We start from the raw sequence: 91,458 nt of genomic DNA, 5'->3' as shown, positions 1-91,458 counted from the left end.
CTTGACGGCGGAACCCCGCTCGATGTCCTGCTCCACAGGAGTTTCGTTTCCTCCCCCTCCTGAAGGCGGGAGTTTCCACGAAAGGACTCAGATGAAGAACTTCGTCGAGCAGGAGTGCGAGATGCGCCTGCTGGTCGCGCCGGGTCACAGCATCGGGGTGGAGACCCGCCTGTCCTACGACCCGCACGACCCCTACGCCGTCCGGGTCGACTTCCACGTCGGCACGCACGCCCCGGTGACCTGGCTGTTCGCCCGCGAGCTGCTGGACCGGGGCATGTTCGGGCCCTGTGGACAGGGCGACGTGCGGATCTGGCCCGTCGGTACCGGGTCGCGCCGCATGCTGTGCATCGCGTTGGCCGCCCCGGACGGACAGGTCCTGCTCGAAGCCCCGTCCGCACTGGTGGAGCAGTGGCTGCAGCGGACCTACCGACGGGTGCCCCCGGGCCACGAGACGCAGATGCCCGACCTGGAGCGGGAACTGTGCGGCCTGCTCGGCGAAAGCGCCTGAGGTCCGCAAGCGCCGGGTCGTCCGTCCCCGGGGCCGGGTTCTCTCAGCCGGCCGTCGCCGTCGCCTGCGCGGGCGTGCGCGGCCGCCTGCGGATCACCAGCGCCATCAGTGCCGCCGCCGCGCACAGGGCGCCGGAGGCGTACCAGACCACGTCGTAGGAGCCGAAGACGTCCCGCGCGACGCCGCCGAGGAAGGCGACGAGGGCGGCGCCGATCTGGTGGGAGGCGAGGACCCAGCCGAAGACGATGGCGCTGTCGTCGCCGTAGTGCTCGCGGCACAGGGCGAGGGTGGGCGGGACGGTGGCGACCCAGTCGAGGCCGTAGAAGACGATGAAGAAGATCATCGGAGGATGGACGCCGGGCGCCAGGAGCATCGGCAGGAAGAGCAGGGAGAGGCCGCGCAGGGCGTAGTAGACGGCGAGCAGGCGGCGCGCGTCGAAGCGGTCGGTGAACCAGCCGGAGGCGACCGTGCCGACGACGTCGAAGACCCCGATGACGGCCAGCAGGGACGCGGCGGTGGTGATCGGCATGCCGTGGTCGTGGGAGGCGGGCACGAAGTGGGTCTGGATCAGACCGTTGGTCGAGGCACCGCAGATCGCGAAGGAGCCGGCCAGCAGCCAGAACGGTCCGGTGCGCACCGCCGAGAACAGGACCTTGAGCGTGCGGCGGGCGGCGCCGGGGACGGGCTCGGGCTTGGGGACGAACTCCTTCGCCCCGTACGGCTTCTGGCCCACGTCGGCCGGGTGGTCGCGCAGCAGCAGCCAGACGAAGGGGACGACCGCGAGCGCGGCGAGCGCCACCGTGACGGCCGCCGGGCGCCAGTCGTACGTCGCGACGATCCAGGAGACCACGGGCAGGAAGATCAACTGCCCGGAGGCGGACGCGGCGGTGAGGATGCCGGTGACCAGGCCGCGACGTTCGGTGAACCAGCGGTCGGTCACGGTCGCGGCGAACGCCAGCGCCATCGAGCCGGAGCCGAGGCCCACCAGCAGCCCCCAGCACAGCATGAGCTGCCAGGCCGCCGTCATCCACACCGTCAGCCCCGAGCCGAGCGCGATCACGGTCAGGGCCACCGCGACGACCCTCCGGATGCCGTAGCGGTCCATCAGCGCCGCCGCGAAGGGGGCGGTGAGGCCGTACAGGGCGAGGTTCACGGAGACCGCGGCGCCGATGGTCCCGCGCGACCAGCCGAACTCCTCGTTCAGCGGGTCGATGAACAGCCCCGGCACCGCACGGAAGGCGGCGGCGCCGATGATCGTCACGAAGGTGACGGCGGCGACGAACCACGCGCGGTGGATACGGGGGCGGCGCGGGCCGGGGCGGTTCCGCTCGCTGCCGGCCCACGCTTCGGCCCGCTCCCCGGCGTCCGGCTGTTCCACGCGGCCCGACGGTTCCGGAGTGTCCGACGGTTCCGGAGTGTCCGGCTGTTCCGGGGTGTCCGGCTGTTCCGGGGTGTCCGGCTGTTCCGGGGTGTCCGGCTGTTCCGGGGTGTCCGGCTGTTCCACGCCGTCCGGCTGTTCCGGGGTGTCCGGCTGTTCCACGCCGTCCGGCTGTTCCGGGGTGTCCGGCTGTTCCGGGGTGTCCGGCTGTTCCACGCCGTCCGGCTGCTTCACCGTGCCGGCTGTCTCGCTCGTCTGGGTCACGCCATAGAGCTTCTGTACACGGGGCCCTCATATCGAGTGGCCCGAAGGACATCCTTCACTAGGATCGGGCCATGGAACCGGCCGACCGCACCCCCAGCACCTCCGACGCCGGCGCCTTCAGGCCGCACCGCGTCGTCGTCCTCGCCCTGGACGGGCTGCTCCCCTTCGAGCTGGGCATCCCGCACCGCATCTTCGGCCGTCCCCGTGACGCCGGGGGGCGGCCACTGTACGAGGTCGTCACCTGCTCCGTCCGGCCCCCCGGACCGGTCGAGACCGACGCCGACTTCACTCTTCACGTCGCTCACGGCCCGGAGGCCCTCGCCACCGCCGACACGGTGATCGTCCCGGCCTCCTACGAGCTCGGTCCGGTCTTCGACCGGGGCGAGCTGACCCCCGAACTGGCCGCCGCCCTCGCCCACGTCCGTCCCGGCACCCGGCTCGCCTCCATCTGCACCGGCGTGTACGTCCTCGCCGCCGCCGGTCACCTCGACGGCCGGCCCGCGACCACGCACTGGGCGGACGCCGCGCGGTTCCAGCGGCTCTTCCCGCGCATCGAGGTCGACCCGGACGTGTTGTTCATCGACGACGGCGACATCCTGACCTCGGCCGGGGTCGCGGCCGGCATCGACCTGTGCCTGCACATGGTCCGGCGCGACCACGGCGCTGCCGTGGCCAACGACGTGGCCCGTCGTACGGTCGTACCGCCGCACCGCGACGGCGGACAGGCACAGTACATCGAACGGCCGGTGCCCGATCAGCAGCAGACGTCCACGACCGGCGCCCGCGCCTGGGCGCTGGGCCGACTGCACGAGCCGGTCCAACTGCGCGACATGGCCGCCCAGGAGTCGATGTCGGTACGCACCTTCACCCGCCGCTTCCGGGAGGAGACGGGGATCAGTCCGGGGCGGTGGCTGACCCGGCAGCGGGTGGAACGGGCCCGATATCTGCTGGAATCCACAGATCTGCCCGTGGACCGGGTGGCCCGCGACGCCGGGTTCGGCACCGCCCAGTCGCTGCGGCAGCACTTCCAGGCGGAGCTGGGAGTGACACCGTCCGCGTACCGGCGGACGTTCCGGGCCGGAGGCGGGAACCAGGAGGGCGACCACGGGGGCTGGGGGCGAGAAGCGCGGCAGGGGCAGGCGCAGAACTGAAATCCTGAAAAGTTATCCACAGCCTGTGGATGGACCCGCCCCCGATCACGGTGCGGTGCCGACGTGATCGGGGGCGGCGATGGTGATGGCGGTGATGGCGCGGCGCCGCCCGTCCCGAGCGCGACGGCACCGCACCGCCTTCCGACTCCGGCACTCCCGCCCGGCTCTCCTCGGCCACGAGGAAAGCGGCGCCGGAATCACGACCCACACTCGCCGAGGGCTCCCGTCGTCGAAGTCCTCGCCGTCCCCTCGCGGCGAATCGCTGACGACCAGAGTGATCACACGGTCACGTCACGTCAACGCCGATTCGCTCAACGATGGATGAGTTTGCGAGGTATGCCCGTTTATTCGGCGCCGCGCACGGAAGCACGCCCGGCGCACCGGCTCGCACCCCGACTCGCACGGCCGTCCCGCCGTGCATCGGTGCACCTGCGCGTGCACACAACCGCGCACCCGCGCACTGGAGCCCCCCTGGAACCCCCGGCAGCCTCGGCGCCCTGGATCGCCGGCGCCCTACACCGCCTCGTACGCGAAGCCGCCCCAGGCCGGGGCGGCGGCCTCCCGCGCTGCCGTGCAGCGGTCGAGTTCGCACCAGATGCGCTTGCCGGCACCGTCGGTGCTCCAGCCCCAGCGGTCGGCCAGACCGTCGACAAGGGCGAGGCCGCGCCCGCCGGTGGCGTCGCCGTCCACACAGCGCGGCACCGGCGCCCTGTCGCTCCGGTCGGCCACCTCGAGGCGGACGGTGGCCTCCCCGGCCGTCGCACCCGGCAGGAAGAGTCTCAGTACGGCCGGACAGCCGGTGTGCACCACGGCGTTGGTGACGAGCTCCGAGACGAGCAGGATCAGCGTCTCGGCGAGCGGCTCGTCGGCCGCTATTCCCGAGCCGGCCAGACGCGAGCGGGTCCACCGACGGGCCCGTCCCACCTCAGCAGGGTCGGGCCGGATCTCCAGCTGCACTTGAAGCACCTGCACCGCTCACACCATCCGAACCGGCGGACACTTGGACTCGCGCCTCACGAGGGCCACGATCGTAGCCATTCTCTGCATGGCCTGGACAACGGCCTGGACGAGGGTCACGGAACGTGAATCCCTTATGGGCCAGCATGGTTGACGTACAGTCACGTCAACAAGCGCTTCGGGCATATTCCAGCGCGAAGGAGTACCCGTGCGGCATACTGTGCGACGCCCGCCCCGGCAAGTCGAACAAGCGGTGCCGGTCGGCCCTGTAGCGCGGCGAACGGCGGCAGGCACCGGCCGTTCCGGAGTCGCCTCGGGGGCAACTCCGGTGCGGTGCGTGCTCACAACCACTCGCATCCCACACAAGGTACCGGAGCGGACAGCCGACTCCGGGCCGTGACGAGTCACGCTCAGGACACAACCCGGTCTCAACGCTCCGTGATACCCGGATGCCACAATCCGCGACATTCGCGCGGAGCGATCCACGACGTCGAAGGCAGGGGACGGGGCGGGCGGTTCCGGCGAGCGGTTCGACAGCGAGCAGCCCATCACTCTCCGTGCCCCCTCCGGTACGTCGGGTCCGTAACCAGACGCGTTTGAGGTGCGGATGAACGTCCGCCTCCCAGGAGAAGCCCAAGCCTCCGCGTACCTGGAGACGGTCGCGGGCGCCACGTGGACAGCGGCACGGGCGGTCTCCGCGCGGACCGGCATTCCGGCGCACGGGCGGGCCCCGATCGGCCGGCCGAACTGTTCACGGGTCCGGGCGTGTTGCGCCACCGGTTCGCACGCGCGCGTGGCGGTGCCCGGTCGGTCGACCGCGATGCGGAGCGCTGCGACAGGACCGGCGTCCCGGCCGTCACGGGCCCGTGACGGCCGGGACGGGGCCGGGACGGGGCCGGGAACGGTACGGAGGCCGGTCCCGGGAAGCCGGAGTCGGAGTCGGTGACCGCGTACCCGCGCGCGGGAGGGCTGTCGGTGCCCGAGCTGCCGGAGCGGCTGAAGGTGGTCGACGCCCTCCCACGCGGCGAGACCCCGCGGAAGACACTCAAGCGCAAGCCGCGAAGCCTCGGGAGCGCTACTCGGGGACGGTGAAGTAGCGGGCGAAGGCGCCCACGATCTCTTCCTCGCCGATCCTGCCGTCGTCGTCCGTGTCCAGCGTGGCGGCGGCGGACTCCGCCAGTTCCTCGGGGACGCCGAGCACCTTCAGGACGCGGGCGGTCTCCTCGATGCCCACCTCGCCGTCGCCGCCGGCCACGGCGAGGGTCGCCTGCAGGAAGGGGCGGGCGATCTCGGCGAACCGGCCCGGATTGTCCCGCAGGCGCTTGACCGCGCCGTTCACGAACTCCTCGCGGGTGACGCGTTGGTCGCCGTCGCGGTCGGCGATGCCCGCCATGCCCTGCCAGAAGGCCTCCGCGCCGCCGTACAGGGCCTGGCCCTTGTCGGACCGGGCCCGGGTGCCGAACTCGGCCAGCAGCGCCTTGGCCGCTCCGCTGAAGTCCTCGCGGTCGATGTAGCCGTTGCCGTCCTGGTCGAAGATGGCGAAGCGGGACGCGATCCTGCGCTCGTATTCGCTGGTGACCATGTCTCTTTCAGGCCGCCTTAGTCAGTGGGTTCCCAGTGGGGTCGTCTCGCCCGGAGCGTACGACGCGCGGCGTCCTTCGTGAGCCCGGAAACGACGCTTGTACCAAGAACGGGAGAATTCCGGGACAACCATGTGGTCCGCGCGAGCACCCGCGGGGTGCGCGCGTCGGCCGCCCGCACGGGCCGCCGAAGGTCCCGGGGCCGGTTCAGGCCGAGAGCGGGCGCGAGTCCCCGTCCACCGCGGACGGGACGTCCGGGTGGACGTCGAAGAGACGGCGCACCCCGAGCGCGCCGAGCACCCGGTTGACGTGGCTGCCGTCGGCGGCTCCCTGGGCGGGAAGGATCAGCCGCAGACTGCCCTGACAGGAGCGGAGCAGCCGGCGGGTGGCGATGAGCACTCCCACGCCGCTGGAGTCGCAGAACCACACCTCGGAGAGATCGAGGACAAGGCTGTGTCTGCCTTCGGCCACGACGTCGTGCACGCGCTGGCGCAGCACCGGTGAGGTCATCAGGTCCAGTTCGCCCGACACCCGGAGCACGGCCCAATCACCCTGCTCCCCGTCGGTCACGTTGAAGGCCACCACCACGCCCTTCGCTCGCCGAAACGGAAGAAACGCCTACGCTTCTTTGCAGCGCGCCTGCCCACCGGCCGTGCCCTGAAACGCGACTCGAGAAACCGTAACCGAACAGAAAAGGCTTGTTTCAGTCACTTTCGCTCTCATTCGATCGGTTCCGATCGCCGATGGGCTGGGTAGGCACGCCACCGGACGGCATCCGACGTTCGCGCCGGCCACCTCTTACCACCTGGGGCCCGGCGGGGGCGCACTTTGCCGCAAAGGGGCGTGCGCGCGCGTGCGTGCCGACTACATTCGTGGAGCCGGCAGGCACCCGCCGGACCGGGCAGGACCTCCCCGGGACGCCGGAAGGAACAGGGGTGAAGGGGCCGCATGACGCAACGGAACGTACCGCCCCGCTGGGACCGCACGATGCAGCAGCGGCTCGCCCGCGGAGAGGCCGCCGCGCTCGGTGAGCTCTACGACCGGTTCGCCTCCCTCGTGCACGGCCTCGCCCACCGCGTCCTCGGCGACGAGAACGCGGCGGACACCGTCACGCGCGACGTCTTCGCCCACGTCTGGGAGCACCCGGACACCTACGACCCTCAACAGGGCCCGCTGCGCACGTGGATCGCCACGCTGGCCCACGGGCTGGCCGTAAAGCGGCTGCGCGCCGCCGGGACCGCCGCGCTCGCCCACGGCTGCGCCGGCAGTACGGAGGATCTGGAGCGCCAGGTGCGCCACGCCTCGGTGGCCGCCCGCGCGGACTACATCGTGCACGCCATGCCGGTACCGCTGCGGGCCGCCCTGGAGCTGGCGTACTTCCAGCGCAGGGACTACCAGCAGACCGCCGCCGACCTCGGCGTCACCGAGGACGAGGCCCGCCGCCGTCTCCGGCTCGGCCTCCAGTTGCTGGCCACGGCCCACGAAGCCGAGGCCCCGGGCGCCCCGCCCGGGATCGGGGGCGCGGCGTGAGCGACGACCGTTTCGAGCCGTACGACGGCCATGACCACGCCGGCCACCGCGAGGAGCACGAGGGAGGCGGGGAGCGTCAAGCGGATGCGGATGCGGACGCGGGCATGCGCACGGGCCCGGGAAACGGGGCGGACGGTACGCGCGAGCGGGGCATTCCGGGCGGGCCCGATGGCGGCGGGGGCGGACCGGACGACGGTACGGACCCCGGTGCCGGCCCCGACCGCGAGGCCGGGCCCGGCCACTTTGCCCGCAGACCGCCGCCCCGCGCCTTCGTCGAGGACACGGACACGGACACCGGCCAGTCCCTGCCCGCACCGGCACCGGCACCGGCACCGATGCCCGAGCCGCTGATGCTGGAGCACCGGGTACTGAAGTCGTTGCTGGGCGCGTGGGCGCTGGCCGCCTGCGCGCCGGAGGAGACGGCGGCCGTCGAGGAGCACCTCGGCGAGTGCGGGGCCTGCGCCGACGAGGCGCTGCGCCTGCGGGACGCCGTCGGGCTGTTGCAGCGGCCCGAGAGCCTCGACCTGGACCCGGGGCTGCGCACCCGCGTCCTGGAGTCCTGCCTCAAGCGGCGGCCGCCGCGCACCCCCGTGCCGGACTGGGCCTGTGCCTACGACGCCGAGACGGCGCGGCTGGACGCGCTGCTCCAGGACTTCGGCGACACCGAGTGGCACGCGCCCGTGCGGCTGCGCTGGTACGAGGCCGACGAGGCGGCCACCCGCCGCACCACCGTCGCCGGGGTCATCGCGCATCTGCTGGCGGTCGACGGGCTGGTCGCGGCCGCCCTCGGCCTGCCCGACCCGCTCGGCGACCTCGCGGACCTCGCGCCCGGGCGGGCCACCCCGTCGGCCCGCACCGAGGCGTTCTGGCGCGGAGCCCACCACCCGCCGACCCGCTCCGTGCGGGCGCCCTGGCGCGCGCAGACCCACGACCTGGTGCGGACGGTGTCCTTCACCGGCAGCAGGGCGGGGCGGATGCCGGTCTCGTACGGCGGCTACGAGCTGCCGCTGCACGACGCGATGCTGGACCGCGCCTTCGAATGCTGGGTGCACGGGGAGGACATCGCCGAGGCGGTGGACTATCCGTACGAGCCGCCGACCGGACGGCATCTGCACGGCATGGTCGACCTGGCCGCGCGGATGCTGCCGGCCGTCCTCGAAGCACGCCGGCAGGCCGGGCAGGAGGTCTCCACCGAGCGGCGGCTGGTCGCGGCCGGCGCGCCGGGGCGGAGCCTGCGGCTGGAGATCGAGGGGTCCGGCGGCGGGGAGTGGCTGATCCCGCTGGACTCCCCGGCGGCCAAGGGGTCCGCGGAGCACGAGGTGGCCCACATAGCGCTCGACGGCTCGGAGTTCTGCCGTCTGGCCGCGGGCCACGTCTCTCCGCAGGAGGCGGCCGCCGGGCAGGTCGGGGACAAGGCCGCCATCCGGGACGTCCTGCTGGCGGCGGCCTCGATGAGCCGGATCTAGGGCCTCTTGTTCGGATCAGGCGGGGCTCGCGGGGTCCGGCACCGCACCTCGCCGCGTTGCCGTCGGTCCCCAGAGCTCCTTCCCCGAGCCCTCGGCTCCTCCCCCGGCTACCGCTGGGAGGTGCCCCCCAGGCCCCCCAGGACCTCGCTCCCTGATCCGGCCCGATCCAAACGAAAGACCCCAGGGCCTGCCCGGATCCAGAGTCTGCCCGGATCCGGGACCTGCCCCGTGGGCCCGGGCCGGGGCCCGGGCCGGGGCCCGGGCCCCGGCCACGCGTCCCTGTGCCGCCCGTGCGCCGCCCGTGTCCCGACGGCTCAGGCGAAGACCACCGTCCGCCGCCCGTTCAGCAGGATGCGGCGCTCCGCGTGCCACTTCACGGCGCGGGCCAGCGCCTGGCACTCCACGTCGCGGCCGATGGCGACGAGCTGGTCGGGGTTGACGTCGTGCCCCACCCGCTCCACCTCCTGCTCGATGATCGGGCCCTCGTCGAGGTCGGCGGTGACGTAGTGCGCGGTGGCACCGATCAGCTTCACCCCCCGGGCGTGCGCCTGGTGGTACGGCTTCGCGCCCTTGAAGCTCGGCAGGAAGGAGTGGTGGATGTTGATGATCTGCCCGGAGAGCTGCTTGCACAGGTCGTCCGAAAGGACCTGCATGTAGCGGGCGAGGACGACGAGTTCGACGCGCTCCTCGCGCACGATCTCCAGCAGCTTCGCCTCTGCCTGGGCCTTGGTGTCCTTCGTCACCGGAATGTGGTGGAAGGGGATGTTGTACGAAGCCACCAGTTCGGCAAAATCGGTGTGATTGGACACCACACCGGCGATCTCCACCGGCAGCGCGCCGATCCGGGCGCGGAACAGCAGGTCGTTCAGGCAGTGGCCGAACCTGCTGACCATCAGGACGATGCGCATCTTCTCGTCGCCCCGGCTTATCCGCCAGTCCATCTGGAAGGCGTCACCGATCGCCGTGAAGCTCGCCCGCAGCTTCTCCACGGTCACGGGGGCCTCCGCGGAGAAGTGGACCCGCATGAAGAACAGCCCGGTGTCGTGGTCGCCGAACTGCTGACTGTCCTCGATGTTGCAACCGGTCATGAACAGGTAACTCGACACGGCGTGCACGATGCCCTGCTTGTCAGGACAGGACAGGGTCAGAACGTACTGGTCGGCCGGGGCCTCTGCTCGGCTGGGCTGCTCACTCATGCGGAAAAGGGTCCCATACGCGGATCCCGGCCGGAGAGCCGTTCCGCTACGCGGACCGGGTCAGAATGCTCAGCACCTCGAGGCTCTGCGGCGGAGTGTCGGGGTCCTCCCCGTCACTGGTCGCCAACCGCACGTGCGCGTCGCGCGCGGCACGCACCGCGTCCGGCCATCCCTCGTGCGCGAGGTAGGCGGTGACGAGCGCGTCCGGACCGACCTGGTGCACGATCCGCAGCACGCGCAGCACCGCGGTGTCCACGAGCGCCGCCTCCTGGGAGTCGCGGAAGATCGTGCCCACGTACTTCTCGGCGGACCAGTTGTCCAGCCAGGTGTCCTCGACCAGCCGGTAGACCGCGTCGGTGACGTCGCCGTAGCCGTCCACACCGGCCAGCCAGACACCCTGCTGGAACCCGGGGTCGGAAAGCATGTGCAGCGCGGAGCGCACATTGCTGCGCCAGCGCCACCATGGCATGTCGTTGAGTGGCATGCCGCCCATGGTGAGGGAGCGACGGCTTCGACGGGAAGAGTTCTCCGAACCTTGCACGGTCATCGATCGTACGTTTCCCCTCGCCGCCGGTCGCACGGGACCCGGCAATTCACCTCCGTGTCACCGCCCGTCGACCATGGGTCACCCCATGGTTGGCGATGTGGGGGAATCGTGCGTGAACATGACCGGTAGTCCGCGCAACCGCAGCCGCCTCCGCAGCGGCTTCCTCCCCCGCCGCACCTCCCGGCCGCTCGGAGCCGGCGCCCTGGCTTCGGGCGCGCTGGCTGCGACGATCCTGGTCACCGGGTGCGGAGTCGTCCCCGGCCCGGGAGTCGACAACGACGAACCGATCACCGTCATGACCTGGGCACCCGAGAAGACCAACGCCACCAACAAGCCGGGGATGCCCGCTTTCGCCAAGGCTTACGCCCGCTGGGTGAACGCCGAGGGCGGCATCAACGGCCGCGAGCTCAACGTGATCACCTGCAACGAGCGCAACGACAGCGTGGCCGCCTCACGGTGCGCCCGGACCGCCGTCAAGGAGAACGTGGTCGCGGTCATCGGCTCGTACAGCCAGCACGCCGACACCTTCCTGCCGACCCTCGAGGGCGCCGGCATCCCGTACATAGGCGGCTACGGCATCACCACCGACGAGTTCACCAGCCCGCTGTCCTACCCCGTCAACGGCGGCCAGCCGGCGCTGCTGGCGGGCCTCGGCCGTGCCCTCGCCGACGTCTGCGGGCCGGTCACCCTGATCCGCCCCGACACCATCGCGGGCGACCAGCTGCCCCCGCTGCTCAACTCGGGCCTGTCCGCGGGCAGCCACGAGCCGACCGCGGACCAGCGGGCGGCGGAGGAAGCCACCGAGTACGACGGGCAGGCGCAACGGGCCCTGGAGACCAGCACCGCCGACCCGGAGGCGGAAGGCTGCGTGGTACCCGCTCTCGGGGACCGCACCAGCACCTTCATGGACTCCTTCCGGCGCGCCCGCACCGACCACCCGGACGTGCGCACCGCGACCGTGCTGGGCAGCGTCGACCAGACGACGATCAACACGACCGGCGGGGCGTCGAGCCCGTACGAGGGGTCGTACGTCACCGGCTGGTATCCGGCGTCGAGCGACAGTCTCTGGGAGCCGATGAAGGACGTGATCAAGAAGGAGGCGTTCGGCGACAACCGGATCGACCCCGCCGACGCCGGTGTGCAGACCACCTGGATCGCCTACACGGTGTTCAAGCAGGTCGTCGAGTCGCTCGGCGGCGACGAGGTGAGCGCCGACACCGTGACCCGGACACTGAACGGCGGACTGAAGGTCGACACGGGCGGGCTCACCCCCACCCTGCGCTGGCAGTTCCAGGACAAGCTGGCCGCCGTCGGCTTCCCCCGGCTGGTCAACGCCAACGTGACCTTCCAGGAGGTCAAGAACGGACGGCTCGTGGCCGACCGCGACGGCTTCATCGACGTGACGGACACGCTGCACGACACCGACCTGGCCTGACGCGGCGGGACACGAGCCGTCCGCCACCGCCTCTCCGCCGTTCTCCGTCGGCCCCGCCGGACTGCTCCGGTCACCGCACGCCGGTCGCCCGGGCCGGGCTCCGGCACCGGTCACAGGTCGGTCGGCTGCCGCTCGGTCAGGCTGTGCTGCTTGGCGATCGTGTTCCACAGCTGGGCGGCCTTGGTCTTCTCGGCGGTCGCGGTACCGCTGTCCTTGTTGGCCGCCTGGGTCTCCCCGGTCGTGCGGGCCTGGCCCTTCCGACAGCCCTTCTTGCCCGCCGTCTGGTCGGCCCAGGCCGCGTAGTGGTTGTCGGCCGACGCCGACGCCTGCCACGCCTTGGTGAGTGCGTCGGTGAGCGCCGCGTGGTCGGGCAGCTTGTCCACCGACAGCTGGGAGAGGTCGGTGACCAGCTGGTTGCGCTGCCCGGCCGCTTCCCGCAGGTCCTGGGCCGCCTGCTGGAGATCCTTGCAGGCCTTCACCTTCTCCACCGCGCTGATCACCGTGGACCGGCTGTCGCCGCTGTGGGCCAGCAGCTTGTCCAGCTCGACGGCCTGCTCTTGGACCGGGTCGACGGACGGCTCGGCGGACGGCTCGGCCGACGGCGCCTCGCTCGCGGGCCCGGTGGCGGAGACCGGCTGGTTCTTGCCGTCGTCGTCGCCCCCGCCGCCGAGCAGCGCGCCCGCGCCGACGCCGAGGACCACGAGTCCGACGCCGACCGCCGCGATCAGCGGCACCTTCGAACCCGTACGGCCACCCCGGCCACCCCGGCCACCCCGGCCACCGGCGTCGCTCTCGCGGGCGGCACGGCGGCCGCCGCCGCCCTGCCCGGCCTGCGGGTAGGCGGGCTGCGGGTGCTCGATGCGGGGCATCTGCTGAGTGGACCCGACCGGGCTCTCGTCGCCGCCCGAGGTGCGGAAGAGGTTGTCGAACTCGGCGGGGGGCTGCCGGTCGCCTTCGTCGGCGGGACCACCGGAGGGAGCACCGGGCGCGGCTCCGTACGGCGCGCCCCGGGGCTGGTCGGTCACCGGGGCCATGAACTGGGTGGCTTCGGCATCGGGATTGCCCGCGTGCGCGGGCGGGCCCGGGTACCGGGTCGCCTCGGAGTGGTGTGCGGCGGGCATCTCGGGAGGCAGTGCTCCCGGGCCCACCGGGGGTATGAACTGCGTCGCGCCCTCGTCCATGGGCGCGGCGGGCACCGACGGCAGGAACTGGGTGGCCCCCTCCGACCCGTCGGGCAGCGCGCCCGTGCCGCCGGAGCCGTACGCGCCGGTGGGGGCGCCGTACCCGGAGCCGTGCTGCAGCGGCATCGGAGCACCCCCGCCCTGCTGCCCGTAGCCGTCCGGCCCCCCGGCCGCCGAGCCGTAGGCGGCACCACCGTACTGTCCGCCGTAGCCGGGGTCCTGGCCGGTGGCCTGCGGTGGCACCGGCGCGGACGGTCCGCCGGTGTCCGGGCCGTACGAGGAGTGGGTGCCGTGGGCCGGGGCCTGGGCGCCCTCGGGCGGCAGCGGGCCCGGGCCCTGCTGTCCCGCGGCCGGTCCCTGCGCGCCCCAGGAGGCCGGCTCCTGCGCGCCCCACTGCTGGGCGGGCGGGGACTGCCACTCCTGGCCGGACGGCGGGGGCGGCGGCGGGGACTGCGCGGGCGGCAGCTGCTGCTCGGGCCCCCATGGCGTGCCCCAGGTCTGGCCGCCGGGCGGCGCCGAGGCGGGCTCCCGCCCGCCCGGCGCGACCGGACCGGCCGCGGCGCCCGTCATGCCCGGCAGCAAAGGCTCGCCGCCGTCGGAGGGCAGCACGATGCCTTCGCGCGCGGGCCGCGCCGCGGGCTCCTCGCCCTGTCCACTCTGCGTCACCGGGACTCCTACCAATGGGGGACCTTGCGGATCGTCGGCTCACGCTACCGGGTCCCCGGAGCCCGGTGCTACGCAGCACAGGACGTGACCTCATGCCCTGTGAGCGCGGTAACAAAACCGGATCACCGCACGCTGTTCATGTCGCCTCTCCCACTCCGCTCCCGTATCAACTCCGCATTGCCCGCACGTTCACTCAGGATCGCCCGAAATGTTCACCACCCGCTGCCGAGTTCACCCGACGCCCGGAATCCTGATCACACCGCGCCCCTGCCACGCCCCTGCTGTGCCCGGCCGTCGCGGTGTCGCGGTGTCGTGCTCACGCTGTCGCGGTGCCGTGCTCACGCCGCCACGGGCAGGGCCATGCGCGCGCCGAACTCCCTTACCGCCGGCTCCTCCTGGTACGGCTCCAGCCGCTGCTGGAAGTCCTCCAGGTACTCGGCGCCCCGGTGGGATCTGAGCCCGTCCAGCAGTTCCACCGCCTTCAGACCCGTGCTGCAGGCCTGTTCCACCTCTCGCTGCTGCACCTGCGCCGTGGCGAGCAGGACATAGCCGATCGCCCGGCGCCGCACCCGCGACTCGGGATGCCCTGCCAGCGCCTCGCGCGCACACCGCGCGGCAGCCTCGGCCTGCCCCAGGTCCCGGTGGCAGTGCGCCAACTCGTCGGCCAGATAGGCCTCGTCGAAATGGGAGATCCACACGGGGTCGTCCCCCGAGGCCGGGTCGGCCGCCTCCATGGCGCCGATCGCACGCCCGGCCGCTTCCTGCGCGGCCTGCGCGTCACCCATCAGCGCGTGTCCACGCGCCTCCGCCGCACGGAACATCGCCTCCGCGCGGGGTGTCGTCCGCCCTCGCGCGCCTTCCTGCGCGGCACGCGCCAACTGCGCGATCTCGCGCGGGTTTCCGAGCTGCACGGCCAGGTGGCTCATGGAGGCGGCGAGCACGTACCCGCCGTACCCGCGGTCGCCGGCCGCCTGGGCCAGCCGCAGCGCCTGGATGTAGTAGCGCTGGGCGAGGCCCGGTTGTCCGGTGTCGACGGCCATGTACCCGGCCAGTTCGGTCAGTCGGGCGACCGCCGCGAACAACTCGCGCCCGACGGCCTCCCGGTACGAGCCGGTGAGCAGCCCGGAGACGACGCTGTTGAGGTAGTGCACGACGACCGGGCGCACATGCCCACTGCCGTACTGGTGGTCCAGGTCCACCAGGGACTGTGTCATGGCCCGCACGGCTTCCACGTCGGACCGCCCGACCCGCGGCCCGGCCGAGCGCGCCACCTGCGGGTCGGGGGCGGAGATCAGCCAGTCCCGGCTCGGCTCCACCAGCGCGGACGCGGCGACGGAGGAGCCGGACAGGAAGTCCCGCCGGCCCACGTCGCTGCGCCACAGCTCGCAGACCTGCTCTATGGCCCCCAGTACCGTCGGCGAGAACTGGAGACCGACACCCGACGCGAGGTTCTTGCCGTTGGCCATGCCGATCTCGTCGATCGTGACCGTACGGCCCAGCTTGCGCCCGAGTGCCTCCGCGATGATCGCCGGTGCCCGGCCCCGCGGCTGCTGTCCGCGCAGCCAGCGGGCCACCGACGTCTTGTCATACCGCAGGTCGAGGCCGTGCTCGGCGCCGCACAGGTTGACTCTGCGGGCCAGCCCGGCGTTGGAGCATCCGGCTTCCTGGATGAGCGCCTGCAGTCGTTCGTTCGGCTGCCGCGCGACGAGAGGCCTTGCGGCCATGGCGTACCCCCTGAGGCTGCGGTGCCTGCCCACGCACCGAGTTGACGTGTCTTCGGCGGCCGGACCCACCCATCCCCTGACAACTCCCCTCGTGAAGGGACGAAAAGTCCGGCCGTGAAGATCAATGCCCCGCCGAGGTGCCGAAGATGCGAGGCATGTACGAATTGCCGAGGTAACGGCTGATGCCGGCCCCGTCCCGGCTACCCACCCTTGGCTACCCACCCGCAAAGACCGATCCTCCTGCGCGCCCCCGCACATGCACCCATGCGCCCCGGCCGGGGAGCGAGTGCCCCTCCCGCGCCGGGGCGCGGGCGTAACCCCTGGTGACGGACGTAGTTGTGTTCAGCGTGGAAGAGACGATCCCGGGCACCGATGCCGGACAGATTCCGAAGCAGCGCGGGGAAACCCTGCTGGACACCGCGGTTCGCTATACCGAGGAGCGCCACTGGGACGTGTTCCCGGGCACGTGGCTGGAGGCCGTCGACGGGGTGCACCGCTGCTCGTGCGGTGTCGTCGAGTGCCCGGCGCCCGGCGCACACCCGGCGCGCTCCGACTGGGCGGGGCAGGCGACCGGCAGTGCGACGGCCGTCCGCCGCATGTGGCAGACGTGGCCGACGGCCTCGATCCTGCTGCCCACCGGCCACGCCTTCGACACGATCTCCGTCCCCGAGACGGCCGGGTTCCTGGCGCTGGCCCGGATGGAGCGGATGGAACTGGCGCTCGGTCCGGTGACCCTGACGCCCGCCCGGCGCATGGAGTTCTTCGTGCTCCCCGGTGCCGCGGCGAAGGTGCCGGGCCTGGTCCGCTCCCTGGGCTGGTCGCTGTCCCCGCTCGATCTGTCCGTGCGGGGCGAGGGTGCGTACGTGGCGGCGCCGCCCACCCGGTTCGGGTCCAGGGGGGCCGTGCAGTGGGCCAGCAGGCCGACACCGGCGAACCGGTGGCTGCCGGACGCCACGGAGCTGATCCCGCCGCTGGCGTACGCGTGCGGCCGGGACCGGCAGGACCGCCGGGAGCGCCGGGAGTCGCGGGAGCGGTAGGAACGGTGGAGGCGGCGGGGCACGCGTCGGGAGGGAATCTCGACGCGCACGACCCGTTTCCCGTCGTACGGGCTCCCGTGGGGTGCCTCGTTCGGCCTCGCCCGACGGATCCCCCCGCAGAGTGGGGAGGCGACCGTGCGCGACCGTTCCTCGACCGGTTGCTGCCCGTGGGACCTACCGGTACGGCCATGGAACGCAGCCTCCACCATGGGTCTCCTCACAGTGGGCCGGGCTTCGGTCCGGTGGTGAAACGATTCCGGGAAAGGACAACCGGCAGGCCGTACGGTTCACCGCGAACGCTCGCTGGAGGATCACGACCGGCTGCGACCCGTCCCTGCCGAAGACCGGCGACGTGCGGGTCGCATGGTCCCGCAACCTTCCCTCCGTACCGTCCGCCATGACCGTGATCAAGGACGCGGCCGGCAGGTACTTCGCGTCGTTCGTGATCGGGACCGAGCGCGTCACACTGCCCGGGACCGAATCCGTGGCCGGCATCGACCCGGGCCCGGGGCTCAGGCGTCCTGGAGGGTGTCCAGGAACGGTTCGATGGCGGCGCGCCAGGCGTCGGGCTGGTCGTAGTGGACGAGGTGACCGGCGTCGGCCACCTCCGCGTACCGGCCGCGGGGCAGGACCCGGACCATCTCCTGGGCCTCCGCGCGGCCCAGTTCACCGTCGAGGCCGCGGACCACCAGGGCCGGGCACCGCACCTGGGCCAGCTCCTCCCAGTGCGCGTCGTACACCCAGGTCTCGCGGGAGCGGAGCATCTGGCCGAGGTCGAAGACCGGCCGCCATCCGTCCGGGGACTCGGCCATCACCTCGGCGTAGAACTCGCCGCGGGCCGGGTTCGGCCGCTCCACCCAGGGGTCGTCCTCGCCGAACCACTTGCGGACGTCGGCGAGGGTGGCGAACGGAACGGGCCAGGCCTCGAACCACTGGGCCCACTCGCGCTGTGAGGCGGCCCCGAGCGCGGAGGCCCGCATGTCACAGATGATCAGCCCGCGCACCAGGTCGGGGCGTTTGGCGGCCAGCTGCCAGGCGGTCAGGGCACCCATGGCGTGGCCGATGAGGACGGCCGGGCCGAGGCCCAGCTGCTCGAGGGCGGCCTCGGTGTCGTCGACGTAGGCGTCACGGGTGAACGAGGCCTGCGGGGGCTTGTCGCTGCGGCCGTGGCCGCGCTGGTCCAGGGCGACCGCCCGGTACCGCTCGGAGAGCCGGCGGGCGGTGGACGCCCAGTGCGAGGCACGGCCCATGAGCCCGTGGAGTAACAGCACGCTCGGGGCTCCGCTCCCGGTGGGGTGCTCCGTCGGGTCGCTGCCGGTCTTGGGCGGATCGCCGAACTCCCAGGCGGCGAGACGTACGCCGTCCGTCCCCGTCACATCGATGCGTCGCGCCATCGTCTTGGCACCCCCAGCTCGCTGCTTGCCGTGCTGCTTGCCCTGCCTGCTGTCGCCGCCCACACATTATCGAATGCGCTTTCGAAAAGGCGGTTCCAGCCGTCAACACCCCTCATACGAGTGACCCGGCACGGGGATTGATCGCCGCGGCCGGGGGGAGATTTCCAACGGGAGGCGGACCTCTCGGGGAAATTGGTCCGCAGGGAATGACCCTGGGAGCTCGGGGCTCCGGGTCAGCACAGGGGAGGACAGGCCCCGGCGCCGTGCGGCGCCGGGGCTCCTCACGTGGTCACGGCACATCCTCCCGCCCCTCCCCGGCCGGGTGACAGCACGGTCGGCCCGGCCAAGAGCCCCTCAGGTCATATGCCTCACGCGACAGCCTCGCACGCGAACCGGGTGAGCGCTGCGCTTCGGCGCACTCGGCCCGGATTCGGCGCGATCGCACCGGCGTCACGACGCTTCCGGATCAACTCCCTTTCACAGCAGTCGAGTTGACCGGGCACAAACACGCTTCCACGGCGTCGGCACACCACCGGCACCGTGCCGACGCCCACCCCGGATCCGGCCGCTGTCCACCGGCCGGATCCGGGACTACGGCTTGGCTACGAACACGTGGGAGGCGACGTCCCTCGCCAGCTCGGCCGCCTCACCGCTGCTGCCCACCAGCACACCGCCCGCCGACTCCGTCACGCTGACCACCGAACCGGGCTGGACGCCCGCCCGGCGCAGCGTGTACATCAGCTGCGCGTCCGTCTGGATCGGCTCGCCGATACGGCGCACCACGACCGTCTTGCCCTCGAGACCCGGGTCGAGATCGGCCAGGGACACCATGCCCTCGTCCAGGAACGGGTCGGCGCCGTCCTTCTCGCCCAACTCCTCCAGGCCCGGGATCGGGTTGCCGTAGGGCGACTCGGTGGGGTGCCGCAGCAGCTCCAGTACGCGGCGCTCGACGGCCTCGCTCATCACGTGCTCCCAGCGGCAGGCCTCGGCGTGCACCTGCTCCCACTCCAGGCCGATCACGTCGACGAGCAGACACTCGGCAAGGCGGTGCTTGCGCATCACACGGGTGGCGAGCCGGCGGCCCTCGTCGGTGAACTCCAGATGCCGGTCGGCGGCGACGGACACGAGGCCGTCGCGCTCCATGCGGGCCACCGTCTGGCTGACCGTCGGCCCGCTCTGGTCGAGCCGCTCCGCGATCCTGGCGCGCATGGGGACCACGCCTTCCTCCTCCAGCTCGAGGATGGTGCGGAGATACATCTCCGTGGTGTCGATCAGTCCGGACATACATGCCCCTCGATGAGATCTGCGATTGGCTCTGCCGGAGGCTGGACGGCTCACCGGCGCATGCGCTGGCCCTGAACTCAATTCTGACGCATGGCGCCGACAACCGAGCCGCGCCGTGGAACGAAAGGTATGCACGGGGTGGTACACGGTGGTACGGGGCCGCCGCGGAGGGCTCCCCGGCCCCTCGGGCCGCCATATTGACAGGGTACTGGTCCAGACCGCACGGTGATCGGCAGCAGTCCACCCCGAAGGGATGCCGCATGAGCGACCGTACGCCCGCCGGTCAGTTCCTCGATGCCGCGATCGGCCTGCTGCACCGGATCCGCGACGAGGAGGCCGACTCCGTCGCAGCCGCGGGCGCCCTGCTCGCCGACACGGTCGCGGACGGCGGACGCCTCTTCGCCTTCGGCGCCGGCCACTCCTCGCTCGCCGCGCAGGACATCGTCTACCGCGCGGGCGGACTCGCCCTGATGAACCTGCTCGCCGTCCCGGGCGTCGTCGGCGTCGACGTGATGCCGGCCACCCTCGGCTCGGCCCTCGAACGCGTCGACGGGCTCGCGAGCGCCGTGCTCGACTCGTCCCCGGCCCGCGCGGGCGACGCGCTGGTGATCGTCTCCCTGTCCGGGCGCAACGCGCTCCCCGTGGAGATGGCCATGAACGCCCGCGCCCTGGGGCTGAAGGTCATCGGCGTGACCTCGGTGGCGTACGCGACGGAGACGACGTCCCGGCACGTGTCGGGGACGTATCTCAAGGACCACTGCGATCTCGTCCTGGACTCCAAGATCGCGGTCGGCGACGCGGAGCTGACCCTGGACCACGTCCCCGCCCCCTTTGCCCCCGCCTCCACCGTCGTCACCACGGCTCTCCTCCAGGCGGTCATGGCCACCGCGGCCGCCACCCTGGCCGACCGCGGCATCGAGCCGCCCCTCCTGCGCTCCGGCAACGTCGACGGCGGCCACGACTGGAACGGCCGCATCCTGGAGCAGTACGGAGACCGGATCTTCTACCGGCACTGAGCCCCGCCGCCCCTTCGTGCACCCGGCCGCCGTCACCGCTGCGCGGCCGTAACTCGGACCGCCGTCACTCCAGCCACCGGGCCGGGGTCACTCCCGCTGCCCGGCCGCCCCCATCAGGTCCAGGGCCGCAGCGATGCGGTGGGCCACCTCCTCCGCGTACATCGCGTCGGGGCGTTCGAAGGCGTTGCGTCCCGGGCCCCGCAGAAACGTCACGGCACCGAGCGTCCGGCCCCGGCTGCGCAGCACCGTGCACAGGGCGTGCGCCGCGTCCTCCGGCCACTGCCGGGACGCCGCCCACCCCCGCGCATCCTGGGCCGGAACCGCCCCCGCGTCGGCCCGTACGGAACCGGCCCGCTCGACGCACCGCAGGGCGGGATGGCCCTGGCTGTACAGCACCGGCAGACCTGCCTGCCCGGCGAGCCTGCTCGGCCCCGGCGCCCCGGACGGAGTGGCCGCGATCCGCACCAGGCGGACCCCGCCGGCGCTCTCCGCGTCACCCGCGCCCCCGTCGGCCGCCCGGTCCGCCACACGGTCGATCAGCGCATGGTCGGCGAATCCGGCGAGCGCGAAGTCCAGGTGGACGGTGACGGCTTCCGCCGGGTCCTCGCACTCGGCCGCCGCCCGCGCCGCCCGGTGCAGCTGCTGCGCCCGGAACCGCACCAGCGACGCCTCCTGCTCGCTCTGCCGGACCTCGGTCACGTCCTGGAACAGCCAGCCCACGCCGAGCGGCACCGGCTCCTCCGCCAGCGGCGACGCCAGCCGCACGAAGCCGCACCGCCAGCACCGCCGCCGCTCGCCCTCCGGCTCCCGCACACTCACCCAGATCTCGGCGGGCGCGGGCGGAGCGCCCTGGGCCAGCACATGGGTGAGCGCGCTCTCCAGCTCCTCCACGCCCTGCGACAGCAGCTCCCCGAGCGGCCGCCCCAGTACGGAGGTGCGCCCGGTGCCGAGCGCCTTCGCCGCGTGCGCGTTGATCACGGCGGGCCGCAGATCGGCGTCGACGAGGACGACACCCCAGCTCGCGTCCTCCAGCAGCGCCTCGCTCAGCGCGATCGACCGCTCCAGGTCGATCTGCGTGTGCACCTCGCTGAACGCGCAGTACACACCCGCCGGTTTCCCGTCGGGTCCGCGTACGGCCGCGGACTGCGTCCGCACCAGTACCCGGCCGCCGTCCTTGGTCAGCAGCGCGAACTCGTGCACCTGCCGGCCCGAGGCGTCCATGGCGGACATCAGCTGCTCCTCGACCTCCGCGGCGTCCGCGCCGCGCACAGCCCATCCGGCGAAGCCCTGCCGGCCCACGGCCTCGGCCGCGGTCCATCCGAGGATGCGCTCCGCCTCGCGGTTCCAGTGCGTCACCACCGCGTCCGCGTCGAAGGCGCACAGGGCGGCGTCCATGCCGTCCAACAACGCGGCCAGCAGATCGGAACCGTCCGAACTCTCCCGCCCGGGCTCGTCGGGCCCCAGTTCGTCGGTGGTCCCACTATGCCGGGAAGCACTCACCTGGACACCCCCTGCAGCTGCGTCCTACGTACGGCACGTCGGTCCGCCCACTTGCCATCATTCAACGTGAACGTGACTCAGCGCACACCGGGTTCCCGCAACATTGGGAAAATCGTTGTACGCCACCGGCATCCCGCACGCGGTCACGCCCGGCCCGCCCGCCGTCCTCGCCCCCGTCTCAGCCGCCGCCGTGCGGCTCCCCGCCGCTCCCCCGCCGGGCGTCCACCTCGATCTCGATCCGCATCCGGGGATCGGCGAGCTCGCACACCTGCATGGTGGCCGCGGGCCGGACCCCGCCGAAGCGGCGCCTGAGCACGGGCCAGCACGGCTCGAAGTCCTCCCGCGCAGGCAGCAGATAGCGCACCCGCAGCACGTCGGCGAAGGTGCACCCCGCCTCGTCCAGGGCCGCTCCGATGTTCCGCAGGCACTGCTCGGCCTGTTCGGCCACGCCGTCGGGGATCGTCATGGTCGCGTAGTCGAACCCGGTGGTCCCGGACACGTACACCCGGTCCCCGTCCACCACGGCCCGCGCGTAGCCGATCCGCTCCTCGAACTCCGACCCGCTCACGATCGCCCGCCGCCCCGTGTCTCCCATCCGCCGCACGGTAGGTGACCAGGGGCGGCACGTCCAACGGTCAATATCTAGAAAAACCGGTTGATCGGACGGCGGGGTGGTTCCTAGAGTGGCGGTATTCCGGAAAGGAGGTGGTTCGGCAGATGTGTTCATACCGGACGGAAGAGGTGGCTGCGGGCCAGTAGCCCGTCGCCGTACTCGGTTCGGCGCCGGACCAGCGTGTGAGTGATGCACGCAACCGGCCCAATCCACGCAGTCGCCCGACCCGCGAGCCGCCGGTACGTCCGGCCGGCCCTCCTTTGGAGGACCAGGCTCGCGGGTCGCCTGCGTTTCCGGGAGCCCGGAACCACCGGGCTCCGGGCTCCCGTCGCGCTCCGGGTCTCAGGCCCGGTCGGCGATGTCCGCGTAGCCCTCGATCTCCTTCGGGTCGCGGCTGCCGGGGCCCATGTAGCGGGCGGAAGGGCGGACCAGGCGGCCGGTGCGCTTCTGCTCGAGGATGTGGGCCGACCAGCCCGCGGTACGGGCACAGGTGAACATCGACGTGAACATGTGGGCCGGCACCTCGGCGAAATCCAGGACGATGGCTGCCCAGAACTCGACGTTGGTGGCCAGGACGCGGTCGGGACGGCGGGCGTGGAGCTCGGCCAGGGCGGCCCTCTCCAGCGCCTCGGCGACCTCGAAGCGCGGGGCCCCGAGATCGCGCGCGGTGCGGCGCAGCACGCGGGCGCGGGGGTCCTCGGCACGGTAGACGCGGTGGCCGAAGCCCATGAGGCGCTCACCCTGGTCGAGGACCCGCTTCACATACGCCTCGGCGTCCCCGGTGCGTTCGATCTCCTCGATCATGCCGAGGACCCGCGAGGGCGCACCGCCGTGCAGCGGCCCCGACATGGCGCCGACGGCACCCGAGAGGGCCGCGGCCACGTCCGCGCCGGTGGAGGCGATGACGCGGGCCGTGAAGGTGGAGGCGTTCATGCCGTGCTCGGCGGCGGAGGTCCAGTACGCGTCGACGGCGGCGACGTGCTTGGGGTCGGGTTCGCCGCGCCAGCGGATCATGAAGCGTTCGACGACGGAGTCCGCCTTGTCGATCTCGCTCTGCGGGACCATGGGCCGGCCCTGGCCGCGCGCGGACTGGGCAACGTAGGAGAGGGCCATGACGGCGGCGCGCGCGAGGTCGTCGCGGGCCTGCTCGGCATCGATGTCGAGGAGCGGTTTCAGGCCCCAGACGGGTGCCAGCATGGCGAGCGCGGACTGGACGTCCACGCGGACGTCACCGGAGTGGACGGGGATCGGGAAGGGCTCGGCGGGCGGCAGGCCGGGGTTGAAGGCACCGTCGACGAGAAGGCCCCAGACGTTCCCGAAGGAGACGTGCCCGACCAGATTCTCGATGTCGACGCCCCGGTACCGGAGGGCGCCGCCCTCCTTGTCCGGTTCGGCGATCTCCGTCTCGAACGCGACGACTCCTTCGAGTCCGGGTACGAAGTCGGACATCAGGCGGCTCCTCATGATGTGGGCGACGGATGGTGGTGCGGGTGGGACGACCACGCGTCGGCCGGTCGGTGGGTCGATCGGTCGGTAACCGGTCGATCTGTTGAGGTGGGTGCGCGTCCGAAGGCTCCGCGGTCGTCATCACGAGGACTCGCGGTCCGGGACGTCACCCCTGTAATGCCCGGCCGGCGGCCACCCAACCGGATCACTGCCCAGCACGATATCCTTGAGTGCCATTTTTGGGGAGGGTTCGCGGCACTCAGTGCCACATCGTCGCGGGCGGGCCTCCCTCCGGACCTCCCCTCCCGGCCTGCGGACACCCCGCCCGCGCCCCCCTCGCATACGGCAGGATGACGGCGTGACCGACCCAGACGCTGTTCCCCTCGATCTCGCCTCGATGCGCAAGCAGTACCGGGCCGAGGGGCTTTCCGAGACCGACCTGGCCGCCACTCCCCTCGAGCAGTTCGCACGCTGGTTCAAGCAGGCGGCGACGGACGGCGGCCTCTTCGAACCGAACGCGATGATCGTGTCCACGGCGGACACCCAGGGCCGGCCCAGCTCCCGCACGGTGCTGCTGAAGCACTTCGACGAGCGGGGGTTCGTGTTCTACACGAACTACGACTCCCGCAAGGGGCGCGAGCTGACCGGGAACCCGTACGTCTCGCTGCTGTTCCCGTGGCATCCGATGGCCCGGCAGGTCATCGTCACCGGAGTCGCGCGGCGCACCGGCCGGGACGAGACGGCCGCCTACTTCCGCACCCGGCCGCACGGCTCGCAGCTGGGCGCGTGGGCGAGCGGCCAGTCGTCGGTACTGGCGGACCGTACGGACCTGGACGCGGCGTACGCGGAGCTGGCGGCCCGGTATCCGGAGGGCGAGCAGGTGCCGGTCCCGCCGCACTGGGGCGGCTTCCGGGTGGCCCCGCAGGCGGTGGAGTTCTGGCAGGGCCGGGAGAACCGCCTGCACGACCGCCTGCGGTACGTGGCCCGGCCGGACGACGGCTGGCGGGTGGAGCGGCTCAGTCCGTGAGCCTTCGGCCCAGTACCCCGTCCAGCAGGGCCGCCCACTGGCGTACCACCCGTTCGCGCCGGGCCGCGTCGTCGGTGAGGAGGGTGGCGAGGCCCAGGCCGCGGGCCATGTCGAGGAGGCCCTGGACGGTCTCGCGGACGCCGGGGCGGGTCTCGTCGGCGGCGAGGAGTTCCACGGCGACGCGGTGGCTCTCGCGGCCGATGCGGGATTCCAGTTCGGTCACGCGGGGCCGCAGCTGCTCCTCGTTGGAGGCGGCGACCCACAGGTGGAGGGCGGCGCGGAACAGGGGCCCGGTGTAGAGGTCGATCAGGGCGGTGACCACCGCGCGGCGGTCGCCGGCGGTGGTGCCGTCGGGGAAGAGGGCACGCAGGGCGGTGGAGCGTTCCTCGGCCACGTACTCCACGGCAGCCGTGAAGAGGTCCTCCCGGGTCGGGAAGTGGTGCTGGGCCGCTCCCCGGGAGACACCCGCGCGTTCGGCGACGACGAGGACCGTGGAGCCCGTCCACCCGTGTTCCGCGAGGCAGGCCACGGCGGCTTCCAGGAGGCGCTGCCGGGTGACCCGGCTGCGGTCCTGCTTGGGAACGCGTTCGGCACGGTCGACGCGTTCGACGCGGCCGGCACGGTCGCCGAGATCGCCGCGGTCACTGCGGTCGGTCGTGCTCACACCGTCCATTCCGGATCCCGTCGTTCGAGGAAGGCCGTCATCCCCTCGCGCGCGGTGGCGGAGGAGAAGAGGCGGGCCGAGAGCGCGGTCAGGTCGGCGGCGTCCCGGTCGAAGGTCTCCAGCACCCTAGCCGTGAGCAGCCGTTTCGTCTCGGCCAGGGCCTCGGGGGCGGCTCGGCGCAAACCGTCGAGGACGGGGGCGAGGACCTCGTCGACGTCCTCGCCGTACGCGGTGAGCAGGCCGATGCGGGCGGCTTCGGCGGCGTCGAGGCGCTCCCCGGTGAGGTAGTAGCGGGCGAGGGCGCGCGGGTCGGTGCGGGGCAGCAGCGGCAGGGAGATGACGGCGGGGGCGACGCCGATGCGGACCTCGGTGAAGGCGAACGTGGCCGTGTCCGAGGCGGCGGCGATGTCGCAGGCGCCGAGCAGTCCCAGGCCGCCCGCACGGACGTGCCCGGTGACCCGCGCGACGACCGGTTTCGGGAGTTCGACGAGCCGGCGCAGCAGAGCGGTCAGGGCCTCCGGGGCAGGCGGGTCGCGCAGGTCGGCGCCCGCGCTGAAGGTGTTCCCGGTGTGCGTGAGGACGACCGCGCGGACACCGCCGTCCCGGCCGGCGTCGGTGAGCGCGTCGGCCAGCTCTGCGACGAGGGCGGCGGACAGGGCGTTGCGGCGCTCAAGGGCGTCGAGGCTGAGGGTCTCGACGCCCCGCGCGCGCGTGCGGCCGATCAGGGTCACGAGGGCTCCTTGGGCTGCGCCCTGAGTTCGCGGCGCAGAATCTTCCCGGAGGCCGCGCGGGGGACGGCGTCGATGAACGTGACGTGCCGGACCCGCTTGTACGGGGCGACGTGTTCGGCGACGTGCATCATGACCTCGCTCTCCGTGAGCCCGGGGGCGGACGACTGGCGGACGACGTGGGCGTGCGGGACCTCGTTGCCGTCGTCGTCGTAGACGCCGACGACGGCGGCGTCGGCGATGCCGGGGTGGGTCAGGAGCAGCGCCTCGAGTTCGGCGGGGGCGACCTGGAAGCCCTTGTACTTCATGAGTTCCTTGACCCGGTCGACGACGAACAGCCAGCCGTCCTCATCGGTGTGGCCGACGTCGCCGGTGTGCAGCCAGCCCTCCTCGTCGATCATCGCGTCGGTGGCGTCGGGCCGGCCGAGGTAGCCCTTCATGACCTGGGGGCCGCGGATGAGGATCTCGCCGGACTCACCGGGGCCGAGGTCCTTGGCCGGGTCGTCGAGGGCGACGATCCGCATCTCGGTGCCGGCGATGAGCTTGCCGACGGTGCCGGCGGGCGCGTCGTCCATGGCGTCCAGGGGGACGACGTGGGTGCCGGGCGAGAGTTCCGTCATGCCGTACGCCTGGCCGACGGGCGGCAGGCCGAGCCGCTGCGAGCAGGCGGCGGCGAGGCTCGCGTCCAGGGGGGCGGCGGCGCTGATGATGTGCTTCAGGGAGCCGAGGTCGTAGTCGGCGACCAGGGGGTGCTTGGCGAGGGCCAGGACGATGGGCGGGGCCACGTACAGGCCGGTGATGCGGTGGTTCTGGATAGCCGCCAGGAACGTCTCCAGGTCGAAGCGCGGGAGGACGACGACGGTGGCGCCCATGCGCAGGGGTGCGTTCATCAGGGCCGTGAGGCCGTAGATGTGGAAGAACGGCAGCACGGCGAGGATGCGGTCGCCGGGTCCTGCGGTGATCAGCGGTTCGAGCTGGGCGAGGTTGGTGGCGATCTGGCGGTGCGTGAGCATCACCCCCTTGGGGGTGCCGGTGGTGCCGGAGGAGTACGGCAGGGCGGCGACGTCCTCGGCGGGGTCGATGGCGACCTGCGGCTCGGGGGCGGTGGAGGCCAGCATGTCGATCAGCGAGCGGTGGCCGGGCGCGCTGTCGCAGACGAGGATCTCCTCGACGCCGCCCGCGAGTTCGGCGGCCCTGCGCGCGGTCTCCAGGAGCGGGGGACACGGTGACGACCCAGCGGGCCCCGGAGTCCGCCAGCTGCTTGCCGAACTCCTCGGCGGTGGCGAGCGGGTGGATGGTGGTGACCGAGGCGCCCGCGCGGGTGGCCGCGTAGAAGGCGAGCGGGAAGGCGATCGTGTTGGGGCTGTGCAGGGCGAGCACGTCGCCCTTGCGTACGCCGGTCTCGGCGAGAGCGGCGGCGACGCGCCGGTGGAACCGGTCCACCTGCTCGTAGGTGAGGGTGGTGCCGTCGGTGCCGTCGATGAGTGCCGGGGTGCTCCCGAACTCGGCGGCGCGCGCGAGCACCGCGTCGTGGATGGGGAGATCGACGGGTGGAACGTCTGCGTACTCGCTGCGGAACATGGTTCCTCCTCGCACAACGCTGTGCCGGTTCGGTACGACTCGTACGCCTCGGTGCGACGGGATATGCCGTGACGCCTCTCAGTACTACTGGTTACTGCCTGTTTCGGCACTACTCGGTGAAGACCCCTACCGCTCAGTACGACTTGGGCAGGCCCAGGGTCTGGTGGGAGACGTAGTTCAGGATCATCTCCCGGCTCACCGGGGCGATCCGGGACACCCGCGCGGCGGTCACCAGCGAGGCGAGGCCGAACTCGCGCGTGAGGCCGTTCCCGCCGAGGGTGTGCACGGCCTGGTCGACGGCCTTCACACAGGCCTCGGCGGCGGCGTACTTGGCCATGTTGGCGGCCTCGCCCGCGCCGACGTCGTCGCCGGCGTCGTAGAGGTGGGCGGCCTTCTGCATCATCAGGCGGGCCAGTTCGAGCTCGATGTGCGCCTGCGCGAGAGGGTGCGCGATGGCCTGGTGCGCGCCGATGGGCGCCTTCCACACCGTGCGTTCCCGCGCGTACTCGACGGCCTTGGCCAGGGCGTAGCGGCCCATGCCGATCGCGAAGGCGGCCGTCATGATCCGCTCGGGGTTGAGCCCGGCGAACAGCTGGAGCAGGCCCGTGTCCTCTCCCCCGCCGACGAGGGCGTCGGCGGGCAGCCGTACGTCGTCGAGGGTCAGCTCGAACTGCTTCTCGGCGGCGCTGAGCTCCATGTCGATCTGCCGCCGCTGAAAGCCCTCGGTGTCGCGCGGGACGATGAAGAGGCACGGCTTGAGGTTCCCCGTGCGGCCCTCTTCGGCGGACACGGTCTCGGTGCGGCCGACGATGAGGGTGGCGTCGGCGATGTCGACGCAGGAGACGAACACCTTGCGGCCGGTGAGCAGCCAGTCCCCGGTGTCGGGGTCGCGGCGCGCGGTGGTCGTGATGCGGTGCGAGTTGGAACCGGCGTCGGGTTCGGTGATGCCGAACGCCATGGTGCGGGTGCCGGCGGCGAGGCCCGGCAGCCACTCGCGCTTCTGTGCCTCGGTGCCGAAGCGGGCGATGACCGTGCCGCAGATGGCGGGCGAGACGACCAGCAGCAGGAGCGGGCAGCCGGCGGCGCCCAGTTCCTCGAGGACGATGGACAGCTCCGAGACACCGCCGCCGCCCCCGCCGTACTCCTCGGGCAGGTTGACGCCGAGGTAGCCGAGCTTGCCGGCGTCCGCCCAGAGTTCGGCGGCGGGCACGCCCTCGTCGACGGTCCGGGTGAAGTAGGCGCGGCCGTAGCGGTTGCCGAGGGCGGAGACGGCCGCGCGGAGGGCCTTGTGCTCTTCGGATTCGATGACGGGCATGAGCACTCCTAGGGGAAGGGCTTCACGTCAGGTGGAAACTGTGCTCGCAGTGAGGTCTCGGGGGGAGCTGTGTCCGTAGCGGGGTCTCAGGCGGGGGGTGTGCCTGCGGCGGGGTCTCAGGCAGGGGGTGTGTCCGTGGCGGGTTCTCAGGTGCAAGCTGTGTGTGCGGCGGGCTCTCAGGTGCAAGCTGTGTCCGCGGCGGGGTCTCAGGCAGGGGGCGTGTCCGTGGCAGGGGGCTGGTCGGGGTCCACGACGGCCAGGAGGGCGCCGACCTCCACCTGTTGTCCCTCGGCCGCGTGCAGGGCGCTCAGCGTTCCGGTGACCGGCGCGGAGATCCTGTGCTGCATCTTCATCGCCTCCAGCCAGAGCAGGGGCTCTCCGGCCCGTACGGAGGCGCCGGCGGCCAGTCCGTCCGCGACCCGTACGACCGTGCCCGGCATCGGGGCCAGCAGGGATCCCGGCGCGAGCTGGGCGGTGGGGTCGGGGAAGCGGGGCAAAGCGGTGAGGGCGGTGCCGTCGACCCACACCCGGTCGCCGTGCCGGCCGACCTCGAACCGGCGCCGGACGCCGTCCACGTCGAGCACGACGAGACCGGGATCGGCGTGCACCACCTGGACCTCGTCGGCGGCGAGCCCGTCCCGGGTGTGCCGGTAGCGCGCCTCGTGCTCCTCGCCGGCCATGGCGTACCGCTTGACCTGCGGCTGCGAGGGCAGGTTGCGCCAGCCGCCGAACCGGGAGCGGCCGTGGGCGTCGGCGAGGGCGGCGGCGAGCGGGGCGTACGGGTCGGGGGCCGGTTCGGTCAGCGCGGGCAGGTGACGGTCGTAGAAGCCGGTGTCCACGCGGCCTTCCGCGAACTCCGGGTGCCGCAGGGAGCGGACGAGCAGGTCCCGGTTGGTGACGGGGCCGTGGATCACCGCCCGCTCCAGGGCGGACGCCAGTTTGCGAACCGCCTCCGCGCGGGTGGGTGCGTGGGCGACGACCTTGGCGATCATGGGGTCGTAGTGGACGCCGATGTCGTCGCCGTCGGTGAACCCGGTGTCCAGGCGGACCGCCCCGGGGACGGTGAGGCGGTGCAGGCGTCCGGTCTGCGGTGCCCAGTCGTGGGCGGGGTCCTCGGCGTACAGGCGGGCCTCCACGGCGTGCCCGCGCGCGGGGGGCGGGTCGCCGTCGAGCCGGTGTCCCTCGGCGACACGGATCTGTTCGGCGACGAGGTCGAGGCCGAACACGGCCTCCGTGACCGGGTGTTCCACTTGCAGCCGGGTGTTCATCTCCAGGAAGTGCGCCCGGTCCCCGGCGACGAGGAACTCGACGGTTCCGGCGCCGGTGTAGCCGACCGCGCGGGCGGCGCGCACGGCGAGCGTGTGGAGTTCGGCGGTGATTTCCGCGGTCAGTCCGGGTGCCGGGGACTCCTCGATCACCTTCTGGTGGCGGCGCTGCAGGGAGCAGTCCCGGGTGCCGAGCACCCACACCGTGCCGTGCGTGTCGGCGAGGACCTGCACCTCGACATGGCGCCCGCCCTCCACATAGGGCTCGACGAACACCTCGCCGTCGCCGAAGGCGCTCGCGGCCTCCGCGCGCGCGGAGGCCAGTTCGGCGTCCAGGTCGGCGAGGCGGCGTACGACGCGCATCCCGCGTCCGCCGCCGCCCGCGGCCGCCTTCACCAGCACCGGCAGGTCGGCCTCGGTGACCTCGCGCAGGGGTGCGATGCCCATGAGTTCCTTGGCGCGTGTCTTGGACGCCATCGCCTCGATCGCCTCCGGGGGCGGCCCGATCCACACCAGGCCGGCGTCCTGGACGGCGCGCGCGAAGTCGGCGTTCTCGGAGAGGAAGCCGTAGCCGGGGTGCACGGCGTCCGCGCCGGCCGCGAGCGCGGCCTTCACGACGAGGTCGCCACGCAGGTACGTGTCGGCGGGCGCCGCTCCCGGAAGGCGTACGGACTCGTCCGCCACGCGCGCGTGCAGGGCGTTCCCGTCGGCGTCCGAGTGCACGGCCACCGTCCGGATGCCCAGTTCGCCGCAGGTGCGGGCGATCCGGCAGGCGATCTCGCCCCGGTTGGCGACGAGGACAGTACTGATCACCATGTTCCCCTCACATCCGGAAGACGCCGAAGCCACCGCGCACGCCCTCGTAGGGCGCCGTGTGGACGGCCGACAGGCACAGGCCGAGGACGGTGCGGGTGTCGCGCGGGTCGATGACGCCGTCGTCGTACAGCCGCCCCGACAGGAACATGGGCAGCGACTCGGACTCGATCTGCTGCTCGACCATGGCGCGCAGCGCCGCGTCCGCCTCGTCGTCGTAGGGCCGGCCCTTCGCCGCCGCCGACTGCCGGGCGACGATGGACAGCACCCCGGCGAGCTGCTGCGGGCCCATGACGGCGGACTTGGCGCCGGGCCAGGCGAACAGGAAGCGCGGGTCGTACGCCCGTCCGCACATGCCGTAGTGCCCGGCGCCGTACGAGGCGCCCATGAGGACCGACAGGTGGGGGACCTTCGAGTTGCTGACCGCGTTGATCATCATGGCGCCGTGCTTGATGATGCCGCCCTGTTCGTACTCCTTGCCGACCATGTAGCCGGTGGTGTTGTGCAGGAAGAGCAGCGGGATGTCGCGCTGGTTGGCGAGCTGGATGAACTGGGCGGCCTTCTGCGACTCCTCGCTGAACAGCACCCCCTGGGCGTTCGCGAGAATGCCCACGGGATAGCCGTGCAGGGCGGCCCAGCCGGTGGTCAGGCTGGTCCCGTAGAGCGGTTTGAACTCGTCGAAGTCGGAGCCGTCGACGATCCGCGCGATCACCTCGCGCGGGTCGAAGGGGATCTTCAGGTCGCCGGGGACGATGCCCAGCAGCTCGTCCTGGTCGTACTTGGGGGGCTCGGCCGGTCCCGGGTCGGGGTAGGCCTTGTGGTGGTTGAGGCGGGCCACGACCCGGCGGGCCTGGCGCAGGGCGTCCGGTTCGTCGACGGCGAAGTAGTCGGCGAGGCCCGAGACGCGCGCGTGCATCCCGGCGCCGCCCAGGGACTCGTCGTCGCTCTCCTCCCCGGTGGCCATCTTCACCAGCGGCGGACCGCCGAGGAACACCTTCGCCCGCTCCTTGACCATGATCACGTGGTCGGACATGCCGGGGATGTACGCGCCCCCGGCGGTGGAGTTGCCGAAGACGACGGCGACGGTCGGGATGCCGGCCGCCGACAGCCTGGTCAGGTCCCGGAAGATCGCCCCGCCGGGGATGAAGATCTCCTTCTGGGAGGGCAGGTCGGCGCCGCCGGACTCCACCAGGCTGATGAACGGCAGCCGGTTGGCGAGCGCGATGTCGTTCGCCCTCAGGGCCTTCTTCAGGCTCCACGGGTTGCTGGCGCCGCCGCGCACCGTCGGGTCGTTGGCCGTGATCAGGCACTCCACGCCCTCGACGACGCCGATCCCGGTGACCAGGGAGGCGCCGGTCGTGTACTCGCTGCCCCAGGCGGCCAGCGGGGACAGTTCCAGGAAGGGGGTGTCGGGATCGAGGAGCAGCTCGATGCGTTCGCGGGCGAGCAGCTTGCCGCGCCCGCGGTGCCGCTCGACGTACTTCTCGCCGCCGCCCGCGAGGGCCTTGGCGTGTTCGGTGTCGAGTGCGGCGAGCTTGCCGAGCATGGCCTCGCGGTGGGCCCGGTGGTCGGGGCCCGCCGTGTCCAGGGCGGATGCGAGGACGGTCACAGGAGGACCTCCGGGATGTCCAGGTGGCGGGAGCGCAGCCATTCGCCGAGCGCCTTGGCCTGCGGGTCGAAACGGGCCTGCGCGGCGACGCCCTCGCCGAGGAGGGACTCGACGACGAAGTTCAGGGCGCGCAGGCGGGGCAGTACGTGCCGGGTGACGGGCAGTGCGGCGGCCTCGGGGATCAGCTCCCGGAAGCGTTCGACGGTCAGCTCGTGCGCGAGCCATCGCCAGGCGTCGTCGTCCCGCGCCCACACCCCGACGTTGGCGTTCCCGCCCTTGTCCCCGCTGCGGGCACCGGCGACCGGTCCGAGGGGGGTGCGTCGGGCCGGGCCGGGTTCCAGGGGTTGGGGCAGTTCCGGCTCCGGCACGTCCGCGAGGACGGCGGTGTCGTGGGGCGGGCCCACCGTGATGCGGCGGCCGTCGTGGAGGACGGCCACATGGTCGACGGCGCCATGGGGGATGTACACATCCTCGAACACCCCGTAGGGGGCGCCCTTCCCCGGTGGCGCCATCACATGGAATCCGGGGTAACTGGCCAGCGCCAGCTCGATGGCGGCCCCGCTCAACGCCCGCCCGACCGCCTCCTGCCCCGGGTCCCGCACGACGAGCCGCAGCAGCGCGCTCGCGGTCTCCTCCGTCTCCGCGTCGGGCCGGTCGGTACGCACGAGCTCCCAGCGCGTCTCGGCGGGCGGCGACGTGGCGAGCGCGCCGGTCATCTGCTCCTTCACGAGGTCCGCCTTGGCCTCGACGTCGAGGCCGGTGAGGACGAACACGACCTCGTTGCGGAATCCGCCGAGCCGGTTGAGCCCGACCTTGAGCGTGGGCGGCGGCGCCTCTCCGCGCACCCCGTCGATCCGTACCCGGTCGGGTCCGTCCTGGGTGAGCCGTACGGTGTCGAGCCGGGCGGTGACGTCCGGCCCGGCGTACCGGGCGCCGCCGGTCTCGTAGAGAAGCTGCGCGGTGACGGTGCCGACGTCGACGAAGCCGCCGGTGCCGGGGTGCTTGGTGATGACGCTGCTGCCGTCCTCGTGCAGTTCGGCGAGCGGAAAGCCGGGCCGCAGGAGGTCGCCGGGGGGCCGCTCGCCGAAGAAGGCGTAGTTGCCGCCGGTGGCCTGGGTTCCGCACTCCAGCACGTGCCCGGCGACGACGGCTCCCGCGAGCCGGTCGTACTCCGTCTCCGCCCACCCGAAGTGCGCGGTGGCCGGGCCGGTGACCAGGGCGGCGTCGGTGACCCGCCCGGTCACGACGATGTCGGCGCCCTCGCGCAGGCAGGCCGCGATGCCGAAGCCGCCGAGGTAGGCGTGCGCGGCGAGGCTGCCGGGGTACCGCGCGGTGAGGTCGTCGCCCTCGACGTGCGCGACCCGCACCGGGACGCCGAGCCGCTCGGCCAGCTCCCGCACGGCACCGGCGAGCCCCGCCGGGTTGAGCCCGCCGGCGTTGGCGACGATCCTCACCCCCCGCTCGTGGGCGAGGCCGAGGCACTCCTCCAGTTGCCGCAGGAAGGTGCGGGCGTACCCGGCGGAGGGGTCCTTGAGCCGGTCGCGGGCGAGGATGAGCATGGTCAGCTCGGCGAGGTAGTCGCCGGTGAGGACGTCGAGCTCACCGCCGGTGAGCATCTCGCGCAGGGCGTCGAAGCGGTCCCCGTAGAACCCGGAGGCGTTCCCGATCCGCAGGGCCGCCGTCACGAGGCGTTCCCCTCGCCCTCCCTTTCGGGCGGGCGTCCGCCCCCGGGTGGCCCGGCGAAGGCCTGGGCGATGTCGAGCCAGCGGTCGGCGTCGGGCCCGTCGGCGGTGAGGGCGAGATCGGCGCGGTGGGCGCGCTGGGTGACCAGGAGGCAGAAGTCGAGCGCGGGCCCGCTGACGCGCTGCGGGGCGTCGACGGGCCCGTAACCCCACAGTTCGCCTCCCGGCGCGACGAGTTCGACGCGGAAGGGGTCGGCGGGCGGGGTGAGCCCGTTCGCTCCGTAGGCGAAGTCCCGGGTCCGCACCCCGAGCCAGGCCACATGCCTCAGCCGGTCGGTGGGTGGCCGCAACACACCGATCGCGTCCGCGAGGTCGAGTCCGTGGGCCCAGGTCTCCATGAGCCGGGCCGTCGCCATGGAGGCCGTCGACATGGGCGGCCCGTACCAGGGGAAGCGCGTGCCGGGGGGCGCGGACCGCAGTCCCTTCTCCAGCGCCGCCCGCCCCTCGCGCCACCGCGCGAGCAGTTCGGCCGGCGCGAGCCGCGCGTACTCCTCGGCGCCCTCGTCGACGAAGGTGTGCGGGGCGGCGAGGGCCTGCTCCACCAGCCCCTGGAACCCTTCCGCGTCCGTGACGGCGAGCAGCGCCGAACGGTCGGTCCAGGCGAGGTGGGCGATCTGATGGGCGACGCTCCACCCGGCGGCGGGCGTCGCGAGTCCCCATTCCTCGGGCCCGAGCCCGGCCACGAGCCGGTCGACCTCCTCGCTCTCCTCACGCAGATCGTCGATCACGGGCGTCGGATCGGACACGGTGCGCTCCCTCGGGGCCCGGCGGTGTGCGGCGCGGTGTGGTGTGGAGCATGACAGGGGCACCCATAACAATCAAGCACGCTTGCATGATTTTGCACGGGAAGCGCGGGCTGCCGATCCGGCCGGCGCGACGTTGTCAACCGTAGGCCGCACCGTGCCGCCGTGACCGGCGACCGACCGCGGTCCGCGGCTTTCGGGCAGACCCTGCGGGCAGTGGACTTCACGTGAAGCCGCCGCTTCATGCGCCGGGGCACGCAAACACGTGAGTCCCATCCCGAAGACGGGATGGGACTCATGTCCGAGCGCCGGGCAGGCCTTGCACCTGCATCTCCCCGCAGGAAGCGGGATATCTTTCCTTGGACCACCGACGCGCGACCGGCAACCGGAGACTCCGGCGACCAGCTCAAGATCAAGTGTACCGTAGCCGGCCGGCCGGACACACCCGGCACCTTCCACCCCGCACGCCGGCCCTTCGCCCCCCTCCGCATCCCGGGGTCCCTCTCGCGAAGGAGGGATCTAGGCGGACTGCCCCGGGAGCGTCTTGGCGCGTCCCCGCCCCACCTGGGTCCGTACCGCCCCCATGCTCGCCGCGATGACCAGGGCGATGGCGGCGGCCTCGGTGAGGGCGAGGGCCTGGCTGAGGATGAGGAAGCCGGCCGCCGCGGCGATGGCCGGTTCCAGGCTCATCAGGATGGCGAACGTGGAGGCGGGCAGCCGGCGCAGGGCGAGGAGTTCCAGGGTGTACGGGAGGACGGAGGAGAGCACCGCGACCGCCGCGCCCAGGGCGAGGGTCGTCGGCTCGATGAGCTTCGTACCGGACTCGGCGATGCCCAGCGGCAGGAACACCAGCGCCGCCACGCCCATGGCGAGGGCGAGCCCGTCGGCCTGCGGGAAGCGGCGGCCCGTCCGCGCGCTGAAGACGATGTAGGCCGCCCACATGACGCCGGCCCCCAGGGCGAAGACGACACCCAGGGGGTCGAGGCTGCCGAAGCTTCCGCCGCCGAGCAGGACGACGCCGGCCAGGGCGAGTCCCGCCCACAGGAAGTTGACGGCCCGTCGGGAGGCCAGGACGGACAGGGCCAGCGGGCCGAGGACCTCCAGGGTGACCGCCGTACCGAGCGGGATGCGGGCGACGGACTGGTAGAAGAGGCCGTTCATCCCGGCCATCGCGAGCCCGAAGACGATCACCGTGGTCCAGTCGGCGCGCGAATGTCCGCGCAGCCGGGGCCGGCACACCAGCAGCAGCACGATCGCGGCCACCAGCAGGCGAAGCGTCACGACGCCGAGCGCACCGGCCCGTGGCATCAGGGTCACCGCGAGGGCGCCGCCGAACTGGACGGATATCCCGCCCGCCAGGACCAGTCCGACCGGCCCCAGGGATCCGCGCCCGCGCGGGGCGCCGTCCGGTGCGGACGCGTGTGCCCGGCTCGTCGCGGGGACGGCCGGGCTGGGCGGGGTGGCGGCGCTGGGGGTGGTCACGGGCATTCCTGGGGCTCGGCACGGGGAGGGGGACTCGGGTCGGGCATCACGCGTCGTGGTGCGCCGCCCGGTCCAGGGTAGTGGCCTCAGGACAGCACCATGAAGCATCTACGTACCTGACGATGGGTTCCTTGCCCCGCCCGGGTCAACTCCGTCCGTCATGCGGACCACACGCCTCCGGGACCCCGCGTGCGTTCCGTTCCCCTCCCCTGTCCGATGACGCCCCCGGACACCCTCCGCCGTCAGGGGCGCCGGGGCGGGGTGGGGGCGGGGTGGGGGCGGGGCGCCGGGCCGGGTAGACGAGGTCGGGGATCTCCACGTCCAGCTCACGCAGGCGGGCGGCCACCTCGGCCGGACTCCTGCCCGTCCTGCTCACCACGGCCAGGATCTTCGCGGCGCCCGTCGACTCGTGGCTCCGGGGTACGGCCTCCAGCAGGCCGCCGTCGCGTACCTCGAGCGCGGGCGGCACGTGGACGTCGTGGCCGAGCCGGGCCAGGCGTTCCCCGATCTCCTGAGGGCTCCGGCCGGTGACCTCCGCCGCACGCAGCACGTGCCGCAGTGACGGGGTCCTCCCCCACTGGAGCCAGGGCCTGCGGCCGTCCAGTTCCTCACTGAGCAGGAGGATGTCCTCCTCCTCGAAACCGCCCTCGTCGGGCAGGGGCGGGTTGTGGTGGCCGAGTTCCCCGAGCCGGGCCACGACCGGGGCGTGCGCCACGGCGGCCGCGATCTCGTCCTGGAACTCGCTGTTCTGCAGCCCCAGATGGCGCAGGGAGGGCAGCCGCTCGCCGGTCAGCAGCGGCCGGAGATCCTCCAGGGTGGTGTCGCAGCCGTAGTACTCGTCGCCCAGCCACAGCTCCAGGCATTCCAGGGACGGCAGGTCGGACGCGGCCACGTTGCGCGTGACCTGGGCGGGCAGGCCGCCGGTCTCGAAGCGCAGGGTGCGCAGCCCCTCGTGGCGGACGACGGGGAACTCGAGTTCCTTGCCGCCGCGCACACCGAGTTCCCGCAACCCGGGGTACGCCCGCAGGACGGGAGCGAGGTCGGACTGGTCCATCCAGGAGATCTCGCTCTCCTCCATGACGACGTCACCGAGGAACAGCGCTTCCAGGCCGGTCAACCGGGAACTCAGCCCGACGAGCCTGTCGACCGCCTCGTCGGGCCAGCCGTCCATGCCGTACCACGGATTGCCGACGACGAGCGCGCACCTCTTCCAGCGGCACGGTCTCGGTGAAGCGGTCCCAGTACGTGTCCGAGCCCTCGTCCCCGCTCTCCATACCGGCCCGCGGGCACCACGCCACGGAAGTGGGATCGGCCGGCAGGGGGCGGGCGGCGGGGCTCTGCGGGAAGGTCAGGACGGGAAGGCCATGGAAATGGTCCAAGTGATCTACAAAACTCGAGTGTTGAGGCACATCGGCCGGAAACTCCACAGCGGCTCCTAGGGTGTTGGGGGCTGAGGTGCGCCCAGCTCTAGCAGCAGCCTGTGACACCGGACGGAGAGGTCCTGCCCGAGAAGTCCTGGCAGAAGCGTCGGAGGTGTCGGAGGTGTCGGCGGGCGAGGGGCGGGCACCGGGACGGGTACCGTCCCAACCGGTGAAACCCCTGTCCGCCCCACTCCTACCTCCCGAGGCCCCGTGCGACGACTCATTGCCCGTCTCTGGCGACTTCTGCGCCCCGTCCAGAGCCGCGTCATGTGGTTCCTGAACGCCAAGTTCGTGGTCGGTGTGACCGGCGTCGTGCGCGACGACGAGGGGCGGGTCCTGCTGCTCCGGCACCGGATGTGGCCGCCGGGCCGCCAGTGGGGCCTGCCGAGCGGCTTCGCGCACAAGGACGAGGACTTCCGGCAGACGGTGGTGCGCGAGGTCAAGGAGGAGACCGGCCTCGATGTGGAGGCGGGCCGTCTCGTGATGCTGAACAGCGGTTTCCGCACCCGCCTGGAGGTGGCCTACGAGGCCCGCCTGCTGGGCGGCGAGCTGCGCCTGGACCCCTTCGAGATCCTGGAGGCCCGCTGGTGCCGCCCGGACGACCTCCCCGAGGACATACAACCGGTGTGCGGGCCGCTGGTACGGGGCGAGACGGTGCCGTGACGGCCGTCGCCGTACCTGCGGGTGGCGGAGAACCGGGGGCAGAGGCTGGGGCAGCTCAACTGAGCGCGCCGGGGGCATAAGGGCAATGACTGCTCACTCGTTTTCCAGAGCCTCCGCCAGCACCTCCGCCAGGTGCCTGCTCCGCACTCCCGCCAGCTGCTCCAGCTGTGTCCGGCAGGAGAAGCCGTCGGCCAGGACCACCGCCCCGTCCGGTGCCTCCCGCACCGCCGGCAGAAGCTGGTCCTCCGCGCAGGCCGTGGACACCTCGTAATGGCCTTTCTCGAAGCCGAAGTTGCCCGCGAGCCCGCAGCAGCCGCCGCTCAGTTCGCCGGTGAGGCCCGCCGCGGCACGCAGCCCGCGGTCTGCCGTGTCGCCGAGGACCGCGTGCTGGTGGCAGTGGGTCTGGCCGGTGACGGGGCGGTTCAGGTTCGGCGGAGTCCAGTCGGGGGCGTACTGCTCCAGGGTCTCCGCGAAGGTGCGTACCCGCGCGGCGAGTTGGGCCGCGCGGGGGTCGTCGTGCAGCAGCTCCGGCGCGTCCGTGCGCAGGGCCGCCGCGCAGCTCGGTTCCAGGACGACGACCGGGGCATCCGTGGCCAGTACCGGTTCCATGAGGTCGAGGGTGCGCCGCAGCACCGCGCGGGCGTGGTCGAGCTGGCCGGTGGAGATGTACGTCAGGCCGCAGCAGACCCGGCCCCGGCGGGCGGTCAGCAGTCGTGCCGCCGACCGTGAGCGCCCGTCCCCCACCGGGCGCCCGTCCGGTCGCAGCGTCGGCGGCAGGGCCACCCGCAGGCCCGCCGCCTCCAGGACCCGTACGGCAGCCTGTCCCACGGAGGGCGAGAGGTGCTCGGTGAAGGTGTCCGGCCACAGGACCACCAGGTCACCGGCGCCGGACCCGATCCCGGAGCCGGAACCAGCCCTGTCACCGTCACCGTCACCGGAGGGCACGGCACTCCTCCGCCCCCGCCACCACCGCGTGAACGTCTCCCCCGCCACCCGTGGGATCTCCCGTTCCCCCGCGATCCCGCCCAGCCGCTTCGCCACCCGGGCGAGCGGGCCCACCGAGGCCAGGCCGTTGACCAGCCCCGCCGACCTCGTCCGTGCCACCCAGCCCAGCCACACCGGCAGCCGGCCCATCGCGTAATGGGCGGCGGGACGGCGGCGGCCGGCGTAGTGGTGGTGGAGGAACTCCGCCTTGTAGGTGGCCATGTCGACCCCGACCGGGCAGTCCGAACGGCAGCCCTTGCAGGACAGGCACAGGTCCAGGGCGTCCCGTACCTCCGTGGAGCGCCAGCCGTCGGTCACCAGCTCGCCGGCGAGCATCTCGTGCAGCAGGCGGGCGCGTCCGCGCGTGGAGTGCTCCTCCTCGCCCGTCGCCCGGAAGGAGGGGCACATCACCGCCGGCCCCGACACCGACGTCGTACGGCACTTGGCGACGCCCACGCAGCGGCGGACGGCCGCCGAGAAGTCGCCGCCGTCGGACGGGTAGCCGAAGACGACGTCCACCGGCTTGCTCGGCAGGACGGAGAAGCGGAGGTTCGTGTCCAGGGGCGCGGGGCGCACCAGCATCCCCGGGTTGAGCAGGTCGTCCGGGTCCCAGACGCCCTTCACCCGCTCGAAGAGGGCCACCATGTCCGGGCCGTACATGCGTGGCAGCAGTTCGGCGCGCGCCTGTCCGTCGCCGTGTTCGCCGGAGAGCGAGCCGCCGTGTGCCACGACCAGGCCGGCCAGTTCCTCGGAGAAACGGCGGAAGCGGGCGATGCCCGGGCCGGTCAGCAGGTCGAAGTCGATCCGGACGTGGATGCAGCCGTCCCCGAAGTGCCCGTACGGGGCGCCGCGCAGTCCGTGGTCGGCCAGCAGGCTCCGGAAGTCCCGCAGGTACGCGCCGAGCCGGGCGGGCGGTACCGCGCAGTCCTCCCAGCCGGGCCAGGCCTCGGTCCCGTCCGTCATCCGGGTCGCCGTACCGGACGCGTCCTCCCGGATCCGCCACAGCGTCCGCTGCCGGGCGGGGTCGGTGACCACCAGGGCGTCCAGGACGTCCGCCGCGCGGACGATCGCCTGCGCACGCGCGCGTGCCTCCGCCTCCGTGTCCCCGCCGGTCTCCACGAACAGCCAGGCCCCTCCGCGCGGGAGATCCACCGCGGACGGCACGAGGTCGGCCGCCATGCCCTCCACGGTCAGCGGCCCGTGCTCCAGCAGTCCGGCCGCCGCCTCGGCGGCCCCGGCCTCGTCGGCGTACGCCAGCACGGCGAGCGCACGCGCGCAGGGCGCCCGTACGAGGTCCACGACCGCCTCCGTGAGCACGCCCAGCGTGCCCTCCGAGCCGCAGAAGGAGCGGGCGACGTCGGCGCCCTTCTCGGGCAGCAGGGCGTCCAGGGCGTATCCGGAGATACGGCGGGGCAGCTCGGGGAAGCCGGTGCGCAGGCGGGCGAGTTCGCCCTCGGCCAGTTCCCGCAGTCCCGCCGGGGCCCCGGCCCATGCCTGTCCCAGCGGCAGCCGCTCACCGCGCGGGGTGACGACCGACAGGTGCCGCACGCTGTCCGCCGTCGTGCCCCAGGCGACGGAGTGGGAGCCACAGGAGTTGTTGCCGATCATGCCGCCGAGGGTGCAGCGGCTGTGGGTGGAGGGGTCGGGGCCGAAGCGCAGCCCGTGCGGGGCGGCGGCCTCCTGGAGCCGGTCGAGGACGAGACCGGGCTGGACGACGGCCGTACGGGCCTGAGGATCGAGGGAGAGCAAGCGGTTCATGTGCCGGGTGAAGTCGAGCACCACACCGGTGCCGGTGGCCTGCCCCGCGATCGACGTGCCGCCACCGCGCGGCACCACGGGGACGCCGTACGTCCGGCAGACCGACAGCGCCGCCGCCACGTCGTCGGCGTCCCGGGGAGCCACCACGCCCAGCGGCACCCGGCGGTAGTTGGAGGCGTCCATGGTCGTCAGCGCCCGCGCGGTGGTGCCGAAGTCCACCTCGCCGCGCACGGCCGCGCGCAGCCCTGCCCGCAGTTCCCGCAGATCCGTCATGTTCTCAGGATGCCTCGGGGACCGGCGGGGGCGCCGCCGGCCGCCCCCGCGCCCGCCTCCGTATCCGCCTCCGCGCCCGCGCCCGCGCCCGCCTCCGTATCCGTCCCCGTCCCCGCGCGGCACCCGCTCGGCGCCCCTCCCGAAAACCGGAACCGGATTCTTCCCAAGCTGATCACAAACTCTCATATAGTGAGCGCGAGTTGCGCGCAGTTGTCGGACCCCGCTCCAAAAGCGACCCCGGAACCGGGTCCGGCGACCCCATCGAACCGCCCGAGCGCCGCATGGACGACGGCACCGGGCGGACCCGACCGAGGACCGATCGAGGACCTGATTGATGACCTCCCCCCTGCTCCCCGGTGACCGCCCCACACCCCGCAGCCTGTTGCCCGTCCCCCTGTTCACCGCGGTGCTCTCCGCGGTCGCGGTGCTCACCGCGGTGCTGCTGGGACCGGAACCCGCACGCGGCGCCGTCGGGACGACCGGGATGGTGGCGACCCTGCTGCTGTGTGCGGCCGTCACCTGGGCCACCCACGCCGTCCTGTCCGCGCGGGCGCTCCGCAGGCGGCTGGAGACGGCCAACCTGGACGTCGACCGGCTGATTCAGGAACGCACCCGGCAGGCGGAGGAGGCCCGCCGCCAGCACGAGCGGCTGACCGGCGAACTCACCCGGGAACGGGCCCGCCTGTCGGCCGAGCTGGACCAGGAGCGGGCCCGCCTCGCCCAGTCCCTGGCGGCGGAACGCGATCGCCTCAACGAACAACACTCCATCACCACCGAACGGTTGGCGCAGGAGCACACCGCCGAACGGGCCCGGCTCACCGATGACCACACCGCCGAGCGGGCCCGGCTCACCGAGCAGCACGCCGCCGAGATCGCCCGCCTCACGGACGACCACACGGCCGCGCTCTCCCGGGTCGCCGACGAGCACGCCGGGGAACTGCGCCGACGCGACGAGGAACACGCCTCCCACACCAGCGCGTTGACGCAGGAGCACACCGTCGAGCGCGACCGGCTCGGCCAGGTGCGCGACCGGCTGAGCGAGGAACGGGACCGGCTGTCCCGGGACCGGGACCGGCACATCGACGAGAACGCACGGCTGGCCGTCCGGCTGCGCGAGTCCAACAGCTCCCGTGCGGCGGCGCTTTCCGCGACCGCCAACGTCGCCGGCCGTATGCAGGCCCTGTCCACCGGCATGCTCGCGGACCTGCGCGCGATGGAGGAGAAGCATCACGACGAGGAGGTCCTCGCGGATCTCCTCCACCTCGACCACCGCACCGCGCAGGCGGGCAGGCTCGCCGACTCCGTCGCCATCCTCACCGGCGCCCGTTCGGGCCGTCGTTGGGCCCGGCCGATCGGCATGGAGTCGATCCTGCGCGGCGCCATGGGCCGGATCAGCGGCTACCAGCGCATCCGCGTCCACTCCGCGAGCGACATCGCCGTCGCCGGGCACGCCGCCGAGGGCGTGATGCACGCGGTCGCCGAACTCCTCGACAACGCGGCCAACTTCTCGCCGCCGACCGCCGAGGTGCACGTCTACGTCGAGGAGGTACCGGCCGGGGTCATCGTGTCCGTCGAGGACAGCGGGCTCGTCATGGGCGAGGCCCAGCTGCGGCGCGCCGAGCGGGCGGTCTCCGGCGAGACCACCGGGCTCGGCGGCCTCACCGGCACCCGGCTCGGTCTCGCCGTGGTGGGCCGGCTGGCCCGGCGGTACGGCCTCACGGTCTCCTACCGGCCCTCGGCCCGCGGCGGCACGGGCGTCCTCATACTCGTCCCGCAGGACATCCTCGTACCGCCGGACGCTCCCAGGGCGCCGTCCGCCGCCGCACCGGCCTCCCTCTCCTCGTCCGTCCCGGCCGCACCGACGGCTCCCACCACGACACCGGCACGGTCCGCGCCGTCCGCTTCGGCCGCATCGTCCGGAGAGACCGCGTCGTCCGGGAAGACAGCCGGGAAGTCGTCCGGGAAGACCCCGGCGACGGCGCCGGACGAGTCGTCGGGCCCGACCCTGCCCCGCCGTCGCGGCAACCGCCCGGCCGACGCACCGGCGGCCCACCCGGCCGACAGCGCAGCCGAGAGCGCAGCCGAGAAGACGACCGGCAGCACGGCCCCGGAGCCGAGCCGCGGCATCCCGTCCGGCGCGATCCCGGCACCACGGAACCCGGTCCCGCGCACCACCTCCCGCACGACGCCCACGGCGAGGACCACCGGCCACTCGTACGCGGCGTCCCGCGCCGGAGCCGACGGCCTCGACCCCGACCCGGTGCCCGCGCACGATTCCGCCGGCCGGGACACGGACACGCCCCCGCTGAACCTCCCCCGCCGCCGTCGCGGCCGGACCCTGGCCGAGGCCGAGCGCACCCGCGGCACCAGCCGTGCCGACGCCCCGCCCATGACTCCGCCCACCGCCGAGGAGACGAAGGCCCGCACGGCCCGCTTCAGCAGCTTCCGCCAGGCCGTACGCGCCACCGCCACGGAACCGGCCCCGGACCCCGCGACAGACCCCGCGACAGACGCGACCACAGACACGGCCACAGACACGGCCACAGGCCTCGGAGGCACCGCAGGCACCCCGAACGGGGACGCCGAAGCGATCACCTCCACCCCCGCATCCACTCCCGCAACACCGGAAGGCGACACCACCTCATGACCGGCACGACGACCGCCGACGAGAAGCTCACCTGGCTGATAGAGGGCCTGCTGGAGCGCACCCCGGGCGCGCGGCACGCGCTCGTGCTGTCCAGGGACGGCCTGAAACTGTGCCGCACCCCCGAACTCTCCGCCGACCAGGCCGACCAGCTCGCCGCGATCGCCGCGGGCATCCAGTCGCTGTCGCACGGCGCGTCCGTGGAGTTCGGCGACGGCAGCGGAGGCGTCCGCTCGGCGATGACCGAGTTCTACGGGGGCGTGCTGTTCATCGTGGAGGCCGGCCAGGGCGCGCACCTGGCCGTGGTCACCAGTGAGGACGCCGACGCCGGGCTCATCGGACACAACATGAGCGAGCTCGTGGAGCAGCTCGGGGAGCACCTGACCGCTCCGCCGCGCTCCGCATGAGCAGGCCGGGCAGGGACGACTCCCCGGACCGCCTCTACACCCTCACCGGCGGACGCAGTCGGTCCGGGCCCGACAACCCCTTCGACCTGGTCACGCTGGTCGTCGCCGAATGCGATCCGGTGCCCGGCATGCAGTCCGAGCACGCCGCGATCCTGCGGCTGACCGAACGACCCACGGCGGTCGTGGAGATCGCGGCCGAGCTGAGACTGCCGGTGAGCATCACCCGCATCCTGCTCGCCGACCTCCAGGCGTCGGGCCGCGTCAGCGCCCGGCACCCGCGCAAGACCGCCGTACCCGACCCCGACATCCTGGAGCAGGTGCTCGTTGGACTCCGCAACCTCTGACACGCGTACACCACTGGGCGCGTCGGCCGACAACGGCCTCAAGATCGTGGTCGTGGGCGGCTTCGGCGCCGGCAAGACGACAATGGTCCGCTCGGTGAGCGAGATACGTCCCCTCAACACCGAGGAGACGATGACCCAGGCCGGCGAGGCCGTCGACGACCTCAGCGGGGTGCACGGCAAGACCTCGACGACCGTGGCCTTCGACTTCGGCCGCATCACCCTGGACAGCCACAACGTGCTGTACCTGTTCGGGGCGCCCGGCCAGGAGCGCTTCTGGTTCCTGTGGGACCGGCTGTTCTCCGGCACCCTGGGCGCGGTCGTCCTGGTCGACACCCGGCGCATCGACGACTCCTGGTACGCCATCGACCGGCTGGAGAAGCACGGCACGCCGTTCATCGTGGCCTGCAACGACTTCGGCGGCCCCGCCTTCGCGCCGGAACAGATCCGTGAGGCCCTCGACCTCGATCCGCACGTACCGCTGGTCACCTGTGACGCGCGTTCCCGGGAGTCCAGCAAGCTGGTGCTGATCACGCTGGTGGAGCACATCCAGACCCTCTACGCCGACCAGGCCCGAGCCCCCCGTCAGGAGCTGGTGTGAGCCCCGCTTCCGCTCCCCACCCCGTCCACTTCAGCGGGCCCCTGCTCCAGGACGACCCGGCAGGGGTGTACCGGGAGCTGCGGCGCGACCACGGCAGCGTGGTCCCGGTGATCCTGGACGGCGACGTACCGGCCTGGCTGGTGCTCGGCTACCGCGAGCTGCACCAGGTCACCGGGGACCCGGTGCTGTTCAGCCGCGATTCCGACCTGTGGAACCAGTGGGAGAACATCCCCGACGACTGGCCGCTGCTGCCGATGATCGGCCGTAAACAGCCGTCGATCCTCTACACCGTCGGCGAGCGGCACCGCGAGCGGGCCGGGATGCTGGTCAACGCGCTGGAGGCGGTGGACCCGTTCGAACTGCGCGGCTACGCCGAGAAGTTCGCCGACGAGCTGATCGACGGCATCTCCCCCCAGGGCGCGGCCGACATCGTCAACGAGTTCGCGACGCTGCTGCCCGTACGCGTACTGGCCCGGCTCTACGGCTTCTCCGACGAGCAGGGGCCGGCGCTCGTCACCGCCCTCAACGACATGATCGACGGGCGGGAGCGGGCGCTGGCCGGCCAGAACCACCTGTTCACGTCGATGACCGAGCTGGTCGCCGCGCGCAGGAAGGAGCCCGCCGACGACGTGGCGTCGCGGATGCTCGCCGACACCTCCGGGTTCACCGACGAGGAGATCGTCCAGGACCTGATGGTGATGATGGCGGCCGGACACCAGCCGACCGCCGACTGGATCGGCAACTCCCTGCACCTGATGCTGACGGACAAGCGGTTCGCCGCCTCCCTGTTCGGCGGCCGCAACAGCGTCGCCGAGGCGATGAACGAGGTGCTGTGGGAGGACACTCCCACCCAGAACGTGGCCGGCCGTTGGGCCTCCCGCGACACCCAGCTGGGCGGGCGCCGTGTCCGCGCCGGCGACATGCTGCTCCTCGGCCTCCAGGGCGCCAACTCCGATCCGCAGGTACGGACCGACAGCTCGGCCCTGACCGGCGGCAACAGCGCGCACTTCTCCTTCGGCCACGGGGAGCACCGCTGCCCGTTCCCGGCCCAGGAGATCTCCGAGGTGATCGCACGGACCGGCATCGAGGTCGTCCTGGACCGCCTGCCGGACATCGACCTGGCGGTGCCGGCCCCGTCCCTGTCCCGCCGCCCGTCACCGTGGCTGCGCGGCATGTCCGAACTCCCGGTCACCTTCACACCCACTCCCGCCCTTGGAGGCTCCCTCACATGACGGCTGGTACGGACACACAGACGCCCGCGCCCGGCACCGAGGGGAACCCCATCCCCCTGGACCCGTTCGTCTCCGACCTGGACGCGGAGAGCGCGGCACTGCGCGCCGCGGGACCGCTCGCACGCGTGGTCCTGCCGGGCGACGTGCCGGTATGGGCGGTCACGCACCACGCCGAGGCCAAGAAGCTGCTCACCGACCCGCGTCTGGTGAAGGACATCAACGTCTGGGGCGCCTGGCAGCGCGGCGAGATCGCTCCCGACTGGCCGCTGATCGGGCTGGCCAACCCGCCCCGCTCCATGCTGACCGTGGACGGCGCCGACCACCGCCGCCTGCGCACCCTGGTCGCGCAGGCGCTCACCGTGCGCCGGGTGGAGCGGATGCGTGAGCGCATCACGGAGCTGACCGAGGGCCTGCTGGACCAGGTGGCCGAGGCGCAGGGCGAGACGGTCGACCTGAAGGCCCTGTTCGCCTACCCGCTGCCGATGTACGTGATCGCCGACCTGATGGGGCTGGCGGAGGAACGGCTGCCGCGCCTGAAGGAACTCTTCGAGAAGTTCTTCTCGACGCAGACCCCGCCCGAGGAGGTCATCGCGACGCTGACCGAGCTGGCCGGGATCATGGCCGAGGCGGTCGCGCACAAGCGCGAGAACCCGGGCGACGACCTGACCTCCGCGCTCATCCAGGCGTCGGAGAACGGCGACCGTCTCGCGGACGAGGAGATCGTCGCCACGCTCCAGCTGATGGTGGCGGCCGGCCACGAGACGACGATCTCCCTCATCGTCAACGCGGTGGTGAACCTCTCCACCCACCCGGAGCAGCGGGAGCTGGTGCTGTCCGGCAAGGCCGACTGGTCGGCGGTGGTCGAGGAGACACTGCGGTACGCGACCCCCACCTCCCACGTCCTGATCCGGTTCGCGACCGAGGACGTGCCCGTCGGGGACAAGGTCCTGCCGGCCGGGGAGGCGCTGATCGTGTCGTACGCCGCGATCGGCCGGGACGAGCAGGCGCACGGCCCGACGGCCGGCGACTTCGACATCACCCGGGAGAGCGCCAACCGGCACATCTCCTTCGGCCACGGCCCGCACGTGTGCCCCGGCGCGGCCCTGTCCCGCCTGGAGGCGGGCGTGGCCCTGCCGGCCCTGTACGCGCGCTTCCCGAAGCTGGACCTGGCGGTCCCGGCGGACGTACTGCGCAACAAGCCGGTGGTCACGCAGAACGACCTGTACGAGCTGCCGGTGACCCTGGGCTGACGTACGAAGACCGGACCGAACGGCCGGGCGGACGGGCATTTCCCGTCCGCCCGGCCGTTCGGCCGCTCCTCCCGTCCGCGTCTCATCCGCGTCTCAGCCGACGGACGATGTTGCGCCCGGGTTTCCCCGAGCCGCTAGGCTCCGTGGTTGTGGCTGAGATCCGGATTCCTGCTGACATCAAGCCCGCCGACGGTCGTTTCGGCGCGGGCCCCTCCAAGGTGCGGACGGAAGCGCTGGACGCGCTGGCCGCGACCGGCACATCCCTGCTGGGCACCTCCCACCGCCAGGCCCCGGTGAAGAACCTGGTCGGCGACGTGCGCAAGGGCATCGGCGAGTTGTTCCGGCTCCCCGAGGGCTACGAGGTCGTCCTCGGCAACGGCGGCTCCACCGCGTTCTGGGACATCGCGACCCACGGCCTGATCGAGAACAAGTCGCAGCACCTCACCTTCGGCGAGTTCAGCTCCAAGTTCGCCAAGGCCGCCAAGCTCGCCCCGTGGCTCGCCGAGCCGACCGTCGTCTCCGCCGACCCGGGCACGCACCCGGAGGCGGCCGCCGAGGCCGGCGTGGACGTCTACGCCTTCACGCACAACGAGACCTCCACCGGCGTCGCCATGCCGATCAAGCGGGTGCCCGGCGCCGACAAGGGCTCCCTCGTCCTGGTGGACGCGACGAGCGGCGCGGGCGGCCTGCCCGTCGACATCGCCGAGACGGACGTCTACTACTTCGCCCCGCAGAAGTCCTTCGCCTCCGACGGCGGCCTGTGGATCGGCGTCTTCTCCCCGGCCGCGCTCGAGCGCGCCGAGCGCGTCCACGCGTCCGGCCGCCACGTCCCGGAGTTCTTCTCGCTCCCCACGGCGATCGACAACTCCCGCAAGAACCAGACGTACAACACCCCGGCCCTCGCCACCCTGTTCCTCCTCGACGAGCAGCTGAAGTGGCTCAACGGCCAGGGCGGCCTCGACTTCGCGACCGGCCGCACCAAGGACTCGTCGTCCCGCCTGTACGGCTGGGCCGAGGAGTCGAAGTTCGCGACCCCGTTCGTCACCGACCCGGCGAAGCGCTCCCAGGTCATCGGCACCATCGACTTCACCGACGAGATCGACGCCGCCGCGATCGCCAAGGTGCTGCGCGCCAACGGCATCGTCGACACCGAGCCCTACCGCAAGCTCGGCCGCAACCAGCTCCGCGTCGCGATGTTCCCGGCCATCGACCCGGCGGACGTCGAGGCCCTGACGGCGTGCGTCGACTACGTCATCGGACAGCTGTAACCGCTCCCCGTACGACAGCGAAAGGGCGCCCGGCGGACGATCCGCCGGGCGCCCTTCGTTCACCCGAACTGCCGCAGAAACGCGGCCCAGCTCTCACGGGAAACAGTGAGGAGGGGACCGCCTTCATGCTGCTTGCTGTCTCGGACGGCCCGGCCGTGGTCGGCCGTGTCGGCGATCTCCACGCATTCGCCCTGCTGACTGGAGTACGACGACTTCCGGAAGAGGCCCACTATTTCGGTCACCATCGGCTCCCCTAGATGCTCTGCAGTACGTCTCGGATGAACTTCGCGCTCGCGTCCGGTGCCAGTGCCGTCGATCGTAGGAGCCCGTACGAAGTCGCGTAAACAGCCAGGTCATCCGGAGACTCGATAACAGACGTACTCATCAGGTCGTCCATGGTCACCGCCTCGATCGCCGACTCCGAATCGAAGCTGAAGGCGGAGAAGGCCGAGGCGGCAGCCGCCAGTGTTCCAGCACTGAACGGCAGAACCTGCACGGTGATGTTCTCGCGTTCCCCGGCTTCAAGGAACGCCGACAACTGCTCTCGGTGAACGTCCGCACCCACCAGGGGGTACATGACGACCGCTTCCCAGATGACAGCGGTGTACCGGGCCCCGCCCTCCGCGATCTTCTCCTGTCGCCGCCTCCGCACCTCCACCAACCGGGCGGCCTGCTCAGGGTCAAGCCGGGTAGGACCACCTGCGATGACCGCCTCCGCATAGGCCGCGGTCTGCAACAGTCCCGGAACCAGGGCTGGTTGCCATTGCCGGATGTGAATCGCATCGTCTTCCAGCGCGATGTGGTCGATGTAGTCCGAGCGGAGGTGCGCGGCGTGCTCCAGCCACCAGCCCCGGTTCTTGGAGTGCTTGGCCAAGTCCTCCAGTTTGGCGCGCACTTCCGCTTCCATGACGCCGTACGCGTCCAGCAGGAGCCGCACCTCGATGACGCGGGGCGTGGCATGTCCGCTCTCCATACGGCTGATCCTGGCCTGACTCGACGCAATGATCTCGGCGGCCTGCGGCTGATCCAGCTTCGCGGCCTGCCGGTACTGCCTGAGTGCCGTCCCCAGTCGCCTGCTGCGCACCGTCGGCCGTCCACCTGTGGGCATGGGACCTCCCCTCTCCGGCGGAAACCATGTCACATCACGACTCAACTCCAGGTTGACATCACACGATTGAGTGGTACTTGCGAATACATTCCTCGATTTTCATTGCAAAGATCTCGAATCCGCCTCTAGCTTCACCTCATGGCCGCAACCGAAACCTTCCGCATCCCCAAGCGCAGGCGACACGTGCCAGTGGCTCGGCGGCGTTTACGCGAAGCCCTCACGAGCTGGGGCGTCGCCGAGGAACTCACGGACACCGTCACCCTGCTGGCGAGCGAACTGGTCACGAACGCCGTGCTCCACTGCCGTGTCTCCTGCGCGCAGGTCCGGGTCACCCTCACTCTGGACGGAGCCGAACTGATCCTCGAGGTCACCGACCCCGACCGGGACCGGCTCCCCCGGCCGCACCGCCCGACCCTCGGCGAGGAGGGCGGACGCGGACTGGCCCTCGTGGAGGCGCTGGCCGACGCGTGGGGATGCCGGCAGGAGCCGTACACGAAGTGCGTGTGGGCCCGGTTCACCCTCGCGGAGACAGCGAGGGCTCATGCTCCGGCTGGTTCGTGAAGCGGTCGCCCGTCGGCCTGCCTCCCGGGCACAGACACCTGAAACTCCGATGCCCCCCGGTCTGAGCGGTGAGCCGTGCGGCCCGTACGCCAGCAGGGGCCCGGCGCACCACTGCGTCGGGACCGCACCGTTGTGCTTGGTGCTGGTCGCGGTGACCGCCCTCCCGGGCTGGGCGTACGAGGCGCTTCACATCCGAGCGACGACGGGCACTGAGAGGGATCACCCTCGGCCCCCTGCGGGCTTGAGGCATGGCCTGGAAGGGGAAGCACACGTTCATGAGGTTCAACGAGGTGCGCAGGTGAGAATTGCAAGGGGGTCACCTGAGGTCTCCTGAGGCCATATATTCCGAAGGTGCATTTTTGTTACGCCGATGACTCAGGGGCGGACCAGGGCCGCACTCTGACCGGGCTCCTCGTGCCCGAAGAAGGCTGGAACGACCTCCTGCACTGCTGGCTGGAAGGCCGACGAGGGCTGGAGGAGACGTGGGGCATCTCGAAGAACACCGAGTTGCATGCCAACAGCCTGGTCAAAGGGCGAGGCCGGCCCTGTGCGACTGACGAACAGAATCAGCGCTTCGGCCGCCCGGCACGCCTTGCTGCGCACGACCTCATGATGAGGCAGCTGGCCCGGTGCGCCAGCCTGCGTGTGCTGACTGTCGCGGGCCGTACCGCTCAGATAGCCGAGGTGTACCAGGGCTTCGTCGACCACCTGGAACTATGGGCCCTTGAGCAGGACACCCGCGTGCTGATCATGTATGACGGCCAGGCCGGACCCGAGGACAGCTCCGGCATGGCACAGGAGGACGCCCAAAAGCTCTGGGAGCAGGCGGTACGTAACGCAAGTCCCTACCGAGCAGCACATCGCCGGCTGCCACTCACCACCCGCAGGGTTCTCGAAGACCCCATCATGCAGGACAGTCGGTACAGCCAGTTCATCCAGGCTGCCGACATGGTCGGCTATGCCGCCTTCCATCACCTGGGGCTTGCCCATCCCGAGGTGTGGCCCAAGATGAACCCAGTGGGGGCCATGTCGAAGTCCTACCGGCGACTGTCACGGCACTGGCTTCCTGACCACGGCACTGATGGCATCATCTGGCTCGACACGGATGGTCTCTAGAAACGCAGAAACCCCCGGCATGCCGGGGGCCCACGAGAGCAAGATCCTTTGAGTGCTCTCCAGAGAACACATAGGACCTTGCCCATTGACTATCGCACCATCCAAGCCGGACAGCAAGCCATCCAGCCACCGCGCGGACACTTGGCCGAAAATTTCCCATTCATGAGGGCCACTTTCCCGGTAGAGCCGGAAATCCGCAGGTCGTAACAGTAGCTGTCCATACAGGCAGCGGGTCGGCAACGAGCGAATCATGCCCCCCTTTGACGGCGGCCCAAGGCGTTCGAATAGGCGCGCTCACAACCTGACGGACCCGCCGAGGGAATGCCCACGCACTCTGAGGTAATTTCGGGAGAATGATCGAGCGCATTCTCCGGCTTGCCTGAATCCACCCACCTGGACCCCCCGTGCCCCCTGGCATGAGCCATGTGGCCTGCACCGGCAGGGGCCCGGCACGGTGTACGGGCCACTGTGCCAAGCCCCTGATCAGGCATCGCTCACGTCGCTGTACACGTCACGCTCGGCACGTTCCCGCCGCCGGGTGTTCCACCGAAGCCGAAGCTCGTCGAACCGCCTGCCGCGAGCGCTCCGTTGTGCCCGGCGTTGACCGCGGTGACCGTCGCCCCGGACTGGGTGTGGGAGGCGTTCCACATGCTGGTGACGCGCTGGGTACCGCTCCAGGTCCACGTCACCTTCCAGGAGGTCAGCGGCACGGTCCCGGTGTTGGTGACCTTCACGTCGGCGTTGAAGCCGCCGCCCCAGTCACTGCTGACGGTGTAGGCGGCGGCGCACTCGGCGGTGTCACCGGGGTCACCCGGACCACCGGGGTCGCCCGGGTTTCCCGGTCCGCCGGGATCGCCCGCCGCGAACCCCGGGGCCTTGATGTCCGCGAGGTAGCCGTCCTTCACCGTGTCCACGGTCGTCCAGTCGTCCTTCAGGATGCCGCCGGTATCACCGGAGTTGGGGTTCCAGGACCAGAAGGTCCAGTGGAAGCTGTCTCCCCCGTACTGCGCCGTGGACCGTAGATACGAGACCAGCGCGGACAGCCACCGCTGGTCCACGCCCGACTGGAGCGTCGTGCCGAACTCGCCGAGCCAGACCGGGGCGATGTTCTGCTTGAAGACGTAGCCCCAGTACTTGTCCCAGATCCCGGGCATGTTGGCGGGGAACGACGGGTCGTTGAACCAGGGCTGCTGGGCCACGCTGGTGGCGTAGTCGTGCGCGGAGTAGACGAGCCGGCCGGGTACGTCCAGGCGGACCGGGTGGTCGGCGACGCCCATCAGGTTGCCGCCCCACCAGCCGTTGACCCCGTTGTACGACTGCACGCCCTCGACGAGGACCAGCAGCTCGGGGTTGACGGACAGCACCGCGTTGCCGGCCCGTTCGGCGGCCAGCCGCCAGTCCCGTGCCGTGTCACCGCAGCCCCAGCAGGCGGGGTCGCGTGGCTCGTTGTGCGGGTCGATGCCGATGACGGTCGAGTCGCCCTTGTAACGGGCCGCGAGTGCCTTGAGGTTGGTGATCCAGGTCGATTCGGGGACCGCCGAGGTGTACCAGAGCGCCGACTGCGCGGCCGCGTCGGGACGGTGCCGGTCGAGCACGATCTTCAGGCCCCTCTGCCCCGCGTGCGCCACGATCCGGTCCAGCACCTGGAGCGAGGTCAGGCCCCGCAGGTCGGTGTTGATGCCGTCGTGGTTGATGCTGCTGGGCAGGGCGCCCGGCTTGAGGATGTCGTCGCTGTAGGGGACGCGGACGGTGTTGTAACCCAGGGACTTGATCTGGTCGAGCATGGCCTTGTAGTCGCGGGCCCACAGGCCGTGGGCCACCCGGACGTCGGTCTCGAAGCCGAACCAGTTGATGCCGGCGATGCGTACGGGCTGCCCGGAGGCGTCCAGGATGCGTCGGCCGTCGGTGTGCCAGTACCCTTCGCCCGCCATGACGGCGCGTGCCGTGCCGTCGCCCGGCTCCGCCGCACCGGCCGGCTGCACACCCGCCAGCGGTAACAGGAATGCCGCCACGGCCACGCACAGCGCTCTTCGCAAGCTGCGGAACATGTCGCTGCTTCCTCTCGGAGGGCGGGCCCGGAACGAGTGGGAGCGCTCCCACTACCCCGCACCCTCCATGCAAGCCATGTCACATGAACACGTCAAGGAGGCGGACGGCATTCACACCCGGACGCCGTCCGCCTCCTGCCGCATCAGCCGCTCACCGGTTCACCGGTTCACCGACTCACCGACTCACCGACTCACCGACTCACCGACTCACCGACTCAGCTTCTGGAACCTCCGTACCGCGAGCGGCAGGAAGATCGCCGTCAGTACGAGCGGCCACACTCCCGCCATCAGCAGCGCGTGCTGCTCGATCCAGGAGTCGCCGCCACCGACCGGCGTACCGAACAGCTCACGCGTGGCCGCGGCGGTGGACGAGACCGGGTTCCAGGCGGCGAGCCGGCCCAGCCAGTCGGGCATGAGCTGCGGGGCCACGAAGATGCTGGAGATCATCGTCAGCGGGAAGGCGACCGCGAACAGCCCGCCCGCAGCCTCCGGGTTGGGCACCAGGAGTCCGAGCCAGACCCCGAGCCAGATGAGCGCGAACCGCAGCCACAGCAGCAGGCCGAACGCCGCGAGGAAGCCCCAGCCGCCGTCCGGCCGCCAGCCCATGGCCAGCGCGGTGAGCACGAGGATCGCCAGCTCGGCGCAGGCGACGACCAGATCGGTCACCCCGCGCCCGGCCACCACCGCGGACGGCGCCATCGGCATCGAGCGGAACCGGTCGATCACGCCCTTGGTGGCGTCGTACACCACGATGGTCGCGGTGTTGATGAAGCCGAACGCCATCGTCATCACGAACATCCCGGGCATCAGGAAGTCCTTGTAGTCCCCGCCGCCGGGCACCGTCATCGCGCTGCCGAAGACATAGCCGTAGAGCAGCACCGACAGGATCGGAAAGCCGAGCTGCCAGGCGATGTTGACGGGCTGTCGCCGGTAGTGGGTCAGGCCGCGGCGGACGATGTTCCAGCAGTCGGCGAGCGCCCAGTACGCGCGGCCACGCGCGACGGGCGCGGTGGTCGAGTCGGCCGGGTCGGCCGGCTCGGTCAGGTCGGCCAGGTCGGCCAGGTCGACGGCGCTCATGCGGCAGCCTCCTTCGTCTGCGAAACGTCCGTGCGGTGGCCGGTGAGGCGCAGGAAGACGTCGTCGAGGCTGGGTCTGCGCAGCCCGATGTCCTCGACCCGCACCCCCTCGTCCTGGAGTGTGCGCGCCACCTCGGTCAGCGCGGCCACGCGGTCCGTGACCGGGGCGTGCACGCGCAACTCGCTCTCGTCCGAATCGGGTTCGCCGTCGGTGACCCGGGAGACCACCTTCACCGCCCGCGGGATGTCGGCCCGGTCGGCGACGACGACCTCGATGCGGTCGCCGCCGATCCGGTTCTTCAGCCCGTCCGGGGTGTCGTCCGCGATGGCCCTGCCCTGGTCGATGACGGTGATGCGGGAGGCCAGTTTGTCGGCCTCCTCCAGGTACTGCGTGGTCAGCAGCACCGTTGTGCCGTCCGCGACCAACGCTCTTACGGAGTCCCAGACTTCGTTGCGGCTGCGGGGATCGAGTCCCGTCGTCGGCTCGTCCAGGAAGAGTACGGCCGGCGCGAGGATCATGGAGGCGGCGAGGTCCAGGCGCCGCCGCATCCCTCCGCTGTAGCCGCCGACGCCCTTGCCGGCGGCGTCGCTCAGGTCGAACCGCTCCAGCAGTTCGGTGGCCCGCGACCGGGCCCGCTTCCCGCCCAGGTGGAACAGCCTCCCGAACATCTCGAGGTTCTGCCGTCCGGTGAGCACCTCGTCCACGGCGGCGTACTGTCCCGTGAGCCCGATCCGCGCCCGCACCTCGCGCGCCCGCCGCGAGACGTCGAGACCGGCCACCGTGGCCCGTCCCCCGTCGAGCCGGACCAGCGTCGACAGGATGCGCACGGCGGTGGTCTTCCCGGCACCGTTCGGCCCCAGCAGGCCGTGCACGGTGCCCGTACGGACGGCGAGATCGAAGCCGTCGAGGGCACGCTTCTCGCCGTACCGCTTGTCCAGCCCTTCGGCCCGCACCGCGTAGGCGTCGTCCCCGCCGTGCCCGCCGTAACCGCTGCTACCGCCGCTGCCGGGCCCGTCGCCCTTGTCATGACCGTCGTTCATGGGTCCCCCTTCCACCTAACTGGGTACACCGTACCCGATTACGCGTACGGTGTACCCAGTTTTTTTCCGCGGATCTAGACTGGCCTCATGACAAGCGGTGGGGAGACCAGCGGCAGGGAGACGAGCGGGAGCGGTGACATCACCCGCACCCTCGACCTGTTGTGGGGCACGGGCCGGCGGCCGAGCCGCGGGCCGAAACCGGGCCTGACTCTGGAGCGGGTCGTGGAGGCCGCCGTCGAGCTCGCGGACCGGGAGGGGCTCGGCGCGCTCTCGATGCGCCGGATCGCCGCGGAACTCGGCACCGGCACGATGTCCCTGTACCGCTACGTACCCGGCAAGGCCGAGCTGCTCGATCTGATGCTGGACCGCGTCCAGCGCACCTCCGAGGACCCCGGCGACTTCGGTGACGGCCACTGGCGCTCGACCCTGGAGGTCCTGGGCCGCGCCACGCTCGCCCTGTACCGCCGTCACCCCTGGCTGCTGGAGGTCAACCAGTCCCGGCCGATCCTCGGGCCCAGCGCGCTCGACGGCCTGGAGAAGGTGATGTCCCGGATCAGGCCGATGGGCCTGTCCGACCCCGAACTGCTGTCGGCGATCACCGCGATCGAGGGGTACGTCGTCGGCGCGGCCCGCACCCAGCTCTACCAGCAGGAGGCCGAGCGCACCTCCGGGCTCACGGACGCGGAGTTCTGGGAGGCCCAGCACCCGGTCCTGGAGAAGGCCATGACCAGCGGACGCTACCCCGTCCTGGCCTCCCTCGCCGAGGACACCTTCAGCTTCGACTTCGACCACTTCGAGTTCGGACTGCAACGCATCCTGGACGGTCTGGAACTGTTCGTGACCGCCCGCACCGAGAAAGCCGCCCCGGCGTCCGCTACGCCGTACACTCCGCCGTCCACTCCGGCGTCCGCCCCCGCAGCCGGGCCGGACCGCTCAGTTCCGCCGGAACAGCCGTCGTAGCCCGAGCAGGACGGCCCCCACGACGATCACGACGATCACCCCGACCTTGAGCCCGTCACCACCGTCACCACCGGCGCCGTCCCCGTCCTCACCGGCGGACGAGCCGCCGCCCGCGGACGACTCGCCGCCCTCACCACCGGCGCCGCCCCCGGGCACCTCCCGGGACTCGACCGGGCTCTGCTCGCCCTCGCTCCCGTACATCAGCCGGGAGCCGTCGGCCGAGTAGCTGACGGACTCGCCCTGCCCCGCGAGCGGCACGCCGAGCCGCCCCTTGCGCTCGATCTTCCCGTCCGTCGCGTCGTCCCACGCGTACTGGATGCCGCCGAAGTACGACCGTACGGCGAGCTGCCGGCCGTCGGGCGAGAAGGCGGCGTCGGTGGCCCACAGGTCGACGGGGGCGATCGGCCGGAAGACGTTGCCGCCCGAGGCGGAGAGTTCGGCGGGCCCCTCGTAGAGGTGTCCGCCCTCCTCCTTCTTGTCGACGATGTAGACGCGCCCGGTCTTCGGGTGCACGACGAGGGACTCGGCGTCGCGGGCCCCGTCGGAGTACGTCACGACGTACTGCGTGGCCCGCACGGTCTGGTCCCGCAGTTCCTTCGGCTCGGGCAGCTCGTAGATCCACACGTGCGGCCAGGTGCCGCCGAGGTTGTCGCCGATGTCCCCGACGAAGATCCGGTCGTCCGGCCCGATGGAGATGGCCTCGACGTCCCGGGGGTTGCCGATTCCGGTGAGGGTGATCCGGGCGACGGTCTCGCCGGTCGCGCTGTCGACGGCGTAGAGGTAGGGGCCGTCGTCGCTGTCGTTGTGGGTCCAGTAGACGCCCGGGTGGAGCCTGGAGGCGGCGAGCCCGCTGGACTCGGTGATCCGCGGGTCCTGGATCGTGAAGGAGTCGTTCCCCGCGCCCGCGTCGGCGCCGTCGGCGGCCGCGGCGGGCGCACCGAGCGCGCCCACGAGCAGAACCGGAGCGGCGAACAGGGCGGCGGTGGTGGCCGCGGCGAGCGGGGCGAGGGGTCGGCGCATGCCCCAAGAGTGCCATCACACCGCGCAGTTCACGGTGGGTGGTCGGACTCACATCGCGGTGGCGGGGCGGATCGACGATGATGATCGGATGCTCAGGTTCATGCCCGTCGGCGACTCGATGACCATCGGGGGCGCGGGTGAACACACCTGGCGCTACCGACTGTGGCAGCACCTGTGCGCGGAGTACGGCGGCCCCTTCACCCTCGTCGGTCCGCGCGAGACGCTGCACGACCCGCAGACGGACTCCCCGACCTCGTACGCCTACGCCGACCCGGACTTCCCGCGCGGGCACCTGGCCGGCTGGGGCGAGGGCTGGCACCACATGGTGCCGCTGATCGGCGAGACCGTCCGGACCCTGCGTGCCGACGTGCTCCTGGTCTCCCTGGGCCTGATCGACCTCGGTTTCTACACGAACCCCGAACAGACCGCGGACAACGTCCGCGCCTTCGTCGCGGCGGCACGCGCGGCCAACCGGCGCGTGCGTCTGGTCGTGCTCCCGGTCATACCCAACATCCGCGCGGAGGTCGATCCGGGCTTCGCCGCCCAGGTCGCCCGCTTCAACGACCTCCTGGCGAAGACGGCCGTCGACCTGGACACCCCGGACTCCCCCGTCCTCCTGGCCGCGCTTCCGCCGGAGTACGACATCCACACCGACACCTACGACGGCACCCACCCCAACGCGAACGGCGAACACAGGATCGCCGAGGCCTTCGCGGAGGCGCTGTACCGGGGCTGGGAACTGGGCGGGCCCTACACCGCGGCGTAGGGGCTCACTCCGAGGGGCCGGGAGGTTCCCGGTGGTTCCGAGCCGCCCTGGGCGGTTCCAGGGGATCGGGGCGGATCCGGGTCGATCGGGGATGATCCGGATGGATCCAGACGAATCCGGGTGGAGCCGAGGTGGAACCAGGTGCCTCCGGGTAGATCCGGGTGGCTCCGGAGGCCGTCTTCGGAGCGTCCTGCCCTGGGGCGCCCTGTCCGGGACGCCCCGCCCGGGACGTCCTGCCCTGCGGTCGGTCCGCGGCTCAGTGGTCCTCGGTGATCCTGGTCGCGATGCCGTTGCTGATGGTGACCTCGGCTCCGACGCCCTTCTTGGCCGCCTCCTCGAGTTCGGCCTCGGTGCACTCGGTGGCGCTCTGCCCCGCCGCGTCACCGCAGATGTCGCCGGCTCCCCAGATCTCGGTCTCCTCGGAGACGAAGAACGCCTGCTCGACGCCCTTCATGTCGGAGACCGTGTACTTGCCCGGCGCCAGGTAGGAGACGTTGCCGAACCAGGTTCCGTTGACACCCTTGCCCTTGTCGATGCCCTCGACGGCGGTCTCGCCGGAACCGGAGTCGGAGCCCGAGCCCGCGTCCGAGCCGGAACCGGAGCCCGAGTCGGAATCGGAGCCGGAGCCAGCGCCCTGCTGGGCGGCACGCCGCTCGGTCACCAGGGTCGCGACACCGTTCTTCATCTCCACGTCGGCGCCCACGGCGTCCTTCTTGGCGGCCGCCTCCAACTGGTCCAGCGTGCAGGGCGCGTCCACCTTGGCCCCCGCCTCGCCGCAGATCGTGCCGACGCCGTAGACCTCGGTGTCATCGGCGACGAAGAACTGCTGGTCGTCCTTTCCCGGCACGGACACGATGTACTTGCCCGGGGCGAGATAGGTGACCTCCCCGTTCTTGAACGAGCCGCTGACACCCTTCGCGTTCCCGGAGGCCGACGCCTCCACGCCCGTTCCGCCCGTGCCGGACGCGCCGTCCTCGACGTCGTCGTTCTGGCACGCCGTCATCAGCAGCCCGGCGGTGATCACGGCGGTGGCGACGACGGCCTTGCGCAGGTGGCGGTTCAGCATGGGAGGTTCCTTCCGAGGGCGGGGCGGGAGAGAGCCGACGGCGTTTCCGCCGGTTTCCCGCCCTGTGCCGACTATGACGAGCCCCGGAGACCCCAGGTCACGCCCGTCTTCCTTTCAGAACACCGCCGTGACAGCGCCGCGACACAGCAACACATCTGCTGTGGAAGGCAGTTCGTCGACGCGCCGCCTTGCGTCACGCGGACGGAGGGGGGCTTCGGCGCCCCCCTGGTCCGTCCCGCTCCCCTGGTCCCGACCCGCACGGTGGCGGACCCGACGGTCACGACCTCAAGCCTCCCCCCGCGACCGATCCCGCCCCCGCTTGCCTGGAGCGCACTCCAGGCCGTTGGCTTGGGAACCATGAAGTACACACAGCTCGGACGCACGGGACTGAAGGTCGGCCGGCTCGTCCTCGGGACGATGAACTTCGGTCCGCAGACCGACGAGGTCGACAGCCACGCCATCATGGACGCGGCGCTGGACGCCGGGATCAACCTCTTCGACACGGCCAATGTCTATGGCTGGGGCGAGAACAAGGGCCGTACCGAGGAGATCATCGGCAACTGGTTCGCCCAGGGCGGCGAGCGGCGCGACAAGGTCGTGCTCGCCACCAAGGTGTACGGGAGCATGGCCGCCGACGGCGAGGCGTGGCCCAACCACGACAAGCTGTCCGCCCTGAACATCCGGCGGGCCGTGGACGCCTCGCTGAAGCGGCTGCGGACGGACCACATCGACCTGTACCAGTTCCACCACATCGACCGCGACACGTCGTTCGACGAGATCTGGCAGGCCGTCGACGTCCTGGTCCAGCAGGGCAAGATCCTCTACGCGGGGTCGTCCAACTTCCCCGGCTACAAGATCGCCCAGGCGAACGAGACCGCGGCCCGGCGCGGCGGGACCATCGGCCTGGTCAGCGAGCAGTGCCTCTACAACCTCGCCGAGCGCCGCGCCGAGATGGAGGTCATCCCGGCCGCGCGGGACTACGGGCTCGGGGTCATCCCCTGGTCGCCGCTGCACGGCGGGCTGCTCGGCGGAGTGCTCAAGAAGGAGGTCCAGGGCGGGCGCCGTGCCTCCGGCCGGGCCACCGACACCCTCGCCGACCCGGCCGCCCGCGCGCGGATCCAGGCGTACGAGGACCTGCTCGACAAGCACGGCATCGAGCCCGGTGAGGCCGCGCTGGCCTGGCTGCTCACCCGGCCCGGGGTGACCGGCCCGATCGTCGGTCCGCGCACCGCCGAGCAGCTGGCATCGGCGCTGCGGGCGGTCGAGCTGGAACTGGGCGAGGAACTGCTGGCCTCGCTGGACGAGATCTTCCCGGGCCCGGGACCGTCCCCGGAGGCCTTCGCCTGGTAGGACGGGTAGAACGGGTGGAACACGGCCTGCTCCGGCGCCGGGCACGACAGGCGCAGGAGCGGGCCGGCGTCCGCGCGGGCCGGCCGTGGCGTCGCGGCTAACCGAGCGCCGACGCCACGGCCACCACGACGAACATCAATACGAGCGCACCGGCCATGATCCGGTTCCGGGTTTTCGGGTCCACGCCCTCGAGCCTAACCGGCCGCCCCGATCGGGCAGCGCGCGACCACCTCGTAACGGGGCTGCTCGCCCGGCACGCCCGACCTCGGCAGGTGGCTGCGCACCAGCGCAAGCTCGCCCACGGTCCAGGCGCGGCTGCGGAACCCGGCCAGCGCTCCCAGGTACGGCTGCGTGTCGATACCCGTGCCGCTGCGGGCCAGCGTCAGGTGGGCCTTGTAGCGGCGGTGCTCCCCCATTTCCACGCCGGCCTTCCGCCCCGCCGCCTCCGCGCGCTCGGCGAGCAGGCGCAGGGTGCGCAGGTCACCGTCCGCCCCGGCCCACAGCGCCCGCCCGTGCCCGAACTGCCCGCCACCACCCAGGGCCAGCCCGAACGGCTCGGTCCGGGACGCGGCCCGTTCCAGGCGCGCGGTCAGCCCGGGTACGAGAGCGTCGTCGACCTCGCCGTAGAAGGCGACGGTGAAGTGCCATCCCGCACGGCCCGTCCAGCGAAGGCCCTCCGCACCGGGCAGCCCCCGCAACGCCTCGACCGCGACGGCAAGCTCCTGGGACACGTCCTCGGGCGGCAGCACGGCGGCGAAGAGTCTCATACGCCCAGTCTCCAGCCTCCCGTGGAACGTATGTACGTCCGCGCGTGTCCTGGTCACCGTGCGTATCGTTGTACCGCGCGGTTGCACGCATCGAGCGGCAGCCGGGGAGGAGCGCCACGATGACCATCCTCGAAGACAGGATCGCGATGGCCGACACCGGAGACGAGCTCACGCTCGACACGATGTTCGAGTGGCTGGAGAAAATGCCCATCCCCGAGGGTTACAAGACCGAGATCGTCGGGGGCCACATCTTCATGACGCCGCAGCGCCGCACTCACTGGGACATCATCCTGAACATCGTCGAGCAACTGCGCGCCAAGTACCCGCGCGAGCGTATGACGTCCGACGTCCGCATGGACTACCCAGGACGTCTCAACGGGCTCGCGCCCGACGTGGTGGCGCTCGCGGAGGGCGCCCAGGAGGACGCCCACGGACGCTGGCGGCACGAGGACGTCGAGTTCGTCGCCGAGGTGATCTCCAAGGACACCGCCGGCAACGACTACGGTCCGAAGAAGGACACCTACGCCGCCGTCGGCGTCCCCGTGTACCTGATCGTGGACCCGTACACCGGCGAGTGGCACCTGCACACCCTGCCGAAGGACGGCACGTACCACGGTGCCGTCACCTTCGGCTTCGGCGAGGAGATCGACCTGACCGGGACGGTCGTCGGCCTCGTCCTCAGGACCGACGAGTTCCCCCGCGACTGACCGCCCCTACCGGTACGGGCGCCATCACCCCCGCCACGCCGTCCGGGCCGGCACCTCCTGACGTTCGCGGCACGAACCGCATCCGCGGATGTCCGCCGTCCCAGCCGACCGTCAGGCGCAGGTTGCCGACGCGGGCCAGGATCAGGCCGATCACGGCGGCGGCGAGGGCCGCGATGGCACCGCCCACCGCCAGGCCCACCCGGGCACCGTAGGTGTCGGTGATCCAGCCGACGATCGGGGCGCCGACGGGCGCACCGCCGAGGAAGACCATCATGTACAGGGCCATGACGCGGCCGCGCACGGCCGGGTCGGTGGTCATCTGGATGCTGGTGTTGGTGGTGACGTTGACCGTCATGGCGAACAGGCCGATCGGGATCATGAGCAGGGCGAACAGCCACAGGGTGGGTGCCCCGGCCGCCACGATCTCCAGTCCGCCGAAGGCCACCGCCGCCAGGATCAGCAGCCGCAGACGGGCCGTGCCGCGCCGGGCGGCGAGCAGGGCGCCGGCCAGGGAACCGACCGCCATCAGCGTGTTGAACAGGCTGTAGACGCCCGCGTCCCCGTCGAAGACGTCGTAGGCGAAGGCCGAGAGGTAGACGGGGAAGTTGAAGGCGAAGGTGCCGATGAACCCCACCAGGACGATGGGCCAGAGCAGCTCGGGCCGGCCCGCCACATAGCGCAGCCCCTCCCGCAGCTGCCCCTTGCCGCGCGGGGACGGCGTGACGGCGTGCAGTTCGCGGGCCCGCATCATCAGCAGGCCGGCGATCGGCGCGATGAAGGACACGCCGTTGAGGAAGAACGCCCAGCCCGTGCCGACGCCGGTGATCAGCACGCCCGCGACGGCGGGGCCGACCAGCCGGGCGGACTGGAAGTTCGCGGAGTTCAGGCTGACCGCGTTCTGCAGCTGGCCGGAGCCGACGAGTTCCGCGACGAAGGACTGGCGGGCGGGGTTGTCGACCACCGTGGCCAGACCGGTGACGAAGGCGGCGACGTAGACGTGCCAGACCTCGACCTGTCCGGTGAGGGTGAGGGCGGCGAGCGCCAGCGAGGTGAGGGCCATCGCCGACTGGGTGACGAGCAGTGTGGGGCGCTTGCGCAGGCGGTCGACGAGGACGCCGCCGTACAGGCCGAACAGCAGCATCGGCAGGAACTGCAGGGCCGTGGTGATACCGACGGCGGCCGAGGAGGCGGTGAGGGTGAGCACCAGCCAGTCCTGGGCGATGCGCTGCATCCAGGTGCCGATGTTGGAGACAACCTGGCCGAGGAAGAACAGGCGGTAGTTCCTGACCTTCAGCGAGGAGAACATCCCGGATGTGCGGGTGGCCCGGCCTGGCACTTCGGGGTCGGCCGTGGTGTCGTCGGTGTCAGGTGCGGGGGCGGAATCTGCTCCGGGTCCCGTACTCAAAGTTCGCCTCCTAGCGGCAACTGCTGGGTTTCCTAGAGGTGCGCGAGCTTCTCCAGGACGGGGGCGGCGGCACGGAGCTTCGCCCACTCGTCCTCGTCGAGCTGCTCGGTCAGGGTGGTGAGGAAGACGTTCCGCCGGCGGCGGCTCTCTTCGAGCATCGCCTCCGCCTGTTCGGTCTGCGTGACGACCTTCTGGCGCCGGTCGTCCGGGTGCGGCTCCAGCCGGACCAGTCCCTTGGCCTCCAGCAGCGCCACGATGCGGGTCATCGAGGGCGGCTGGACGTGTTCCTTGCGGGCGAGCTCGCCCGGGGTGGCCCGGCCGCAGCGGGCGAGGGTTCCCAGCACCGACATCTCGGTGGGGCTGAGCGACTCGTCGACGCGCTGATGCTTGAGCCGACGGGACAGGCGCATCACGGCGGATCGAAGGGCGTTCACGGCGGCTTCGTCGTCGCCCTGGCTGAGGTCCGGCATGTTATTTAGCATAACTCATTACTCTCGCTAAAGGACTACTCGCGTCGAACCCACGTACCGCCGGCGCCCGTGACATCGGCCACTCACCCACGGAATCGCCCGGTCGGATCACTCGGTCGAATCGCTCACTCGAATCACTCATACGAGTGATCTCGGCGTGGATGCGGGCACGCCGGGCCGGGATGTGCGGCAACCCTCATGCCCATGGGGACCGATGTACTCAGCCTGCGCATGGACCACGAGTTGCTCGAGCGGCTCCGGCAGCATGCCGCCAAACGCGGAATGAGCGTCCAGGACTATGTCGTCCAGACGCTCATTCGCGATGACTTCGACCAGCGGTTCCAGACCGCCGTCGAGGAGACGGAGAAGTTCTACGACGTCACTTGAACCGTAGCGCTGAGCCGCGGCACCGAGCCGTAACGCTTCTCCCGCCGGGCCGGGTCCGATCAGGTCGGATCAGGTCAGACCCAACGCCGGCATCAGGTAGTAGAAGGCGAAGACCGCCGACACCACGTACAGCGGCACCGGCACCTCCTTGCCGCGCCCGGCCGCCAGGCGCAGCACCACGAAGGTGATGAAGCCCATGCCGATACCGTTGGTGATCGAGTAGGTGAACGGCATCATCACCATGGTCACGAAGGCCGGGATGGCGATGGTGTGGTCCGCCCAGTCGATCTCCTTGATCGAGCCCGCCAGGATCAGGAAACCGACCGCGAGCAGCGCCGGGGTCGCCGCCTGCGACGGGACCATGGTGGCGACGGGCGTGAGGAACAGCGCGACGGCGAAGAGCGCACCGGTGACGACGTTGGCGAAGCCGGTGCGCGCGCCCTCGCCGACACCGGCGGTGGACTCCACGAAGGCGGTGGTGGCGGAGGCGGAACTGGCACCGCCCGCGGCGACCGCGACACCGTCGATGAACAGGACCTTGTTGATGCCGGGCATCTGGCCCTCGGCGTCGGTCAGCTTCGCCTCGTCGGAGACGCCCATGATCGTGCCCATCGCGTCGAAGAAGCACGACAGCAGCACGGTGAAGACGAACAGGACGCCGGTCAGTATGCCGACCTTCTCGAAGCCGCCGAACAGGCTGGCCTCGCCGATCAGGCCGAAGTCGGGGGTGGAGACCGGGTTGCCGGGCCAGGTCGGGTCGGTCAGGCCCCAGGAGGGGACGTCGGCCACGGCGTTGATGATCATGGCGAGGACGGTCATCACGACGATCGAGATGAGGATCGCGCCGGGCACCTTGCGCATGATCAGCGCCAGTGTGAGCAGCGCGCCGAGGATGAAGACGAGCACCGGCCAGCCGGTGAGGTGACCGTTGCCGCCGAGCTGCAGCGGCACCGTGGTGTTCGCGGCGTCCGGGATGCGGGAGATGAACCCGGAGTCGACGAGGCCGATCAGCATGATGAACAGGCCGATACCGATGGCGATGGCCTTGCGCAGACCGTACGGGACGGCGTTCATCACGCGCTCGCGCAGACCGGTGGCGACCAGCAGCATGACGACGAAACCGGCCAGTACGACCATGCCCATGGCGTCCGGCCAGGACATGCGCGGGGCGAGCTGGAGCGCGACGACCGAGTTCACGCCGAGGCCGGCGGCCAGCGCGATCGGCACGTTGCCGATGACACCCATGAGCAGCGTGGTGAACGCCGCCGTCAGGGCGGTCGCGGTGACCAGCTGACCGTTGTCGAGCTGGTTGCCGTACAGGTCCTTCGCGCTGCCCAGGATGATCGGGTTCAGCACGATGATGTAGGCCATCGCGAAGAAGGTGGCGAATCCGCCACGGATCTCGCGGGGCAGGGAACTGCCCCGCTCGGAGATCTTGAAGTAGCGGTCCAGTGCGCCGGAGTCGGGTGCGGGCCCCGGCTGATCGGGCATCGGAGCCTTGGCGGGGGCCGACGTGGACATGCGGAAACCTCATCACCGGCGGGCTCTATCCAAAGCCCTTTGGTGTTTTCTACGAACAGAAGTGGCCAGAGACAAACGAATTCAGTATGAACATATAACGAGGCTCCCGCTATCTCCGCGCGTAGATGAGCCAGGGCAGCGTGGCGCGGACGCGGCGAACGTCACACCCCCGCTCCTCGTAAGCTGTCCGCATGGCCGCTTTCCTCTCAGGTCTCTCCGACATCGTCAAGGGGACCCCCAAGCACGAGGCGCCGGAGCCCCTTGAGGGCCCCGTGGTCGCCACCATCGTCGGCGGCACGATCCTCTGGTTCGCCCTCTTCCTGGTGCAGCTGCCGTTCTACGGCTGGTTCGACGACCGCGGTCACACCTGGTGGCTGTGGACCTGCCTGGCCGGCGGCGGGCTCGGCTTCATCGGCATCTGGTACGTCCGCCGGCGCGACGCGGCGATCAGGCACACGCAGGCGGCTCAGACCGTGGACCCCGTGGATGCCACACACACTGTGGAGGCCACGGAAGCGGCCTCCGGGACCCCGGCGGCAGAACCCCTCCGCGGCTCCTCCCCCACGCCCTCGGCCGACTGACGGCCCGGCCGGTGGGCCGGCAGGCCGACCGGCCGTAACTCCCGTACTACCACGGGCCCACACCCGCCCCTACCCAGGTCGGATCTTCGGCACATCCGGTGGGTGGAGCCCTTCCGGCCCCCGTACCGTCGTCTGCATGACCCCTCTCGACGCGGACACGCGGGCCGACGCCGCGCATCCTGCCCCCCTGACATCGCCGGTGACCGGTCTGACCTCCGCCCAGGTGGCGGAGCGGGTGGCCCTCGGGCAGGTCAACGACGTGCCGGTGCGCAGCAGCCGGTCGCTGACCGAGATCGTCCGCGCGAACGTCTTCACCCGGTTCAACGCGATCATCGGCGTCCTCTGGGTGATCATGCTGGGCGTCGCGCCCATCCAGGACAGCCTGTTCGGCTTCGTGATCCTCGCCAACACCGGGATCGGCATCATCCAGGAGTGGCGGGCGAAGAAGACCCTGGACTCCCTGGCCGTGATCGGCGAGGCCCGGCCGACGGTGCGCCGGGACGGGGTGAGCGCCGGGATCGGCACCTCGCAGATCGTGCTGGACGACCTGATCGAGATCGGGCCGGGTGACAAGGTCGTCGTCGACGGGGTGTGCGCGCAGGCCGACTCGCTGGAGATCGACGAGTCGCTGCTCACCGGTGAGGCCGACCCCGTGGTCAAGCAGCCCGGGGACCAGGTCATGTCCGGAAGCTTCGTGGTCGCGGGCGGCGGCTCCTTCCAGGCGACCAGGGTGGGGCGCGAGGCGTACGCGGCGCAGCTCGCCGAGGAGGCGTCCCGGTTCACGCTGGTCCACTCCGAGCTGCGCTCGGGCATCTCCACGATCCTCAAGTACGTGACGTGGATGATGGTCCCGACCGCGACCGGGCTGATCATCAGCCAGCTGTTCGTCAAGGACGACGAGCTGAAGAACTCCATCGCCCGCACGGTCGGCGGGATCGTTCCGATGGTGCCCGAAGGGCTGGTGCTGCTCACCTCGGTGGCCTTCGCGATCGGGGTCATCCGGCTGGGCCGCAAGCAGTGCCTGGTCCAGGAGCTGCCCGCCATCGAAGGGCTGGCCCGCGTCGACACGGTCTGTCTGGACAAGACCGGCACCCTCACCGAGGGCGGCATGGACGTCACCGAGCTGCACCTGCTCGACACCGGCGCAGGTACGGGCACAGGTACGGATACGGGCACAGACGCAGACACCGGCACCGGCACCGGCGAGGCGTACGTCCGGAACGTGCTCGGTGCCCTCGGCGTCTCCGATCCGCGGCCGAACGCCTCGCTACGGGCGATCGCCGAGACCTACCCCGCCCCCGGTGACTGGCGGCGCGCCGACGCCCTTCCCTTCTCCTCCGCCCGCAAGTACAGCGGTGCCGCCTTCACCGAGGGCGACGAGGCCGCCTCCCCCGCCGCCACCTGGCTGCTCGGCGCCCCTGACGTCCTGCTCGACGCCGACGACCCTGCCCTGGCCCGCACGGGGCGGCTGAACGAGCAGGGCCTGCGGGTGCTGCTCCTCGCCCGTACCGAGCGGCCCCTGGACGACCCCGAGGTCGCCGTCGGTGTCCGCCCCACCGCGCTGGTGGTGCTGGAGCAGCGGCTGCGGCCGGACGCGGCGGACACGCTGGCGTACTTCGCCGCCCAGGACGTCGACGCCAAGGTCATCTCCGGCGACAACGCGGTGTCGGTCGGCGCGGTCGCCGGGAAGCTCGGGCTGACGGGGACCGTCGTCGACGCGCGCGGGCTGCCCGACGAGCCGGAGGCGATGGCCGGGGCGCTCGACGAGGGCACCGTGTTCGGACGGGTCACCCCGCAGCAGAAGCGGGACATGGTGGGCGCGCTCCAGTCCCGCGGGCACACGGTCGCGATGACCGGCGACGGGGTCAACGACGTGCTGGCCCTGAAGGACGCCGACATCGGGGTGGCGATGGGCTCCGGTTCGGAGGCGACCCGGGCCGTCGCACAGATCGTGCTGCTCGACAACAGTTTCGCCACGCTGCCGTCGGTGGTGGCCGAGGGACGGCGGGTGATCGGCAACATCACCCGGGTCGCGACGCTGTTCCTGGTGAAGACCGTCTACTCGGTGCTGCTCGCGGTGCTGGTGGTCTGCTCGCAGGTGGATTACCCGTTCCTGCCGCGCCATCTGACGCTGCTGTCCACGCTCACCATCGGCGTCCCTGCGTTCTTCCTGGCCCTGGCCCCGAACAAGGAGCGGGCGCGGCCGAACTTCGTACGGCGGGTCATGCGGTACGCGATCCCGGGCGGTGTACTGGCCGCGCTGGCGACCTTCGCCACCTACCTGCTCGCCCGCCATCACTACAGCGGTGAGGGCGCACTGGACGCGGAGACGAGCGCGGCGACGCTGACGCTGTTCCTGATCTCGATGTGGGTGCTGGCGATCATCGCCCGCCCGTACACGTGGTGGCGGATCGCTCTGGTGGCGACGATGGGCGCCGGATTCCTGCTGGTGCTGGTCGTGCCGCGGCTCCAGGAGTTCTTCGCGCTGAAGCTGGTCGGGCTGACGATGCCGTGGGTCGCGGTCGGCATCGCGGTGGCGGCGGCGGCCGTCCTGGAGGTTCTGTGGAGGTGGGTCGACCGCCGTTTCCCCGCTTAGGGCCTGCCCGGTGGATCACGTCCTGACGCCCGGCCCGGCGGGCGGACACCGGCCTCGTACGGTCGCGGCCCCACGCCTCCGGGAGGCGTGGGGCCGCGTGACCGGTTGCCCGGGGTGATTTACTTCACGTCGACGAAGTCGCCGGCGGCGTTGACGGCCGGGGTGGTCGTGGTGCCCGCGAAGGAGTACCGGTAGTAGCCGTCGACGGAGGCCTTGACCGTGGTCTTCAGGCTGCCCGCCGAGCCGCTCTTGATGGTCTTGACGGTGGTGTAGGTGCTGGAGCTCTTCTTGCGGAACTGCAGCTTCACCGACTGGCCGGTGTAGCCGGCGTACTTTTTGGTCTCCCAGTTGGCGCGCGACAGCGTGCCGGTGACGGTGATCGTCTTGCCCTTCTTCACCGGCTCGGGGGAGGCGTTGACGGTCAGCTTCGAGGCGCGCTGCACGGAGAAGCTCTTGGCGTTTTCCTTCTCCATGTAGTCGTCGTCCTTGGCCGCGGCGACGATCCACACCTTCCAGGTGCCGGCGACCGAGTTGATGAGGTTGTCCCGCTGCTTCAGGGTGAAGGTGGCCTTGCAGGTCGACTTGGTGGCGTCGACCTTGGTGCACTTGGCACGGCCGTCGCTGCTGTCGGCGAGGGCACCGGTCTCGGACTTCTCGATGGACGCGCCGCGGTACAGGATGGGATGGGCCCAGGCGATGCCCGAGTTGTCGGTGGCGGTGAAGGTGAGGGTGACCTTCTTGGCGGTCGTGGGGTCGACGACGACGGCCTTGCCGCCGTTGACCACCACGTTGGAGATCTTCGTGTCCCCGGCGGAGTCGTCGGCCTGCGCGGCCGGTACGGCGAGGGCGGACAGGGCCAGGGCGCCGGAGACTACGGCGACGGTGGCGCGAATACGCATGCGTTCTCCACGTGGAGAAAGGGGCCCCGTGGTCGACATTTTTTGGGTACGTCACCCAACGGCTCGTCGTCACGTCCGGGACCCGAGTGACCATGGAGTCTGTTGACTCACATGGTCAGATACGTAGTGCCACCGAATGGTTGTACGAGAATGGAAAACATGTGTAGGAATTTTCAAGATCATCGACTTGACCGAAGCGCCATCCCCCTCCCCCTCATTTCCCACCTCTCCCTCCTCCCTCTCCTCCCCCACCGGTCCGCCACGGCCAGGGGCCGCACCGGGGCGGTGAGTCCCTGATGATCCTGCGCAAGAACAAGTCCGGGGACTCCCAGTCCCAGTCGCGGAGGAGCGAGCTGGGAGCCCAGCTCTCCACCCCGGTCCGCACCTTCATGGCGACCGAGGCCGGCAGCGCGGGCCTGCTCCTGGTGGCGGTGGCGGTGGCCCTGGTCTGGGCGAACTCACCCTGGTCGGAGGCGTACACCTCCCTCTGGCACACCGACATGTCCCTCTCCCTCGGCAACGCCGAGCTGTCGATGGACCTGGGGCACTGGGTCAACGACGGGCTGATGGCCCTGTTCTTCTTCGTCATCGGTCTGGAGGTCCGCTACGAGGTCTCCGTGGGCGAGCTGAACAGCCGCAGCCGGGTGATGATCCCGGCCCTCGCCGGAATCGGCGGCATGGCCGTGCCCATCCTGCTGTACCTGCTGATCGCGCCCGGGGGTGACGCCGCCACGGGCTGGGGCATCGTCATCGGCACCGACACGGCGTTCATGCTGGGCGCGCTCGCCATCGTGGGCCCGCGGTTCGTCACACAGTTGCGCGTCTTCCTGCTGGCCATCACCGTCATCGACGACATCGTGGCCGTCACCGTGATCGGCGTGGTCTACTCCGGCAGCATCAGTGTGCCGGAGCTGATCATCGCGCTCGTCCTGGGCGTGATCCTGTCCGCGCTGACCCGCTTCGGCGTCTGGCAGGCGGCCCCGTACGTCCTGGTCGTCCTCGTGATGTGGCTCGCCACCCTCCAGGCCGGCCTCCACGCCTCCATCGCCGGCATGCTCGGCGGTCTCCTGATCCCCGCCACGAGCCCGTCGCGGGAGGGGGTGGAGCAGGCCGCGCGGCTCTTCCGCGCCTTCCGCCAGTCCCCCCTCGCCGACGTGGGCAAGACGGCACGCAGGGGGCTCCAGAAGGCCGTCTCCGTCAACGAGCGGCTCCAGACGGTCCTCCACCCGTGGTCCAGCTACATCATCGTCCCGGTGTTCGCGCTGGCCAACGCCGGTGTCGACCTGCGCGACGGCGTCCTGACCAACGCCCTGACGTCCCGCGTCACCTGGGCCGTGGTCGTCGGTCTCGTCATCGGAAAGCTCCTCGGCATCTGGGGCGGCTCCTGGATCGGCACCCGGACCGGCCTCGGGAAGCTCCCGACCGGGGTGGGGCACGGCCATGTCCTGGGCGGCGGCGTCCTGTCCGGGATCGGGTTCACCGTCTCCCTGCTGATCGTCGGGCTCGCCTTCGAGGACCCGGTCATCCGTGCCGAGGCCACCGTCGGTGTCCTGCTCGCGGCCGTGTTCTCCGTCGCCGTCGGCTGGCTGGTGTTCCATCTGGCCGCCGTCCTGCGCGGCGAGACGGACGCGGACCTTCCCCGCTACCTGGACCGTCCCGTCGACCCGGAGACGGACCACATCCTCGGCCCTCCGGACGCTCCCCTCACCCTGGTGGAGTACGGCGACTTCGAGTGCCCCTTCTGCGCCCGCGCCACCGGCGTCACCGCGGAACTGCGGCAGCGTTTCGGCGACCGGTTCCGCTACGTCTTCCGGCACCTGCCGCTGCCCGACGTGCACCCGCACGCCGAACTCGCCGCGCGGGCGGCCGTCGCCGCCGACTTCCAGGGCCGCTTCTGGGAGATGCACAACCTGCTCTACGAGCACCAGGACGAGCTCGAGTACGAGGACACCGCCGGTTACGCCGCCGACCTCGGACTCAACGTCGAGAGGTTCCTGCGCGACCTCGAGGACGAGAGGACGGCCTCCCGGGTCCGGGCGGACGCGGCCAGCGCCGAGGCCAGCGGTGCCCGCGGTGCCCCGACGTTCTTCGTCGGCAACCGCCGGCACACGGGCCCGTACGACGCGGCGACGCTCGCCCGCAAGCTCGAGGAGTACGCGGAGGCGTCCGACACCCAGGCGCCCACGAAGTAACCGAACCGTCCGCCTTCATCGGGGGGCCGGGGCCGAGCCGGCCCCGGCCCCCCGTTTCGGTCAGTCGAACCAGCGGTCCCTGGCCAGCTCCTCGGTCCTGGACGGGTCCTCCAGCAGCGCCGCGACCTCGAACCGGCGCGGCCACTCCCGGACCGTCCAGGCCAGCCCGGCGGCGACGCCCTCCAGGGTGGCCGCGTGCAGCACGCCGTCACGGGTCAGCCGCCAGTCGATCTCCACACCGTCCACGACGAGTTCCTCGTGCTCGACGTACGTGGCGGGGGTGCCCGGCCCGAGCAGCACCCGCACCGGCTCCGGTACGTCGTGCTCGGTGCCCTCGCTGTCGACGTCCCCGGTGACGGACTCGCTCAGCCGCCGCACCTGGAACAGTTCGGCCAGCTCGGCGGCGCGCGAGGGACGGACGGGCAGCAGGGCCACGCCCTCCGTGAACGGCAGCAGGTCGGGCGAGTCGACGACCACCGCGTCGGCGGCGTCCACCACCTCGACCCGGCCGTCGACCACCGCGCGCAGCTCGTCCGGCAGGGTCACCTGATCCGGGTCCAGGTCGGCCAGCGCCCCGTAGAGGGCGTGCAGCCGGCCGGGGGTCACCTCACGGTCGGGGTCGGCGAGACGGTCGAGGAGTTCGGCGGCGCCACCCGGTTCGTCGAGCAGCGCGGACACGGACGTACGGACGCCGAGGGCCCGCAGCACCTGCTCGTCCTCGAAGCCGGTGGCGTCGGCCTCGTCGTACAGGCCGTGCAGCAGCGGGTCGCTCCCGGCGGCGCGCAGGCCGGCCGGGCGGCGGCCGCCGAGCACCGGGTGCCCGCGCAGCCACCACGCGGTGTAGGGGCGTACGACCTCGTGGGTGCCGTCCGGCAACAGGACGCGGACCGGCTGGGTGAGCGCGTCGCGCAGCGGCGGGCGGGCGAGCAGCGCGAGGGCGCGGGGCCACTGGTCGTCGTCCACGAGGTCGAGGTCGCGGACGGCGACGAGTTCGGTGGCCACCGGCGGCACCGGGCTGTCGGGAAAGCGGTCGAGAACGTCCTCGCTCCACACGTCCACGGCGTCCAGCAGACCCGCGTCGTCGGGCTCGGCGAAATCCCCTTCGCGGGGCTCGAGCTCGTCCGGGTCGAGGACGACGTCGGTGGCGCGGACGAGGACGAAGTCGACCAGCACCCCGCAGGCGGCCAGCGGGGCCTCGCCCCACTTCTGCGCCAGCTCGGCATCCACGGCGGCGAGTTCGCCTTCCCGCATGACCTGGGCGAAGGGGCCGCCGGGGAAGACCAGTTCGCAGGCCGGGGAGAGTTCGCCGTCCTCGTCGGGCAGCGCGAGGGCGCCCAGCCACGGCTCGTCACCGGGTTCGAGACCCGCGTCGCGCACCAGCCCGAGCACGGTGTCGGCGAGTTCGTCGGCGTCGGGCGCCTCGTCCTCCCAGTTCAGGGCACCCCCGTCGTCCAGGGAGGCGGCGACGGCGGCCCGCACCTGCGGAGTGGTGAGCACCGCGCGCGGGGTCGCCGGGAGGGCGCCGAGCTTCTCCAGCAGGGGGTGCACGGCGTCCGGGTGGGCGACCTTGAGGCCGAGCCGGGCCAGCGTCGCGGGGTCGACCCGGGCGGCCTCGGCGCCGGGCAGCAGCACCTGCCGGGGGCCGGTGGTGGTCCTCCCGTCGGCAAGTGGCACGGGCAGCCCGGAGAGCCGGTCGGGGTCGACGCCGGCGAGGCTCCCGTACAGCCGCCGCCACCAGTCGGGCGACTTCTCCAGCCCGGCCAGCCGGTCGATCGCGTCGGCCAGCGAGAGGCGGGCCACCCCGAGCGTGCGCAGTTCGGCCCGCCGCTCGAGCCCGGCGGGCAGGAGGGTCGGCAGCACCTCCGCGAGAACCCGGACCGTGTCGGCCCCGGCGCCCTCGACGACCTCGGCCTCCCGGGGCCGCAGCGTCTCGGGCAGGTCGGAGTCGTCGTCGTGCCCGGTGGGCCCGGCGGCGGGCGGCAGGAAGGACGTGCGCGGGAGCCGCCCGAGAACGGCCTGCCGCAACGCGCCGTCCAGCTCGCCCCGGCCGAGCGGACCGGGCACGAGGTCGATGATCCCGGCGGTCACCGGACGCCAGTCGGCGAGGAGTGCGGTGTAGGCGTCGGCGGCACGTTCCACCAGGAAGTCGGTGAGCGGGCCGGGGGCGGTGTGCCGGCGGGTGGAGTCCAGCGGGAAGGAGGCGATGAGCAGGGCCGGGACGCCCAACGGCTCCTCGCTCGGCGTCGGCGCGTGCACGACCGGGCTGGTACGGGGACGGGCGGGGGTGCCGTCGGAGTCCACCGGCACGGCCCACGTCACCGACCAGTGCGGGCGCAGCCGCTCCTCGATCGGCCGGTCGGCGAGCAGGTCCGGCGTGAGCGACCCGTGCGCGGCGACGGTACGCCAGCGGGTGGTGCCGTCCCGCGAGTCCTCGACAACGGTGAGGGCTCCTTCGGTACCGCGGCGCACGGTACGAGGCTCGGCGTCGCCGATCTCGACGACGACCTCCTCCAGCCCGGGCAGCGCCAGCAGCAGCGCGTCGTCGACGGCGTGCAGCAGCCGCTCGGCGAGATCGGCGGCGGCCGTGTCGCGCAGCGGCAGGATGACGGCGGTGTCGTACGGGTCGGGGGCGGTGCCCTCGGCGGGGAGAGGAAGCCGCAGCAACGGCACGTGCCCGTCACGTCGGCGGATCTCGTCCCCCAGCCCGGCACTGCCCCCGGCGCTCTCACCGGCCAGCCCGCGCGCCTCGGCGAGCGACCAGCGCACCCCGCCCTGCCGGCCGACGACGGCGGGCTCGTCGGTGACGGTGAGGACGGCGGCGAAGCCGACCCCGAACCGGCCCACGGCTCCGTCGGGAGTGTCCCGCTTGGCGGAGGCCCGCAGCGTGGACAGCGACTCGACCCCTGCCGCGTCCAGTGGGGCCCCGGTGTTGGCGGCGACGAGCACCCCGTCACGCAGCGTGAGCCGAAGGCGTCCCGGCACCTTCGCGCGGGCGGCGGCGTCGGCGGCGTTCTGCGCCAGCTCGACGACGAGACGGTCCCGGTATCCGCCGAGGACGAGGTCCTCCTCGGCGTTGGCGTCCTCACGGAACCGTGCGGGGCCGGCGGCCCAGGCGTCCAGCACCCCGCGCCGCAGCCGCGCCGTACCGAACGGGTCCGTGCCCTCGGCAGCGGGCCGTACGAACTTGCTCACGGTCACTCTCCTCATCGGCCCTGATCGGCGTGAGGTCGAAGGTACCGCGCCCGGCGTCCCCGACGGGCCGGGCCCGGCCCGGCCCCGGGCCGTGCTGTTCCGCACGGACGCCGGGCACATTTCGGCCCGCAGAGCCGAGACCGGAGAACTCCGTCGTCGCTAGCGAGCTCGCGCGTCGTGCTCCTCGCGGTGGGCGAGGACTTGGTCCATACGGGTCTGCGCCCACTGACGGAGCCCGCGCGTCAGGTGGTGGAGTGAGAGGCCGAGGTCAGTCAGCTCGTAGGTAACGGTGACGGGGACCGTCGGCGTCACAGTGCGGGTGAGCAAGCCGTCGCGTTCGAGGGCTCGTAGGGTCTGAGTCAGCATCTTCTGGCTGACGCCGGCCAGTAGCCGGGCGAGCTCCGAGTAGCGCATCGCCTTGGGTGCGTGCGACGCGCCGGACTGTTCGGACGCGTCACCGCCCAACGCGCACAGGATCAGGACGACCCACTTGTCCGAGATCCGGTCGAGAAGCTGACGGCTGGGGCATATCGCCAGAAACGCGTTGTACTCCGCCTTGGCCTGCGCCTTCTTGTCGGCCTTCACCGTCGTCACCGAGGTCACCTCTCACTCTCCGGGGTGGTTACGCACTTCATAGTGCCTACTTCCCGCAAGGAAGTAACTCCCCAACACTGATGCAAGGGGTCGGAGACACCATCCCTGGCAAGAAGCGAAAGGCACCGTGATGAACACGCCCTCCACATCATCTCCTCCGGGCGGAATCTGGACGCTGGGTGACTCGACCGTCACCCGGTTCGGATACGGCGCGATGCAGCTCGCCGGTCCGTGGGTCATGGGTCCGCCCGCCGACCACGACGGCGCCCTGGCCGTCCTGCGCGAGGCAGTCGGTCTCGGGATCACCCACATCGACACCAGCAACGCCTACGGACCACGCATCACGAACGAGCTGATCCGCGAAGCACTGCACCCGTACCCGGAGTCGCTGTTCATCGCCACCAAGGTGGGCGCGACCCGCGACGCGCAGGGCGGCTGGCCCACGGCCCGGCGCCCCGAAGACCTGCGCAAGCAGGTCCACGAGAACCTCGAATCCCTCGGTGCCGAGGTCCTCGACCTGGTCAACATGCGCATGGGCGATGCTCAGGGCCCCCGGCCCGGCTCGATCACCGAAGCGTTCGAGACGCTTGTCGACCTCCGACGAGAGGGTCTGATCCGACACCTCGGCGTCAGCAACGTCACTGCGGAGCAGGTCGCCGAGGCACGCGGCATCGCCCCGATCGTATGCGTACAAAACATGTACAACCTCGCCCACCGCCATGACGACGACCTCGTGGACCGCCTCGCCGCCGATGGCATCGCCTATGTGCCGTTCTTCCCCTTGGGAGGCTTCACGCCGCTGCAGTCCGAGGCCCTCTCGAAGGTCGCGAGCCGGCTGGAGGCGACGCCGATGTCGGTCGCGCTGGCTTGGCTGATGCAACGCTCGCCGAACATCCTGCTCATCCCCGGTACGTCGTCCACCGCCCACCTGCGCGAAAACATCGCAGGCGCCGGACTCTCCCTTTCCGACGAGAATCTGGCCGAACTGGACAGCATCGGCCACTGAGTAACACACAGGTCACCGACCGGGACCAGGCAGCCGACGACGCCAGCCCTCTGCCCTCCCCGAGCATCTCCTGGTGGTGGGATCACCGCTGACCCCGCTGTCTGGGTGCGGCCGGCATCCGACCACTCGTCCACACTCCTGGCCAGTCGTTGAACTCGCTGAACCATTCGGAGTCGGGGTGGGGGTGTGGGCGGTCGGCCTCTTGCCGATGCTGCGGGCGCCCCGTGGTGCCCTCGCCCCCGGCCGGTCTCCGGCCGGGGAGAGCAGTACTGACTACCAGCCCTGGCCCGCAACGGCACCTTCACATCCCTTACAGCACTCGGAGGGACACCCTCTCCTCCGACGTGTACGGGACGAAACGCGTCCACGCGTCCGGGGCGAAACCGAGACGGGGGCCCGCGATGTCCTTGGAGTCGCGGACGTGGACGGTGCCGGGGGTGAGGGCCAGTTCGACGCAGGAGTTGCCGTCGGTGCCGTCGCTGTAACTGCTCTTGAACCATGCCGGCTCGGAGGCATCACCGGCGGAGGCCTGGCGGATCATTTTTCTCCCAGCAGTAGTTGCTCGATGAAGGCCGGCGACTCCCGAGGCGAGAGCGCCTGCGCCCGGATGGTGCCATACCGCAGTTCAAGGATGCGCAGTTGCTTCGGGTCGTAGGTGGGCCGGCCGTTGAACGCACCGTCGGAGCGTCCCACCGCCGTGCCGTCCGCGAACTTCAGCACCTCGATCCTGCCGTCCACGCCGGGATGGGCTTCGGTCTTCGTCGGCATGACCTGGAGCGTGACATGGCGCAACCGCCCCACCTCAAGCAAACGTTCGAGCTGCTGTCGCCACACCATTGTGCCTCCGACTTCCCTCTGCAGGGTCGCTTCTTCCAGGACGAAGCTGATGGACGGGGCCGGGTCACGCTCGAACACCGACCGCCGTGCCATACGAGCGGCCATCATCCGCTCCACGTCATCCGAGGCGTACGGCGGTTGCGCGGCCTGGAACAGCGCTCGTGCATGCTCCGGCGTCTGCAACAACCCGCTGATGCTGTTGCACACGTACACCCCGATCTCGACTGCCCGCCCTTCCAACTTCGCAATGTCACGGACCGTCTTCGGGTACCGGACCTTCTTCACGTCCTCCCAGGCCGCCGCGACGAGGCCGCCGGCGTCCAGCACCTCGTCGGCCTTGTCCAGGTACTCCTGGCGGGGGGTCCGCTTGCCGCTCTCGATCTTGTAGACCAGGTCGTCCCCGTAGCCCACCGCCACCGCGAACTCGACGACCCGCATTCCCGCCGCCTCGCGGCGCAGTCTCAGTTGCCGTCCGACGGTCGCGACGACCGCGACGCCCCACTCGTCGTCCGGGTCCACTTCCCAACCCGGCTCGTCCGCCTCACTCTTGAGCGTTACCGCCTCCGCCTCCGCCTCGACCGTCATGTCACGCCTTTCCGTCGTGCCGTCCGTGATGCACCCGGCGGTTTACCCGTACGGCCCGTCGACACAGCCCGACAGGACCGGACAGCATCCGGACAGTGACCACGCGCACCCACTGAGTCACCTCTCGCGGTACGCACACACCGCCACGCTGAGTGACGTGAATCAGGAAACCGTCGATCGCCCGAACCCTCGGCCCCTGTCCGCGACTTCATCGTGCGAGCTCACCGAGTCGCACGCACTCCCCCGCCCCGGACGCCGAGTCCGGCCGTGACCTGCTGTTGATCGAGGCATTCGCCGACTGTCGGGGCGTACCCCGGAACCGTTTTCCGTGCAAGACCGGTCGGGCCGAACTGCGCTTCACACCACCGGAACCCGATTCCTCGAGTTCCGGTTCTGTCAGTGCCTTCCCAAAGGAACCTGGGAGAGAAAGAACCCCTACCAAGCCCCACCCCTCCGCCCGTCAGGAGGCCACCTCTCATCCTGAAAGGGAGAAACGCACCTTGATGTTCGCGCCCCGGTCCCCCGGCCGCCCCAGACGACTAACCCGGCCTGTGCACTCCCGGGAGGACTCCATGAGCACACAGGCCGAGCACGGGCATGAGCTGGTTCCCCGCCCCGAGCAGACCCCGGACGCCCTGCGAGCCGCCCTCGCCGCAGACGCCCCGGGGCGTCTGCCGGAGATGCAGCGGACGAAGGACGAGGCCTTCGCCAAGGCCGTTGAGTGGCAGTCCCTCAGCCCTGTACGCAGTTGGGTCCCGGCCTGGGCCCGGGACATCGAAATCGCCCGCCGCCCCGGCCTCGCCACCCGCTACGCCCACGCCGAGGCCGACCTGGAACACGAGGACCCCACCGTGGCTCATGAGGCGCTGCGGGAGCTGAGCACCGTCCTGGACGAGGCCATGGAAGCAGTACGCGCTTGAGCTGGACCTGGGAGTACGCCTTCGGCGCGGAGGAAGCCGCCCGCACTGCGCCGCCCGCCTTCCTCACCGAAGTGACCCGCAAGGCCGACGAGTTGGTCAGAGCGGCAGAAGCACTACACCTGCACGGCCGTGCACATGCCGGGACGATCCGCCAGGAGGAAGCATTGTCGTCCCCGGCGGAATGTTCACGTACCAGGTCGTCGTACGCAGCCAGCGCGTCCACGTCATCCAGATCACCTGCTTGGGCTTCTGAGACGGCACGCCCCGAGACACCGTGGACCCCGGTGCCGCATCAGGCCGTCAGGCGTCCCTGAAGACATGGGGACCGGGGTCCTCACCGGGTACGTCCCTACGAGTGCCCCAACTCCGCCGACGACTCGTCCTCCGTCACCGGGACCGAGCCCGAGTCCGGGGCCGGGCGGAGCGGGAACGGATCGACGCGGGTCTCGTCGATCCTCGGCGGGACGGGCTGCGGCGGCTTGGGCATGACCGCGGCCTCGGAGTGACCGCCGCAGCCGTACGCCAGGGAGACCACGCGGCCGTCGGCCGGGGAGAACTCGTTGGCACACACGCCGAAGGCCTGGCCCAGGGAACCGCCGATGCGGGCGAGGAAGCCGCAGCTGACACAGGTGGCGGGGGCCGCCTGCGCCATCGGGGTCTTGGCGCCGAACGCCTCCTCCCAGCGGTCGGCGGCGATGTGCAGGCCGTAGCGGGACAGGACGCGGGCCCGGCGCATGCCGAGTTCCTCGGCGACCGACGCGATCGAGCCGCGGGCGGGTGCGATCGTCAGGTCGGCCGGGGCGACCCCGGCGACCTCGGCGTCCTCCGCCTCGACCAGCTCGGCGAGTTCCGCGGAGACCGTGGAGTTCGGCGACGGCTCGTCCTCGCCGGAATAGCCGGGCTCCAGGCGCAGGTCCTCGGCATCGGTGGGCAGCAGGTCGCCGGGGCCCATGTCACCAGGGCGCAGCCGCTCGCTCCACGGCACCCACTCCGGCGCGAGCAGCGCGTCGGGGCCGGGCAGCAGGACCGCCTCGTCCACCGTGACGATCTTGGCGCGGGAGGCGCGGACGACGGTGACGGCCCAGCGCCAGCCCCGGTAGCCGAGATCGCGGCACGCGAAGAAGTGGGTGACGACCCGGTCGCCCTCGGAGACGAGCCCTTCATGCTCTCCGACGACCCCGGGTGCGGCGGCCTCCTCGGCGGCGGCACGGGCGAGGTCGACCGCCTCGGCGCACAGGCGGTCGGGGGTGCGGCTTCGCGTTGTCGCTGCGCTCACAGGTATCGCTTCTCTCCTACGCCGTCTCACGAGTGCGCCACTCCCAGCGCGGGGGGCGGACGGAGCGGACCGCAGGACCGCGTCGACGTCCGCGCCTATTCGTGCTCGGGCGCGCCTCCATCCATTCTGCGGGATGGCTGAGATACGCACGCTACCTTCTCACGTGCGTATGGCCTACACCGACGGTAGTTCTCGGGCCGCCGCGTGCCGGAATCCGACCGGTCCACGGCATCTCGCCACAGCCGTCACACCCGTACCGCACCGGCGTGGCGGGTACCCGGCGGGGTGGTCGGCGGGGTGGTGGGCAGAAGTGGTCGGCAGGTCCGTCGGCGGGCACTGCGCCGATGCGGTGTTCCGCCGGACAGCGCACGTGATTGAAGCCGTCACCGCGGTGGGGGCACTACGTACCACCATATCGGGGCACTATGAACGTCGTGGCTACCGCGAGGACATCCCAGGGCGCCACCGGGACCGGTGAGGCGAACGGGGTCAGGGTGAAGGGAAAGGGCCGACGCGTCGGGACGGGCCGGACCGGCCGCCCGCTGCGTGCGCTCGGGCGCGGCCTGCGCCTTCCGGTGACCGGGACCGCGCGCGGAATCCGCCGGGCCACCCACGCGCACGGCGCCGGCGAGTCCGGGCTCGGCAAACTGATCGAACTGCACGGGGTGAACGGCGCCGGCGACGTCATGATCACCGTCGCGCTCGCTTCGACCGTCTTCTTCTCCGTGCCGACGGACGAGGCCCGGGGCCGGGTCGCCCTCTACCTCGCCATCACGATGGCCCCGTTCACGCTCCTGGCCCCGGTGGTCGGCCCGCTTCTCGACCGCCTTCCGCACGGCCGCCGGGCGGCGATGGCGGGCGCGATGCTCGCCCGTGCGGTCCTCGCCCTGGTGCTGTCCGGGGCGGTCGTCACCGGCGGCATCCAGCTGTATCCGGCCGCTCTGGGCGTACTGGTGTCCTCGAAGGCGTACGGAGTGGTCAGAAGCGCCGTCGTGCCCCGGCTGCTGCCCCCCGCGTTCTCCCTGGTGAAGGCCAACTCGCGGGTCACCCTCGGCGGGCTGCTGGCCACCGGCATCGCGGCTCCGATCGGCGCGGGGCTCCACCAGATCGGGCCGCGCTGGCCGCTGTACGGGGCGTTCGTCCTGTTCGTGACGGGGACGGTGCTGTCGTTCACGCTGCCGTCGAAGGTGGACTCCGCGAAGGGTGAGGACACGGCGCTGCTCGCGGCGGACGAGACGCATCTGCACGGCCCGCACCTCAAGCCGGTCAAGCGGCCCGGTCTGCGCACGGTCGGCCCGGCCGTCACGCACGCGCTGGCAGCCAACGCGTCCATCCGCTGTCTGACCGGGTTCCTGATCTTCTTCCTCGCGTTCCTGCTGCGCGAGCATCCGATGACCGGGCAGAGCGCCGCCGTGTCCCTGGGCGTGGTGGGCGTGGCGGCGGGCGTGGGCAACGCGCTCGGTACGGCCGTCGGGGCGTCGCTGAGATCCCGGGCGCCGGAGATCATCATCGTGACGGTGGTCGCCTGTGTGGTCGCCGCGGCGATCACCGCGGCGGCGCTGTTCGGCGCGGTCGTGATCGCCTGCCTGGCCGCGGTCGCCGGGTTCGCGCAGGCGCTGGCCAAACTGTCCCTGGACGCGTTGATCCAGCGGGACGTGCCCGAACTGGTCCGTACGTCGGCGTTCGCGCGCTCCGAGACGCTGCTCCAGGTGTCGTGGGTGCTCGGCGGGGCGATCGGCATCGCGATGCCGCTGATCGGGTCGCTGGGCCTGGCGGTGGGCGCCGCGATCGTCGCCACGGGCTGGCTGACCACCGTGCGCGGCCTGGTCGGCTCGGCCCGGCAGGGAGGAGGCGCCGGGCGTGCTCGAGTGGCGTGAGCCCGTCCGGCGTACGACGGGAGGTCACGGCGGGGTTCCGTGCGATGTCGGTGCGCGAGTGGCGTAACGCTCCGGCCACGCCGTACCCCCACGTGGGGAGCGGACGGGGCGCGCCCGATAGCCTTTCGCCCATGACCACGTTGCCTCGCGGCGCAGCCGCTCCGAGTGCCCGCGCCGTGCGGCGCCGCCGTGCCGTCGCCACCGCCGGCGCCGTATCCGCCGGACTGCTCGTCCTGTCGGCCTGTGACAAGCCGACGGCGATCTCCACCCTCACCGTCGGCAGTTCCTCGGTGAGCTCCGAGGCGACCTGCGGCGGCCACGGCGACGCGCTGAAGGCCGCCGACGTCACCAAGTGCCTGCAGGACAAGGGTGTCAAGGAGATCACGGTCGACCCGGACGAGACCGTGCGCTTCGGTGTCGACCCGGAGATCGCCGACAACGGCTGGACGATCCTGATGAACGGCCAGCCGCTGACCGACTCCAGCACCAAGACGTACCGCACCATCCCCGGCAGCGTGTTCTTCAACGCCCAGTACGGCGCCCAGGGCAACTCGACCCTGGTGTCGGTCAAGGAGGGCGAGAGCAACGCCACGGGCCTGTGGTCCTTCCGGCTGAAGAAGGACGCCTGATCAACCCGCCCGGCCCGCGCAACCCCGAGAGCCCCGGCGGCGCTGACGGCCCCGGTACGTCCGCCGTCCCCGGGTTCCCCGCCCGTACGGGTCCGAGGGCCCGGGGCGGCGTTCTCGTGGTCACCGCGGTCCCCGCCGAGCGGGACGCGGTGGCCGGGGCGTTCCCGGGGGCCTCGCACGAGGTCGCCCTGCCGGGAGTGACCGTGGTCGAGATCGCCGACGGCCCCGACGTGCTCGCCGCCGGTGTCGGCCCGGCCCTCGCCGCCGCCTCCACGGCCACCGCCCTCACCGCCGCAGCCCTGACCGGCCGCCCCTACGACCTCGTCGTCTCGGCCGGGATCGCCGGCGGCTTCGCACCCCACGCGCCCGTCGGCTCACTCGTCGTCGCCGACGAGATCACCGTCGCCGACCTGGGCGCGGGGACGGCGGACGGCTTCCTGCCGGTGACCGCCCTCGGCTTCGGCACCGTCACCCACCTGCCCCCCGCCGCCCTCGTCCGTGACGTGGCCGCCGCGGTCGGCGCGCTCACCGGCGCTGTCCTCACCGTGTCGACGGTGACCGGCACCGCGGCCCGCGCCGCGCACCTCGGTGACCTGCACCCCCGCGCGCTCGCCGAGGCCATGGAGGGCTTCGGGGTCGCCGAGGCCGCCGCCGCGCACGGTGTGCCCGTGCTGGAGATCCGGGCGGTGTCGAACCCCGTCGGCCCGCGCGACCGCGCCGCCTGGCGCATCGGCGACGCCCTGACGGCCCTCACCGAGGGCTTCGGGAAGCTCGCGCCCGTCCTGGAGAGTTGGAACCGGCATGACCAGTGAATCCCGCAAGCCCGACGAAACCCGCGAGACCGGCGAGACCCGTGAGACCGGCGAGACCCGTGAGACCGGCGAGACCCGTGAGACCGGCGAGACCCGTGAGACCGGCGAGCAGTCCGCGACCGGCGGCCGGCCGCTGGGCATCGCGTACTCCCCCTGCCCGAACGACACCTTCGTCTTCGACGCCCTCGCGCACGGCCGAGTCCCCGGTGCGCCCGCCCTCGACGTCACCTTCGCCGACATCGACATCACCAACGGCATGGCCGAGCGCGGCGAGTTCGACGTGCTGAAGGTGTCGTACGCGGCCCTCCCCTACGTCCTCGACGAGTACGCCCTGCTGCCCTGCGGGGGCGCGCTGGGCCGCGGCTGCGGCCCGCTGGTACTGACGCGGGGCGAGGAGTACGGGGACCTGAGCGGCCGTACGGTCGCGGTGCCGAGCGAGAAGTCGACGGCGTACCTGCTCTTCCGCCTCTGGGCGGCGGACACCCTGCCCGGCGGGATCGGCGAGGTCGTCGTCATGCCGTTCCACGAGATCATGCCGGCCGTGCGGGACGGGAAGGTCGACGCGGGACTCGTGATCCACGAGGCGCGCTTCACGTACCGGAACTACGGGCTGCACAAGCTCGCCGACATGGGCGAGCACTGGGAGCGGACCACCGGGCTGCCGATCCCGCTCGGCGCGATCATCGCCAAGCGGTCCCTCGGCCCGAAGACCCTGACCCTGCTCGCCGACTCGGTCCGCACCTCCGTACGGGCCGCCTGGGACGACCCCGAGGCGACGCGTCCGTACGTCATGGAGCACGCCCAGGAGATGGACCCGGCCGTCGCCGACCAGCACATCGGGCTGTACGTCAACGAGTTCACCGCCGACCTGGGCGAGGACGGCTATGCGGCGGTGCGGGGCCTGCTGACGCGCGCGGCGGCCGAGGGACTGGTGCCGTCCCTCGGCCCGGACGCGCTGCGGTTCCCGTGACGGGGTGCTGCTCTCACACGTCCAGCTGGTCGGCGACGGCGCGCAGGAGGCCGGCGATCTGCTTCCCCGAGGTGCGCTCCGGGTAGCGCCCCCTCTCCAGCATCGGCGTGATGTTCTCCAGCAGGGTCGTCAGGTCCTGGACGATGGAGGCCAGCTCGTCGGGCTTCTTGCGCTGGGCCGCCGCGACCGACGGGGTCGGGTCGATGACGGTCAGGGACAGGGCCTGATCACCGCGCTGTCCGGCGACCACGCCGAACTCGACGCGCTGGCCCGGCTTCAGCGTCTCGAGTCCGGCGGGGAGGACCGAGGAATGGACGAAGACGTCACCGCCGTCGTCGCGGGAGAGAAAGCCGAAGCCCTTCTCATTGTTGAACCACTTGACTTTGCCGGTAGGCACGTCTGTCCTCGTCCTCGTACTCGTCGGAAAACTGCTTCGGAAAACGGCTCTTGAACGGCTCTTGATAGCACTCGGGCGGGTCCCGGTGACCCGCCGCTACCAAGGCTAATGGTCTCCGGGCAGGTGACAAGACTGCCGCCGGGTTGTTCCCTCGGGCCAGGAACTACCCTGGTCCGGTGGCTGACAAAACCCAAGCGAATTCCCCGGCTCCCGGAGACGGCCTGATCCGTGCCGGCGGCATCGTGTTCATCATCGGCGCCGTGGCCACTCTGGTCACGGTGGCCCCGTTGTTCCTCGGAATCGAGGCGTTTCCGACGTACATGTTCGTGCTGAGCATGCTCATGGGCGTCGGATTCCTGATGGCCGGGGCGGGCGTGCTGCGCTCGGCCGCGGCGGGACGCCGTCAGGCGCGTGCCGCCGGGGAGTAACCGGGCGTGCCCCCGTTTTCCTGGTCGTTCATGTAGTCCGTGAGCCAGCCGGGGAATTCCGTCAGGTCGGCGAGGACCACGTCCGCGCCCGCCTCCCGCAGTTCCGCGGGGTCGCAGGGGCCGGTGGCGACGGCGACGGCCAGCGCGCCGGCGGCCCGCGCGCCGCGCACGTCGCCCACGTGGTCGCCGACGTACACGCTCGCACCGTGCTCGCGCAGCGCCAGTGCCTTCTGCTCGGCCCACAGGTTGCCGATCACGGCGTCCGGGTCGATACCGAGGTGGGCGAGGTGCAGCTTGGCGTTCGACTCGTGCTTCGCGGTGACGACGACGGCGCGCCCGCCCGCCTCGCGTACGGCGGCCATCGCCTCGCGGGCGCCGGGCAGCGCGGGCGTGGCGGCGATGGCGTACGTCGGGTACATCGCCCGGTACAGGTCGGCCACTTCGTCGATCCGCTCGGCCGGGAACCAGTTGATCAGCTCGTCCGTGAGGGGCGGTCCCAGCCGGGTGACGGCGAGATCGGCGTCGATGTGGGTCCCGGTCCGCTCGGAGAGTGCCCGGTAGCAGGCGCGGATGCCGGGCCGGGAGTCGATGAGCGTCATGTCGAGGTCGAAGCCGACGGTGGGCGGGGGCGTGGTCGTGGAGGCCATATCCGCCATTGTGCCCAGTGCACGCAAACAACAGGCCGCCGGCGGTGCTCCCTCGCTCGGCGGCGGTGTACGCGCCCCTCAGCGGGGGCGCTGGGAGCGCCAGGTCAGGAACAGGGCCGAGGCGACGGCCGCGGCCCGGACCACCCAGGGCCAGGTCTCGGAGACGGCGTCGTTCATGGTGCCGTCGGCGATGGGGGTGCCCCAGCGCTCCTCGGTCCTGCCCCAGAGCCAGCCGGCTCCACCCGCGAGCGCGAGACCGGGCAGGACGACGACCGCCCACTTGATCTCGGCCCGGCTCAGGCGGCGGGAGGCGTAGACGATGACCCAGCCGAGGAACAGGGCGAACCAGTTGCCGAGCACGGCGCCCACGACCAGCAGGCCCGCGGCGACCAGGAGCAGGGGGTTGCTCCAGCCGCCGGACGGCAGGCGTGGGAGCCGGCGGCGGGTGGCGGAGCCGCTCTTCTCGGCCCCGGTCTCGACGGCGGCCGGGGCCCCTTCGGCCCGCGCAGCGGTGCGCGCGCCGGGTACGGACGGCCCGGCCGCCTTCCCGCCCTGCCCACCCGGTCCGCCCGGCCCGTCGGTGCCGTCGGCGTCCTTCGCGTCCATGGACGGCGGGGCCTTGAGCAGTTCGGGGATCTCCACGCCGCCGACGAATCCGGGGACCGTGTCGCCGACGCCGAAGGGGCTGCTGTCCACCCGCCACCAGTCGGGCTGCTCGGCGCTGTCGCCGAGTTCGTCCGTACCGGCCTGGTGCGGTGCGGACGGTCCGGCGGGGGCGGAGGGTGCGGCGTTCGGGTCCCCGGCCGGGCGGGGGCGGGGGACGGCGCGGCGCAGGACGTTCTTCGCCCGCTGGGCGCGGTCGCCGGCCCGCTGGGCGGGGACCGCGGTGGGCGCGGGCGCCGCCCCGGGCTTGCCCGGGGCGGCGCCCCCGTTCCCCTCCGCCCCCCGAGCCGTCCCCCCGGTGCCGGAGGAGCCGGGTGCGCCGGGGGCACCGGTGGAGGCCGCCGTCACGATCTCGTCCGGGGTCCCCATGCGGGAGATGATGCGGCGCACGGCGGCCGGGGAATCGACGACGGCCTTCGCCCGGTACCGGTCGATCTCGTCCCGCAGGCCGGCGACCAGACGCATACGGGTCGCCGACGGCAGCTGCCGTTGCTGGGCCACGTCGCCGACGCGGCTCAGATACTCGTAGACGATCTGGTCACTCTCGATACCCACGAAGTCCCCTCCAGGGCGGATGCGTTGGCGGGCGACGTCGGACGACGGTACCGCGAGTCCGGCCGCCCGGCCCAACTCCACGCACCCCACCGGCGTATCCACCCGCTACGGTGATGCGGATGAGCACCGAGGAGAAGCCAGCGGCGGCCCCCCGATCCCTCGCGGAGGCGCTCCGGGGACGGGACGACGCCGAGCTTGCCGCGCTCCTGCGCAGCCGGCCGGACCTTGTCACGCCCGTGCCCGCCGACCTCACGCAGCTGGCCACCCGGGCCGGTACCCGCGCCTCGGTCGTCCGCGCCCTGGACCGGCTGGACCGGTTCACGACGCAGACCGCGCAGGCGCTGGCCGTGGCGGCGGATCCGGCGCCGTACGACGAGCTGCTCGGGCTGCTGGCGGGCGACGAGGGCGACCGGGTGGTGGCCGCCGCACTGCCGGGTGCCGTGCGGACGCTGCGCGAGCAGGCGCTGGTGTGGGGTGCCGACGACCGGCTGCGGCTGGTCCGTACGGCCCGTGAGCTGCTCTCCCCTTCCCCGCAGCATCCCTCGCCGACGGGCCTCGGCCCGACCGTGCGGGAGGCGACGGCCGGGATGTCCCCGGGGCGGATCCAGGAGATCGTGACGACGGCCGGACTGCCCTCCACGCACGACCCGGTCTCCGCCGTGGCGGCGCTGACCGGGCTGTTCACGGACCGGGAGCGGATGGCGGCGCTGCTGGCCGAGGTGCCGTTCGAGTCGCTGGATGTGCTGGAGCGGCTGGTCTGGGGGCCGCCCTACGGTCAGGTCACCGCCGATCCGGCGACCCGGCTGCGCCGGCTGCTGGACCGGGGGCTGCTGCTGCCGACCGCGCCCGGGACGGTCGTCCTGCCGCGGGAGGTGGCGCTGCATCTGCGCGGCGGGCGGGCGCACCTGGCGGTGGAGCCGGTGCCGCCGCCGGTCGTGGCCGCGGCCACGCACCCTCCCCGGGTGGTGGACGCGACGGCGGCCGGGCAGGCGTACACGGCGTCGGCGACCGTCGAAGAGCTGCTGAAGGACTGGGACGAGGGCGGCCCGGCGGTGCTGCGGTCCGGCGGGCTGAGCGTGCGCGACCTGAAGCGGACCGCCGTCGCCCTGGACGTGTCCGAGCAGGTCGCCGCGTTCTGGGTCGAACTCGCCTACGCGGCCGGCCTGTTGGCTTCCGACGGTGAGGCCGACGAGCGGTACGCGGCGACTCCGGCGTACGACACCTGGCGGGAGCGGCCCGCCGCCGAGCGCTGGACGACGCTGGTCACGGCGTGGCTGACGGCGACCCGGACGCCGGGCCTGGTCGGCGGGCGGGACGCGAAGGACCACACCCTGTCGGCCCTGGGTCCGGGGCTCGACCGGTCGGCGGCGCCCGAGGTGCGGCGCCGGGTGCTGGCGCTGCTCGCGGGGCTGCCGGAGGGTGCGGCGCCGGACGCCGGGTCGGTGTCGGAGCGGCTGCGGTGGGAACGGCCGCCGCGCGCGACGGGCGGGGCCGCCGGTTCCGGTTCCACAGGCTCGGGCACAGGTGCGGGCTCGGGCGGGGGTGGGGGCGACGATCTGCGCTCGCGGCTCACCCGGTGGACGCTGGCCGAGGCCGAGATGCTGGGCGTCACCGGCCGCGGCGCGCTGTCCGCGCACGGCCGGGCCCTGCTCGGGATGCCCACGCCGAAGACGCAGGCGCAGGCGCAGGCCGAGCGGCCGGACCGGGCGCCGGAGTCGACAGGGCCGGGCGACCGGCTCCCCGTCCACCATCGGCCGGCGGCCGGGCACCCGGACTTCCCCGCCACGGACTCCCCCGCCCCGCCTTCTCCCGCCCTCACCGTCCTCACACCTGCCGAGCAGGCCGCCGCGTCCGCCGCCGCCGCCCGGCTGCTCGCCCCGCAGCTGCCCGAACCACTGGACCACGTCCTGCTCCAGGCCGACCTGACGGCGGTCGCGCCCGGCCCGCTCCAGCGGCCGCTCGCGGACATGCTGGGGGTGCTGGCGGACGTGGAGTCGAAGGGCGGGGCGACCGTCTACCGGTTCACGCCGGGCTCGGTACGCCGTGCCCTGGACGCCGGCCGGGCCGCCACCGACCTGCACGCCTTCCTCGCCGCGCACTCCCGTACCCCGGTGCCGCAGCCACTGGCGTATCTGATCGACGACGTGGCCCGCAGGCACGGACATCTGCGGGTGGGCGCGGCCTCCGCGTACGTACGCTGCGACGACGACGCGATGCTGAACGAGATCCTCGCCGACAAGCGGGCCGCGGAACTGGGCCTGCGCAGGCTCGCGCCGACCGTGCTGGCCGCGCAGGCCGATCCGGCCGGCCTGCTGGAAGGGCTGCGCCGGATGGGGTTCGCGCCGGCCGCCGAGTCCGCCGAGGGCGATGTCCTGATCACCCGTGCCGACGCCCGCCGCACCCCGCCGCGCACGGCACCCGAGCCGGTCCCGGAGGGGCCGCCGGTGCCCGACGACACGCTGCTCGCGGCGGCGATCCGCGCCGTCCGCGCCGGCGACCTCGCCTCGACCGCCCCGCGCAAGGTCAAGCCCGGGGAGGCGGACGGGACCGGGGCCGGGGCGGGGAGCGGTGAACTGCCGCGCACCGGGTCCGCCGAGACCCTCGCCACCATGCAGGCCGCCGTCCTCACCGGCGAGACGCTGTGGATCGGCTACGTGAACGCGGAGGGCGCCGCCAGCCAGCGCGTCATCGCCCCGGTCCGCGTCGAGGGCGGCTTCGTCACGGCGTACGACCACACGGCCGACGAGGT

77 protein-coding genes and 1 pseudogene (1 of these 78 cut by a window edge) are annotated in these 91,458 nt (G+C 71.9%); 34 read left to right on the top strand and 44 right to left on the bottom strand.

Annotated features, from left to right (window positions below; all coding sequences use genetic code 11):
- Nucleotides 1-91 precede the first annotated feature (91 nt).
- On the top strand, nucleotides 92-508 hold the full coding sequence (locus ACFYQA_RS12850; protein ID WP_388915645.1) for an SsgA family sporulation/cell division regulator: 417 nt from the start codon (nucleotides 92-94) through the stop codon (nucleotides 506-508).
- Nucleotides 509-551: 43 nt separating this feature from the next.
- On the opposite strand, the gene ACFYQA_RS12845 is transcribed toward ACFYQA_RS12850, so the two are convergent.
- Nucleotides 552-1,805 (bottom strand): MFS transporter, encoded by a 1,254-nt coding sequence (locus ACFYQA_RS12845; RefSeq protein WP_386397097.1) that lies wholly within the window; start codon nucleotides 1,803-1,805, stop codon nucleotides 552-554.
- Nucleotides 1,806-2,221: 416 nt separating this feature from the next.
- Between ACFYQA_RS12845 and ACFYQA_RS12840 the strand changes: the two genes are divergently transcribed.
- Complete coding sequence (locus ACFYQA_RS12840) at nucleotides 2,222-3,301, top strand: GlxA family transcriptional regulator (RefSeq protein WP_388915642.1); 1,080 nt, start codon at nucleotides 2,222-2,224, stop codon at nucleotides 3,299-3,301.
- Nucleotides 3,302-3,814: 513 nt separating this feature from the next.
- Here the strand turns inward: ACFYQA_RS12840 and ACFYQA_RS12835 are convergent.
- The 3 genes from ACFYQA_RS12835 to ACFYQA_RS12825 form a co-directional block, all read right to left on the bottom strand.
- The gene (locus ACFYQA_RS12835) at nucleotides 3,815-4,273 is read right to left on the bottom strand and encodes an ATP-binding protein (RefSeq protein ID WP_388915639.1); all 459 of its coding nucleotides are present in this window, start codon (nucleotides 4,271-4,273) and stop codon (nucleotides 3,815-3,817) included.
- Nucleotides 4,274-5,333: 1,060 nt separating this feature from the next.
- The gene (locus ACFYQA_RS12830) at nucleotides 5,334-5,840 is read right to left on the bottom strand and encodes an EF-hand domain-containing protein (RefSeq protein WP_388915636.1); all 507 of its coding nucleotides are present in this window, start codon (nucleotides 5,838-5,840) and stop codon (nucleotides 5,334-5,336) included.
- Between the two features lie 205 nt (nucleotides 5,841-6,045).
- Nucleotides 6,046-6,426, bottom strand: coding sequence for an STAS domain-containing protein (locus tag ACFYQA_RS12825; protein ID WP_386397028.1), 381 nt, complete (start codon nucleotides 6,424-6,426; stop codon nucleotides 6,046-6,048).
- 360 nt (nucleotides 6,427-6,786) lie between these two features.
- On the opposite strand from ACFYQA_RS12825, the gene ACFYQA_RS12820 reads away from it, so the two are divergent.
- Both ACFYQA_RS12820 and ACFYQA_RS12815 read left to right on the top strand, forming a co-directional pair.
- Complete coding sequence (locus tag ACFYQA_RS12820; protein ID WP_388915633.1) at nucleotides 6,787-7,368, top strand: sigma-70 family RNA polymerase sigma factor; 582 nt, start codon at nucleotides 6,787-6,789, stop codon at nucleotides 7,366-7,368.
- A gap of 335 nt (nucleotides 7,369-7,703) precedes the next feature.
- The gene (locus ACFYQA_RS12815; protein ID WP_388915675.1) at nucleotides 7,704-8,834 is read left to right on the top strand and encodes a maleylpyruvate isomerase N-terminal domain-containing protein; all 1,131 of its coding nucleotides are present in this window, start codon (nucleotides 7,704-7,706) and stop codon (nucleotides 8,832-8,834) included.
- A gap of 314 nt (nucleotides 8,835-9,148) precedes the next feature.
- Here the strand turns inward: ACFYQA_RS12815 and purU are convergent, their stop codons facing one another.
- Nucleotides 9,149-10,030 carry a formyltetrahydrofolate deformylase gene (gene purU, locus ACFYQA_RS12810; protein WP_388915631.1) on the bottom strand — a complete coding sequence of 294 codons (882 nt, stop codon included), beginning with the start codon at nucleotides 10,028-10,030 and terminating at the stop codon, nucleotides 9,149-9,151.
- A gap of 46 nt (nucleotides 10,031-10,076) precedes the next feature.
- Nucleotides 10,077-10,577 carry a hypothetical protein gene (locus ACFYQA_RS12805; RefSeq protein ID WP_386397019.1) on the bottom strand — a complete coding sequence of 167 codons (501 nt, stop codon included), beginning with the start codon at nucleotides 10,575-10,577 and terminating at the stop codon, nucleotides 10,077-10,079.
- A gap of 118 nt (nucleotides 10,578-10,695) precedes the next feature.
- Here ACFYQA_RS12805 and ACFYQA_RS12800 point away from each other — a divergent pair, with 118 nt between their 5' ends.
- On the top strand, nucleotides 10,696-12,012 hold the full coding sequence (locus ACFYQA_RS12800) for an ABC transporter substrate-binding protein (protein WP_388915629.1): 1,317 nt from the start codon (nucleotides 10,696-10,698) through the stop codon (nucleotides 12,010-12,012).
- A 110-nt stretch (nucleotides 12,013-12,122) separates the two neighbouring features.
- On the opposite strand, the gene ACFYQA_RS12795 is transcribed toward ACFYQA_RS12800, so the two are convergent.
- Both ACFYQA_RS12795 and ACFYQA_RS12790 read right to left on the bottom strand, forming a co-directional pair.
- Nucleotides 12,123-13,859 (bottom strand): hypothetical protein, encoded by a 1,737-nt coding sequence (locus tag ACFYQA_RS12795; protein WP_388915627.1) that lies wholly within the window; start codon nucleotides 13,857-13,859, stop codon nucleotides 12,123-12,125.
- A 338-nt stretch (nucleotides 13,860-14,197) separates the two neighbouring features.
- Nucleotides 14,198-15,583, bottom strand: coding sequence for a transcriptional regulator (locus ACFYQA_RS12790; protein ID WP_388915625.1), 1,386 nt, complete (start codon nucleotides 15,581-15,583; stop codon nucleotides 14,198-14,200).
- A 338-nt stretch (nucleotides 15,584-15,921) separates the two neighbouring features.
- On the opposite strand from ACFYQA_RS12790, the gene ACFYQA_RS12785 reads away from it, so the two are divergent.
- Nucleotides 15,922-16,620: a bifunctional DNA primase/polymerase gene (locus tag ACFYQA_RS12785; protein ID WP_388915623.1), complete on the top strand. Its 699-nt coding sequence runs from the start codon at nucleotides 15,922-15,924 to the stop codon at nucleotides 16,618-16,620.
- Between the two features lie 512 nt (nucleotides 16,621-17,132).
- Here the strand turns inward: ACFYQA_RS12785 and ACFYQA_RS12780 are convergent.
- Nucleotides 17,133-18,014, bottom strand: coding sequence for an alpha/beta fold hydrolase (locus tag ACFYQA_RS12780; RefSeq protein ID WP_388915621.1), 882 nt, complete (start codon nucleotides 18,012-18,014; stop codon nucleotides 17,133-17,135).
- A gap of 591 nt (nucleotides 18,015-18,605) precedes the next feature.
- On the bottom strand, nucleotides 18,606-19,298 hold the full coding sequence (locus tag ACFYQA_RS12775) for a metal-dependent transcriptional regulator (RefSeq protein WP_386397006.1): 693 nt from the start codon (nucleotides 19,296-19,298) through the stop codon (nucleotides 18,606-18,608).
- A gap of 260 nt (nucleotides 19,299-19,558) precedes the next feature.
- Between ACFYQA_RS12775 and ACFYQA_RS12770 the strand changes: the two genes are divergently transcribed.
- Nucleotides 19,559-20,314 carry an SIS domain-containing protein gene (locus ACFYQA_RS12770; RefSeq protein WP_388915618.1) on the top strand — a complete coding sequence of 252 codons (756 nt, stop codon included), beginning with the start codon at nucleotides 19,559-19,561 and terminating at the stop codon, nucleotides 20,312-20,314.
- Between the two features lie 87 nt (nucleotides 20,315-20,401).
- Here ACFYQA_RS12770 and ACFYQA_RS12765 read toward each other — a convergent pair whose 3' ends face one another.
- The 3 genes from ACFYQA_RS12765 to ACFYQA_RS12755 all read right to left on the bottom strand — a co-directional run bounded on the left by ACFYQA_RS12765 (nucleotide 20,402) and on the right by ACFYQA_RS12755 (nucleotide 23,876).
- The gene (locus ACFYQA_RS12765) at nucleotides 20,402-21,814 is read right to left on the bottom strand and encodes a PAS domain-containing protein (RefSeq protein ID WP_388915615.1); all 1,413 of its coding nucleotides are present in this window, start codon (nucleotides 21,812-21,814) and stop codon (nucleotides 20,402-20,404) included.
- A gap of 178 nt (nucleotides 21,815-21,992) precedes the next feature.
- The gene (locus ACFYQA_RS12760; RefSeq protein WP_388915611.1) at nucleotides 21,993-22,409 is read right to left on the bottom strand and encodes a RidA family protein; all 417 of its coding nucleotides are present in this window, start codon (nucleotides 22,407-22,409) and stop codon (nucleotides 21,993-21,995) included.
- 360 nt (nucleotides 22,410-22,769) lie between these two features.
- Complete coding sequence (locus tag ACFYQA_RS12755; RefSeq protein WP_388915608.1) at nucleotides 22,770-23,876, bottom strand: citrate synthase 2; 1,107 nt, start codon at nucleotides 23,874-23,876, stop codon at nucleotides 22,770-22,772.
- Nucleotides 23,877-24,231: 355 nt separating this feature from the next.
- On the opposite strand from ACFYQA_RS12755, the gene pdxH reads away from it, so the two are divergent.
- Entirely contained in the window at nucleotides 24,232-24,900 is a 669-nt protein-coding gene (gene pdxH / locus ACFYQA_RS12750) for a pyridoxamine 5'-phosphate oxidase (protein ID WP_388915605.1), read from the top strand.
- Here pdxH and ACFYQA_RS12745 read toward each other — a convergent pair.
- From ACFYQA_RS12745 to ACFYQA_RS12700, 10 genes and pseudogenes are all read right to left on the bottom strand, one after another.
- A complete protein-coding gene (locus ACFYQA_RS12745) occupies nucleotides 24,890-25,573 on the bottom strand; it encodes a TetR/AcrR family transcriptional regulator (protein ID WP_388915602.1) in 684 nt (227 codons plus the stop codon). The two genes, pdxH and ACFYQA_RS12745, sit on opposite strands and share 11 nt — an antisense overlap.
- A complete protein-coding gene (locus ACFYQA_RS12740; protein ID WP_388915599.1) occupies nucleotides 25,561-26,295 on the bottom strand; it encodes an enoyl-CoA hydratase family protein in 735 nt (244 codons plus the stop codon). Before ACFYQA_RS12740 ends, ACFYQA_RS12745 begins: the two co-directional genes overlap by 13 nt.
- A pseudogene (locus tag ACFYQA_RS12735) lies at nucleotides 26,292-27,873 on the bottom strand (4-coumarate--CoA ligase family protein). Before ACFYQA_RS12735 ends, ACFYQA_RS12740 begins: the two are co-directional and overlap by 4 nt.
- Nucleotides 27,874-28,006: 133 nt before the next feature.
- Nucleotides 28,007-29,188 carry an acyl-CoA dehydrogenase family protein gene (locus ACFYQA_RS12730; RefSeq protein ID WP_388915596.1) on the bottom strand — a complete coding sequence of 394 codons (1,182 nt, stop codon included), beginning with the start codon at nucleotides 29,186-29,188 and terminating at the stop codon, nucleotides 28,007-28,009.
- 206 nt (nucleotides 29,189-29,394) lie between these two features.
- A complete protein-coding gene (locus ACFYQA_RS12725; RefSeq protein WP_388915672.1) occupies nucleotides 29,395-31,266 on the bottom strand; it encodes an acetyl/propionyl/methylcrotonyl-CoA carboxylase subunit alpha in 1,872 nt (623 codons plus the stop codon).
- A 10-nt stretch (nucleotides 31,267-31,276) separates the two neighbouring features.
- On the bottom strand, nucleotides 31,277-32,875 hold the full coding sequence (locus tag ACFYQA_RS12720; protein ID WP_388915593.1) for an acyl-CoA carboxylase subunit beta: 1,599 nt from the start codon (nucleotides 32,873-32,875) through the stop codon (nucleotides 31,277-31,279).
- Nucleotides 32,872-34,560, bottom strand: a complete 1,689-nt coding sequence (locus ACFYQA_RS12715) for an acyclic terpene utilization AtuA family protein (protein WP_388915590.1) — start codon at nucleotides 34,558-34,560, stop codon at nucleotides 32,872-32,874. Before ACFYQA_RS12715 ends, ACFYQA_RS12720 begins: the two co-directional genes overlap by 4 nt.
- Nucleotides 34,557-35,363 carry a TIGR03084 family metal-binding protein gene (locus ACFYQA_RS12710; RefSeq protein ID WP_388915587.1) on the bottom strand — a complete coding sequence of 269 codons (807 nt, stop codon included), beginning with the start codon at nucleotides 35,361-35,363 and terminating at the stop codon, nucleotides 34,557-34,559. Before ACFYQA_RS12710 ends, ACFYQA_RS12715 begins: the two co-directional genes overlap by 4 nt.
- A 516-nt stretch (nucleotides 35,364-35,879) precedes the next feature.
- Nucleotides 35,880-36,842, bottom strand: coding sequence for a DMT family transporter (locus ACFYQA_RS12705; RefSeq protein WP_388915585.1), 963 nt, complete (start codon nucleotides 36,840-36,842; stop codon nucleotides 35,880-35,882).
- 145 nt (nucleotides 36,843-36,987) lie between these two features.
- Nucleotides 36,988-38,013 (bottom strand): hypothetical protein, encoded by a 1,026-nt coding sequence (locus ACFYQA_RS12700; RefSeq protein ID WP_388915582.1) that lies wholly within the window; start codon nucleotides 38,011-38,013, stop codon nucleotides 36,988-36,990.
- A 460-nt stretch (nucleotides 38,014-38,473) separates the two neighbouring features.
- On the opposite strand from ACFYQA_RS12700, the gene ACFYQA_RS12695 reads away from it, so the two are divergent.
- Nucleotides 38,474-38,926 (top strand): NUDIX hydrolase, encoded by a 453-nt coding sequence (locus ACFYQA_RS12695; RefSeq protein WP_388915579.1) that lies wholly within the window; start codon nucleotides 38,474-38,476, stop codon nucleotides 38,924-38,926.
- A 93-nt stretch (nucleotides 38,927-39,019) separates the two neighbouring features.
- Here the strand turns inward: ACFYQA_RS12695 and ACFYQA_RS12690 are convergent, their stop codons facing one another.
- Nucleotides 39,020-41,941 (bottom strand): FAD-linked oxidase C-terminal domain-containing protein, encoded by a 2,922-nt coding sequence (locus ACFYQA_RS12690; RefSeq protein ID WP_388915576.1) that lies wholly within the window; start codon nucleotides 41,939-41,941, stop codon nucleotides 39,020-39,022.
- A gap of 334 nt (nucleotides 41,942-42,275) precedes the next feature.
- On the opposite strand from ACFYQA_RS12690, the gene ACFYQA_RS12685 reads away from it, so the two are divergent.
- From ACFYQA_RS12685 to serC, 7 genes are all read left to right on the top strand, one after another.
- A complete protein-coding gene (locus ACFYQA_RS12685; protein WP_388915573.1) occupies nucleotides 42,276-44,588 on the top strand; it encodes an ATP-binding protein in 2,313 nt (770 codons plus the stop codon).
- Nucleotides 44,585-44,992 carry a roadblock/LC7 domain-containing protein gene (locus ACFYQA_RS12680; protein WP_055596893.1) on the top strand — a complete coding sequence of 136 codons (408 nt, stop codon included), beginning with the start codon at nucleotides 44,585-44,587 and terminating at the stop codon, nucleotides 44,990-44,992. Before ACFYQA_RS12685 ends, ACFYQA_RS12680 begins: the two co-directional genes overlap by 4 nt.
- Nucleotides 44,989-45,336 (top strand): DUF742 domain-containing protein, encoded by a 348-nt coding sequence (locus ACFYQA_RS12675; protein WP_332428703.1) that lies wholly within the window; start codon nucleotides 44,989-44,991, stop codon nucleotides 45,334-45,336. Before ACFYQA_RS12680 ends, ACFYQA_RS12675 begins: the two co-directional genes overlap by 4 nt.
- Nucleotides 45,317-45,934: an ATP/GTP-binding protein gene (locus ACFYQA_RS12670; RefSeq protein WP_386396936.1), complete on the top strand. Its 618-nt coding sequence runs from the start codon at nucleotides 45,317-45,319 to the stop codon at nucleotides 45,932-45,934. Before ACFYQA_RS12675 ends, ACFYQA_RS12670 begins: the two co-directional genes overlap by 20 nt.
- Nucleotides 45,931-47,166 carry a cytochrome P450 gene (locus ACFYQA_RS12665; RefSeq protein ID WP_388915568.1) on the top strand — a complete coding sequence of 412 codons (1,236 nt, stop codon included), beginning with the start codon at nucleotides 45,931-45,933 and terminating at the stop codon, nucleotides 47,164-47,166. The genes ACFYQA_RS12670 and ACFYQA_RS12665 overlap by 4 nt, the downstream gene beginning before the upstream one ends.
- A complete protein-coding gene (locus tag ACFYQA_RS12660) occupies nucleotides 47,163-48,416 on the top strand; it encodes a cytochrome P450 (protein ID WP_388915565.1) in 1,254 nt (417 codons plus the stop codon). The genes ACFYQA_RS12665 and ACFYQA_RS12660 overlap by 4 nt, the downstream gene beginning before the upstream one ends.
- A 149-nt stretch (nucleotides 48,417-48,565) precedes the next feature.
- Complete coding sequence (serC, locus tag ACFYQA_RS12655; protein ID WP_388915562.1) at nucleotides 48,566-49,684, top strand: phosphoserine transaminase; 1,119 nt, start codon at nucleotides 48,566-48,568, stop codon at nucleotides 49,682-49,684.
- Between the two features lie 59 nt (nucleotides 49,685-49,743).
- Here the strand turns inward: serC and ACFYQA_RS12650 are convergent, their stop codons facing one another.
- On the bottom strand, nucleotides 49,744-49,926 hold the full coding sequence (locus ACFYQA_RS12650) for a DUF397 domain-containing protein (RefSeq protein ID WP_388915669.1): 183 nt from the start codon (nucleotides 49,924-49,926) through the stop codon (nucleotides 49,744-49,746).
- 11 nt (nucleotides 49,927-49,937) lie between these two features.
- On the bottom strand, nucleotides 49,938-50,792 hold the full coding sequence (locus ACFYQA_RS12645) for a helix-turn-helix domain-containing protein (RefSeq protein ID WP_388915558.1): 855 nt from the start codon (nucleotides 50,790-50,792) through the stop codon (nucleotides 49,938-49,940).
- A gap of 138 nt (nucleotides 50,793-50,930) precedes the next feature.
- Here ACFYQA_RS12645 and ACFYQA_RS12640 point away from each other — a divergent pair, with 138 nt between their 5' ends.
- Together ACFYQA_RS12640 and ACFYQA_RS12635 are read left to right on the top strand one after the other, a co-directional pair.
- The gene (locus ACFYQA_RS12640) at nucleotides 50,931-51,353 is read left to right on the top strand and encodes an ATP-binding protein (protein WP_388915555.1); all 423 of its coding nucleotides are present in this window, start codon (nucleotides 50,931-50,933) and stop codon (nucleotides 51,351-51,353) included.
- A gap of 351 nt (nucleotides 51,354-51,704) precedes the next feature.
- The gene (locus ACFYQA_RS12635) at nucleotides 51,705-52,469 is read left to right on the top strand and encodes a DUF3800 domain-containing protein (protein ID WP_388915552.1); all 765 of its coding nucleotides are present in this window, start codon (nucleotides 51,705-51,707) and stop codon (nucleotides 52,467-52,469) included.
- 494 nt (nucleotides 52,470-52,963) lie between these two features.
- On the opposite strand, the gene ACFYQA_RS12630 is transcribed toward ACFYQA_RS12635, so the two are convergent.
- The 3 genes from ACFYQA_RS12630 to ACFYQA_RS12620 all read right to left on the bottom strand — a co-directional run bounded on the left by ACFYQA_RS12630 (nucleotide 52,964) and on the right by ACFYQA_RS12620 (nucleotide 56,634).
- Nucleotides 52,964-54,517 carry a cellulase family glycosylhydrolase gene (locus tag ACFYQA_RS12630; protein ID WP_388915550.1) on the bottom strand — a complete coding sequence of 518 codons (1,554 nt, stop codon included), beginning with the start codon at nucleotides 54,515-54,517 and terminating at the stop codon, nucleotides 52,964-52,966.
- A 207-nt stretch (nucleotides 54,518-54,724) separates the two neighbouring features.
- Nucleotides 54,725-55,594, bottom strand: coding sequence for an ABC transporter permease (locus ACFYQA_RS12625; protein ID WP_388915547.1), 870 nt, complete (start codon nucleotides 55,592-55,594; stop codon nucleotides 54,725-54,727).
- Nucleotides 55,591-56,634 carry an ATP-binding cassette domain-containing protein gene (locus tag ACFYQA_RS12620; protein WP_388915544.1) on the bottom strand — a complete coding sequence of 348 codons (1,044 nt, stop codon included), beginning with the start codon at nucleotides 56,632-56,634 and terminating at the stop codon, nucleotides 55,591-55,593. Before ACFYQA_RS12620 ends, ACFYQA_RS12625 begins: the two co-directional genes overlap by 4 nt.
- Before the next feature lie 87 nt (nucleotides 56,635-56,721).
- On the opposite strand from ACFYQA_RS12620, the gene ACFYQA_RS12615 reads away from it, so the two are divergent.
- On the top strand, nucleotides 56,722-57,594 hold the full coding sequence (locus tag ACFYQA_RS12615; RefSeq protein WP_388915540.1) for a TetR/AcrR family transcriptional regulator: 873 nt from the start codon (nucleotides 56,722-56,724) through the stop codon (nucleotides 57,592-57,594).
- Here ACFYQA_RS12615 and ACFYQA_RS12610 read toward each other — a convergent pair.
- Nucleotides 57,568-58,614 (bottom strand): WD40 repeat domain-containing protein, encoded by a 1,047-nt coding sequence (locus tag ACFYQA_RS12610; protein ID WP_388915537.1) that lies wholly within the window; start codon nucleotides 58,612-58,614, stop codon nucleotides 57,568-57,570. The genes ACFYQA_RS12615 and ACFYQA_RS12610 overlap by 27 nt on opposite strands.
- 88 nt (nucleotides 58,615-58,702) lie before the next feature.
- Here ACFYQA_RS12610 and ACFYQA_RS12605 point away from each other — a divergent pair, with 88 nt between their 5' ends.
- Nucleotides 58,703-59,380: a GDSL-type esterase/lipase family protein gene (locus ACFYQA_RS12605; RefSeq protein WP_388915535.1), complete on the top strand. Its 678-nt coding sequence runs from the start codon at nucleotides 58,703-58,705 to the stop codon at nucleotides 59,378-59,380.
- 256 nt (nucleotides 59,381-59,636) lie between these two features.
- Here the strand turns inward: ACFYQA_RS12605 and ACFYQA_RS12600 are convergent, their stop codons facing one another.
- On the bottom strand, nucleotides 59,637-60,446 hold the full coding sequence (locus tag ACFYQA_RS12600) for a hypothetical protein (protein ID WP_388915533.1): 810 nt from the start codon (nucleotides 60,444-60,446) through the stop codon (nucleotides 59,637-59,639).
- Between the two features lie 357 nt (nucleotides 60,447-60,803).
- Here ACFYQA_RS12600 and ACFYQA_RS12595 point away from each other — a divergent pair, with 357 nt between their 5' ends.
- Nucleotides 60,804-61,796 carry an aldo/keto reductase gene (locus ACFYQA_RS12595; protein ID WP_388915530.1) on the top strand — a complete coding sequence of 331 codons (993 nt, stop codon included), beginning with the start codon at nucleotides 60,804-60,806 and terminating at the stop codon, nucleotides 61,794-61,796.
- Between the two features lie 194 nt (nucleotides 61,797-61,990).
- Here ACFYQA_RS12595 and thpR read toward each other — a convergent pair whose 3' ends face one another.
- Nucleotides 61,991-62,563, bottom strand: a complete 573-nt coding sequence (gene thpR, locus ACFYQA_RS12590) for an RNA 2',3'-cyclic phosphodiesterase (protein WP_388915527.1) — start codon at nucleotides 62,561-62,563, stop codon at nucleotides 61,991-61,993.
- 119 nt (nucleotides 62,564-62,682) lie between these two features.
- Between thpR and ACFYQA_RS12585 the strand changes: the two genes are divergently transcribed.
- Nucleotides 62,683-63,270 carry a Uma2 family endonuclease gene (locus ACFYQA_RS12585; protein ID WP_388915524.1) on the top strand — a complete coding sequence of 196 codons (588 nt, stop codon included), beginning with the start codon at nucleotides 62,683-62,685 and terminating at the stop codon, nucleotides 63,268-63,270.
- Here the strand turns inward: ACFYQA_RS12585 and ACFYQA_RS12580 are convergent.
- Nucleotides 63,242-64,675 (bottom strand): MFS transporter, encoded by a 1,434-nt coding sequence (locus ACFYQA_RS12580; RefSeq protein ID WP_388915521.1) that lies wholly within the window; start codon nucleotides 64,673-64,675, stop codon nucleotides 63,242-63,244. The two genes, ACFYQA_RS12585 and ACFYQA_RS12580, sit on opposite strands and share 29 nt — an antisense overlap.
- 32 nt (nucleotides 64,676-64,707) lie before the next feature.
- A complete protein-coding gene (locus tag ACFYQA_RS12575; RefSeq protein ID WP_388915518.1) occupies nucleotides 64,708-65,145 on the bottom strand; it encodes a MarR family winged helix-turn-helix transcriptional regulator in 438 nt (145 codons plus the stop codon).
- A 204-nt stretch (nucleotides 65,146-65,349) separates the two neighbouring features.
- Between ACFYQA_RS12575 and ACFYQA_RS12570 the strand changes: the two genes are divergently transcribed.
- Nucleotides 65,350-65,532: a ribbon-helix-helix protein, CopG family gene (locus ACFYQA_RS12570; protein ID WP_055573657.1), complete on the top strand. Its 183-nt coding sequence runs from the start codon at nucleotides 65,350-65,352 to the stop codon at nucleotides 65,530-65,532.
- Nucleotides 65,533-65,601: 69 nt separating this feature from the next.
- Here ACFYQA_RS12570 and ACFYQA_RS12565 read toward each other — a convergent pair whose 3' ends face one another.
- On the bottom strand, nucleotides 65,602-67,053 hold the full coding sequence (locus ACFYQA_RS12565; RefSeq protein WP_388915515.1) for an NCS2 family permease: 1,452 nt from the start codon (nucleotides 67,051-67,053) through the stop codon (nucleotides 65,602-65,604).
- Nucleotides 67,054-67,244: 191 nt separating this feature from the next.
- On the opposite strand from ACFYQA_RS12565, the gene ACFYQA_RS12560 reads away from it, so the two are divergent.
- Nucleotides 67,245-67,634, top strand: a complete 390-nt coding sequence (locus tag ACFYQA_RS12560) for a DUF2530 domain-containing protein (protein WP_388915512.1) — start codon at nucleotides 67,245-67,247, stop codon at nucleotides 67,632-67,634.
- A 136-nt stretch (nucleotides 67,635-67,770) separates the two neighbouring features.
- Entirely contained in the window at nucleotides 67,771-70,230 is a 2,460-nt protein-coding gene (locus ACFYQA_RS12555) for an HAD-IC family P-type ATPase (RefSeq protein WP_388915509.1), read from the top strand.
- Nucleotides 70,231-70,349: 119 nt separating this feature from the next.
- Here ACFYQA_RS12555 and ACFYQA_RS12550 read toward each other — a convergent pair whose 3' ends face one another.
- A complete protein-coding gene (locus tag ACFYQA_RS12550; RefSeq protein WP_388915506.1) occupies nucleotides 70,350-71,129 on the bottom strand; it encodes a DUF5707 domain-containing protein in 780 nt (259 codons plus the stop codon).
- Nucleotides 71,130-71,425: 296 nt separating this feature from the next.
- Between ACFYQA_RS12550 and nhaA the strand changes: the two genes are divergently transcribed.
- Nucleotides 71,426-73,321, top strand: coding sequence for a Na+/H+ antiporter NhaA (gene nhaA / locus ACFYQA_RS12545; protein WP_388915503.1), 1,896 nt, complete (start codon nucleotides 71,426-71,428; stop codon nucleotides 73,319-73,321).
- Nucleotides 73,322-73,381: 60 nt separating this feature from the next.
- On the opposite strand, the gene ACFYQA_RS12540 is transcribed toward nhaA, so the two are convergent.
- Both ACFYQA_RS12540 and ACFYQA_RS12535 read right to left on the bottom strand, forming a co-directional pair.
- Complete coding sequence (locus ACFYQA_RS12540; RefSeq protein ID WP_388915500.1) at nucleotides 73,382-76,513, bottom strand: sacsin N-terminal ATP-binding-like domain-containing protein; 3,132 nt, start codon at nucleotides 76,511-76,513, stop codon at nucleotides 73,382-73,384.
- 159 nt (nucleotides 76,514-76,672) lie between these two features.
- The gene (locus ACFYQA_RS12535) at nucleotides 76,673-77,107 is read right to left on the bottom strand and encodes a winged helix-turn-helix transcriptional regulator (protein WP_388915497.1); all 435 of its coding nucleotides are present in this window, start codon (nucleotides 77,105-77,107) and stop codon (nucleotides 76,673-76,675) included.
- 130 nt (nucleotides 77,108-77,237) lie between these two features.
- On the opposite strand from ACFYQA_RS12535, the gene ACFYQA_RS12530 reads away from it, so the two are divergent.
- Nucleotides 77,238-78,113, top strand: coding sequence for an aldo/keto reductase family oxidoreductase (locus ACFYQA_RS12530; protein ID WP_388915494.1), 876 nt, complete (start codon nucleotides 77,238-77,240; stop codon nucleotides 78,111-78,113).
- Nucleotides 78,114-78,423: 310 nt separating this feature from the next.
- On the opposite strand, the gene ACFYQA_RS12525 is transcribed toward ACFYQA_RS12530, so the two are convergent.
- Nucleotides 78,424-78,654, bottom strand: a complete 231-nt coding sequence (locus tag ACFYQA_RS12525; protein WP_388915491.1) for a DUF397 domain-containing protein — start codon at nucleotides 78,652-78,654, stop codon at nucleotides 78,424-78,426.
- Nucleotides 78,651-79,535 (bottom strand): helix-turn-helix domain-containing protein, encoded by an 885-nt coding sequence (locus ACFYQA_RS12520; protein WP_388915488.1) that lies wholly within the window; start codon nucleotides 79,533-79,535, stop codon nucleotides 78,651-78,653. The genes ACFYQA_RS12525 and ACFYQA_RS12520 overlap by 4 nt, the downstream gene beginning before the upstream one ends.
- A gap of 572 nt (nucleotides 79,536-80,107) precedes the next feature.
- Between ACFYQA_RS12520 and ACFYQA_RS12515 the strand changes: the two genes are divergently transcribed.
- A complete protein-coding gene (locus ACFYQA_RS12515; RefSeq protein WP_388915486.1) occupies nucleotides 80,108-80,455 on the top strand; it encodes a hypothetical protein in 348 nt (115 codons plus the stop codon).
- 349 nt (nucleotides 80,456-80,804) lie between these two features.
- Here ACFYQA_RS12515 and ACFYQA_RS12510 read toward each other — a convergent pair whose 3' ends face one another.
- Nucleotides 80,805-81,731: a DUF3027 domain-containing protein gene (locus tag ACFYQA_RS12510; RefSeq protein WP_388915483.1), complete on the bottom strand. Its 927-nt coding sequence runs from the start codon at nucleotides 81,729-81,731 to the stop codon at nucleotides 80,805-80,807.
- Between the two features lie 434 nt (nucleotides 81,732-82,165).
- Here ACFYQA_RS12510 and ACFYQA_RS12505 point away from each other — a divergent pair, with 434 nt between their 5' ends.
- The 4 genes from ACFYQA_RS12505 to ACFYQA_RS12490 all read left to right on the top strand — a co-directional run bounded on the left by ACFYQA_RS12505 (nucleotide 82,166) and on the right by ACFYQA_RS12490 (nucleotide 86,019).
- Nucleotides 82,166-83,608, top strand: coding sequence for an MFS transporter (locus ACFYQA_RS12505; RefSeq protein WP_388915480.1), 1,443 nt, complete (start codon nucleotides 82,166-82,168; stop codon nucleotides 83,606-83,608).
- A 131-nt stretch (nucleotides 83,609-83,739) separates the two neighbouring features.
- Nucleotides 83,740-84,237: a DUF2771 domain-containing protein gene (locus tag ACFYQA_RS12500; RefSeq protein WP_388915477.1), complete on the top strand. Its 498-nt coding sequence runs from the start codon at nucleotides 83,740-83,742 to the stop codon at nucleotides 84,235-84,237.
- A gap of 116 nt (nucleotides 84,238-84,353) precedes the next feature.
- Nucleotides 84,354-85,049, top strand: coding sequence for a futalosine hydrolase (locus ACFYQA_RS12495; RefSeq protein ID WP_388915666.1), 696 nt, complete (start codon nucleotides 84,354-84,356; stop codon nucleotides 85,047-85,049).
- Nucleotides 85,039-86,019, top strand: coding sequence for a 1,4-dihydroxy-6-naphthoate synthase (locus tag ACFYQA_RS12490; RefSeq protein ID WP_388915474.1), 981 nt, complete (start codon nucleotides 85,039-85,041; stop codon nucleotides 86,017-86,019). Before ACFYQA_RS12495 ends, ACFYQA_RS12490 begins: the two co-directional genes overlap by 11 nt.
- 13 nt (nucleotides 86,020-86,032) lie before the next feature.
- Here ACFYQA_RS12490 and ACFYQA_RS12485 read toward each other — a convergent pair whose 3' ends face one another.
- Nucleotides 86,033-86,416, bottom strand: a complete 384-nt coding sequence (locus tag ACFYQA_RS12485; protein WP_386396821.1) for a cold-shock protein — start codon at nucleotides 86,414-86,416, stop codon at nucleotides 86,033-86,035.
- Nucleotides 86,417-86,592: 176 nt separating this feature from the next.
- On the opposite strand from ACFYQA_RS12485, the gene ACFYQA_RS12480 reads away from it, so the two are divergent.
- Entirely contained in the window at nucleotides 86,593-86,844 is a 252-nt protein-coding gene (locus ACFYQA_RS12480) for a hypothetical protein (protein ID WP_388915469.1), read from the top strand.
- Here the strand turns inward: ACFYQA_RS12480 and ACFYQA_RS12475 are convergent.
- Nucleotides 86,820-87,500, bottom strand: a complete 681-nt coding sequence (locus ACFYQA_RS12475; protein WP_388915467.1) for an HAD family hydrolase — start codon at nucleotides 87,498-87,500, stop codon at nucleotides 86,820-86,822. The genes ACFYQA_RS12480 and ACFYQA_RS12475 overlap by 25 nt on opposite strands.
- 69 nt (nucleotides 87,501-87,569) lie before the next feature.
- Nucleotides 87,570-88,709, bottom strand: coding sequence for a hypothetical protein (locus tag ACFYQA_RS12470; RefSeq protein WP_388915464.1), 1,140 nt, complete (start codon nucleotides 88,707-88,709; stop codon nucleotides 87,570-87,572).
- A 119-nt stretch (nucleotides 88,710-88,828) separates the two neighbouring features.
- Here ACFYQA_RS12470 and ACFYQA_RS12465 point away from each other — a divergent pair, with 119 nt between their 5' ends.
- A protein-coding gene (locus ACFYQA_RS12465) for a helicase C-terminal domain-containing protein (RefSeq protein WP_388915461.1) crosses the window boundary here: on the top strand, nucleotides 88,829-91,458 show its 5' portion. The gene runs 61 nt beyond the window's last position; only the first 2,630 of its 2,691 coding nucleotides appear in the window; it begins with the start codon at nucleotides 88,829-88,831; its stop codon lies off the right edge, out of view.

The organism is Streptomyces sp. NPDC005774 (assembly GCF_042871645.1).
In the GTDB taxonomy this organism is placed as follows: Bacteria; Actinomycetota; Actinomycetes; order Streptomycetales; family Streptomycetaceae; genus Streptomyces; species Streptomyces pratens.
Note: the sequence above shows the minus strand (reverse complement) of the source record. Positions and strands in the feature narration are given on the sequence as shown.

Excerpts from the sequence above, each read along its gene's own strand:
- ACFYQA_RS12850 (WP_388915645.1), top strand. The coding sequence starts at position 92 with ATGAAGAACTTCGTCGAGCAGGAGTGCGAGATGCGCCTGCTGGTCGCG.
- ACFYQA_RS12840 (WP_388915642.1), top strand. The coding sequence starts at position 2,222 with ATGGAACCGGCCGACCGCACCCCCAGCACCTCCGACGCCGGCGCCTTC.
- ACFYQA_RS12830 (WP_388915636.1), bottom strand. The coding sequence starts at position 5,840 with ATGGTCACCAGCGAATACGAGCGCAGGATCGCGTCCCGCTTCGCCATC.
- ACFYQA_RS12820 (WP_388915633.1), top strand. The coding sequence starts at position 6,787 with ATGACGCAACGGAACGTACCGCCCCGCTGGGACCGCACGATGCAGCAG.
- ACFYQA_RS12815 (WP_388915675.1), top strand. The coding sequence starts at position 7,704 with ATGCCCGAGCCGCTGATGCTGGAGCACCGGGTACTGAAGTCGTTGCTG.
- purU (WP_388915631.1), bottom strand. The coding sequence starts at position 10,030 with ATGAGTGAGCAGCCCAGCCGAGCAGAGGCCCCGGCCGACCAGTACGTT.
- ACFYQA_RS12805 (WP_386397019.1), bottom strand. The coding sequence starts at position 10,577 with ATGACCGTGCAAGGTTCGGAGAACTCTTCCCGTCGAAGCCGTCGCTCC.
- ACFYQA_RS12800 (WP_388915629.1), top strand. The coding sequence starts at position 10,696 with ATGACCGGTAGTCCGCGCAACCGCAGCCGCCTCCGCAGCGGCTTCCTC.
- ACFYQA_RS12790 (WP_388915625.1), bottom strand. The coding sequence starts at position 15,583 with ATGGCCGCAAGGCCTCTCGTCGCGCGGCAGCCGAACGAACGACTGCAG.
- ACFYQA_RS12780 (WP_388915621.1), bottom strand. The coding sequence starts at position 18,014 with ATGGCGCGACGCATCGATGTGACGGGGACGGACGGCGTACGTCTCGCC.
- ACFYQA_RS12775 (WP_386397006.1), bottom strand. The coding sequence starts at position 19,298 with ATGTCCGGACTGATCGACACCACGGAGATGTATCTCCGCACCATCCTC.
- ACFYQA_RS12770 (WP_388915618.1), top strand. The coding sequence starts at position 19,559 with ATGAGCGACCGTACGCCCGCCGGTCAGTTCCTCGATGCCGCGATCGGC.
- ACFYQA_RS12760 (WP_388915611.1), bottom strand. The coding sequence starts at position 22,409 with ATGGGAGACACGGGGCGGCGGGCGATCGTGAGCGGGTCGGAGTTCGAG.
- ACFYQA_RS12755 (WP_388915608.1), bottom strand. The coding sequence starts at position 23,876 with ATGTCCGACTTCGTACCCGGACTCGAAGGAGTCGTCGCGTTCGAGACG.
- ACFYQA_RS12745 (WP_388915602.1), bottom strand. The coding sequence starts at position 25,573 with ATGGACGGTGTGAGCACGACCGACCGCAGTGACCGCGGCGATCTCGGC.
- ACFYQA_RS12730 (WP_388915596.1), bottom strand. The coding sequence starts at position 29,188 with ATGCCCGTCATCGAATCCGAAGAGCACAAGGCCCTCCGCGCGGCCGTC.
- ACFYQA_RS12700 (WP_388915582.1), bottom strand. The coding sequence starts at position 38,013 with ATGGACGGCTGGCCCGACGAGGCGGTCGACAGGCTCGTCGGGCTGAGT.
- ACFYQA_RS12690 (WP_388915576.1), bottom strand. The coding sequence starts at position 41,941 with ATGACGGATCTGCGGGAACTGCGGGCAGGGCTGCGCGCGGCCGTGCGC.
- ACFYQA_RS12685 (WP_388915573.1), top strand. The coding sequence starts at position 42,276 with ATGACCTCCCCCCTGCTCCCCGGTGACCGCCCCACACCCCGCAGCCTG.
- ACFYQA_RS12680 (WP_055596893.1), top strand. The coding sequence starts at position 44,585 with ATGACCGGCACGACGACCGCCGACGAGAAGCTCACCTGGCTGATAGAG.
- ACFYQA_RS12675 (WP_332428703.1), top strand. The coding sequence starts at position 44,989 with ATGAGCAGGCCGGGCAGGGACGACTCCCCGGACCGCCTCTACACCCTC.
- ACFYQA_RS12660 (WP_388915565.1), top strand. The coding sequence starts at position 47,163 with ATGACGGCTGGTACGGACACACAGACGCCCGCGCCCGGCACCGAGGGG.
- ACFYQA_RS12645 (WP_388915558.1), bottom strand. The coding sequence starts at position 50,792 with ATGCCCACAGGTGGACGGCCGACGGTGCGCAGCAGGCGACTGGGGACG.
- ACFYQA_RS12640 (WP_388915555.1), top strand. The coding sequence starts at position 50,931 with ATGGCCGCAACCGAAACCTTCCGCATCCCCAAGCGCAGGCGACACGTG.
- ACFYQA_RS12630 (WP_388915550.1), bottom strand. The coding sequence starts at position 54,517 with ATGTTCCGCAGCTTGCGAAGAGCGCTGTGCGTGGCCGTGGCGGCATTC.
- ACFYQA_RS12625 (WP_388915547.1), bottom strand. The coding sequence starts at position 55,594 with ATGAGCGCCGTCGACCTGGCCGACCTGGCCGACCTGACCGAGCCGGCC.
- ACFYQA_RS12620 (WP_388915544.1), bottom strand. The coding sequence starts at position 56,634 with ATGAACGACGGTCATGACAAGGGCGACGGGCCCGGCAGCGGCGGTAGC.
- ACFYQA_RS12615 (WP_388915540.1), top strand. The coding sequence starts at position 56,722 with ATGACAAGCGGTGGGGAGACCAGCGGCAGGGAGACGAGCGGGAGCGGT.
- ACFYQA_RS12610 (WP_388915537.1), bottom strand. The coding sequence starts at position 58,614 with ATGCGCCGACCCCTCGCCCCGCTCGCCGCGGCCACCACCGCCGCCCTG.
- ACFYQA_RS12605 (WP_388915535.1), top strand. The coding sequence starts at position 58,703 with ATGCTCAGGTTCATGCCCGTCGGCGACTCGATGACCATCGGGGGCGCG.
- ACFYQA_RS12600 (WP_388915533.1), bottom strand. The coding sequence starts at position 60,446 with ATGCTGAACCGCCACCTGCGCAAGGCCGTCGTCGCCACCGCCGTGATC.
- ACFYQA_RS12595 (WP_388915530.1), top strand. The coding sequence starts at position 60,804 with ATGAAGTACACACAGCTCGGACGCACGGGACTGAAGGTCGGCCGGCTC.
- thpR (WP_388915527.1), bottom strand. The coding sequence starts at position 62,563 with ATGAGACTCTTCGCCGCCGTGCTGCCGCCCGAGGACGTGTCCCAGGAG.
- ACFYQA_RS12585 (WP_388915524.1), top strand. The coding sequence starts at position 62,683 with ATGACCATCCTCGAAGACAGGATCGCGATGGCCGACACCGGAGACGAG.
- ACFYQA_RS12575 (WP_388915518.1), bottom strand. The coding sequence starts at position 65,145 with ATGCCGGACCTCAGCCAGGGCGACGACGAAGCCGCCGTGAACGCCCTT.
- ACFYQA_RS12570 (WP_055573657.1), top strand. The coding sequence starts at position 65,350 with ATGGGGACCGATGTACTCAGCCTGCGCATGGACCACGAGTTGCTCGAG.
- ACFYQA_RS12565 (WP_388915515.1), bottom strand. The coding sequence starts at position 67,053 with ATGTCCACGTCGGCCCCCGCCAAGGCTCCGATGCCCGATCAGCCGGGG.
- ACFYQA_RS12560 (WP_388915512.1), top strand. The coding sequence starts at position 67,245 with ATGGCCGCTTTCCTCTCAGGTCTCTCCGACATCGTCAAGGGGACCCCC.
- ACFYQA_RS12555 (WP_388915509.1), top strand. The coding sequence starts at position 67,771 with ATGACCCCTCTCGACGCGGACACGCGGGCCGACGCCGCGCATCCTGCC.
- ACFYQA_RS12550 (WP_388915506.1), bottom strand. The coding sequence starts at position 71,129 with ATGCGTATTCGCGCCACCGTCGCCGTAGTCTCCGGCGCCCTGGCCCTG.
- nhaA (WP_388915503.1), top strand. The coding sequence starts at position 71,426 with ATGATCCTGCGCAAGAACAAGTCCGGGGACTCCCAGTCCCAGTCGCGG.
- ACFYQA_RS12530 (WP_388915494.1), top strand. The coding sequence starts at position 77,238 with ATGAACACGCCCTCCACATCATCTCCTCCGGGCGGAATCTGGACGCTG.
- ACFYQA_RS12525 (WP_388915491.1), bottom strand. The coding sequence starts at position 78,654 with ATGATCCGCCAGGCCTCCGCCGGTGATGCCTCCGAGCCGGCATGGTTC.
- ACFYQA_RS12520 (WP_388915488.1), bottom strand. The coding sequence starts at position 79,535 with ATGACGGTCGAGGCGGAGGCGGAGGCGGTAACGCTCAAGAGTGAGGCG.
- ACFYQA_RS12515 (WP_388915486.1), top strand. The coding sequence starts at position 80,108 with ATGAGCACACAGGCCGAGCACGGGCATGAGCTGGTTCCCCGCCCCGAG.
- ACFYQA_RS12500 (WP_388915477.1), top strand. The coding sequence starts at position 83,740 with ATGACCACGTTGCCTCGCGGCGCAGCCGCTCCGAGTGCCCGCGCCGTG.
- ACFYQA_RS12490 (WP_388915474.1), top strand. The coding sequence starts at position 85,039 with ATGACCAGTGAATCCCGCAAGCCCGACGAAACCCGCGAGACCGGCGAG.
- ACFYQA_RS12475 (WP_388915467.1), bottom strand. The coding sequence starts at position 87,500 with ATGGCGGATATGGCCTCCACGACCACGCCCCCGCCCACCGTCGGCTTC.